Here is an 82,940-nt window from a genome sequence, read left to right as displayed (position 1 = left end):
CCCCCCCCGCCCCGGGCGGGCCCCCCCCCCCAACCCCCCCCGCCCCCCGGGCCCCCGGCGCCGCCCCGCCCCCGCGCCCGGGGCGGGCGGGGGCCCCAACCTCCTCCCGGGGGCCCGGGGAGGGTGGTTTTTAAACAATTGGGGCTTGCCTGCGGCAGCGCTTGTTTTGAACCACCTTAGGAACTGAAGGGATTTGAGGGGCACTGAAGGTGGGGGCAAAGCAGCGGTTTTTTTGGTACAAAGGGGAAAGGAGAGGGCATGGAGGGCACAAAGTGAGGCAAGAACAGGGCGCTACGCGCGTGGGCAGCTTCGGTGCTTTTTTTGAACCACCTAAGGCATCTAAGGGCATCTTAGGGTGGGTGAGTTCGAGGTGGGGGCTTTTTTCTTTTGTTGTTACACTTGAATACGGAAAGCGAATTGGAGGTGGACTTGGAAAAACTAGAGTATATAGAAATCTGAGCACATTTATATTTTCTTGCCACAAACGGGTCTATGATTGCCACTGAATTAATGCCCGTTGAAGAAGTTTCCATCTTGCAGACGAATCAAAAATGATGTTTGTATGAAAAGGAGCTTATTCACTAAACTTGGTAGCGTAGCCTTATTGGCCATTGTTGGGCTTCATGGTTTTGATGCTTTAGGTTTTTTAAATCTTCAGGCCGAGTTACTTGTATTGCTGAGAATAATTGGCACGGGCATTGTTGCAGGTTTTGCCTGGCAGCAGGGAAAACTCTCCGCCTGGATATTTGCGGCATTGTTTATCGGAGCTGAAGTGGGGATTGATGCGCCGGGTGTAGCGATCCATCTAGATATTTTTTCAAAAGCATTTATCCAGCTTATTAAGACAGTAGTAGCGCCTCTGCTATTTGGTACATTGGTGGTTGGCATTGCTGGCCATTCGAATTTCGGGCAAGTAGGAAGAATGGGGTTAAAGGCTTTGATTTATTTTGAAATAGCAACTACGATTGCATTGTTTATAGGGCTTGTGGCCATCAATATTAGTCAAGCGGGCAAGGGTATTCAAGCTCCAAAGAATAGTATAAGCAGCAAAATTGAGCTACCTGGTAGTGCATTTAGCGCTTCTGTAGACTCGAGCAAAGGAACTTACGTTTTGAATTACAAAGGCAAAGAGCTCAGTCCTGCGGCTCCAAAAATTCAGCAAGATTGGAAGAAATTGGTTCTTCATACCTTTCCTGAGAACATTTCTAAGATGGTTTACGAGGGGGCAATCCTTCAGGTGGTCGTTTTTAGTCTGCTTTTTGGGTTTGGCGTTGCCCAGTTGCCTGATCGCCACAAAAAAATCATGCTGGATTGGACAGAAGCCTTGACTGAGGTTATATTCCGTATCGTTGGATACATTATGTATCTGGCTCCATTCGCGGTGGGAGGGGCTATTGCATACACGATGGCGACGATGGGGGTAGGAGTAGTTGGAAATCTACTAAAATTATTGGGTACTCTTTATGGGGCATTGATTGCATTTGTGTTGCTTGTATTCGTACCTGTACTCATGATCTGTAGGGTTCCAATCAAGCGGTTTTTTCAGGCAGTATACGAACCTGCTATGCTAGCTTTTACCACAGCGAGCAGCGAAGCGGCGCTACCCAAAGCCATGACTGCTATGGAGCAACTAGGAGTACCTCAAAAGATTGTTTCGTTTGTCTTGCCCACTGGATACTCCTTCAACCTCGATGGTTCCACACTTTATTTGGCACTCGCCTCGGTCTTCTGTGCACAAGCAGCGGGGATTGAGCTCAGCTGGGGGACACAATTGGTGATCTGCCTTACTCTGATGCTTACGTCCAAGGGTGTTGCGGGGGTACCCAGGGCATCGCTGGTTATACTTGCAGCTACGGTGGAGCAATTCCAGATCCCAGAGTGGCCCATTGCCGTGATCTTAGGCATTGATGCGCTGATGGATATGGGAAGAACGGGCATCAATGTCATGGGAAATTGTGTGGCTAGTATAGTGGTGGCCAAACTCGAAGGAGAACTGAATACCTCAGCGTTGGAGAAACAAGCAATTAATTAACAAAAAGCATACTAAAGCATACCTTTTATGAGGTATATTTGATCATAAATAAAATGTATCTATATGAAGTTCCTCGTTTCTTTCCTTTGCCTGGGCTTATTTGTATTGGCCCAAGCTCAAGCACCTATTAAACTCAGCAACATTGTACGGATTAAAGACAAGATCCCTGAAGGCAATACAAATGCCATAGCAGTGGACCCCAGGATTGGGCTGGTCTATGTAGCAGGACAGGGGCATATTTCGATTCATGCTCAAAACGAAAGATTAGCCTTACTTCCGCACCAACTGATTACAGGTGAAAGGCAGAATGGGCCCAATGACAAAGTCGTAATCTGCCCCATTGGGAATACAATCTGGGTAGGTGACAAAACGGGCTTAGGTAGTTTTAAGCTCAGCGATTTGGGAGAAAAACCTTATAAACCTCATTTACAGAATACAAAGATTACCGGGATTGTACCCTGGAAAAAGGATACGGTGTTGGTCTTATCCCAAGACAAACTGATGCTGATACCAGGAAAAATTCAATTGTCTAAAAAATCGTATAAAGACCTGGTAAAAGTGGCAGGAAATATTTACGTCGCCAGTCATGATTCCATCTTTTACTGGGATGTAAAAGAGAAAAAATTCGCATTTGCTAAAAAGCGCCGTTACCCAAAATTGGTAAATATCTTTAATGCTGGAGAACAATTGGCCGTTGTAACTCAGGACTCCTTATTTTTACGAGAAAAAGGTAAAGAGATCCTTAAGCAGGCTTTGCCCACTAAACAAAAGATCAGCAGTGTAAAGACATTAGAAGCTGAGAAAGCGCTCTACATCGCTACTTTTGATGGACTGTTCAAGATTAACGAGGAAAAAAACCAGTACGATACAATAGACCTTAGAACCATTGATAACATCCCGCTCAAAATCATCCTTTCGTTGGAAATCAGCAACGATAACTTGCTGATCGGTACCCGGGCAGGGGGAGTTCACATTTATTCTCCACAACGATCAAAGACCTTTATTCCATTCCACTTGACCTATGAAGACGCTAAGGAACTTCATGATTACGCTATTCGCAGTTTTGCGCCAGATCCGCAAAACCATAACAGGTATTACTTTGGGAATGATCGGGGGCAAGTGTTTCGGGCGACATATGATGCTTCAGGCAAAATAATTGAGACTCCAAGACTGATTAACCTCGGCAAACCTTGGTTACAAATCCGCAGCATTTTTACTTACAATGACCAGGTCATTGTAGGCACAGGCACCGATACAGCGCGAGTATATTTTTACAACAATAAAGGTGTAGAAATTACTGGCCCGATGACTTTCCCTGAAGCGACAGTAATAAGCTCATTCTACGTGCTCCATGATTCCTTGTATATAGGCACAGATGCTGGTTTATTCAGGTTAGATCTGGCTCTTAAGCAAAAAGTAAAACCCAAAGATCCAATAGACCTCAGTGAGATCAAAAACATTACTGATACGGGTTGGTTGTGTAGTAAAGGAAAAATAGGTAAAATCACTAAGCAGGGTACAATAAAATGGTATCATTTCAAAGCAAAAGACCAAGATTTTCAAGAACTTGATGTGCTGCACCTAGCACCAATTGATCGAGATCATGTTTACCTTTTCAACCGAGAATTTTTGCAACGAGCAAGAATTGAAAACGATAGTATAGTTATTGAAAAAAAATACGATGAATCTAATGGTTTGGTTGGTTTTGACAATGCCAAAGCCAACATCATTTACGGGGGGTTTCTAGATAGAAATGGAAATCTTTGGATTTCATCCAATTATGGCCTGTATTGCAAAGTCAAAGGTCAGGATTATTTTGCCCGATTTACCCCTCCGATTCTAGGGCTTCCAGACAACGTGGACGCCAATACTGGATCTTTCTTAAAATTGAATGATAGTATGTTGCTATTTGGGTTTCGGCATGGAGGTGTAGTGGTAAACACAATAGAGTATGATGCTTTTCGCCCAATAAAAATGGTGCTATTGGAGAAGCAAGATGACAAGTTTATACGCATACTTGAGTCTGGAAGCAAGATCAAAAAGAATAATTTTAATGGAATTAGTAATGTTTTCCCTTTTAATCTAGATTTGATTTACGGAGGGGATCAACCTATTTTAATTGAAAATAAATCTGGAGGTAGTACTGTTGCCATTCAAGTTGGCCAGGCCAAATTAATAACGCCAAGGAATCCCTTATTTTCTAGTGATGAACTATATTTTTCACCACTGGCTTACCGTATGAAAAAAAAGGTATTAGTACAGTATGTTGGATGGGTATGGTTAGGAGCATTTTTTCTTCTAGTCATTGTAATTATTGTTGCTTTACTGTACCGGAAGAATAGACAAAAAAAAGCAGAAATTAAAAAAAAGGACATAGCGAGATTAGAATTAGAAGCAATCTCAACCTTAGCCAATAAGGCATTGGGTGAACATTTTCTTAGAAACAATCTCTCCGAGATCATCAAACAAGAAACGGTAAGTGAGGAAATCAGACGCCAGCCACTTTTGAGATCTATTCTTTCATCTATACCAGTAGAAGGAGTTGAACAAATCATCACCACAATTGAAACAGATATGAAAGATGGAGCAGGTAGAGCAAAATATGTGCCTGAGCACATCGAAAAAGCAGTTGAAGGTAGTTTACAAGATTTACCAAAGCAGAAACAACTGCTGTTAAACTATGCCAATTTCTTTAAGGGAATTTGGAAGGATAAAACGGAATCAGCTCAGATAAGAAGGGATATTGAAGGGTATTACAGTAAACTGGTTAAAACTGGTGTTGAACATAGCATTTTTGATGATGCTGAATTTATTAAAGGCTTGATCAAACTTTACCAACTTAATCCCAAATACGATTTGAAGGTAGAGTTGCCAGACCAGGCATATTCAAGCGGGTCAATCAAGATAGATGCCCAGCAGGAGGAGTTTAAAAAAGCCATGATTCCACGGATGCTGGTTCAGCCGCTGGTGGAAAATGCGCGCAAGTATGGCAAAAAGCCGTGTGAAATCGAAGTGGTATACAAACAGGAAGTCATAGCCGGAGAACAGTGGGCCAATATTTCCGTGACCAACAATGGAAGCTGGAGCGATACATCCCCGGATAAACAATTGCCCTCCGCTAGTACATCGACCCGGGAACGTTCCCTATCGATCATAGAGAAAGAACTTGAAAGGCGAGGTGGTTCACTGAGCCGGAAGGAAACAGGAAGTAATGTTTGTGTCGAAATTCGTATTCCTATCCATATTCAAAACCTTGAAGCATGAATATTTTTTATTTTTTCATCTTTGATGATAAACCTGAGACTGCAGAAGAGTTTGACTTTTTGATTACAGAGATTTACGGTAGAACGATTGAATTAAATGGTCGTATTTACCAAATCAGGGTAATTCAAGCACACACTTTTGAAGAGTGCAAAGCAGTGATGAGTAATCCTGAGTATCTTCAACAAGGCGGGATGATTCTGCTAGACCTGGCTTTTGACGACAATAACCCTCAAAACAAGGAGTCTTTCTCGTTGAGGATGATTCGCGAACTCAAAGTTGAGTTAAAGCGGGAAGTACTTCCGTATGGAATCGTGATGATGACCGCATTTGATCGGGAAGTTTATCGCATTATTCTGGAGGAAGATGATGCCATTCGGAATGAAAAACTAGGTCAGATTTATAAACGGACTGAAGATGGTGATACTGCTGAGAGCCAATTAAAGGAGAATGTCCGCCGATTTGAAGCGCAATATGTTGACACGGGGGGCGGTAAGTGGCAACGAAACTCGCCAGCACAAACGGCATGGCTTAGAAAATATGAATTGGAGATTCGAATCGGTATGTTTTCTGAGCAACGTAGTAATTACCTAAAACAATTGTTCGGGGTTCCTGAAATCATCAGGCCAGACAAAAACTACTGGATGCCCAATGAAATTTTTGCCATAGAGCGGGTTGCTGATGGCGATTCTTTTTACATTATCTACCCCTCGGCTCCTGGTTCGCTGCCTTTGTTAGCCAGACACATTAAAATAAAAGACCAAGACTTTGAGGAGGAAACATGGAAGTACTATAATCCTTCTACAGAAGACAAATTTACTGCTTTACAAGAGCATTTTAATCGAGAAGCGTTGCCATTTTTACGCATTCACGAGCATTTTATGATCAGCATGATCTACCTTGAAGAAATAGTCACAAAAGGGCAAAGGACTAATGTGCCAGTCCAGGTTTATGCAAACTTCCAATGGGCTTCAATGAAACCGAAAGAAATATACCCTAGTCGTGGAAGGTTCGCGCTATTACGGAGAGACGATCACCGCATGTATTTCCCCATCGGTGGGGGCTATGATCCTAAAAGGAATATTTTTACGTATAGGTGGCAGCAAGAGATTGCTGCAGAATGTGTAAAACAACATGAGGCCTGGTACCAACAGCTAAAGTGATCCCATAGAAATGTATGGGGTACCGATGGTGCTGAACGCCTAGATGGAAGCCATGACTTGACGTAAAGCAGGTATCAAGTCATGGCTACTTCAAATTAAGATTCCAACAATTTATCTAAAATCATCCGAATATACACCTCCTGCTGATCCTTCTGAAAAAACACATGCTGCTCATTAAAATCGCTCAACTCCAGGTATCCTTTCCACTTGATGTCGGCAAATTTCGTGACGGAAACCAGGAAGGAATGCAGGGATACACTACGATCGGCCAGCTTTGGCTCAATCTCTGCTTTTAGTTTTTCATGCAAGCGTACTTTCTCATGGTCCAGGCTGCCGATGTTGAAGAACCCTTTGGGGTCGATGAAACAGATGTGTTGCTGATCCCGGACAAAAAGCCAAAGGATAAAGTCGGGGCTAAACCCGCCGCTAGAGTCAAAAAACGTGACCCCGGATTTGCTTTTGTTGCGCAGCAAGTACAACTCTTTGTCGGCGAAATAAGCTGAATTGGCAGTATAAAAATGTTTCAGGTCATCGACAAAACGTTTCTCCCCTTCATTCAAAGCGACGGGTTGAATCTGGATGATGTCGCGGTAGGCTTTAGCGTCCAGGTAGAGTAGGGGCTGATAGAGGTGTTTTTCGAAGTATAGTGCTTCGAAGTTTGTGCCCAATTTGAAATGCTGGGCATAGCTCTTGTCCGTGAGCGCTTGCTGTAGTTTTTTGATGTTGGTGATTAAATCCAGCTGCTCGTGTTGCACCCTCAGCTCGTAGCTGTCGAAAAAATTATCGTGGTCTGGCTTAAGAGCCGCCGTTTCCATTTTGTCTTTCAAATAGTCGCTCCGTTCAAAGAGGTAAGACTTTTCGCAGTAGCCCTGAAGCAAGCGGATCGCGATCTCTTGCCAAACCGATACTTTTTTGAAGTCTCTCAGCTCCAGTTCGTCCTCTGAAATCAGCAGCCGGTACCAGGTGTCCATATTCCGTTTGCCCTGGTCTGCGGCCTCCTGCATTGCGGCCTCCAGGGCAGTTTTGGAAATTTTGAAGTTGTGCCAACCGCGTTCACTTTTGAATTGCTGAAGGTCCAACCAAATTTCATCCCAATCCAGAAAGGCCAAATGCTCTGCGCGGAGTACACGTGGAGTAGTATGATCAAGGTCAAAAGTTGGCTTTTTACGTTCGCCAATGCGCTCTACCCGAGGATACCAGTCGAGGGTAACTTTGTAGGGAAAATTTGGGCTGTTTGCTAAAGTGACGGTTTTTTCCTTTTTGAAATTTACCCCTTCACGCACTTTCAGGTATTTCAGCTGGCGTTCTCCACTCCAGTCGAAGGAAGGTAAAACGGGTAAACTGAAGGTTTCCCATTGCTCATTGCCGTCATTCAAGGGAACCCCTTCGTTTTCCAGGTATTCTTTGAATTGACGCATGTAATCCGCCTCAATCCCAAAAACATTGAGCGTTTCGAGCAGGTGGAGCTGTGGCACTCTTTTTAAGAGCTCCCGCGGCACTCCATCTTCTTTTTTCAAGGCAGTGCTGCGCTTCAAGGTCATTTGATAGCCCTTCAAACGCACCCCACGGCCAAACAACTGGATGATCTCGGAACCCTCGCTCCGGCCTATTTTCAAAAGCCCCATGGTAGAAACACGCCAGCTTGACCAGCCTTCACTAAATTTCTTAGAGCCGATCAGGACATTGACTTTTGAGGATTCGTTGTTGATTTTTTGGAACAAAGAGTCTCCAAATTCCCGTACACCCGTTTGTAAGCCGTTGGCTTCACAAAGTTTGAGCAACTCGGCATCATCCCCAACGTTGATGACGCCAAAGTAGTCGTTGCTGCCAATCCGGAGGCCAATTTCGCCGTCCTGACCTTTGAGGTTGTCCAGGATGAGGGTTGCCGAGGCCGGAGTGTGGAATACCCTCCGCAGCAAATCGTCAAAAAGCTTGGGGATATCCTCGTCCAGGCTTTTTAGAAATTGCAGCTTATTGTTCAGGATGGAAGCTCCGGCTTTGTCCACCAGGGCATCATTGCTATTCAGCACCCGTTGGATGAAAGCGGTGGTTTCACCCCGTTCGTTTTTTACAAATCGATTCAAAAACTGCAGGACATAAACGACATCTGATACTTTTTGCTTGTTTTCCGTACGTACCGCGTTGACCGTTCCGCCAACGAATACCGCCAGAGGGCGTTCAATGTTGAATACTCGCACATCTTTTTGGTAGTCTTCAAAGTAGCGGCACTGCTCATAAAACTGCAACATGCAGGCAGTGAGGTACAATTGGCGGTGTTCGTCCCGATCATCGTTCAAGTTGAGGATTTGATAGTCTTTGCCATAGCCATCCTCATAAAAATACTTGTAGCTGTAATCAAACAAGACGCTCTTTCCGTATTCGTTCAGCAGCCGTTTTTGCGCTTCGCCAGTTTGGGCATTTACCGCCTGGCCAAAGGTTGCTGAGTATTCAAATGAAAATCCATTCTGCGAAAGGGAACTGCGGTATTTGAGCCAGGTATCCCCACTGCTGCCACGGTGGCCCTCATCAACCAGTACCAGATTATTGCCCTCGAAAGCATCAATGGCAATGGTCTTCTCCCCTGACTTTTCACCCAATTTATGGATGTCGATGATTTCAATGAGTTTGAACCGAAACGCGTTGCTGGAAGTTGTTTTTGAAAACATTTCTGCGTCCATACCCGAGGCCCTGAACTCTGCCAAATGTTGGCGTGATAAGCCCTCGTTGGGGGTGAGCACAATGATTCGGTTGAGGTCTTTTTCCTTGCCGCTGAGTTTTAGGTAGTGCTGATATTGGAGGATGTTGACGTGCATGAGCAATGTCTTGCCAGAACCTGTGGCATTCCAGAAGGCCAGCTTGTTGAGGTCGTTCTTTTCTGCATCAAAACGAAAATCGTCCAGTTCGAAATCCGTTTTGGATGCTGCGCCTTTTTTGGTTTTGCGTTTGGTGTGGGCCACCAGCGCCGCTCCAAATAAGTCTGTTTCAAGCTGCTTGTCTTCGATGGCATCAAAAAACCTGGACTTACTGGCATTCAAGTCGGTCAAAAGGCCCGGTGCATCCCGGAAATACCGATCGAGGTAAATTTCGGTAAAGAGCAGCGACAAGTATTGAAAATACTTCCATTGGATGGGTTCGCTGCGCAGGGTGCTGATGGTTTGGGTATGGCGGTAGATGTTCTCATCGTAGGTGCGCAACTGGTCCACGGTAATTTGGTCACTGGCATACAAGCGACCTACTAACTGCTCGTAAATGAGTGAGCGATTTTGCCCGTTGTAGCCCTCCAGGCGGCTGTCTTTTAAATCACTAGCAAAAGCTTTGAAGTCTTTAACTTCGCCTCCAAAAAGAGACAGAATAAAGCGATGAAGCCAGAGTATGTCCTTTAGTTTTGCCATGGGTATCAGGGATTGGAACTGGGTGCGAGGTTTTCAAGGGTGGTGCAAAAGGCGTCAAAATGGGGGCAAGCAGCCCGGATATTGGATAGGCCTATTTCCTGGGCAATGATTATACCTTCTATTATTTTGTCATAGGCTGGAACGATGGCCAATATCCGTTTTGATGGTGCGGTATGGGGGCTATCATTGATGTGTTCGGGGGAGTCAAAAGCATCCCGGATTGTTTTGAATGTATCTGTTGAAATGGTATGGTTTAGAGATAACCATTCTTCCATTTTTTCAGGATCTGAAAAAAGTAAAGCTTCAAACTCGTGCAGTTGGACGTTGGGAATAAATTTCCGATTGTGCAAGTTGTCTGAGCCCAAAATGTCAGCTTTCACTTCGGCTTCGATGGTGTTAACCTTATTTTGTGCGTCCAGGTTTTGACTACTTGCGTATCCTGGGTATTTGCTGTTCATACCGTACAAATCAACCAAAGTAGTGACGTAAGCACCCTGGTCATTGTTGAGCCACTGGATGATTTGGTGCTTTAATCGCCCATAGGAAAATCCCCCATCCAGGCTTCGAGCCGTAAGGATGATTCCCTGATCAATAAAGTGAGGGTATAAAACCTTGTTGACAAATTGTTCTTCAGTAGGGCCTTCACAAAGGACATTGACTCGTATCATGGGCGACCTCCTATTACGTTTTTCTGCCACAGTTCACCCAGAGAATATTCTTCCAACCAGGAATGCAGACTTTCTTCGTTGACGCGCTGAAAAGTAGATGCCCCTTCCCGGTGCTCCACTACAATGATGTCTTCTGGAGCAAACTCTGAAACCAGATTGGGGGATTGGGTGGACACAATCAACTGAGTGGCGTGTGAAGCCTTTCTCAATAAGCCGGCCAGAATTTGAATGGCCATGGGGTGTAAGCCCAACTCTGGCTCATCCAATAAGATTAAATTGGGTAAATTGGGTTGGAGCAAAAGGGTAGCCAGACAGATGAAGCGCAAGGAACCATCTGACAAATCATCGGCATTAAAAACCTGATCAGAATGCTTGTCTGTCCATTCCAGCAGGATATTAAAGGGGCTGTTGTAGACCGGCTCCAACTTGAAGTCACGAAAAAAAGGAATGACCAGCTGAATCGTCTTGACAATGCGTTCGTAATGTTTGGGGTGCGTGTTTTGCATGTGCAGCAGGAATGCCGCTAAATTGGATGCGTCTTCTCGTAAATAAGCCACATCACCAAGTTTACCCATTTTTTTCACCCCAGCTGAATCGCTCGTGTCGTGAAAATGGTATACGCGCCATTCTTTAAGTGCTTTGTAAACATATTTGCCAACGCCATGAGATTTCTGCCGGCTATATGCTCCTAAATCAGATTCAGTTAGGGTATTGTTGATGTTCTCAGAGTAGCGTTTTGGAGGAATGGTATCAAAAACGCAGTACTCATAAGCAAATAACAAACGGTCACCCTGTCCTGGCACTAATTTGAGTTCATAATAGTTAGGAGCAATGTCTATATTGACGATTAATTCCTTCGTCACCTTTGAGCCATAGTACAGTATCTTTTCAGCTCCGCCTTTACGTGCCACAAAAAGCTGCATCCGTTCCTCAACCAATTCACGAATGAACTGGAATAGCCCAATGAAGTTGGATTTACCTGCACCATTGGCCCCGATCAGCACATTCAAATTGCGGATTTCAAGGTCTAGTTCCTGAATGGATTTAAACCCGTAAACCTGAATTCTATTTAAGCGATGTGTTTTTTCCATGTTGGTGTCAGCTTGGTATGAACGCTGGATGTAAGGCAAATTAACAGCTTTTTGGCATTTTTGATTCAAATTTATCCAGCATTCACAAATTCTTGTACCGTTCTGAGCGCATGTTAAATGCCTCGGTGCCGCCTTCCATGATTTCGCAGATGGCGCTTTTGATATCAGGTTCTTCAATACAACCCGTAGTGAGTGGTTTGATGTATTTGGACTCTGCATCCATCACAATGATGTGTTCACTGTCTCCATTGACAGGGATATTGGCATTGTGGGTGACTACGATGATTTGGCGGGTTTCTTTCGAAATCCTCAATTGGTCAACCACTAGGTCGTAAATCAGGCGGTTGTCCAGGTCATCTTCGGGTTGATCCAGCAAGAGCGGTTTTTTACCATGGGATAAAATCAGTGTAAGGATGGCTGCCGTTTTTTGGCCTGCCGAAGCGGCTGAAATGGGCTTCCAATATCCAGCCCCATTCTGATATTCGATGATAATCTCATCCTCTGGAAAAAGCAGATCAAATTCATCCAGGTTTTCACCGGAGAGTTCTCGAATTTTTTTGGAAAAACGTTTGTCCCAATCGCCTTTATTCCCACCATCAAGGATGTCGGCAATGTGTTTATTGAAGTCTTCGTTGTTTTTAACACCATCCCCTTCTGTCCAAAAATTCACCAGGTCATCAATTTCCGCCACATAGGCAGAGTCAGCACCTGAAATTCGCCGGACTTGTTTTTCAAGGTCATTAAAATCGCGGAATTTACCCACTTTAGCCCTTACGTTACGTCCACTTAAAAGACCCTTTAAAAAAGCGTCTCTGCGTGTTGTCAACTTTTGGCGCAGTCCTATATATTCACTTTTCAACCTGGTTTTTTCTACCAGTTCAAGCTCAATCTGTTTTTCTAATTCACGTAGGTCCTCTAGTTCTTTTTGTTTGTTTTTCAAGTCATCTAAAAATGTATCGATCTTGGAAACGTCCTCAAAACCGGCCTCGTGTAGTTTGTCTTTTCTCTCCTGGAATTCCTGTTTGACCTGAGCTTTTTCAACAGACCATGCGGAACGATCCACCTCATCATTGAATCTGGTGATTGCCTGCTGGTATTCATCCCTAAGGCTGGTTATCCTGGCTTTAAGCTCCGCTACACTTGAATTAAAAGTAGTAGTGAGCGGTTCAAAAACTCCTCGCCACCTTGAATCTTCGTTCATCAACAAGGCAAGAGAGGGCGCATTTAGATTGGTTAACAAATCATTGAAATACTGCTCACCTATATTCATCTGTTCAAGATACCGCACGATGGCAGTACTCTCTGCATCGAAATCCTGGATTTTTTGGATGTATTCTTCCAAATCGCTTTCCTTGTAGCGCTCAATCTTGATGATCAGCTCTGCAATGTTCGCTTCCAAAGGCCCTTTTCCTTTTATTTTATGTTCAAGCGCTCGGATCAGGCCGCATTTCTGTTTATATGCGTCTTTTTTTTCTAAGAGTTGCTGTTTAATGCTTTGCAATTGGTCATCTGAAACGTCAATCTTCTCTCGAAGGGTGCCAAGATTTGTGGCCAATTCATAGATCTGCTTTTGTGAAAAAATTTCAAAATCTAAAAGTGGTAAATAACTGTGATGGTCAGGAATAGGTTCAAAGTGGTCTTGAGCATTCAGGCGAGTAAGCTCGATAGTTGGCGCATTATTTATATGGGTGTATTTTAAACGATACGTTTCACCTTCTCGCTCCAGCTCCATTTCAAAAGAACAGGCATTTTGAAGTATTCCGTACTTTTTACGGGCATCGGGCACCCGAAAGAATCGTTTGAATTCTTCAAGGACTATTTCCAGGCTTTCTAATTCCCGTTCTTTTCCAAAAATTCCCCTTAAAACCTGGATTACGGTTGATTTACCACTTCCTCTACCTCCAATGATAGTCGTCATTTGAGGGCTAAATTGTACTTCAAGGGCTTCTTCAGGATTTGAAATTTGTGTATTGGCGATCCGCACGGAGTGAATCAACACCTCAGGACGATGGTAGGGTTTTTGTCCATTGGGGCACTCAAAATCATTGCGGATCCTGAACTTGTGCAGCAACAATGCCTGGCGCAATCCTTCCAGGCCAGGGTTCTGATCCATTTTGATCCAGCTGTAGCGGGTACCAATCCCCCAGATTCCGTGTTGAGAATCTTTTTCCTCGTGAGGATTGTCAGAAAAGGTCAAGATGGCCTTATTTTTTTCCTGGGATTGTAAAACCGCCTGCCGCCAGTTCTTCATCCGCTCTTCATTTACCTTCCACTTTTTCTCGGCTATTTGTTGTTCACCCAGCCTGTAGTAGCGGTTGAGGTGTTCAAGGTTGGTATTTTTGGCAGGGTTATAATCTTTGTCAGGTTTGGTCATTAGTTCATGGACCACCTGTACACCCAATAAATCTTTATTGTCGAGGAAAGCCAACCTTGGGGCATTGGCTATTTCAGAAATGCCATTGAACTCATCAATGTGCGCGGGGATGCAGATGGCTTTTTTATCCAGGGCAAGCTTAAAAATATCTTCAGCGCTTTTGGGGGAATGAGCGTCTTGCTCTCCAAACTTTGCTCGTTCAATTCCAGTCAACAAGATAAAATCCTCTATTTCGGTTGTACCCTTGTCGGTGTCGAATAAAATCAGCAAATGCACTTTTGCATCACTACAGGTCAGTTCTACTCCGGGGTAAACCACCAGCCCTTTTCCCTGGGCAGCTTCCTTGATTTTGTCGATCCAGGCCCCGGTGTTGTGGTCGGTAACAGCAACGCAGTTTAGCCCTTTGTCCAAGGCTGCTTGTACCCATTGCTCGGGGGTTACGGTCTGGTCTTTAAAACATTTGCTGGCAGGGGTATGCAAATGGAGGTCACATTTGTACCATTTAGTTCCTACTGTCATGGGATGATAATTTTCAGTTTTGGGTTAATCTGTAAACATTCGTCTTCTGAATTCTCCTTCAATCAACATTACCTTGGGGGCGTGGCTGGCATCGAGTACATTTTGCAGGGTGTGGTCCCCATTCACGTAAATTTTGTCGAACTCCCGGTCTCTGGGGCTAAACTTCTGCTTTTCGAAAAAGGCATTCAGGTCTTCCGCCGATTTCTCGGCACAGTTGCGCCATACGATGAGGATGCTGGCTTCGCGGCCGGTGGCATCTGGCAGCAGCTTGCCAATGACTACCCGGAAGCCATCGGCTTCGTAAGTGCTGTCTACCACCAAACCGAGCAGGTAGTTGAAGGTTTCTACGACGTCTACCACTACTTCCCGCTCCTCGTTTTGGCGCAGCAGGCGCAGGCGTTTGTCAAAGGGGTTGCTGAAGGCAGCGGTACCCGCGAGGGAGGCTTTGCTCTCGGCTGCAAAGAGGTATTGCAAGAGGTAAGTCTCCCGGAAATCGGGGGAGCGATCCAGCGCTAGTGTTTGAGCCGCGTTGCGCTCCATGCTGAGGTTGTTCAGGGTATCTTCGTAACTCTCCAGGCGGAGGTACTTCAGGCAGTGGCTAACGCCGGTATCGCGGCTTTGCGGACTGCCGTTTTTCCAGTCCTTACTGTATATTACTTTTTTGATGCGGGGTAGGAGTACGGTGTCGAAATATTCGCCTTGCTCTACAAGGATGTATTTGCGCTTGCCATTGTCCTCGCGATTGAGGTTGATAGTGGCGTGGCCCGTAGTGCCGGAGCCGGCGAAGTAGTCGAGAACGTTACCAGTAGATTCTGGAAATATCACCTTTATCGAGTCTTGGACTAAAAAGAGTGATTTCGGAAAACTGAAAGCACTTATACTACCAAAAATATTTTTCAATAAGTTAGTCCCATATTCTGTAGCTGAATACAACTTGTTATCCCACCAAGTTAAAGGTAAAATTCCCTCATTACGCATTCGCGCTTTGAAATAGACTCCCATTTTTCCAGTTTGGTCAAGTCTAGATTCAAAATCAATTAATTTTTTCTCAACTGATTCTTTTCCCCACTTCCAACGTTTTTCTTCACCTTTAGAATCAATAGGGAAAACAATTAGCTCTCCTTCCTTAGGTTTTTCTAATATTTCCCACTCACTATTTTTTTCAGACCAGCTTATTTTAGGAACACGGACAGAATTTCCGATGCAATAAAAAGGAAAAAACATCCGTGGCCTTGCATCACGATTTGCCTCAGTTCCGCCATGTTTTCTAAAGTTGACCCATTCAAAATATCCTTCCTCATCTTCTTCATCGTATCGTGCTAATTGATTTTCGTTCCTTTCTAACCTACCAACTATAGCACGATTTGACTTTGATACAAAAATACCGTAATCATGTGCAATTGAAAAACCTTTCTGAGTTGACCTTCCAGAGGGATTACTTCTAACTGGGACCACTCCCAATAAATTTTCGGAAGAAAAAATATCATCAATTAAGAACCTTAACCTGTTAAATTCAAAATCATCGATTGCAACGCACAAAGAAGCAGTGTCTTTCATCAGATGATAAGTTACATCCAATCGATTTTTCATTAAAGTAGCCCAAGAAGAATTTTTATACTCATTTTTATAGATAATTTCACTTGCTGCAGTATTATATGGAGGATCAATATATACTCCATCTACTCCATCTTTATACCTTTCCTGCAAAAAAGCCAGCGCCTGAAAATTATCACTATGGATCAGCAGCCCATCCGTCTGCTCATCGAGGTGCGGCAAACTGGCGATCAAGCGCAACTTAAAGTCAGCACTAAAATGGGCAGTATCGAGCACTAGCTGGAGATTCTCGCTCAAAAACTTTACCGACAGTGGCCGCGAAAAAGGAGTTTTTTGAAAGAAACCATCCGCCGCGTCGTGCCCAATCTGGTCGATTTTGAAGAGGGCCACCCACTCGTCAAGCTGGCGTTCGTTGGCGGCTATTTCGGGATAAAAGCTGGGGTCGATCCGATCCAGGGTGAGGCAATACTGGGTTTCGGTGACGAATTTCTTTTTGAGCCAAAGGCTGCGCTGGAAGTCTTCCAGGGAGGCCAGGAAAGTGATGATTTTGCGGGCAATCTTTTTCAGGGCCACAATTTTGGCGAATTGGCTGGCCATGTGTTCCCGGGCATCCACCTGGGTATCGATTTCATCGATGTCGAGCAGTTCGTTTTTGATGAAAAAATCGAGCTCGCGGTTCAAAAATCCACCCAGGTCTTTGTGGATGAAATAATCAAAAGAGTGCCGGGCCGTGTAGTGATTGAGGTGTTTTTCGAGCAGGGTTTTGTAGCTGCTTTTGCCCGGTAGCGGGGCCAGCGCTTCCACAAAGCTGCCCGGAATGAGGTTGATCAAGCGCTCGTGGGCTTCCTTGTTGAGGGCTTCCCGCTTCACCGACTTCTCTACCGGCAAATAGTTGAAGAAAATGCGCAGCGTGTTGCCTTCTACTTCCACGGGGTCTTCGTCCACGAGGCGAAAACGGCGCTCGGTATTACCGGTGCTTTTGTTGTTGAGTTGCTCAGTACTCGCTTCACGCAGGGTGAACTCTACTGCTTTGTCGCCAGTGAGGGTAAAGCGGTATTTTTTAAAGTATTCCGAAGACTTGATGTAGTATTGATCCGCGTTGGCCCAGTGCAACTTCACCTCCTCGCCCTCGTAAGGGATGGCGTATACGTCCTTTTTGTAGCGGCGCAAGGATACAAAATCGCCACCTTCGTAGTAGCGGCTGAAAAAATTGTAGAGCTGGGAGAAAACTTCGTTTTCCAGGGCTTCGGCTTCGCCCACTTGCGCCAATTCTGCACGCAGGTCTTTTACTTTTTGAGTGGATTCAGGGTCTACCCCGAGTTCTTGCGCCTGCTTGATGGCGGCATCCAGTTTGCGTTGAATGGCTTGCCGATCTACCTGCCCCGAAAGGTCTAACTCTGCGCGTACCTGGGTAAGCAGGTCTCGCTCGATGAATTGCTTGATTTCGTCCCGACGGAAGTTCATGATTCGGTAAATGCCAAAATCGAGGTCTTCCTGATCGAGCATGAAGAGTTCATGGAGTTTGCGCAGTAACTTATCGTAGTTTGGGTTCATTGGTAAATCAGTTTTTCGATCTCAGGGTTACAAAGGTACTATTGTCCTTTTTTCGGGATACTAATTTTTTGGATTTCAATTGCTGTACCATCAAAGTCAAATCTAAAAGTGTCAGTAGTATGCTCCAAATCCCTCACTTTCCCATAATGGAACTGGCGATGATGAGTAGCACAAACCGTCAGGATATTGGTAATACTCAATGTCCCTTTTTCCTGTCGTGCCATAGGAACAACGTGGTGAGCTTCGATGTAATATCCCCCTCCTTCCTTTTTAAAACCCTTGGCATCCTCTACCTCGAAGGCTTTACAAATTTGGCACGTGTAGTTGGTTAGTTTTTTGACTTTGGTAGCAATGCTTCCCCGCTCAATATAGCCGGAAACTCGAAGTTTTTTGTTGGGGGTTAAGTTTAGCATTTGCGCTTCCAATTTAGCAATGCCAGCCAGAGAATCCGCTTTTTCAAGAATCACGTCCTCCTCCTCATATTCTTCTTCCAAAGGGGTGACATTCAATTGCAATTTTTGCATCAACCTGATCAATCCCTGATGATTCGGATTCAACTTAAGCGCATAGCCCAAGAGGTTTTCTACATTGTCAGAATGTAGATAATTCCAGCCTTGCTGGCTTATTTGCTTACCCTCAGGTAAAAAGCCTTCTTTTTGTACAGATAAGTTGGTAATGGGTAAATAAGTATCTAGCAGTATGATGTCTTCTACTTTTGACCTAAAACTTCCGGAATGGTATTTCTTGTAATAGGGGTGGAGACTCGGATTTCGTTTAAACCAAAACTTTAACTGAGGGAAGCCATATATCCCTACTACGTAGCGGGTACCACCATTCGCGTGGTCAGTGCTGATTAGAAACAGTATTTGGATAGGAGCCAATGGAAGGCGGTTCTTTAAAATAGGAGAATAGCCGATGAACCAACCTTCTTTTTCTGCAGGAAGAATGTCTGTTGCAAAATTCAAACACTCGAAGGCTTCAGCATGGTCTTTGACATAGTCATATTTTGAATACGCCAGATCCTCTTCAGTTGGTTCCGCTTTCCAATGATTGCTATTCCAGGTAAGAGATGCCATTACACCAAATTTTTCCTGATACTTCATACCGAGATATTTTGAAGCTTCAAAGTCCACTGAATCAAAAACAAGGGTTTTGACTCGGTTCTGATCTGGCTTTGTGATTTCAGTTTTTCAATCATGGTATCCCGTTGCTTGTTGATTTCGTCTTCTACCTCAAAAATCTGGCGGCGGAGGTTGGTCTGGCGCTTGGAGGCCTCTTGCATGTCCTTTTGAATCTGCAAGGTTTCTTGCGGGGAAACCGATTTCTGTAGTGCCCGCTTCAGTTCCGTAATGCGTTTTTTGGTCTCTTTGATCTCAAATTCTGCGGCAAAAATCTTGTCTTCGGCCCATTGCTCAAGTTTTTGAGCTTCCTCGTTGAGCAATCTGGCGTTGCGTTCCATGCTCAGGCGCAGGGCTTCGCTGGTTTCCCTTTCAATCATTTGGCGCAAGGCAATGTGTACATCGGTACCTGGTAACCGATTGGATGCAGCCACGGTGCCGGGCAAGGAGAAAAATCGTTTGCATTGATTTTCGTCCAGCAGGGTACCATCGATCGTCATGCCCGAAAACAACAAATAATCCTCTGCTTCCAGCGATTCAATGCGGAGAAATTGGGCCTGGAGCCACCCTGAGGTATCGATCAAGGGGGTCAGCAGGGCGTGATTGCTGGATACGGTTGTGGCATCAAAATTTATGATGGCAAAGGGTACCTCGATTTGTTTGTAGTGATCGAAAAGGGCTTGCGCCAAAGGATGCCTGAAACGGTACAAATGGGCATCAGGCGGCAGTTGATCGGCGGGCAGATGATGCGGCAGAAAACAATATTTTCCCAAGGGCACGTTTCCGGCAAGCTCTACCGGAGGTTTTTCCCGCAGGGAGAAGGCATACTCTTCGCTAAAATCAGCATAGGGTGCCAGCGCAAAGGCATTGAATTTCCAGAACTTCTCCTCAAAATCCGAAAGGCGTTTCATGCTTTCGGTTTTGATTTTGCGCAAAACATCTTCATCAAAATTGGCCAGGAGTTGTTGATGGGTTTGTGCCAATTGTTCAGCGATGCTAGATTCCAATTCCGCCTGGAGCTGGTTGAAAGCGGCCTGGATTTCCGCTTCAGTAGAGCAACTCTGGTAAATCTGGACGATGCGCTTTTCAAAATCCACACCACTTTCAATGATCCCCAAGACATCGTCACTGGCTCCAAAAACGCCATTAAAAATCTTCAACTTTTCGTCCAGCAACTTATACACACGCACATCGGCGGCATTGCGTTCGTTGAGGAAGTTGATGACGACCACATTGAAACGCTGTCCGTAGCGGTGGCAGCGCCCAATGCGTTGCTCGATGCGCTGGGGGTTCCAGGGCAGATCGTAATTGACCACCATGGAGCAGAATTGCAGGTTGATGCCCTCGGCAGCGGCTTCGGTAGCAATCAGAATCTGGGCTTCTTCGCGGAAGTATTCCGTCAAAGCCGCGCGGATATCAGCGGAGCGGCTGCCCGTAATGAAATCACTGCCTTTGTGTTTTTCCAGCCAATGGTGGTAGATGCGGGTGGATTCCGAGTCGCTGTTGGACCCATTAAACAGGACAATTTTGCCTTGTAGACCACTCTGCTCCAGGATTTCTTTGATGTACAGCTGCGTTCTGGTACTTTCGGTGAAGATTACCGCTTTTTCGGCGGCGCCCAGCTCCCGCATTTTTTCAAAACCTTTGTTGAGGGCAATGACCAGGTTGTCCCCTTTGGAGTTGCGTTGGATGCTTTGGGCCAGTTCATAAAACCCTTTGATTTCTTCCAGCTCTAGGCGGATTTCTTCCAATTCAGGTTGGGTAAACACCCTTTCAGCCGTTTCTTCTTTCTCATCGGGATCATCGTCCCATTCATCCCTGGTGTCCTGAAAGGCTTCATAATCCAGTTCCCAGGTGTAGGCCCCCATTCCAGCTTCCAAGTCCCGGTGTTTCTCCAAAATGTCTTCCAGTTTTGTCGCAAGCCCTTTGAGGGTTTCAGCGATAGCAAAAGTAGAAGAGGCCAACAATTTGCGCAAAATCAAAGTCATCAGCGAGCGCTGGCTAGCGGGCAGTGCATAAAGCGTTGGTTTGCGCAGGTACTCCGATACCTTCATGTACAGCTCATGCTCGTCATCGGCGGACTCAAAACCATGCGTCATACAAATTCGGTCAGTATACCGCACGTATTCCCTTACCTGTGAGCGCAGGGTCCGTTTGCAGACGGGGGCAATGCGTTGTTTTAGCTCCACAAACTGAGCATCAGAAGTAATCCGGGTGAACTGTTGTTTAAAACTGCGCAAGTCCCCAAAAATGTAGTCATCAACCAGGCTGATCAAACCATACAGTTCCAGCAAACTATTTTGGAGGGGTGTTGCCGTGAGTAAAATTTTAGGTTTATTGATCAGAGCATCTTTAATCGCATTGCCAATTTTGTTGTCCTTGCGGTAAACGTTGCGCAAGCGGTGGGCTTCGTCAATGATAATCAGATCCCAGTCTACCCGACTAACCAGGCCAGCCTTTGAGCGGACAAACTGAAAAGAACAGATCAACACTTTGTCATTTTGCCTAAAAGGGTTGTCCATGCGGTGGGTAGCCTCGTCGAACGATTTTTTTTCCAGGATGAGGGAGGGAAGAAAAAACTTATCGGAGAGCTCCTGGCTCCATTGTTTGCGAAGGTTCGCGGGGGAAATGATCAAGATATTCCGTTTGCGTTCGGCCCAACGCTGGGAGATCACAATACCTGCTTCGATGGTTTTTCCCAAACCTACCTCATCGGCCAAAATAACACCCTGGGATAAAGGTGAACGCAGGGCAAATAAAGCAGCGTCGACCTGGTGAGGGTTTAAATCGACCTGTGCGTCGGAGAGGGAGGCAGTGATTTTATCCAAATTATCGGCATCGTCAAAACCTTCCGAGGTCACCTTGGAGGCAAAACGTTGGGTAAGCTCAAAAGCGAAATATTTAGCATGATAAGGTGTCCAGGCCATACAAACAAAACTATTTAATTTGGCGGATATTTATTTATGAAGAATCGTCAAATCGTTTCCAGCCCTAATATACATCATCTGAGTATCTTACTGTTCTTTGCCAATTCCAACCTTCTACCACGGTTCCAAGGAGGTCTGATTCAAGCTGATCTTCACCTGAATACCCCCATTTTTTGCCATCTGAAGCAAGGTGCCATTTGATTTGATGAAGTACCCGTTCAATGACTCCATCGTGTACCACCACAACTTTGTCTACTTTTAGCCTGCGCTTATTGTTTAAGGGCCAATACCCCCTTTGGCGACCATCTAATTCTTCCGGCTTGATCACTCCTCGAATTTTGAGAAAGAGGGTGTTGGTCATTGTTTTGGTCAGGTCTTCAAACTTCTTTCTTTTAGGCGCTTTCCATGCCTCCCAGGTCCCAGCTGCTTGAGCCGCGGCCATTTTATCCAGTAATTTTTGCTTGATCGCCTCTATTTTTTCTAAAATCACGTCTCCTTGAAGCGTATTGTCGGCGTCGATGGAGATTCGTTCAAAACTTGCCTTGATGTTGCCTTCAATATCGGCCTGTCTTTTTGCGTCTTTTTCAGCATTGTGGTGCCATTCATCAATCTCGATGGCAACCTTAATTTGAGGGTAATATAAGTCAATCAGGGCGTATTTTCCTTCCCCGTCGGTTCTTTTGACGAAATGCTGGGTTAAGGGTTGTAATTCTATCAATCTTGGGTCCTGGAAAAACGAGTTGATGATGAAATTCTCATGTTTTTTGTACAAGCTGCGGTGTAATTGGGCGATGTAATGATCGAATTTCCAATTGGGGATAACAGTGCTCATGGCTGGATCGGTTTTTGTTCACAGTTCTTTTACGGAAAAAAGGGGGAAAGGTTGCGTTTATGAGATTGTTTTCTCCCAGCATACCCCAGTATATAAGTTCAAACAGTAAGCTTTTTTACCTCTGAGCAGTATTCTTCAATGGTTTGAAGATGTCGCTTAACTAAATGGATGTCTTCAGCGTATTTTTTCAAATCTTCACTGAGTAATGTTAAAACTTCAATGATGTTTTGTAATATGAGCTCACCTCGTTGAAGGTCCAATTTTTGTTTATAGAATATAAGGGGTTCATTGTGTGCGGCTCGATTGCGAAAATGCCTAATGTTATTCAGAATCAGTGAAATTGTTTCTCTATTTTTTTCTTTTTTTTCAGCCAAGTTGTTGAAATTAAAAATTTCAATAACTTTTCCTTTGAAGATAGTCCCGTAAACATCAGGGTTGAATATTGCACACCAAAAAGCAAAAGTGAGTTTTGAAATGATGATGTTTTTGTCATTGATTTTTCGAGCAATTTTCTTTTCAAGATCAGGTCTTTTCTCTTTGTCAAGTTTGGACTCAATGATTTTATCCTGCTCTTCGTGTGACAGATGTTTGAAGTTTTTGTCTTGTTGCAACTCTTCTTTCAAAAGAATCTTTTCTTGATCCCTCACATCCTTTTTAATTGCTTTTTTAACCTTATTAATATCCGGAGTAAAGGGATCATAAATATAAGTTTCTGTTTCCTTTATATCTGCAAGAATTTTTAAAAACTGTTCGATCCAATCTCCTTTTCCTTGATCAGGGAAAATATTGTTCATTTGATGGCCAATTGCATTGCGGAGTGTCACCTCTAGCATTGACATCAATGGAAAAAATGCGCCCACTAAACGCAGGTTCAGCCTGTAAAGCTCTAACGCATCCTCAAGGTTGTTTTTTGTATACTCTAGGTAGCTGGCCAGTCTGGGATCAGACAGGTATTTTTTTACATCTTGGCTCATAGATTATCAGGCGTTGAAATTTTGTATCTTTGAATTGCGAACTATGGTTCCTCCTCTTACCGAAAGGTAATGAAACCATGTGAGAGAGTAATTTTTTAAGTCAATTTCTTCGGAAAAAGACTTGTGAAACTGGAGAGTCGTTTCTTTTGAGGCGGCTCTTCTTTTTACACCAAATAAATAGCTCAGCAAACCCCTATTTGCCTTTCATAATCCACGCATAAATTTACAATATGCTTGCAAAAGACGTAAATAAAGTCATAAAGGCGCTTAACGTATTGATTCATCGTGGTATCCAGGACTCAGTTACTTTAGTAGTCGACAAATGTACGCAATTAAATACCTCCCCAGAAGAGCCAGACTTCATTGCCAGCCTAGTTCTAAACTTTACTCCGAGGCTACTTCAAACTCTAAGAGACCTATTTCCAGACACAAAATTTTCCGTTACCGGAATTTTCTGTCATCAAAAGCCTATTGTCAACATTGACGAAAGTAAGAACCCTGAGCTGGGGGATTTACTTTTTGTGTACATTCATACTGATGCACGAGGCGTAATGCGGTATAATTCCTTGTTGTTTCAGGCGAAGAAATCAAGAAATGTCAATACACGCGTTTCAGCCTCAGATCAGCATCAATTGAAACTGTATGCGGAATGGCCGGAGTTTACCTACTTGCGAGCGGGCAGATTAAATGGCCAAAAAAGAAACGTTCTGCCTAAAACGATACACGACGGAGCTCAATACCTGCTCATTGATGACGACCCTGAAACTGGGCTTGCTGGCTATGAGGATACCTTTCCGATGGGCTGTGCTACTCCGGCAGAGCTATTGTGTTTGAATGCAGACCTGGCTACTGAACTGGTCGATTTCTTGAAATTTAAGGCTGGCCGAGCCTTTGAGGCTTTGCCCAATCAAACAGAGGACGATTGGACAAAAATGATTTGGGAGATGCTGGAAATTTTAAAAGACAAGGCTTCTCGTCGCAAGAATATAGGGATTTCAAATTTCCCCAGGATCACTACGCAAGAGGCGGATGGGTTGTGTTTTACAAAGTCTGATCGGAACCTGGCTTCCTTTTTTCAAGAATTGCAAAAGGACTTGTGGATTAATGGAGATGGTGGTAATCATGAGCGCTATTTTGAACGTGAAGAACAAAATGATGGGGCACCTTCTTTGATTTTAATTGAGAGTAATGAACGGAGGGAAGGGTAGGGGTATTCCGGCTAAAAATAGAAATTAGAATGGGCCAAAACCTTTCTCCCAAAGATTTTGACCCACTCTAAAAAATATCATACACAGCAAAGTGTATATAGCCGATTATTTTTCCTTGAAAATATCAACCAAGTCTCTGTTTTCTCGAACAAATTGCGAAGCACTGATCAATACTTTTTTCAGTGAACCTTCTTTACCGGGAAAACCATCATTTCCAGGTTGGCCTAAATCTCCTCCCCCTGCACTGCCTCTTGAGACTCTAATGACTGGGGATTTCACAATAACGGCCCCCTTACCACCAGATCCACCATCACCTCCGTCCCCAGCTAATCCGCCTAAGCCGCGTAAACCGGGTAGGGCAATAATGTTTTTTTGAAGGAACTCTTGCAGTTTTGCAATTTGAGCTTTAGTGGCTTTATCTATGTGCACCAGTCTCGCAATAATGTGGCCACCATTGCCACCGTTACCACCATTACCACCACTACCGCCAATACCGCCAGGGGTTCCTTTTTCCTTGTATTTCCCCTTTCCTCCATTACCACCTCTACCGCCTTTGCCACCTTCGCCACCATTACCACCATTTGAATAGATGGCAACAAATGCATTGGGATTAAGGTCATGTATATTGACTGTAATGTCCATGGCGTCTTCCCCATCTTGGCCATTACCGCCTTGTCCACCAGGCAATCCGGGAGAAGGATCACGATGTTCAGTTCGAGGAGGAAATACGTGAGCTTTCCAAGATTCATCACTTCCATTTGCTCCTTGTCCACCTTGCCCACCATGGTGCCCATCTTCTCCATTACCAATAATGCTCAAGATTCCATTCATCTGGGATCCATCTGTAACCAGCATTTCGAACATTTTTTGAGGGTTGTTGCGCTGGCTTCCCTTTTTGTACTCAATACGGGTACCATCTCCAGTAATGAGCTTTTTTGTAACCAATCGAGTGGTTCCAGTTAATAAAACAACAGAACCGGGGCCTAGAATTACTTGATCGTAGGAATAACTTCCAGGATTAATTTGTCGAACTTCTCCTGCTTGTAGAACTAAGTTACCCTGTGACCATAAATAAACACTAGACATAAAAAGAAATGTCCAACAAAAAAAACGCTTAATCATAATAAACTTAATTAGTGAATAAAGTCCAACTCTTTGAGATGGTTTTGGGAGAAAGTCCATTCAAATGTTGGATTGATGCAAAAAGTAGATTTTCTCTCATGTGTTTTATTTTCCGGCAAAAGTACTTTCACTCAACGCAATCTATTTGCGTTGAAAATCTTTAATTTAAAATAGTTAAAAATTTAGCTACTTCATTTTGTCTTACCTAAAAGCAATAAATCTGTTTATCCAAAAATGCCATAAATATTGGCAATATGCAGTGAGGTTTTCCATTGCCTTTCGTCCCAATTTTTCCACATTTTCTATCTTTAAATCAATTGATTACATGGCAAATTCTGGGTAACATGGCGTAGAGACGCACGGCCATGCGTCTCTACAATCCGGAATCACCTACCATTTTTGCGTCACCCGGTTTTGCCATGCGCTCAAATCAATTTTTGCTCTTCAAAAAAGCGAACCACTTTTATAGCGTATTCATTGCCTTTTTGGGCAGCCCGTTGGAACCAGAAGAAAGACTTTTTAATATCTCTTAATCCTTCCTCCTCATATAAAAGTTTGCCTAATGCTATTTGAGCATGCTCATTTTCTGCTTCTGCCGCGATAGTGTAATGCCGCTTGGCTTGTTGGGCATCAAGGCTAAGTCCCCCTACACCATTTTGAAAAAAGTAAGCAAGCATAAAATGCCCTTCACTCAGGCCCTTATTGGCAGCTTTCTCGTACCAAAGACGAGCTTTACCGAGGTTTTTAGTTACCCCTTTGCCCTCAAAGTACGCATGAGCAATGCGGGTAAATGCAGGAGCGTGGCCTAGATTGGCGGCAGTGAGATAGTATTCAAACGCCATTTGCGGATTAGGCTTTCCGTTGATGCCCTGATCATGGTACAGGTCTCCTACCAGCAAATTGGCGCTAGCAGATCTCTGCTTAGCTGCCGCAATAGCCAATTCGACCATTTTATCGCGGTACTTTTTTGCTTTAGCATGTCGATCCAACTTGGTGTAAAGCTCGTTAAGTTGGGCATAATTGACATAATTGTCTGGCTCCATCGCAGTGGCGGCCAGGTAATAGTTGATACATTCCTGATAGGTTTGTCTGCTCAACTCTGCCCATTCCTCCTGGTACCGATTTGCGAACTGAATCTTCGCATTGATCCCCATTGCTGAATAATAAAAGAGATTTTCCCGAATCTCGTTCAATCTATCTTTTTGGGTAAAATTATCGGTATCAAAATCATCCAAGGCATTTTTTAAGACTTTGCGGTATTTGGTGATTTTGCCAATTTGTTGCGACTGAATAGCCAAGTCTAATTTCAAGTTCAACAATTGAATTCTTTCCTCCTTACTGAGCAGCCAACTGGGTAGCCAACTCAGGTTGTTCAAAGCTACAGCATGTCCCTTGGCTAAATCACTCTCTGCATTCATATCGTTATAATCGTTGTGAAAAATTGGAATTTCCAGAGGCGCAAGGTACTCCTGAAACAATGGCTCGAAGCCAACAACGGCAATTTTATGGTCACTCAAATGCTTGAGCAAGGCGTAGGTTTCTGCAATTTTCCTGGCCTTTCTCAACTCCGGGAAATGCGCTTCATACCAACTGAATTGGCGCTCAAAATTGTGAATCGCAGCTACCATGTGTGGGTAAAAATCAGCTGGAGCATCCTGAGAAAAAACTTTCTGACCATTGATATCATAACTGAACGTTTGGTAATTGACGGTCATTCCAAGGTTAGAAGCTTTCAGGGTATTGTTGGAATGATCTACCACAAAAGCAACCTGGTTGAATTCCAAAAACAGTCGAGCCTCAATGCCCAGAAAGCTCCGGTTGGCCATTCGTTTTACTGCTTTCCAATTAGACCACCATTGCCGAATTTCTTTCAATTCAAGCAACATAGGGTTTTGATAACCAGGTGCTGTCAATTCAGGCGGTAAAGCATTGCCCCTTAGTGAATATCCATAGCAGACGGCACCAAGAGTTCGGTCCGCATCGGCGAGTGCAGCTGCCAGGGTTGAGTTTTGGGATACCCCAACGAATTCATCTTGTGACACCGCAGCCAACCGCTTATCTTTGCTCAGAAGGGTTAACCCAGCGAGATGAGCCAATTCATCCTCGGATAACCCTGAATCGTACTTGTATTGACCATTGAGCAGGAAGCAACCTGTTTCTGGAACATACTGCACGTACTGTACGGGTTGCCGCAATTTTGCAGTAGACTTGATCAAAATGCCGCCAGGAAATCTGCCGTAGGTTTTTTCGATTGCCCTGATGTGATCTTGGTTCTTGCTTGATTCAAGGCGGAAAACAGGTGGAATTTCTGACGCCGATGGTTTGTTCTGGAAGATTTGATAACTCCGTCTCAAGTGGTGGATATCTTCATTCGAGACGTAAAATTGGATTGCGCCTGTGGTTCCACCATTCGGTTTAAAGGAAAGTTTACCTGCTTTGTTGTACTGCCAGTCACCGTCAGCCACTTGGCCTACGAAAATAGTCGTTCCCTTGGGAATAACAATTCTTTCGTAGAATAATGCAGTATTCCCTGGGGGTAGTTTAAATTTCTCCCTCACCTGGGCAGCTGAGTAGATTCTGTTACTTGGGCTAAACCAATTGCCTAATGGTATCAACTCGCCATTTCTTCCGATGTCGGATGCTGTGTACCGCAACACCACTCTATCGTAAGGGAGAACCAATTTTTTGGTCTGTTGTTTGTAGAATGCGTCAAGGTGGTCTTTTGGTAAATTAGGCTGACCAAATGCCAAGGCAAAGCAATAGAAGCTTAGTGCACAGAGTACTAAAAGATGTTTTTTCATGTTGATCATTTGAAATAGTGGAGATTAAATTGGGCAAAGACTGACTAAATGCTTCGATTGTGTAGCTCGCGAATTCCGGTAATACCTTACTTCCTGATGAATCGGTAGACGTACTTCACATTATTCCTTTCAGTTTCAACCAACATGACTTTTTCAGTGCTGGATTTAATTGAAAACAATGCCAACGTAACTTCATTGAAGCAATTACTCTCTTCATACCCACAAGGCCTAGATTCATATTTATAAATTTTCAAGGTTAGTGTGGGAGCCTCCCACGGCCGTATAGATTCTGTTTTATCAAAAGCCACTAGTCCTTCTACACGGCGTGAAAGCAAGAAATTGTATTGGCTGCGTTCATTCTCTTCGTAAATTCCGGTAAATTCGTAACTACTTACTTCACCTGTCCTTGTGATCGTAGAGTCTAGCTCCAAAGACAACGAGGCTTGGATGTTCTTGGAGGCATTGATTCCGTTCACAGTGACCAGGTCGGAGGTCCATAGACCACTGTAAGGGTGGCCGAATGGCTTTTCCGGCTGCAGGCCCTCCTCTTTCTCGCAAGAGAAAATGAGTAAAGCACACAGCAAAGTGAACAATACTTGTTTCATGGGGCTGAGTTTGTAAAGGGCAATAGTCAGGCCCGCGACGATCTGTCGCAACGATTGAGTAAGCATGTTTGAATGAATTTGGTGCGTTAAATAATAATGATTCTTAAAATTACCCTATAAAAACGATACTATCTAGTGCAAAAGCCATTGTGGATGAATCGGGAGGTATTGTGGCGGAGTACTGTGTAGACAAGCCTTCAAGTCGGTTAATTACTGTGTAAGTGGAAGGATTTCCTTCCGATTTCCGTATTCATATAACTCAACCGCAGCATATTTGAATCCCTTTTTGCGAAGGCTTGAGGCCAAGGCGCGGGCTTCCTCTTGTGTCTTTATGCCGGTAATCAGCACCCGGTAAGCAGGTAGTTTTTTATCGGCGTACTCCACCGCTATTTTTCCATATTGATTCAGGGATTGAAATTTGGAAGTGAAGTCCTCTGGGCGTGAAAAAAAACTGATGTGCACAGCAAAATACCTTTTTGCTAGTGGAGGGGTAGAGGAATAAAAGGTGTATTGATCAAAGCTCACGTCACTCCTTTGTTGGTGAGGCAAGGAGAAAGGCAAGGTAGCTGGTTTTCGGGGTTCAGGTGTTGGCTGAACTGCCTTAGCAGAGCGATAAATGGGTCGAATGTACTGGCGGGCCTCGTTTATGTCGATAAGCCGTATTTCGGAAGAATTGGCAGCATAAGTAGTAGCACCGGATACAAGTGCAAAAAGAAAGTGATCAATCTCAGGATTGAAATCTTTGCGCCCAGGATAGAAGTACTTATTTAAGGCCTTCCTATAATGCTGGATTGCTGGATCAGCTAGCATTTCCTTAGAAAGTGACTGAGCTTTATCGCCCACCAATGTCGTTTCCAAAAAGAATAAGCTAGCAGAATCACCAGGTTCGAGTTTGAACCCTAAAAAGGCGTGGTTTTTGGTCAGAACCAGGGACGAGGGGATATCAACCGACTGGACGAGAGAGGCCAAGAAGGTGGTTCCATCGATGCAGTTTACCTGAGTTTGTGCCTTAGTATCTTCAAAAATCCGAATACGTTGACTAAAAACCTTTCCTCCGGCATGAGAGTTTTGTCCAGTATTTGTTTGGTTAGAATAGGTGTATTTCCGATGTCTCATCCAGCTCCATAACGAATACACCTCGGCCAATGCCACTTCGGGACCATGCTGCAGGCCAACGAATTTTTGCGATAAGTTCAGCGATTTTATCTCCTCACGGATAGCAGCTATTTCTGGGTGGCCCTCGTTGACAAACGCGGCACTGAGTATACTCAAATCAAACGTTTCACCCGAATCATCTATAAACTGCATTGGACAAGTATCTAAGCTATGGATATTGGCTGTCACCGTTTTTACTGATACTTTCCCGTTGATGCTAATGCGAAAGGTAAAATCGATGGGGGTAGCCATCATTAGTGCCCTTAGTTTTTCGTAGTTCCAACTCACTTTTGGGTAAATCTTAACCTCCTCCAGCTTCTCCTTGATTACTACCGAATGCTCAGCTCGATTTGTGTAAGCGGTGGGATCAATCACAACCGTGATATTTGTATTGGGTTTGGGCTTGCGTAAGATGATACCAAGAACTCCCAGAGGGTCCCCCTCATAGCCTGGTTCTGTGTTTTTTTGGTTCAACTCAAAGCTATTGGCAGCAGTACTTAATAACCAAGAGCCAAAAATTTGGCCGTGCCAATCGAGCAGTGGTTCCCATTGTGCTGCTGAACGCGGTTCAGCAGCAGCTGTGGATTCTTGTTTGGGACTCAGGACACCCGGGAACATGGTTAATTGTACAGACTCTTGTCCTGAGCTCCATTGAGCAATTAGGGCTAAGACGAGGATAAAAAACCAGCTTTTTTTCATGACCTATTAATTTTGAGTTAGATGGGTAATGTGTTTGTTTCTACTCAAAACTAATAAGCGGAAATTTGCCCTGGGAAGCAGTGGATGAAAAACGGGGACTTATGGATGGGATAGAATGATTTTGTTTTTATAAACATTCTTGAGGGATCTGGATGGGCTGTTGAACTGGAATAGGCTTGTTCATTTCAGTTCCTTTAAAGCCTGAATCTTCGCCGATAATTGGTAGTTTTTATTTTGGTTGTGGTCGGCTTTGAGTTGTCGGCGCAAGGCGATGAACTTGGTGGATTTGTACTGGAACGGTGATGGGTGCCTTTAGAAGGCAGCCACGTAGGGCTGCCACCATCGCCATTAAGTTAAGCATCAAGCAAGCTTTGTAAAAAACGGGGAAAAGAGGAACTTGTGAAAAATTCCGTTAATCATGCGTTCCCCCCTTCCCACTTATCTTAATGGCTTGAGACATTTTCCTAGCTATGCTAAAACGCAAAGCCAACACTATTTTGCCAGACCAGGAAAGGATTTCACCCGTACAAGAATTCTGCACCTGGATCGGGTGGTATGGCTGAGCATTAGCTTACTCAAAAGTACACTTTGTGTGGAACTTGACCAATTTTTTAGTTGGCTGGATTGCAAGGAAACTTCACCGACTAAAAGTGCTTTGGTGCAAGCGCGGCAAAAACTCTTGCCCAGGTTCTTTAAAGATATGTTCGAGTTGAGTGTGAGCCTTTTTTACCAATGCTTTAAGGTCAAGCGCTGGAAAGGGCTCCGTTTGTGGGCCAGTGATGGGACGGGTTTGCGCTTACCAGAACAAGAGTGCTTAGGCGTTGAATTTGGGAGGGCTTTTAATCAGCATGCTGCCGTAGTTTCCACTCGACTTTTGGCTTGTTATGATCTGCTCAATCAGCTCATTACGACGGTAACGTTTCATACCAATCAAGTTTCGGAAGTAGTGGTAGCCATGCGCTCCATTGCTCAACTTCCATCAGATGTGCTCATGGTCTATGATCGAGGTTTCGCCTCACACATTATCCCCTTTTTGCATACTCATTTTGGCTCTAAGTGCATCATTAGACTCCCTTTAGGCTTCAATGCTAGCACCAAGCGTTTTGTCAATTCTGGCCTTAGAGAGCAAATCATTACGGAGAAACTTACCAAAACGGCTCGCAAATCTTTGCAGGAATTAGGCTTGGAACATCTTGCACAAACCCACATTACTTATCGCCTGATTCGCGTCTTTTTGCCCGATGGACAAATCGAAGTGCTACTCACCACTCTACTCGATCAAAAGCGCTTCAAACAGGCTCATTTTGCTGAGCTTTATCGCAAAAGGTGGGGCATCGAATCTTGCTTCTTTGTCCTTAAGTCCTTTTTTCAACTCGCCAACTTCTCCGCTTATACCGTCAATAATTGTTGGCAGGACATTTATGCCCACTTCATTTTGTACAACATCCAATCTGCTTTATTTGCCTCTAAACAAACTAAGATCAAAACTATTAACCACAGACGATTGCACAACTACAAACCCAATCGCAATATCACCCTGGGGCTCCTTAAACGTTTTTTAGTCAAATTTACTCTCCGACCCTTTACTCAACTCAAGCACTGGCTCAAAGATTTTTATCGCCAAATGTTTCAATCCATGGAACCCGATCGCCCCCCCAAGCCCAAAGCCCGTGCCAAAAGGCGTAAAATCAGAACTGATCGCCATAGCTATGAAAAAAATTACCGCCCCGCTCTATAAAGGCTTTTTGCCTTGAATTATCAACTAAATCCGCAATTTAGCTTGTCGTACTCCTTTGTCTTAGTGAAAATCTAGGCTACAACCTTTTTTGGATCTTAGTATAGATAAAAAGCTACCGCCATCTTTTTTTTGTGAAAAAATTTACCCGATAGCTTTTTATCTTTACTTGAGCCCTATCACTCGCTTAACTTAATGGCGATGAGGCTGCGCCTACACTAAACCAGTTGTAGAACGAATAGCCACGGTACCCAGCAAAAATCTCAATGGCATTGGATTCGGTTAGGAACTTTTTGTAAGAAACAGATGTGGGATAACCCAAACGCAAACCAATTGCAGAATTGTAAGCTTGAGCATGAATCGCGTTACTGAACAAAACAGCACCCAAAAAGGCGAACAGGAAAAACAGTTTTTTCATTGTATAATAGTTTTAGGTTTAACAAGCGTAGTTGTTTGTGAAGGTTGATTTCCGGGCAACCGCAAGGTCAGACAAGGTAAACGGACAAAAAGTTGCGATCAATACAAGACAGGAGGACTTTTAATGCCGGAAAATTACTACTTTTTCTCATCAACATGCAAGCAATATCTGATGAAAAAAGCGTTATGGAGGATAAACTGGTTCTAAAATCAGACATATCTTTCCTAAAACTAATTTGGAAACGGAAAAAAAATTAATTTCACTTTCTGAATTGTTTAAAAGGGCCGCCATTAGGGTAGCCTCTAAAAAGGGCAGCCACAAAGGCAGCCCCGACTAGTGCCTAATTATGAAGCAACCCGTAATTTTTTTGGCTTTTGCCAATGACAAAGATGATCACCTGCCCCTCCTCGACGAGGAACGCAAGGTCATTAACGGGCATTTGCTTCCCCTTGCCAATCAACAGTACCTGCAATTGGTCATTGAGCCCAGCGCTACCACTGCCGACATCAGCCGCTTTGTAACCGACCTCAAAGACCGCATCAATATCTTCCACTACGGGGGGCACGCAGGAAGTAAAGAAATCCTTTTGCAGGATCAAACAGCCAATTCCGATGGAATTGCCCAGTTGTTGGCCTTGCAAAAAGAATTAAAGGTGGTTTTTCTCAATGGTTGTTCCACACGAGCTCAGGTAGGGCTTTTGCAGGAGCTGGGAATTCCAGCCATCATTGCCACCTCTATCCCCATTGCGGATCAAGCCGCCCGGACCTTTTCGGACGTATTTTACCGGGCATTGGCAGAAGACCATACCCTGGAAGAAGCTTATAAACTTGCGGCAGCCAATCATTTGATGACTACTGGTCAGGCGGCAGGCATCAATCGTGGTCTGCGGGTGCGCAAAGAAGAAACTGACCCACTTCCCTGGGGGCTCTACATCACCGAAGGTAGAGAAGCCGTGCTGAACTGGAAGATTCCCCGGCAAAGTGCAGGTTCTTTCATTGTGCGGGGTGCAGGATTGAAATACCAAAGTGGGGTGGTGATCAACCAAAAGCTGGTGATGGCCATTGCCAATGCCATTGCTCCTCATAGCCGCAGCATTCAGTTGATTTTGGACGAGGCCAAATCCAAAAATCGCGAGCCCAAAATGCGCGACTTGCGGGTTGCTGTAATCGACTCCTTCCCCACCCCAATTGGCATGCATTTGCGCAAGTTGTTGATTGTGGAGGAAATCGGCACGGATCGACTCCAAAAAATTGTCAACCTTTATCAGGTGTCGGCCCAGTTTTTGGCTTATGTTTTGCTGGCTCAGGTGTGGGACGAAAAGTTCAACAACCCTGATTATCCAATTCTGCCCATTACCCAATCGACGCTAAAAACGTTTTTGTCGCTACCTGCCGCAGATAGCCCAGCGTATAACTTTGTCAACCTCATTGAGGCCTTGGGGGACACGCTGGCGGAAAGCAAAACCCCCTTGTTTGTAGAGGAATTCAACACCTTGCGCAAACAGTATCAGGAGGAACCGGAGTTAAAAACCGCCGTGCTTTTCCTGGAAGAAATGAAGCGTGAACTCATGGGGGCCGTAGCCGCCGATGAGATTGAGAGTTTTTGTGTGCAGGGAGAAGACAAGCTCTGTGAAATTTTTAAACACATTGGTTTTGCCGCCAAATACACCCTGGCTACCATTAAAACGATTGAGCTGATCAAACCCCGGCATGAAACCCCACGGTTTCGGCACAACCTGGTCGTACTCAATCAACTGACTGCTGCTATTGGGGTACTGGACGATGTACTCGAAACCGCGGAATACACCGACAACAACTCGGTGATTTTAATGCGCGACGAAGAAACGGTTTCTCCTTCGTTGAATTTGTCTCCATTTATTTTGGACGAAAACGCCCTATCCGGCCAGCAAAACTCTAAATTGTTCTTTTTTACAAGCTATGAGAACAAACAAATCAACTTTACCCTGATCGATAATTTAAAAGACAGCCTCAACATTACCAGGGACAACTATCCCCTGGTGAGCGAGCTTTTTGATGGCTTCATCAATAAATTTAAGGTATGACCCGTACACCTTTCAAGTTTTTGGATGCTTACGGTAAAGCAGATACCGAAATCTTCTTCGGACGTGAAGAAGAGGTGGAATCGCTGTACCAAATGAGTTTCCAAACCAACTTAATGCTGGTGTACGGTGTATCGGGTACAGGTAAAACCAGTTTGGTACAATGCGGTCTGGCGGGAAAATTTGAATCCAGTGATTTGTTCGACATTACCATCCGCCGCAAAAACAACCTGAACGACTCTTTTGCTGAGGAGTTAAAAAAACACGACCTGGAAAAATCATTTGAGGATGGCTTTGCTCCCGATCAAATGATTCACTCCTTGTACCTCGACTATTTGCGGCCCATTTACCTGATTTTTGACCAATTCGAAGAACTGTTCATCCTCGGCTCCCCACAGGAAGAGGCCCTTTTTGTCAAAACCATCAAAAAACTCCTGGCCGCTGAACTTCCCTGCAAGATCATCATCGTCATCAGGGAGGAATACCTGGGGCATTTGTCGAGTTTTGAAAAAATAGTACCCCAAATTTTTGACAAACGCCTGCGGGTAGAACCCATGAGCCGGAACAATGCGCGCCGGGTAATCGTCAATACCTTACAAAATGACAAGATCCACGTAACCCTCAGCAATGAGCAGGTTGCCGATACCATCATCGACAAGGTCACCGAAGGAATGGGCCGGGTACAACTCACTTATTTACAAGTTTTTCTCGACAAGTTGTACCGGGTGGCAGCCTTACGGGGCGGTACCGAGATTATTTTTGACAATGAATTGGTCAACGATGTAGGCCGGATTGAAGATGTGCTGCGCGATTTTTTGGACGAGCAACTGGATGTCTTTGCTCAGGAGGTAGATACCAAAGAACTGGGACTCAAATGGCTAAAGCTATTCGTATCCGACAAAGGCACCAAAATTCCGATCAAACGACAGGATGTAGAACGCGCCATGCCTGAACTGGGCCGCATCAAACACTTCAACTACCTCCAGTTTTTTGTCAATCACCGCATTTTACGGCCCCTGGACAGTGACCAATACGAACTGATCCACGATAGCATCGCCTTAAAATTGTCCCAAACCAAAACGGCGGGTATCCCCATGCCCCTACAAGTACCCGCACAACAATTGCCAGCCAATCCATTCCTGAATTTTGCCCCCTATGGCCCTGAAATGGCCGAATTGTTTTTTGGGCGGGACAAGGAAATTCGGGAATTGTTTGATAAGGTCATCAACGATACTGCTGTGCGCTCTACGCTGGTTTTTGGCCCCATTGGAGTTGGAAAAACCTCCCTGTTGCGTGCAGGTTTAATCCCTAGGGTGCAGCAGTTGTTTCGTACTGCCTATCTCGCCCTGAGTCGGGAGATGTTTGATTCCACGCTCTTTTCTGAGCTTTTTCTAGGCCCACCTAACAAAAAAGAAGCCCCACGGCTTCTGGAATTGTTTTTTGGTGCGGACGCAGCAAGCATCAACACCGAAGAGCGCAAAATACTGGTGCTCGATCAGTTGGAAGAAGTATTCATCTGGGTGACGGAAACAGTCCAATTGGAGTTTTTTTACCGCCACCTCGCCTACCTGATCGATGGCACACAAAATTGTGACCTGGTTTTGGTGATTCGGGACGAATTTTTTGCCAATTTGCAAGACCTTGAATCTTTTATCCCAGGTATTCTTGAGGAACAAATGCGCGTTAAACCCTTGGATCGGTTTAGTGCCGCCGAGGTAATCCGCCGCAACTTGCATTTTGCCAAAATTGACCTGGACAATGAACAGGTAATGGACCGCCTCTTGCAAAACGTGACCGAAGGTGACGGCAAAATCAATTTGACTTTTTTACAATTGTACATGCATAAATTGCTGATAGCTTGAAAAAAATCACACTGGACAGCCTCGACCAAATCGGGACTGGCAACAACATTGTGGAAGACCTGCTCGACCAGCAAGTGCGCGAAATCGAATCCATCCTGGGCGAAAAATACCGGGGCATGGGCAATAAGGTTTTGTCCATGTTTGTACAAGGTGGGAATCGGGTCCAGCTCAGCCAAAGCACCATTGCCGAGGAATTGCACCATAAAAAAGCCCTCGGCCCAATGATGGTCCAGCGCATCCTGGAACAAATGCTCCAGGCCAACCTGCTGCACAAAACACCTGGTGGAAAATTCGAACTCAGCAACAACCTCCTGGCTCAACGCGCTTTTCAAAAAGTAGAAGCCGAAAATCGGGTGTTGCGCACCATGCGTTCCAATATTCGCGACCGCATGGCACGCAAGGAGTTGCTGGATGAGCATTATTTAAACTACATCACTTCTTCCCTGGATTTGTTGGATTTGACGCAAGAAGAGTATGGATTTGTAGATGAATCCCGGGATACCATTCAGCGAAAAAAAAGACGGCGTGGATTTTTGTTGACTTTGTTTGTTTCTGTGCTCTCTTTGATGGCCTTTTGGGCTACACTTCAAACTTGCGAAACCCAACGTTATGCTAAGGATTTGGAGAAAAGCAAAGATTTGATTGAATTGAAAAATGATAGTTTGAAGAAAGCAAATGACGAAGCTAATAGATACGCGGCAGATGTTGTAATTGAGCGCGAAGACGCGGTTAGAGAGGCAGCCAGAGCAGATTCTTTAGCAAAAGTTGCTACTGCAAATGCCGCCCGCGCCAATGCCGAAGCCGCCCGTGCCAACGAAAATGCCAAAAAAGCTGAAGCTGAAAGGAAACGAGCCGAGAGCGAAAAAAATAGTGCCATTAGCGCCAGTCAAGCAGCACTCAGAGCCGAAACCGCTGCCAAACGCTCCGCCGAACGCGCAGAAGAACTGCGCATAGAAGCCGAAAAAGCTGAAAAAAATGCCCAAGATGCCCGCCAACGGGCCATAGTTTTCAGCAATGCCGTAGTTGCGCTCAATGCTGCCCTGAAAAGTCAAGAGCTCGATGATCCCCGTTTGCAGGCGCTCGTCGCCCGGCAAGCCTACAATATCGTCAGTGAATCACCAGAACTGGGGCTCACCCGGCATCCCTACATTTACAATGCACTGTATTATGCAGTGAAAGATGTAGACAACAACCTTCGTTTTCGCAACAAAGCCCATCAAGGCTCGGTACGCGACATTGTTTTTCAGGATGATGGCAAACGTTTTTTTACTACAGGCAGCGATGGCCAGGTGGTACAATGGGACATCAATGAATGGAACGCCCTGGGCGTGCCCGCTCACCGGCAAACGCGCCTGCCTTTGGAAGGGGACGCAGTGCACAATTCACTGGCCTTGAGCCCCAGTGAAGATCGTTTGCTCGTAGGTGGTGAGCTAGGTTTTCTGCAAGTTTACAACCTGAAAAATAAAATGGTTAAACGTTTTGACTGGCCCAAAGGGAAAAGCACCGAAGAAATCTTTTCGGTAGGTTTTCTCAACAACAATGGGGCTTTGGTCGGAATTGGCCGCAGTCATTTTTATTACCTGAAGGATGAAAATACCGCCATTGCGGATGTTCCTAAAGCCAGTTCCCGAGCCAGTACTTTTTTAAACACCAATCAGGGGCTTATTGCACTTACAGTACAGGTGCTGTATGAAGAATTGACCAAATTCAACATTGAGGGTTTGATCAATGGGCGTTTGTACCGCCAGGAATTTGGCACCCGGCAAATCAATGCCCAAAGCAAATATGGCAACCTCACTTCTATTGCGGCGCAGCAAGCAGGGGGAGAAGGTTTGTTGGCCATGGGATTTCAGAATGGGCAAATTGTGCTAGGGAAAATGAACGTGAATACCTTGGCGATGCCGGAAGCGCTCGTCTCCTTATTCAAACAAAATCAATCCCCTATCGTCGACATCACCTTTAGCCCTAATGGGCGTTATCTGGCTACTGCCAGCCTGGACGGTCGGGTAACCATCTGGGATTTAAAAATTGCAGAAATAGATCCTACTTACCAACCCTTGCTGTTGGAAGATCACGAAGGTTGGGCTACTTCGGTTTGTTTTACCCCCGATGAACGGTTCCTTTTGGTGGGCACCAAAAACGGAGAAATTGCCTTCTGGAACCTCGAACCCCGCGTTTATGCCGAGCATTTGTGCAATCAATTGCGCATCAACTACCTCAGCCCACGGTACGATCAAATGGAAGACAAGGATTGGCGCCGCTTTTTTGGTACAGAAATTAAACAACAACGGGTATGTGGCGGAAATTAAACAATCTGCAAGTGGGGGCTTTTTGGCGCAAAGTGGTGCTTGGTTGTTGCTTTCTGCTGGTGCACTGTGGAGCCTTGGCGCAAGTTGACAGTTGCCAGGAACGCCTCATTCAAGCCAGCCAGTTGTACGAAAAGGGTAAACTCAGCCAGGTCATCCAAACCCTGGGTAACTGCCTCTACAACCACGATGAAAGCAGGGTAACCCGTCGCAATGCGCTCAATATGGCCGCGGAGTCCTTTATTTTTATGGACAGCCTACGCCTCTCCCAACACACCTTGCTGGAGCTTTTGCGTCTCGACCCTTTTTTTAAGGTCAACAAAGACATTCCCGAAATGCGTTATCTGCGGGAGCAAGTGGTCACCTATCCTTGTTTGGAAATATCCGGTTTTTTTGGCCCCAACTTACTCACTAGAGCTAATTTTCAAAGTGCAGAGGTTTATCCTGGTGGCACGCTGACCAGTCGTAAGTTTAGCCTGAAGGGAGTAGATGACGATTTTGATGTCAGTTGGGGCTTCAATGCAGGAATGGAACTTGGACTTGCCCTGAATCGACGCTCCAATTTTGACCTGCATTTTGGCCTCGATGTTTCTCATTATACCTTCCGCTATGTCCAGGAGATGGACAATGTGCCCAATTTTGACAAGGAACTCGATCTGGCCAGACTCTTCATTGCTGAAAAACATTTTTGGCTGCGGGCACCCCTGTTTTTGTCTTTCAATTTGGTGCCGCGTGAAAGCATTGTCGAACGACACCTGATCCCCTATCTAAAAATTGGGGCCAGTTACGATCACCTGCTCCGGCAAACCGCAAAACTGAGTTCACTCAAGTTGAGTTTTCCGCCAAATGACACTTCCACTGTTAACCCTGGCACGCGAATTGGGGATTATCGCCAGTCCAGCAATGTCTCTGTTCTGGTCGGGGCAGGCGTCAAATTACACCTCCATCGTTTTTTCTTGCTGCTGGATGCACAATATTCCCAAATGTTGCGAAATTTGCGCAGTACTACAGCCGAACGCCTCAGCATTGATGAGCATCGGTATGTAGACAATGATTTTACCCTCAGCAATTTTAACCTTCGTCTGGGCTTTGGTGTCTTTTTGTTCCGGGCCAAAGTCAAATAATCGCAAGACCACATTTTTTCTATCCTTTTATCCACTGCAAACGTTTGCGTGTTCCGGGAATGGGGTATGGCATGTCAATATTCAGGATTTTAGCCTTACCTTTCGGGCGTGTTATCGTTCACAAAATTGAAATTTTATGGTTGAGCATTTGAATGACGGCGGAGTCAAACTAAAGCGAATTTTTATTGAATCACGCTTGCCAGAAGAACTCGAACCCCTACAGGAAATGGCCAACAACCTCTGTTGGTGCTGGAGTAATGATGCTACCGAGCTGTTCAAACAAATCAGCCCGGAGCAATGGGAAGTTCTCAATTACAATCCGATCGCAATACTGGATCAACTCTCGATGGACAGAGCCCAGGAGTTGTTGAAAGATAAGGCTTTTATGAGCCTGATGGCCAAAGCCCACACTTCCTTCAAAAAGTACCTGGCGGAAGAGCCCAAAGCTGGATCGCCCAAGATCGCGTATTTCAGCATGGAGTTTGGTTTGCACATCTCGGCACGCCTTTATTCAGGTGGTTTGGGGGTCTTGGCAGGTGATTTTTTAAAAGAAGCCAGTGACGAAAACGTCAATATGGCGGGCGTTGGTTTGTTGTACCGCTACGGCTATTTTGAGCAAAGTATTTCGTTGTACGGCGATCAGGTCAACAACTACGCACCCCAGGAGTACACCAAAATGCCAATGCATCCGGTGCGGGACAAAAATGGGGAATGGCTGAAAATTGTTGTTGACTTGCCTGGCCGCCAGGTATTTGCTAAAGTATGGGAACTGCCCGTTGGCCGGATTCCACTGTATTTGTTGGACACAGACCTCAACGAAAACAACTGGGAAGACCGCAGCATTACCCACCACTTGTATGGCGGCGACAAAGAACATCGCCTTAAGCAGGAGATCCTGCTGGGAATCGGGGGAACCCGCGCGCTGGAAGCACTCGGTTTTGATGCGGACATTTACCACTGTAATGAAGGCCACGCTGCCTTTATGACTTTGGAGCGCACGCGGGGGCTGATTCGCAACCACCACCTCAGTTACCAACAGGCAACGGAAGTCGTTCGCTCCTCTTCTTTGTTTACCACTCACACCCCAGTTCCTGCCGGACACGACTATTTTACCGAAGACCTGTTGCGCAAGTACATGTCCGAGTATTGCCATCAATTGAGCTTGAACTGGCACGATTTTATGGCCCTGGGGCGCATCGACGCGCACAACAATGATGAACCTTTCTCCATGAGCCACCTGGCCATTCACCTGTGCCAGGAAGTAAACGGGGTAAGTGAATTGCATGGGCTGGTTTCGCAACAAATGTTCAAGCCCATGTTCCCTGGCTACAACCACCAGGAATTGCATGTAAGCTTTGTAACCAACGGGGTACATTATCCAACCTGGGTTGCCAATGAATGGCACAAATTGTATGTGGAATATTGCGGTGATAAATTCCTCAAGGATCAGTCCAATTTGAAGTTGTGGGAAGGAATTCAAAAAATTCCGGCAGCGCGGATCATGGAGATTCGCAAAAACCTAAAAACCCGCCTTTTGCATTATGTAAAAGACAAACTCAAATCCGAATTGACCCGCCGTGGGGAAAAGCCAGGTAGCATCTTTGAGGTGTTGAACAACATCCCTGAAAATGCACTGGTGATTGGTTTTGCCCGCCGTTTTGCTACCTACAAACGCGCCCATTTGTTGTTCCAAAACCTGGAGCGCCTGGCCCAAATGGTAGGAGACAAACAACGCCCGGTGATGTTCATTTTTGCGGGTAAGGCCCACCCTGCAGACCAGCCTGGCCAAAAATTGATCAAAGACATCGTCAACATTTCCAAACGCCCTGAATTTGCCGGAAAAATCCTCTTTCTGGAAGGGTACAATATGGAAATGGCGCGTTTGTTGGTTCAAGGTGTCGACATTTGGCTCAATACCCCAACGCGCCCATTGGAAGCCTCCGGTACCTCCGGGATGAAAGCGGCCATGAACGGGGTCATGAACTTCAGCGTCTTGGATGGCTGGTGGGCCGAAGGATACCGCGCCGATTCAGGCTGGGCACTGCCCCTGGAAAACACCTACGATGACCCCGTTTTGCAGGATGAACTGGATGCTGAAACCTTGTACAATACGTTTGAGGAAGACATCATCCCAACCTATTACAAGCAAAATGCGGATGGCATTTCTGAAGAATGGGTTCAATACATTCGCAACATCATTTCGAAGGTGGCACCACTGTTCACGATGAAGCGCATGATGGATGATTATTTTTCCCGTTTCTACAATAAGCTGAACAAGCGTGGTGGCCAATTCAAAAAAGACCAGTTCAAGGAGGCCAAAGTGATGGCAGACTGGAAAAAATTGGTATTACAACGCTGGGCGGGTATCCATTTGGTTGATCGCGATATTTTTGACACGGACAATTACTCTTTGACCCTCGGCGAAAGCTTCAACGTTGGGGTAAAGGTTTATTGCAACGGGGTCAAAGCGGAGAACCTGGGTGTAGAAATCCTATTCTTCAAGCGCAAGAGCGAAACCGAACTGGAACTACGCAGCACCTTCCCGCTGGAATTGACCGATGGCAAAGGCGACATTGCGACCTTCAGCTCTGAGATCAACCCACATATGTCGGGTGTATACGAATACGGTTTCCGCTTGTATCCAAAACACGAAAACCTGCCACACCGCCAGGATTTAGGTCTGATTAAATGGTTGTAAGTGCGCATGGCTTTAGCCGTGGAGGTGTGTATGTGTAGGCAACCCATGGCTTTAGCCGTGGGAGCCACAAGATAGGGTGTGGGTGTGAAAGTGTGAACGTGTGGGTGTGCGCCCGCAACCCATGGCTTTAGCCGTGGGAGCCACAAGATACAAACCAACCCACGAATTCATTCGTGTGGAATGAAGAAATGGCGAACGGAGTCCCCGTTCGCCATTTGCTTTTCATAATACGTTCGTCCATACAGGTTAAAATCACTAACTAGGGGTTTTCTTTTTTCGCGGGGACCTTCATCCCCGCGAACCAGGGGTAAAGTACGTCAACCGGAGTTGGGATAAATAGGTGTAATAGATGTATAGGTGTTAGGTGTTTTTTAAGGTCAAAAATTAACTGGTTTCCTGGGGTTGGCCCACGATTGCTCGTGGGCCGTCAAACGGGTTTTTAGGTGTTTTGATATGCGTTGTTTTGGGATCAACTGATAAAAAAAGCCTGGGGTGTAGTGATTATGAATTCCTCATAGTATGTTCGTGTACCTTGTTTTCTGATCACGATTCAAAGGTATTCCGAAAGCCCTGCCCAGGAAAACCACCAAGTGCCCTAAAATCGGAATTCTGGCGCATAAAACAGCGCCAATTTGATGTGCAAGTCGACAAAACAATCTTGAGTAAAAAATTCACAAATCGTTCATTTTAAATATCTTTCGACTTTATTTTTCTTGTATCTTTTATTTTTTCAGGTAAAAGCTTTAGTTTTTCGTTTCGAGTTTCAAAAGGAGAGAAAAAAATTTAAAAAAAATGATTTTCTCTCCAAAAAACGTCCACACAGGTTATGAAAGACGATTTGTTCAGCTTAATCCAGGCAATGTCGCCCGCGGAAAAGCGCTATTTTAAAGTCAATTCCAAAAAGCTCAGTGGAGAAAAAGTCCAGGCTGACTATGTAGACTTGTTCGAGTTGCTCAATAAAATGGAGGAACTGGACGAAGCCAAATTGCGAAAGGTATTTGACAAACGCCTGGCCGATACTTGTGCCTACCTGTATGAGGCAATCTTGCGCAGCATGCGCGCTTACCGCAGCAAGCGTTTTTTGTACAGCCAAATCAAGGACAAAATCATCGACGCTCGTTATTTGCTGGATGTAGGCCTGCCAGACCAAGCCGAATCTTGCCTGGACGAAGCCAGGCAGATGGCCGAAGATAGTTGTGACACACTCTCCCTGCTGGAAGTCAATCGGGAATACCGCAAATTGTTACGCCGTACCTTTACCCAGGACAAAGAATCGAACCTGCTCGGCCTTACTGAAGCCCAAGGCTTTTTAGAAGCACAGGTGCAGGAAGAAATTTGGGCACTAAGCAATAGCGACAAGGTTATAGTAGAAACCAATCGGGTCATGCGCAGTGAAAACCGCGCTGATATGGAGCGCCTGCGCAAGCAATTTGCCAGCTTGTTGGATGTCAACAGCACACCTCAAGCCATCCGGGCTCAATTGACCTATTTTCAAATTCGAGCCGTTTTGTTTTATTACCTGGGCGAAATCAGTCAGGCCTATGCAGAAGGAAAAAAGGGATTGGCACTTTGGAAAGCCTTTCCAGTACTGCAAGAGGAAGAACCTTTTTCCTACATCAATGATTTAGCCAATCACCTCACCTTAGCCATTCAGCAAAAGGACTACATTGAAGCTGCGGCCCTTCAACAACAACTGGAGCAATACAAGCCCCAATCGGTGCATGAGGAAGCCTGGTGGTTTCGCAAAAGTGTGGGCAATGACCTTTTGCTCCGCACCAACATGGGCAACATTGAAGGGCTGGAAAAAATGGAGGAAAAAATCCGGCTTGGTATTCAACGTTTTGACATCAATATCTCTGGCCAATTCCACTTCTACATCAACCTGGCCATCCTGCAATTCATTGCTGGCAACTACCAGAAATGCCTGGAATCCTGTGAATTGATCGTTCGCCAGTACCAAGTGAAAGACCGTCAGGACACCCGCGTAATTGCCGGGTTATTGCGGGTAATGGCTATGTATGAATTGCAACACGACGATTTTGAAAACGCCCTGCGTTCTAGTGACCGTTTGATGGAAAAAGAGGAAATCAGCTTTTTGGAGGATTTTGAACAAACCATCCTGGGTTATCTGCGCACCTTGAATCGAGCCCCGGATCGGGAAAAACGCCCCATTTGGCAAAAGATGGAACAGTATTTGGCGGACAGCAACAATAGTTTATTGGAAATCGCTACTCTGCTGAGGGGTTGGGTAGCACTGCATTTGACGGGGGAACCGATTGTAGCAAGGATGCAGCGGGAAGCGAAGGGGCATAAATGATTAGGTAAAAAATAAGCCTAACTCAAAACCTCCCTAATCCGCGCCACCCCATCCTCATATGAAGCTCCCACCGGAATTTCCACCCCGTTCACCCAGACCTGCTGTCGGGCAATTTTGCCTACGTGTTTTACGCCTACAATAAAAGAGCGGTGCACCCGCACAAAATCCTGCTCCGGCAAGGCTAGCAGCGCCTCCGGTACATTTTGCCTACACATCAACTTACGGTCCTTCAACACATAAGTCATGTAATTTCCTGCGGCTTCGATGTAGAGGATGTCCTTGAGGTAAACCTTTTCCTCTTCGTAACCAGTTTTGAGAAAAATGAAGTCTGGCGCTTCTTCCCCACGTACATTTTTCATTTCCAAAGCTTTGTTACAAGCCTTGGTGAAACGCGCCAAGGAAAAAGGTTTGAGCAAATAATCCACTGCGTCCAAATCAAAACCCTGTACTGCATACTCGCTATAAGCCGTAGTGAACACCACCAAGGGGCCATTTTTCAAGATTTGGGCAAATTCTATCCCGGAAATATCCGGCATTTTGATGTCCAAAAACAGCAGGTCAACCTTGTTTTGCTGTAGAAAGGGCAAGGCCTCAAAAGCATCAACAAAGCTGGCGCGCAGGTCCAAAAAGGGCACCTTGGCCGCGTGCATTTGTACAACCTCCAGGGCTTTGGGTTCGTCGTCGATGGCAATGGCACTTAACTTCATGGCAGCTACACAATGGTGAGGATTAAAGATACAAAATAATCATGCTCGGAAACCTGGATGCTGAATTCGTGTTTATCCGGGTACAAGAGGTCCAGGCGTTTGCGCACATTGTCCAGCCCAATACCGTGACTGTCTTTTTCGGGGTCCAGTTCACTTTTAGGGTGGTAACTGTTGTGGACTTTGAAAAAGATATGTTCGGGATCATGGGTTAGGGTGATGTAGATCCAGGAAGGGTTGCGGAAACTGATGCCATGTTTGAAAGCGTTTTCCACCAATGGATTGAGCAACATGGGGGCGATAAAAACCTCCCGATCGGGATTTTGTAAATTGATCTTGAGGTCAATCTGTTGGTTGTCGTCCAGGCGCAATTGTTGAATTTCGATCAGGTTGTGCAGGTATTCGATTTCCTTGGCCAGAGGGATGCGGTTTTGGTGGTTTTCCTGCAACATAAAGCGCATCATGTCGCCCAGTTTTTGAATGCCGTCCGCAGTTTTTTCACTGTTTTCCTTCATCGCAATGGCGTAGAGGGTATTGAGGGCGTTGAATAAAAAGTGAGGGTTGATTTGGGCGCGGAGGGCACCGAGTTCGGCAGAAGTTTGGGAAACTTCGGTGAGGAAGCTGCGCTTTTCAGCAATCAAAATAGACCGCAAATAAGCCGACCCGATGCCTAGCGTTAGTATGGCCACATAATTCAGCACCCATACTTCCGGGGAAGCATGTTGTATTTCAAACACCAAATAAATCAAAACAACCGCTGGTACGATGAGTAACTCAAAAAGGTTTCCCCTATTTTCAACTTCAAATCCCCTTTTAAGAATAGCAATACAGCGATAATACCAGTGCAAATGCAAAATCAGCCCGGGAATAATCCAGTACCAAATGAGTACCCATTCACCACAATAACGACAGTCTTCATGTCCATAAATCACATCTTTGGCAATTTTGACAATGTACCACAACACCGCTAAGATGAAAAAACCAAATAAAAACTCCGACAAGGCTTTTAATAAAACGCTTCGATTATTTCTCGCACTTTCACTTAAAAAAATATACGTCTCAATAAAAACTTCATAACCAATGATAATTAGAAGCAATTTCACACTATCACGCACCCCATTTAATGGTCCAAAATAAGCAAAAGCCCGCGGACCTTCCTGGTAGTCATCCCGATACAAATCGATATTGAGATAACCATAAGCAGTAGCAGCGGCCACTACCAGCAACAACCCAAAAAAGCTAGCCAAAGTAGCCCCAACTCCAAATCTTCGCCCAATGATAGCCGGAGTAACCCAGCGATGAAAAATCAAACTGGCCAAAATCCCGCCCAACCAAAAAAAGACCGTAGGCAATACATCATTTTTGATAAAGTCGTAATCTCCTCCAAAACAATCATAACATTGCCTTTGGGCTTCATCATAATCGACATAGCTACTGACCATCATCCCTGCTGCCAGAATAATGCTCAGTAAAAACCCGTACCCCCAATTGCGTATGGTCGCAGTCCCCATTTCTTTTTTTTGTAAAAATAGAGATTCAGCCCATTGCATCCGAGAAATGGGCTGAATCAAGCACTTTTTGGGATAAAATCACTTTGCAGTTTAAAAATCATAACAATCCATCCCGCGTCCACTTTTTTGTTTCCCGCCCTTCGCCTTATCTCCATTGAACCAGTTTTTCGGCCAGGGGCTGATTTTCAGCGCAGCATAAAACCCCGCTTCGGAGAGATTGCCCCGACTCATCCAGGGAATGAGGTTGTCCGTGCCAATGGTTAAAAAAGCCAGGCGAACTGCGGCGCCCAAGCGCAACCTTTGCCAGCGGTACAAACTGATTGGCAGATACGCCCCTACCCAATTGTTTTCCCAGCCGCTCACCACCGAGAGGGTGCTGGCTTTGTGCAATTGGTTGTCGCGAAAAGCCAAGGGTTGCTGATACACGGCAAAAAAGCGCAGCCCTTCCGATTTGTAAAAACCAGCCTGCAAAACCAGGTTCGTCGGCAATCCAACCATAAAGGAGGAATCAATCAAGGCTGCGTTTGGATCACCGCTGAGCAATCCACTCAATTGAGCAGCCTTGTTGGGCAAGTCGGCAGGGCCGGTCCAACTGGTATAAGGGTCCGTATCAAAAATGAGGGTAGTAGTGTTGCGAAACTGGTACAACTGGGCACTATTGCGAAAACGGATGCCCCCAAGGTCATTGAGTGCTATCCCAGCATTGCAGTTCCACCTTTCCCCCACGTATTCATACAGCAAACCCAAGTCCAGGCCCCAACCCGTACCTTGAATTTTGGCAGCATAGGGTGTATTCTCATTTACCCCCAGGTTGCTGTTGGTGAAGGCCAAGGTAGCTGCACCCGGGCTCACTTCAAAACTATCTGTACGGATTTGCTGGTAACTGAATTGCTCATTGTAGATGCTTAGTCCTTCGTAACCTTGCAGATACCGCAGGTTAAACCCCAGGACGAGTCGACGGTCATCCGCGGAACCAATGCTGTAATCGTAATGCAGCCCCCATTCGCGCCAGGCCATCCCATTGAGGTGAGAGGGCGTCATATTGACCTTGCCCCGATTGTTGATGTAGGTGTAATACCCCAGATCGGTGGGAAAAATGCTTTCCATTTCCATACGGCCCCGGGTGGTGAGCCCAATGCCATGCTGTCCCAGCCGAATCAAAAACGATGGCCCCAATACGTTTACCGTTACATCACCATAATAAGGGCCATTGCGGGTATAATAGTCCAAAACCAAGCTATTGGGTCCGGGAGTTCGATCAGCGGGAATATCCGGGCGGCTGTAAATGTTCTGGATGCTGCGGTATCGATTGAATTCACCAGCTTTGGAGTTTTCCAAAAAGGCGTAGTTGTTGCTCACGGAATTGACCGTTTCGACCAGATTCAAGTCCCATTTTTTGTGGTACAGGCCACCAAGTGCTGGATTGAGCAAAGTGCTGTTGATGCCACTGAATTGTTGCAGGCGCAAGCCAATGGCTTCCTGGCCCGAACTTGATATTGCTGCCAGGATACAGAGGGGCAACAGCAATATTTGCATGTTTTTCATGTGTATGATTCCTTTTGAGTTGAACGCTGAATGGGTTTTTTATCGTTTCAAAACCCGCATGAAGCCGTATAAAAGATGAAAATAATTAAACTTCACCAATACGAGATTTTTATTTTGATTCAATTAGTTCACTGAAACTTAAACCTCCGTTTACCTGATTTTCAAGAAATTTGCACCAAAATAAAATGTATGCGCAAATTGCTCCTCCTCGTTCTACTCGGCAACGTGTTTTCCACCTTTGCTCAAAAATCGTTCACCCTCCAGGTTCCTGGCAAAAATGAATATTGCCAGATTGATACCCTACGGGCCCAGGCCACACTTCCTTCGGGTCGCCGGGTCACGCCAGTGGGAGAAGTATTGCGCATTACCCACGATCCCTTTGGCATGGCGGTTTCGCCAAATGGCAAACAAGTACTGACTTTACACAGTGGAGTAATTACTTTGATCAACACCCAAAACCTCCATGATGCACTGCGAATTCCATCCTATGATCGGACCATAACCGGAGCGCTGGACGGGGGCTCTTTTCTTGGGGCAGTTTTTTCACACGATGGAAACCTGGCCTACCTCAGTGAAGGAGACAAAGGCAGAGTAGTTATTTTTGATGTGGTTCAGCGGAAAAAAATAGGTAGCATTGACCTGAATGGCAGCTTCAATGGCGTCCAATACGAAGATAGTTTCACCTCTGACCTAACCCTTCACCCCAAAAAACCTGAACTATTGGTCTTGGATCGGGGGAACTTCCGCCTGGTGCGCATCGACCTCAACACCAATAAGATTGTGGCATCTATCCCGGTGGGCCGTCAACCCTTTGGTTTGGCGCTCAGTCGGGACGGAGAAATGGCCTTGGTAGCCAACGTGGGGCTTTATGCTTATCCCGCTGTTCCAGGAGTCACCCCCAAAAACCGGGATACCATGATGCTGGATTTCCCACCATATGGTACTTACACCCTTGCTTCGGTAGTGGGCGACACCCTTGAGGATGGCCGTATCATTCCTGGATTGGGCAGCCCACTCGCTCCTGAAGCGATGAGTGTTTTTGCCATTGATCTGAATAGCAACCGCATCTCCAGCATTTTTAAGACAGGGCGTCAAATTGGTCATTTTCTGGAAGATGCTGAAGTGGTGGGTGGATCAAGCCCCAACTCGGTCGCCATGGGTAAAAATTTTGCCTATGTCAGCAATGCAACCAATGATCTGATCAGTGTGATTGATTTAAAATCCTTAAAAGTCCTGACTGAGTTCCCGATCAAAGTGGACAAAAAACTGGATCAATACCGCGGCCTAATGCCTTTTGGCTTGTGCGTAAACCAGGCCGAAACCCGCTTGTATGTGGCCTTATTGGGTTTCAACGCCATAGCAGTCATTGACCTCAAAAGCAAAAAGACCATTGGTTTGATTCCCAGTGGTTGGGGGCCGTCGCGGGTATTGTTGTCCCCTGATGAAAAAGACTTGTACATCACCTCGATTCGCGGCTTGGGAGCAGGCCAAAATGGGGGCAAAAACTTCATCAAACCTGCACGGGGTACCTACATCGGTGATATCCAGCAAGCAACTTTCCAGCACGTGGCCGTTCCTGATCCCGCTACCTTAAAAAAGTACACTGCCCAGGTTCAGGCGAATACGTACACCAAAGTTGCTATCCCAGTTGACAACAGTCCACTTCCTGCCACGCCTCAGGCTGGCCAAAGCCCGATCAAGCACATTGTGTACATCACCAAAGAAAACCGGACTTTTGATGAAATATTTGGCGCCTTTCCTGGTGCAAAGGGAGACCCAAGTTTGGTTAAATATGGCCTAAATGTTAGCGTTCGAACCCCAAAAGATACCATTCATGGGGCCAACATCATGCCGAACCACCATAAAATTGCCCGGCAGTGGGCCATGTCCGACAATTTTTACTGCGACTCCGACGCCTCCATCCACGGCCACCACTGGATGATGGGGGTAATTCCCAACGAGTGGGTAGAGGCCAATTCTAGTGCCGCAGGTACTCAAAAGATTTTTTCAAGCGCCCCAGGCCGCCGCTTTCCAAAGGCGACTGGTGCCATCGACCCCGAAGATTACAATGAAATTGGGGGGCTGTGGGAAGCGCTCGAACGCAACAAGGTGCCTTTTTTCAGTTTCGGCGAAGGCAATGAGTACGCCGCCGTTTGGGAAGAATGGGACCACCTTGCTTTTGGAGCAAAACAACCCATCATTTTCCCGCTTCAAAAGGCCGTATACGACAAAACTTCCCGCTTCTACGCTGGCTTTGATATGGACATTCCAGATCAGTTGCGGGTAGATCAATTCGAGCGGGAGTTTACCGACCGTTGGCTCCAAGGCAAAGAAACCATGCCTGGGTTGATTGCCCTACAGCTCCCCAATGATCACAGTGCCGGAGTAAGACCTGAGGCTGGATTCCCTTTTGACCATTCATATATGGCTGATAACGACTTGGCACTGGGCCGAATCCTGCAGTTTTTGTCCAAAACCCCGTATTGGAAAAACATGTTGGTCATCGTTACCGAGGATGACCCACAGGGTGGTGTCGATCACCTCGATGCCCACCGATCTGTTCTGATGATGGCAGGGCCTTACGTCAAGCGCAATTACCTTTCAAATACTCATGCCAACTTTGGTTCTATCCTCAAAACAATTTACAACATTTTGCAGGTGCCTTACGTGAATCAGTACGACGTGACCGCCAGCTTACTGCAGGATTTTTTCACTTCAGAGCCTGATTTCACCCCTTATGAATTGGAAGTGCCTGATCAGCGGGTGTTTGACACCAAAAAGGCGATGGAGGCTTACGAAAAGAATTATCAATGGTCAGAAAAAATCAAAACGCCAATGGATAACCCAAATGATCAGCGGAAACGGTTTTATAAGAATAAGGATTAAAAGAAAAACAGAAGCCCCTGCTCAGAATATTGAGCAGGGGCTTCTGTTTTGGAATGGGTTAAAATAAAATTGAATTTTATCCCTGTTCTTTTTCCAGGTAAATTTCTTCTTTAGGTATATCCAATGTTTTGACCTTTTGCTGCGGCGGATTTTTGATCTTCATCTTTTCCGCCAATTCCTGGGTGCTCACAAAGGAAGTGATCATTTGGGTCAACATGTCAGCAGCTGCGGTGGGCGCATTGGGCAACAAAATCAGGTTGCTATTGCTGTGTTGACCAATTTGCTGGAGGGTATCGTAATGCTGGGTAACCAGAATCAAGGCGGAAGCCTCTTGAGAATTGATGCCCACCTTGTTGAGCAAATCCACTGATTCCTCCAAACCCCGGGCAATCTCCCGGCGCTGATCGGCGATACCTTGACCTTGCAGACGTTTGGATTCAGCTTCTGCTTTGGCACGCGCTACAATGCGGATACGTTCAGATTCGGCTTCGTATTCTGCCGCCAGCTTTTGGCGTTCGGCAGCGTTGATGTGGTTCATGGCGTTTTTGACAGCTTGGTCAGGATCAATATCCGTTACCAGAGCCTTCACGATGCCATATCCGTAATCATTCATGGCTTCTTCCAATTCGCGGCGAATGGCGAGAGCTACATCGTCTTTACGTTCAAACACATCGTCCAGACGCATTTTGGGTACTTCCGCCCGAACGGTATCAAAAACATAGGCAGTGATTTGTTCGGTAGGGTTCTGAAGTTTGTAGAAAGCATCGTAGATACTGTCTTCCAGCACTTTGAATTGTACCGAAACCTTCAAGCGGACGAAAACGTTGTCTTTGGTCTTGGTCTCCACAACAACGTCCAGTTGCTGGATTTTCAAATTGATGCGGCCCGCGGTTTTGTCGAGGAAGGGAACTTTGAACTGCAGGCCCGCAGTCCGAACGCTGTGAAACTTGCCAAAACGTTCGATCATGTAAGCCGTTTGCTGTTTTACGGTAAAAATACCGGAGAAAAACAGGAACAAAGCGAAAAGGATTAAGGCATAAAAAAGGATACCCATATTGCTTCAGGTTTTTTGTTGGCATGAATTTATGAAAAAAATGTGGGATTAACATGGTTTAGGTTTTTTACTCAAACACTCGTCTACAAATATGCCGATTGTGACACTGATAGTCAATTATTATCGATGGGATTCAAGTTTTTCCTAATTTTCTTGGCTATTTTTTCGTCCGATCATCTTTGCCCGCTATCTTTATTGCCAAACATTAGCGCAAGAAAAGCATGAACAAACAAAACACAGAAGAACATCAATCCGCTCTGCGCAGCCAGGGCTGGTTTGGGAAAAAAGGAAAAGATGGATTCATCTACCGCGCCTGGATGAAAAACCAGGGCATTCCCGATCATGAATTTAAAGGTAAACCCGTCATTGGCATTTGTAATACCTGGTCGGAATTCACTCCTTGTAATGCGCATTTCCGCGAATTGGCCGAGTCGGTTAAACATGGCATTTATGAGGCGGGTGGTTTTCCTGTGGAATTCCCCGTAATGTCCCTCGGTGAAACCCTCATCAAACCCACCGCCATGTTGTATCGCAACCTGGCCAGTATGGACGTAGAGGAATCGATTCGGGCCAATCCGATGGATGCCGTAGTGCTGCTGTGTGGTTGCGATAAAACCACACCTTCGCTAGTGATGGGAGCCTGTAGCGTCAACATTCCAACCTTGGTGGTATCTGGTGGCCCTATGCTTACCGGAAAATACAAGGGCGGCGACATTGGCACCTCGGATGTTTGGCGCTTCAACGAAGCCTACAAAACGGGGCAAATGAGTGCGGAGGAATTCCGCGAAGCCGAAGCCTGCATGGGGCGTAGCCGTGGACACTGTGCCGTTATGGGCACTGCTTCTACCATGGCCTGTATGGTGGAAGCCCTTGGATTGTCCTTACCCGGCAACGCCGCTATTCCCGCTTCAGATTCCCGCCGTAAAGTATTGGCCCACTACTCCGGTATGCGCATTGTGGAAATGGTGAAGGAAAACCTGCGCCTTTCCGATATCCTCACCCGCGAAGCATTTGAAAATGCCATCAAGGTGAATGCCGCTATTGGGGGTTCTACCAACGCTGTGATCCACTTGCTGGCCATGGCCGGGCGGATTGGGGTTGACCTTACCCTGGATGATTTTGACGTCCATTCTCGTGGAGTTCCACTTTTGGCCAACCTGCAACCTTCTGGCCAATACTTCATGGAAGATTTCTATTACGCTGGTGGCTTGCCTGCCCTAATGCGGGAAATGGGAGACCTATTGCATCCGGCCATTACCGTAAATGGTCGCGCCATCACTGATAACGCCCGGGAATTTGACAACTACAACAAGGCTATAATTGGAGATCTGGAGGAACCCATCAACCCTCTTTCGGGGATAGTGGTCGTCAAAGGGAATTTGGCCGAAAATGGCGCCGTCATCAAAACCTCGGCTGCTACGCCCGAATTGCTCAAGCACCGGGGCCGGGCAGTGGTTTTTGAAAACATCGAAGACTACCACGCCCGCATCGATGATCCAGCGCTGGACATTGATGAAAGCTGCGTCATGGTGCTCAAATCCGTTGGCCCCAAAGGATATCCTGGGATGCCGGAGGTAGGCAACATGGCTTTACCGGTCAAATTATTGGAAAAAGGGGTAAAAGACATGGTGCGCATCTCCGATGGCCGGATGAGTGGAACTGGTTTTGGCACAGTAGTCCTACACGTTTCGCCTGAATCGGCCGCCGGAGGAAATCTGGCACTGGTACAAAATGGCGACTTCATTGAATTGGATGTTGAGGCTCGCCGCCTGCACCTGGAAGTGAGTGATGAAGAACTGGCCAAACGCCGAGCAGCCTGGAAATCACCGGATTTTGCTGCCCGTGGTTACGTGTATTTGTACCAGCAACACGTCACTCAATCTCACCTGGGAGCAGATCTGGATTTCCTCAAAGGTGGATCAGGCGATTCTGTGACGAGAGACTCGCATTAAACTTGAGGGTGTTTGATTATCAGGGAATTGAGAATATCCAATAATTTGGGCATAAGTTTTTTTGAGTGAAGAGTTAAGAATACATGACTTTAGAATTTAGAAGTGAAGGTGGAGTTTAAAAGTGGGCTACCGCAGCGACTCGGGTACAACCTTGGTCTAAGTCGCTGCGGTAGCTCATTTCTAAACTCAAAAATCATGTATTCTTAACTCTTCACTCAATTAAAACCAAGTCTTAATCTCTTCAACTCCTTGACCATCAATCTGCGGCTAAGCCATTAAAAAAAACCAATTATCTCCTGAAACCCTACCCATGCCATTCACAGGAAAAGTTGCTTTGGTTACTGGTGCCGGGCAAGGCATCGGCTACGAAATCTGCCGACAGTTGGCGCTGCGGGGAGCTGCCGTTTTGCTCAATGACCAGGACCCGGAACTGGCCGAATGCGCCGCTGAAGAAATCCGTTGGGAAGGAGGCAATTGTTTGGCTTGTGCCGGGGATGCGAGCCAGATACCCTTTATTGAAAGCATGGTGCAAACCTGCGTCAAAGAATTTGGCCGTCTGGACATCGCCGTTGCCAATGCGGGCATTACCCATTTCGGCGATTTTTGGACTTTCCAACCTTCCCAATTTGAAGAAGTGATGAACCTCAATATGCGGGGGACTTTCTTTCTGGCCCAAGTTGCCGCCAAACAAATGCGTACCCAAGGCGAAGGGGGAAGTTTGTTGCTGATGTCTTCTGTTGTCGGAGTTCAGGCACACAAAAACCTGGGCGCCTATGCCATGACCAAGGGAGGAATCCAGATTTTGGCCAAAAACCTGGTGGTGGAACTCTCCCCTTATGGCATCACCTGCAATGCCGTAGCGCCCGGGGCAACCGCTACCGAACGCACCTTAAACGATCCTGAATACGATCAGGTTTGGTCCAATATCACCCCCATGGGCAGGCCGGCCAGCCCCTTGGATATTGCGGAAGCGGCGCTGTTTTTGGTCTCGCCCCAGGCTCGGCACATTACCGGGCAAACCTTGGTAGTGGATGGGGGTTGGACAGCGGTGAGTGTGCAGCCGTAAGGTCTAGCTGAGGTGAATCTAAGGTTTCTATGGTTTCTTAGGTGGTAAAAAAACTGCTACGCAGGGTATTCTTTCACCACCTAAGAAACTTGAGGCACTCAAGGAATCACCTCAGGAGCCAAAACTCGGGCTGATGATCCTTTATTTATTCCACCAACACCTTCTTCACCCCTACCCCACTTTCCGTACGCAGTTCAAATAGGTATATTCCCGCAAGAACCTTATTTACCGCCACTTCAATCCTGTTCTCTCCAGACAAGACATCCACCTTTTTTTCCCACAACAAACGTCCTTGTACATCGCGAAGGCGAAGGGAACTAGCTCCTGCCTCTTCAGCCTCATACACCAAGGTAAATACGCCCTGATTGGGCTGCGGCACAATCTGCATCCGCGCTTCTAATCTTGGCGCATCATTCAGCCCTGTAGATGGACTACAGCCCGATCCAGCCCCAATGATCCGACTCAGCAGCGCGATATAAGCCCCCTGATAATAAATGGCGGGTTCACTGATTTCCCAGGAGTTTTCAGGCCAACTGAAGTTCCAGTCTTTGTAACTCTTTTGGGCTGGCTGGGATGCGGGCGGTGAGATGGTTTTCACTGAAAAATCCTTGTTTGGCCCTCCCGTCACATAACCCGGTGGCGGGCCTTTGGGCGAGGTCAGGGCATTGTCCCAATCCGATTTGTCCTTGTACCAATGATGATACAATTCATTCACACATTTTTCGCCCCCATACCCATACATGTTGCTGAGCATGACCATCGTTAGTGGGTTTACCCCGTGCAGCCAATGTAGGTACTGCTCGGCTACTTCCAAATAAAGAGCATGTTGGGGGGTATTGATGCCAAAATGGATAAAATCCAGGTTGAGCAGCCCGGAATTGGAGCGGATGTTGTTGCTACCCCAATGGTGCGCCCAATCCTCCATGTAGGCCCGGTAGAGATCAGTTTTGTTTTGGTAGTTGTTGATGGAAAAGGCGTAATTCATGCCGGCCTTCTGGCTGCGAATTTTGCTAACGGCGGCCAAACTGGCATTGGGCATTCCGGCGTATTTGAGCAAGGCAAAACAAACACCCATGTTGTAAGGGTGCCAGTAATTTTCGTTGACGGGGCGAATTTTGTCATAATGGGCATCGATCTGGGTTTTATAAGCCGCGTTACCCGTTGCTTCAAAGAGGTAAATGGCGGCAGCTACCGCGTTGCCCAATTGGCTGCCCGCATCCCGGTCGGCATCGCCGGAGGTGATGTTTTGGTCGTCGCAAGCGGTTTCAAAAGTACTCAGGTTTTGAGTGGTGGCCAGGGCTCTGGCCCAGGCTTTGACGGCGCGGTCGATCAGGTCCTGGCCATAAGCTTGCAGGGCGGGATCGGATAAGGACTTGTACACCTGTCCGGCGCAGGCAAAGATGGCCGCTCCGGTAATTGTGGCCGAGGTACATTCCCCCACCCAATAGCGTGGGCGGGTATCCAAACTGGGCAGTGCGGGCACTTCATTAAAATTGTCGACGCCCACCTTGATCATCAAACCATTGGTACCCGTGGCGTCTTGCATGCGTTTGAGCCAATCCAGTTCCCACTTGATTTCATCGAGCAGATCGGGGATGCCATTGCCCGACTCGGGAATGTTGTAATTGTCTTTAAATACAGTCGGATTGAGCCGATAGGCTTCCAACATGTTGAGCAGAGGATCAAAAGTAAAAGTCGTGTACTTGTTGGGGTCCCCTGCATCAAACCAGCCGCCACTCACATCGCGGGCAGTGGCGGGGTTGCTTTTGTCGTAGCGGCTGCGGGCGGCTTTGTCTTGATTGGGGCCGCCGTAACAGGCGCCGTCCACCCATTTGGCATCCACATAGGGTGTGTTTTTGGCGAAGTTGATTCTTTGGTAAAAAAACATCCGCACCGCCTGGCGCAGCACTTCATCATACACCTGGTCCCCGATTTCAAAACGAAAGGAACCGACCTGATTGGCCAAATCGTAGATGTAGTAACTGCCGGGAGTACTTACGGTGCTGAAGTCAAACCACCAACCCCGGTCGCCGGATTGGCCGTGGGTATTGCCGTTATTCCAGACCTGGAGTGTGCCAGTGAATACGGCCTGATCATTGTCCCAGCGGCGCACCTGGTATTGGTTGTTGCCCAGGCCGGGGGAGAACGTTTCACTGGCATTGAAACCCGCCTGGGGATCTGCAATGACGGCCATTTTTTTGGATTGGCAGAAGTAGCCGAATTGGTCCACTTTGATGAATTCGGTGGTTTTGACGGGACCTGCCCAAAGGGAAAGGCTAGCGAAAAAAACAATTAGAGACAGGAAGCTGCGCATGGATTTGGGTTGAATAAATGAGGTGTCAGGGTACCTAAAGGCTAGATACCTGGCACAAAAAAATTGCAGCTAGTGGATTGTACGAGGTGGCAAGATAAATGCTTTTGGGAAAAAATGCAGGATTAAGATGGCATTTTGGGAAAGTAATAACAAGCTTGGGGTGGAAGCCGCGGGGTAAATTTTAGCCACAAATTGCACAAATTTTCACAAATGGGCACACTCACTGCGTTCGTGTGACGAAGCCCACAAAAGGGCAAACCATAGCAACGAGTGGTAAGAAATAATAATGATAATTGCTCACACTCGATTTAATTCAGCCAAAGCGGCAGGATGGCAAAACGGATGCCACGGATGCCACGGATAAAAACGGATTTTTTTCCGCCACAGGCGGAAAAGGACGAGCCGAAGGTGAGTCAAAATCCGTTCTAATCCGTGGCATCCGTGGCATCCGTTTTGCCATTGCGTCGCTTTTAGCAAAGAGAGGCGAAGCCTCCCCAGCGCAAAGCGCATTAACGTCCTCGTGGTTAAATTAAAGCTGCAAAGCTACAAAAATGCTGGATATTACTTTTCACTGCTCATAACTAAAGTTTGTGCCTCAATTTGTGAAAATTTGTGCAATTTGTGGCAGCTAAAAATACAGCGTAGCTGGATTAAAAATTTGCCTAAATCCGCTCCATAGAATGAAAACACCAGCTCCATTTATAACAGAAATAAAACAGTTACTTGCCAATAGTAAGATCGAAGTGGCTTTGTCCAAACTCATCTCACAATTAAAAGGCAGTCCCAAACAGAATGAAGTTATTCAACAAAGCTCCCGTTTCAAGTCCATAAGCGAAGAAAATCGCTTGGGTATCATTAGTCATGAAGCATTTGTACTCATTCAAAACCAGGTTACAAATGGTTTATTAAAATTGTTGGATGAAATGGAATTGGGTTTTGAAGCGCCCACTGTACAGCCTCAACCCGAGCCCTTAGTTCCCCTCCACCCCGCCCCCACCTTCCCCAAACTGGACGTCAAAAAATTCCAATTCGAGCACGCCCTACGCGCCGCCCAGGTAAAAAACATGATCGCCCGCCTACCCGATTCCCTCCAGCTACTCGGCAAACCCGGCTGGGGCCGCCATCGTTTTATGGAAGACCTGGAAGCTTGTGGCATTCAGGATGAGGTACAGGTGGTACGGGTAAAACTCTCGGATTTCATCAAAAGTTACCCCGATTTTTTGGCGATAGTGGCCTCCAAAGCCAAAGTGCCTGCCCAGCCCGGCGAGGATTTGGTGGAAATCATCCGCAATAGTGCCCGCCTCCATCAAAAACCCGTACTCTTTGTGCTCGAAAACGTTGATGATATGTTTGCGGGCAAATCAGAAATGGATGCGGGTTTTAGCTACGACTTTTTTGTGAAGTTGAACACCTTGAAAAACGAGTCTTTTTCGGTGCTCTGGCTTTCGGTGTACGAAAGTGTTTCGCACCGGATGTTTGGCACCCAGTCTTCACCGCTGACGCTACCGGAGATTGAATTGAATCAGTTGACTTATGAGCAACTTGGGGCGGAGATTCGGCGGCGAGTACCGGAGCTAGGGGAAGAAACTTGTGTGTACTTGCAAGAACAATTGGAAACGGAACCGAATCATACGCATGCTTTGCTGGAGGCGCTGCTTACCGAGCTGGAAGCCAACCCTACTTCGGATAAAAAGGACATCAAACGATTATTGATTGAAAAACGGCAAAAATTGAATGGAAATGGGAGAAGATGAGGTACGGAAGCCGAGGAATGGGTGGGAGGTATTGTGGTGGTTGATGTTTGAGCCGATACTGCTAAAAGAGTACTCAGATACGATCAAAGGATGGAAAAATCGGCTTAGGGTAATATTGATGCCTTTGCTTGGCATTGCTATTTTGAGTAGCCTCATCTATGGGCTGTTGTTGCTGTCAATCTGTGGATTGGATTTGCCTCTCCATTTCCCGAATGCTTTTAAATCAACAATCAGTGAAACCTGGTCGATCGATTTTACAAAAAATTGGAGCCTTCTTTTTCAATTTAGTATTTGGGACTTTTCAAGAGGTTTGGTAATCGGTTTGGCAATCGGTTTGGCAGTAAGTTTGGCGTTAGATTTGATGTTAGGTTTGTTTTTTAGTTTGGCGTTCGGTTTGATGTTCGGTTTGGCGTTCGGTTTGGCGTTCAGTTTGGCAGGAGGTTTGGCGTTCGGTTTGGCAGGAGGTTTGGCAGGAGGTTTGGCGTGGAGTTGGACAGGAAGTTTGGTGAGAGGTGTGTCGGCAGGTTTGGTGGTAGGTTTGGAGTTAGGTTTAGTAGGAGTTTTGTCGTTCAATTTGGCGGTAGGGTTGGAGTTCGGTTTGTTGGTCGGTTTGGGATTTCTGCTGAGTTGGCCCTTTTTTTACTATAGAATTTACCTTTATCTGGTTTATTTACTCTTTGGTTTCCTCAAAAGTAGCTCATTACAATTCAACCCCTATCATTGGGATGGAGTAATTTTTTTTGCGTTGCCTAACATCCAGTTTTCTTTCCAAAAAGAAGCTTATGAAAGCCCCGAAGAAGCGCTCAATTTCAGCCAATTTTTATTCAAACAAAGGCCCTTACAAAAAAAACTGGCTTGGTTGATCCGTTTAGCCGCCATAGCAGGCCAATGGCGACAACAAAGAGGAGATTCTGATGCATTCAAAAGTTTTCCAATCCTGGATCGGGAGACCCTTTGGCATGAAGACAAATCTTGGTTTATCGACCTCAGTCGTCTCCTCATCCCCCTCCCCAGCACCGAGTGGCAGCCCCAAATCGAAACCACCCGCCTCGCTCTACTCGATGTAGAACAAGAAAGCAATATTCGCCGCAAGGTAGCCTATTTCAAAAACTACCGTACAGAACTCAATAAACTCTACGACTTTGCGCTCCAACAACCCCGTGTATGGGGTCAATACTTCGTTCAGGCACTTGAGCTCTGGCAAAAATCCGCCACCGAAAAACTCCGTGAACTAGAACTAGAAGCCGAAGCCGAAGAGCCCATCGCCCCCAACATCTACCGCGGCGGTGAAAAACTCAAACCCGAAGATGGCGAGCTTTTCCTGGGCCGCGAAGACCTACGCGATGCCTTTAAAAACCGGGTGCTCACCGCAGCCCAAATGCCTCTGTTTTTTATTCAGGGCCAGCGGCGGGTCGGCAAAAGTTCTTTGATTGCTTTTTTGCCGCGCATTTTGGATCGTAAGTTCCAGGTGGTGGCTTTTGATATGCAGGAGCATCCGGGTTTGCCGCTGCCGGAGCTGTTGCAAAAACTTTGGCAGCGCATCCATGAGAGCATGCTGCGCAAAGCCGCTCCGAGTCTGGAACTACCTGAAGCCTGGCTGGCCGCCTGGCAAGTTTTCCGCGACGCACTCGACGCCCTGGCCCAAGAACAAGAAACCCGCCTAGTCATCGCCATTGACGAATACGAAGTATTGCACCAAATTTTACAAACCCGGCCCGAAGAAGCCGCTCAACTGCTCGGTGCCATCCGCGCCTGGTCGCAAAGCCAGAACAAGGTCGTGCTATTGTTTGCCGGAGCCGACTTTCTCTCCGAACTGCGCAGCCCCAACTGGAGCGAGTACTTTGTACAAGCCGAGCGCCTGCTGGTGGATTACCTCAACCGCACGGATTCCTTCAAACTGATCAATCTGGTGGGTCTAAAATACCCGGAGGAATTGCTGGAAAAAATGTACCAGGAAACCCAGGGGCATCCCTGTTTGTTGCAAAAAATCTGCCGGGAAATCGTGACCATTGTCAACAAACAAGGGCGGGAAAGCCGGGCGGTTAGCGAAGCGGATTATCAGGCTGCGCTGAAACAAGCGCTGCTGATGCCCGATGATGGCGTGGTGAATTTGTTCTGGAATCAGTTTTGTGAAAACCGGGGTTTGAAACCTACCGTACGGCAAATCCTGAATGGCGAACAGCCGACGGATGAACGGGCTATTTTGGTGTTGGAAGATCACCAGTTTATTGTAGCGGAGGAAGGAAAATGGCGACTGCGGGTACCTTTGTTTGAGTTGTGGTTGAAGAGGTATCAGGTGACTTGAGGGTGCTTAGATTTTAGGTAAGTTGGTTATCAGGCAATTGATACAATGTACAATCATTATAGTAAAGGGGTCTTTTGAGTTCCGAGTACATGACTTAAGAGCTCACATTACGCAGTTTTTAACCGCAGAGTTTCTCAGAGTACACGCAGAGTTTCTCGGAGTTTATTTTAGTTTAAGGAGTTTGCCACCTGCGGTGGCGAGTGTTCGGGCACTTCTGAAATTTGATTTTTTCGTACTAGCTGCTATTCAATGCCGCCTCTGAGTAATCTTTGCCATCGCAGATGGCTTAACTTAAAAACTCTGAGAAACTCTGTGTGTACTCTGAGAAACTCTGCGGTTAAAAAAACTGAGGTTAAATCCAATCTAGCCTAACAAAATTTCCCCTCAAAACCGCACCACCACTCCCACCGAAGTCGTAAAATCCAACGACTGCAGCTCCAACCCCTGCACCGTATTCTGCGGTTTGGTCTGCCCGGTACGTGGGTCAGCTGGCACAAAGGAATAGATATACTGGCGGTACTTCACGTTTTGGTGGTTGAACAAATTAAAGAAGCTGAGATTGGTTTGCACATTGGTTTTGCCAATGTGGAAAGAATAGGTCGTAGCGAAGTCGACGCGATGGTAGTCGTCGAGGTAGGAAAGGCGACTTTCGGGGGTGATTTCTACCCGATCGGCCGGAGTGGTCCCACTCAATTTGGATAAGTCGGTGTACGGGCGGCCCGAAGCAAAAACATAAGCCAGCGAAAAATCAAATTTTTTCCAGTTGTATTGGTTGATCCATTTCAATTGATGGCGACGGTCGTTGGGGGAAGCAAACCACTGTCCGCGGGCGATATTGGGAAAACTTTGGCTGCTTTTGCTCAGCGTATAAGCGACCCAGGTATCGTAATGAGGGAAGGACTTTTTGAGCAGGAGGTCTAAACCTATGGTTTTTCCAGTGCCCTTAAAGGTGGTGAATTTGTATTCAAAAGAATCGGGCAAAGCCACCAAGGTACGGGCATGCTCCACCATATTATTGGTGTTTTTGACATAAAACTCCGCATCTAATTCAAAACTACCTTTCCGGAAATTGGCACCCAACATGGTGTTGTGCGCTGTAGTCACCGGAAAACGCGGGTCACCTTTGGCCAAAACCCAATAGGGATAAGAACGACCGTAAATATCCTCGTGGAAAAACTGGTACAAAAACTGCTGGTAAATACTCCAGGAGGCCTTTAAACGAAACTCGTCCGATACTTTTACAAACACCCCAAGCCGCGGCGAGAGGTAATTGCTCTCATTGTAGCGGGTGCCGCGCAGCCCAAAGCTGAAATTCAAGGTTGAATCCGCCAGATCTGCCTGGTATTCTCCATACAAAGACTGTTGTAGCCCTTGGTCATCCAAATCCAGCGAGGCCATTTTCCCATCCTTAAGATAAAGGGTAGACTTGTTGTCGATGCTTTCAAAACCAAACACCAGTTTTTGATTTGCCCGCAGCTGCCATTCATTTTTCCAGTTGATGTCCAGGCCACTGATGTGGTTGTCGTGGTTGTTGGTAAAAATAAAATTAGGCCGCAGCCGATTGCCAACTTGGAAGATCGATTTTTGGGAAAAATCCCGGCTGATGCCGTATTCTGAAAAGGCGACGTTTAGGTTGGAATTGAAGCGGGTACTCCACTTTTGATTCAGCTGCAAACCAAATCCTTGGTTGAACCAATCGGCTTCTTCATCATAAGATTCGTTCAGGATTTCTCTGCGGTTGTTGATGAGTTGAGTGCTGGTGCGGGTATAGGCATAAGCATATTTATCCGCTCCGCTGAAATAATTAAAATCAGCACTAAAGCGGGCCGAAGGGCGCCAGCTTGCCTTGAGGTTGGCATCAAAAAAACGCAATTCTGGCTTTTGGGAAACCACTTCCCTTACGGTTGCCAAACTAGACCTTACATCCAAGATACGGGTGTCTTTCACCTCAGAATTGAGCAAATTGAACAACTTGCTGTTGGCCAGATTCTGATTGGTGATCCGCCCCGCAGCCATTACCCGAAATTGTTTTCCCAGCGGTACATCCAGTAAGGCGCTACTGGTCATGAGATTGACATCGGCAATGGCTAGTGCTTTGGTGTCCCCCTGATTGCGTTGAGCCGAGCGGATGTCTACTACCGAAGAAGTACGGCCTCCGTATTCTGCGGGGAAGGCATTTTTGTACACCTTCACCTCGTCGACCATGTGCGGGTTAACGATGCTGAAAATGCCAAAATAATGGGTTACGTTGTACAAAGTGATGCCATCCAGGATGATCAGGTTTTCATCCCCACTGCCTCCACGGATGTTCAGGTCAGCCGAAAGGTCATCGTGGGCGCTTACCCCGGGTAGGTATTGCAGACTACGCATGACATCCGCGCCATTGACAAAGGCTGGCAAACGTTGCAATGCCGGGCCGTGCAAAACGGAAGCATCTTCCAGCAATTTATTGGATACTGCGGGCAGTCGGGCAGTCACGGTCATCCCCTGGAGTTGTTCTACCTTCGGGGTGAGCCTTATTTTGAGGTCGAGGGGTTCAGTTCCTGGCGTTATCCAGGTTTTTCGGGTCTGATAGCCCAGGTATTGCACGGCTACTTCAGTGGTAGCAGTTCCATCCTCTAGGTTAAGTTCAAAACGCCCATTTTCATCACTGATCACCCCATCGCCTTGACCACAAAGCACGTGGCCATATGCCAGGGGTTGCTGGGTCCAGGCATCGATCAGGGTGCCGTTTATTTTTCGGGGTATTTTAATTTTCACCTCACTCACACTGAGTTCGGAATCACTCAGGGCTTTGCGTACCAAAATTTGCCCAGTCCCGGTGATGTGGTATTCCAGCTCCAGTCCTGCCAACAATTGGTTTAAAGCGGTAGATAAATCTTTGGCATTGATCTTTTTAGAAACACGGATATTAGCTACCGTTAGGTTCTCGTAAGAGAATTTGAGCTGGTGTTTTTTGGCTAAAATATCAAATGCCTGTTCAAGTGGAGTATTCTGAAATTTTTCAACAAAGGCATAAGTCGACTGGCCCACCAAGGTGCAGGAGAAAAAGGAAAAGACAAGCCACACGACCAGCGTTTTGATGGGCATGGTTGTTTTTAGTTGAAAAGTTGTGCTTCGGCTACGCTCAGCAATCGCCGCTTCGGCACTTCGACTTCCCTCAGTGAACGAAGCGGCGGTTGCTGAGCGTAGCCGAAGCACAACTCATTTTACAATAATCAGGTTTCCACGTATGCTCGGTTCCAGTCTTAGTGGCCAACATACCGTGTGTAAAACAGAATCGAGGTTATTGCCCTCAAAATAAGTCGTCACTTTACGATTGGCGATCTCGCGTGAGGTTTGTACCCGCACCTCAAATTGCCGTTGAATTTCTTCGAATACTTCTTGCAGCGGAGCCTCGTTGAAATAAAATTTGCCTTCTCGCCAGGCTGCGGTAGCCTGAGTAGTCAGCGTATAAGGAGCTACCAAATCCCCGTTTTCGTTGGTTTGGGTGTTTAATCCCGGGGTTAAAATTTGCTCCCCTTTTGGATTGGACACCCGCACTTTACCCGTAACACAAGCTACCGCAAAAGAGTTGCCCCGTACCCGCACATTGAAGCTGGTACCCAGCACTTCTACAGACCCTTTTGCTGTATTGACTACAAAACGGCGGCCTTTGGTGACTTTAAAAAATGCTTCACCTTCCAGCTCAATTTTGCGCGCCAGGCCCCAGCGCAAGGGGTGATAACTCACCTTACTGGCTGCGTTGAGCACCACACTGGAGCCATCGGGCAATTGATGCGTTTTCTGTTCGGCAATGCCAGCGCTGATGCTGCGCGTAGGATTGTAAAAAAAGGCTACCAGCAACAGTGTCACACAGGCCGCAGCAGCATAACTGAGCCAACGGCGCATGGGCCGAATGTTGGCTCCGCCACGGATTGGTACAATGGGGGTATCTTCGGCAACTGTTGCTTTTTCGGCAGTAGCTGCATCAATGCGATTCCACAGGTTTTGCAATTGCACTGGGCTAGGTTCCTCCTCTTGTACGCGCAAGGCAGCAGCAAGCAGGCGACCCTCCGCTACCTCAGTGGCTTTTTCCGGGTGCTCTTGCAGCCAGTTTTGCCAAAAAATGGCAGCTTCTTCATCGCCGGCCCTGACCCAGCGGATGAAGGAAGGTTCCTGGGCAAAGTCCAGGGAAGTGTAAGAGGTAAAGATTTCTGATTTCACATATTCAGGGTTTGCGTTTTATCGATCGCAACGGCGCCATCCGGCGCTTCGGCTTCGCTCAGCGACCGGATGGTGCCGCTGCGATTGATAAAACATTATTTGAACAACTCATCTAAATAAGCACTTCTTGTCTGGTTCGTATAACTCATTTTGCAAAGACCGAGTCCACTCTGCATCATACTGACACAAGCGCCATCGGTACGGGCGTCATCTAGGTGGGCACGATTGAGCACACAATGTCCCAATTCGTGAAAAACCACCATTTCTCGTTGTAGGGCACTGGCCGAATTCCAAAAGCTTTGATCAACGACCACTCTTTTGGTGCCGTTGGAGATCGTTTGACATTTGGCTGCCACATTGGCTTCTTCCAGTTCCATAAAAATCCCACTATACTGGGTCATGTTCAGGCTTAGTCCTCGTGCTTGGGCTTCAGTAGCAAAATCATCAAAAAGGGGTTGTAGCGCAGAATCCACTATAAAAGTTTCATCTTTGGTACAAGAAAAAATTGCAGTCAATAACAATGACCATATGATGAGCTTGTGCATTGATTCTCCATTTTACTGGGATAAGCCAGCAATTTCATTTATGTACTCAGATCAAGCCAAAAAAATTACACAACCAGACAATAAAAATCACCAAAAGGATTTGCCGCAGCGATTCGAGGGCTCTATGCGACAAATTTCGGGCAGATTGATAGTTCAATTCCATGATCTCGCCAATCTGGTTGTAATCCATATCGGCAAAATATTTCAGGTACAACACTTCACGTTGGCGTTCGCTAAGGGCAGCCATGGCTGCTTTCAGTTTGGACTCGCGTTCAGCATCCATTTCATGTTGAATCAACAATTGATCGATCCCAAAATCAGCCTGAAAATGGCGCTCTTCGGGTTCTTCGGAGGCAATTTTTTTCACTTGCCGATCCAGGGTTTTGACAATTTTGCGGCGGAGGGAAACGAATAAGTACTTGCGAATAGAATCGGTGGCTGAAATCCGCTGACGAGCATCCCACAGTTCAATAAATAAATCCTGAATGCAGTCTTCGACCAACTGAGCATCCGGCATAAACTTGCGGCCATATTTAAACAGTACCGCAGCATGGTCGCGGTAAATGTGTTCCAAGGCCTGTTTATCACCATCTTTTAATGCTTGCCAACGCTCTAAATCCGACATCTAGAAAAAAATTGAACAGGACGAATCCTGGTGAAAATTGAAAAACAAACGCATTTAAAAATCTTAACTTTTGTTCAGCCCACAATTTTTCAAATTTTTTTTCAAAAAACTGAGTACAAGATAAAAAACCTCGGCTTACTAAGGTATTCTAAGCATTCTTAACCCAAAAATTTCAAAAACCATGTTAAAGTCCATTTTGAAAATCAGCACGGTGTTTGCCCTTTTAGCCGCCATGCTGTTCACTGCCTGCCAGAAAGATGACCTTGTTGTGAGTGAAGACAACTTCACCCTTGGTGATCCATTACTTGGTCAGGGCCCACGCGGTCCTCGTGACACCACCCGTTGTTGTTTTGAATTCGTGTTCCCCATTAGTGTGGAATTGCCCAATGGTGACACCCTGGAAATCAAGGGCGAACGCGAACACAAACACTTCATCGAGCGTTGGAAAAACGCAAGCGTAAATGGCCGTCCCAAAATCATTTTCCCAATTGATGTAACCCTTGCTGATGGTTCAAACACTACACTTAACAGCCCAGAAGAGCTGAAGAAACTGATTGAATCTTGTTTACCAGATCGTCCCAAACCGAGCGTTTGTTACAAAGTGATTTTCCCAGTGAAGGTAAAAATGCCCAATGGCAACATTGTAACCATTAACAATCCTGAGGAATTCGCAACCCTGTTGAAAAGATGGCGTGAAAACAACCCAGATCCAGACAAACATCCTGAAATCATCTTCCCTTATGAAATCGAAAAAGGAGATGGTACCAAGGTTACGTTGAATGGTGTGGAAGATTTGCGGAAAATTCTGGCGGAATGTAAGCCTGGCCCCGATCGCCCAGGTCCTGATCGTCCAGGCCCAGATCCTCGCCCATGTTTCCGCATCGTTTTCCCGGACACCATTCAGCATCCTGATGGTAGCACGGCAGTAGCAAAAGATGCCGAAGATTTTGCCAAACAAACACTGGCTTGGCGCAGGGCACACCCTGCAGCTAGTGGCGTAACGATTGTAAAAATTCCTTTTAGCATTGTTTATCGCGACAGTACCCAAGCAGTGATTGCAACGCCTGAAGACCTGCGTAAAGCCAATGCCAAATGTGGCATTGATCCCACTCCTTGCTTTGACGTTATTTTCCCGGCCAAAGTAAAACTGCCTAGTGGTGTGGTGGTAGAAATCCGCTCTGCTGACGCTTTCCGTGATTTGATCGAGCGTTGGGTGAAAAACAACCCATTGTCTACTGATCGTCCAGAATTTGTCTTCCCCTACCGGGTGAAAACCAAAAATGGCAGAACGGTAGTGCTGAAAGACAAGGAAGATTTGCGGAAGTTATTGGCCAATTGCAAATAAGGAATGCGAATAATGGTGAGGATCTACGTTTACTAAACTTTTGAAGTTTAGTAAACGTAATCACCCCAAAAACCAACTTAAAACAGGATCCCCAGTTTATCCAATTCGACACATATTGAGCTTGAATGTATATGGGCCGCCGAAGCAATTTCGGTGGCTCTTTTTATTTTAACCCATTTTTATTTACCTTTCCCACTACACAGAAGAATCATGCAGGCCGAATTTGAATACCTTCAACAACTCGCTCAACAATACCATCAATTCTCCGAAGATCCAGCGCAATTGTATGCACACCTGGGGCAGCTGGATCAGCTAGTAGTACAAAATTTACTCAAGAAATACCAGCAGCTGTCTTTCCAACCCATCCAGCTTTTGCGCATGGAATGCTTGCGACAACTGGCGGAACAGCAAAAAATTGATGCCGCGAAAGTTGAAGAAATCAAACAACGCATTCGGCAAAAAAACCGCAGCTACTTTGCACACCTGGACGCAGATACCCTGGACCAACTCGACGTTTATCCCTTGGGAAATCGCGATCCTTTTCAAGGTTACCAAAAGCCGTTCAGTATCTTTTTGCCCTTGCTTTTTGAAGGTGAGGTTCAAAAGAAAACCCGGGCCTTTCTTGAAAGAATTGGTGAACAGCTTATTGCTGATTTGCATTTAAAAAAGTACGCCGTTAAAATTGGTGATTTTCGCTCCAGTTCCCCATTTGGAAGTAGTACGGCTAGTGTGAGTATCCACCTGGATATCCCCCAAGGGCACCTAAAATCCAATCAGTTTTTGTTAAAAATCGGCCAGATCAGCACCGCGGGCAAAATGGCTCCTGCAAAACTGAGCCTGGATAAAATGGTAGAAAACCAGCTTTGGGTCGTGCAATCCTATGCCGAAATCAAGGCTACTTTTGAAAAAATAAAAACCGAAGTCCTTGAGTTAAATGATAAAATATTGAAGCTGGCGCTTGATCAACCAAAGGGTAAAAGCGCTGTAACTTATTCAAACCTTGAAGATTCTACCTCGGCGGTAGTGCGCGAGCCCGAAGAGCCCATTTTTGCCCCCCGCTATCGCTACGAGGACGACCCTGATCGCCCCTTTATCCCCACCGAGCAATTTGTGCGTCTGATGCATTTGTTGAAGCGCAAACGCAACGTCATTTTGCAAGGGCCACCGGGAGTGGGTAAAACCTTCTTGGCCACCAAACTGGCCTATGGATTGATGGGTTTTAAAAACAGTGCGCAAATTCAGCGGCTTCAATTTCACCAATCTTATAGCTACGAGGATTTTGTGCAAGGTTTGCGGCCTGCCCCAAACGGTGGCTTTGAATTGCGCAACGGGGTCTTTTACCAATTGTGTCAAGTGGCACATGAACATCCAGACAAAGCCTATTTTTTGATCATTGATGAAATCAATCGCGGCAACCTGAGTAAAATTTTGGGTGAGCTACTCCAGTTGATCGAAGCCGATAAACGCGCCGAAACCTACGCCGTACGCCTCACCTACAGCCAGGCCACCGATCCCGATTTTTTTGTACCCCCCAATTTGTACCTGATCGGCACCATGAACACCGCCGACCGTTCGCTGGCGATCATCGACTATGCATTGCGGCGGCGTTTTGCCTTCATCGATATCGAACCTTGTTATGATCAAAGTTTTGTAGATCATTTGCAAAAACAGGGGATTTCGGCAACGCTGGCCCAGTTTATTGCCCAACAAATCCCGCGACTAAACGAAGAAATTGCCCGTGACCCCAACCTTGGCAAGGATTTTCGCCTGGGGCACAGCTATTTTTGTACTTACAATCCGGCCCTGGATGAATGGCAGTGGTATCAGGATTTGTTGCGCTATGAGATTCGGCCCATGCTGGAGGAAATGTGGTTTGATCAACCGGAGCGGGTGGATAAAGTTTTCCAAAACCTGGAAATTGCCCGGCCATGATCCCCATTCAAAACTTGTATTATCTGCTCTGTTATGCCTGGAATACCCTGGATGAAGCCGAACGGGTCAATATCCAAATTGAGCAATTCAAAAACCTGCCCGATTTGTTTGCCAAGGTGTTGATCAATGGCCTGAGGGTATTGTTCAAGCGGGGGCTGGATCACGATTATCAAGAGCTCGAACAGGTGGTAGAGGGCATCAAAGGGAAACTAAACTTGAGCGCCACCCTAAAAACCCAACAACTCTGGCACCGGCGCAGCATTTGCGAATTTGATGAATACAGCGCCGATACCCCCGCCAATCAAATTCTGGCAGCGACGGTACAACATTTGTTACAAACGCCCTCAGTAGATAAAGGCCTCAAAGCCGAGTTGCAACAATTGCAGCGGATGTTTCCACCCTTGAAGCGCATCACCCTGACGCCTCGTGCTTTTCAACAGGTGCAGCTGCGACGCGATCAACGTTTGTACCATTTCCTGCTGCACATTTGCCGCATCGTGGCCGAAAATCTGCTGCCAACGGAAACGGTAGGCCAGTTCAAATTTGTCGATTTTCGTCGTGACGACCGCAAGATGAACCGGGTGTTTGAATCTTTCCTCTTTCGTTTTTACCAAAAAGAACAACAGGAATATTGGGTGCGACGCGAGCAAATTCGCTGGCAGTGGGAAGCCCCTCAGGATCCGCAACATTTGAATTACCTGCCCATTATGGAAACGGATGTCACGCTGGAAAGTGCAAATCGAAAAATCATCATCGACGCAAAATATTATCGGCAGCCGCTGGGTGGAAGCCGCTTTGAAGTGGACAAACTTTTTTCCAGCAACCTCTACCAATTGTACAGCTATTTGCTCAATCAGGAGCAACGCGACGAACGTTCGCGTGTGGCTACGGGAATGCTCATTTACCCACAAACGGATCAGCCAATCAGGCTTGACTACCGTTTTGGAGCCCACGATATTTTAATTCGCAGTGTGAATTTGAATGCGCACTGGAGGGAGATTCACGAGGAGTTGTGGGGGCTTATTTTTTGAACCACCTTAGAATCCTCAGACACTTAAGAAAACCTCAGGCTTATTCTTCTTGAGTCTGCCTCAGGTGCCTGAGGTTTCTAAGGTGGTTCAAAAAATCAAAGTTCCAATTCCAAATTCAACTTCGCCGACTGCAATTCCGCCAAGGCATGTTGATCACTGACAGCTTTGGCCACTGCGATGCCTTTTTCATAGGTCGAAACCGCTTCCAACAAGGCTTCCTGCCGCTCGTACAACTTGGCGAGGTGATAAAAAGCACCAACATATTGAGGGTCTTTCTCCAGCAATTGCTGGTAGTAGTGCAATGCCTCGGAGTCATCTTCCAGTCCTTCGTACTCTTTGGCCAACGCAAACAGTACAAAAGTATCTGCCGGATCGGACTCCTGCATTTCCAACAGTTGAAGTAAACGATTACTGGACATAAACACTGATTTGTTATTAGGGTGAACTTTTTGCCCCTTAAAAAAGTTACAAAAGAGAATTTAGCGAATTTTCGCTAAATTAGTTTCGGCTTTGCTATCGAAATCCATATCTTTGCCAAAGCTAAAATAAAACTTCATTTTTGCCAAAAATACGTATTCGATGAAAATACTGGTCTGCGTGAGCAAAACGCCCGACACCACCACCAAAATCGCTTTTAACGCCAGCAACACTGAGCTGGACAGCAATGGGGTACAGTACATCATGAACCCCTACGATGAGTGGTATGCCCTGGTACGTGCACTTGAACTGAAGGAAGCCCTGGGTGGAACCGTTACCCTGATCAACGTTGGCCCTGCCGACAATGACCAGGTCATCCGCAAGGGTTTGGCCATTGGTGCCGACGATGCCGTACGCATCGACATGAACCCACCCAGCGCCCTGAATGTAGCTTTCCAAATTGCGGAATATGCCCGTGCGGAAAATTACGACCTGATTCTGGTGGGCAAAGAAACCATCGATTACAATGGCTCCGAAATTGGTGCCATGATTGCGGAATACCTGGATTTGCCCTTCGTGTCTTACGCCAGCAAACTGGACACCAGCGATGGCAAAACGGCAACGATCCAGCGCGACATCGAAGGTGGAGTAGAAGAAGTAGAAGTGGACATTCCTTTTGTGCTGAGTGCTGCCAAAGGCCTGGCTGAACAGCGCATTCCCAACATGAAAGGCATCATGATGGCCAAATCCAAAGCCTTGAAAGTAGTGGCTTCCGCTGCTTTTGAAGACAAGGCGGTAACGGTCCAATACACCTTGCCACCAGCCAAGTCGGCAGTAAAAATGATTGCCCCCGAAAACATGGAAGAGTTGGTGAAACTCCTGCATGAGGAAGCGAAAGTTATTTAACTTAAAAATATAAAAAGATGGTTCTCGTATTTGCTGAAAGCCAAAAAGGAAATTTCAAAAAAGCCGCCTTCGAAGCGGTGACTTACGGATATAAAACGGCTCAGGTGCTCGGCACTGAATGTATAGCCTTGGCCCTGGGTACGGCCCACAATGCAGCTGATCTAGGTTTGTACGGTGCGAGCAAGGTATTGCACGTTGCTGATGCGGCGCTCGATCAATTTGACAGCCAGGTTTATGCCAAGGTTATCGCCGAGGCCAGCCAACAGGCAGGTGCTAAGGTGATCGTGTTGAGCCACTCCTCCACTGGGAAGTCGATCCATGGCCGTTTGGCCGCACGTCTGAGCGCAGGTTCGGTAGCCGGTGTCAATAGCGTGCCAACAACTGATGGTGGTTTCAAAGTGAAAAAAGGAGTATTCTCTGGCAAAGCCATTGCCGAGTACGAGATCAAATCGGAGGTGAAGGTCTTGTCGGTAATGGGTAACTCCCTGCAACCTGCTGTAGTAGGCAGTGCCGCCCCGGTTGAAGCCCTCGCGATTGCCGTACCTGCTAGCCGCGTAAAGGTAAAATCGGTCAGTCGCATCGAAGGCATTGTGCCACTGCCAGAAGCAGAACTGGTCGTATCCGCAGGTCGAGGTATGAAAGGCCCGGAAAACTGGGGCATCGTGGAAGACCTGGCCAATGTGCTGGGCGCTACCACCGCTTGCTCTCGCCCGGTTGCCGACGTACACTGGCGTCCTCACCACGAACACGTGGGCCAAACCGGAATCGCCATCCGCCCCAACCTCTACATCGCCATCGGCATTTCCGGTGCCATCCAGCACCTTGCCGGGGTCAACAACTCTAAAACCATCGTGGTCATCAACAAAGACCCCGAAGCTCCGTTCTTCAAGGCTGCTGACTACGGCGTGGTAGGCGACCTTTTTGAAGTGGTGCCCAAGTTGACGGAGGCGTTTAAGCAATTTAAAGCAGCGGAATGAGAGATGAAAGATGAGAGATGAAAGAGGCTACCGCAGCGTTTTTGACGATGACCTTGTCTAAATCTCTGCGGTAGCCTATTTCATCTTTCATCTCTCATCTTTCCTTCAAAACGCTCCACACCATCCTCGGCGACTTCCCACCCATCCTTACCATTTTCACCCACAACAGGGTCATGTGCTCCAGGTGCAGGGCCTGACTTAATGCACCCGTGTCGAGGGTTTCGAAACCCAAGTCAGTATTGAGCTGGGTGACTTGGGCTTTCGCGTCAGCATCATTTCCACAAATAAACATGGCGGTTTTTATAGCGTACTCGGGGAAACTGCTGTTCTCCAGGTTCTCGTAGCCATAGATCGTGTAGGCCTTGACCACATGGGCATCGGGTGCCAATTCCTGAACGACTTCCGCGCCTGAACGTTCACTCTTGAGGCCGTGGGAAACGCCAGGACCGACGGGGTTCGTGCAATCGATGAGCGTTTTTCCCTTGAACTGCAATCCACTCAGTAATTCCGAGACGGCCTTGAAGGGGGTAGCCACAAACACTACGTCGGCTGCATCGATGGCCACCTGCAGGGGCTGAACCGGCCAATGAGGGTTATGCGCCAGTGCCTCGCGGACGCTATCCGAGTTGCCGTCCGGATGGGCGATGATGATTTGGTGGCCGTGGTGTTGGAGTCGGTTGGCGAGGGCAAAACCTACATTGCCGATGCCGATGAATGCGAGGGTCATATGCTACGTCTTTTAGAAGCTGTTTGATTAAAATTCATGGCGCAAAAAGAGGCCAAGGTTGTCCGTATTGGTCCAGGTATTTCGGCCGTTTTGACTGAAGTCCGCCCCCAGGCCGTACTGCCAATCCTTTGCTTTTAGCCCAAGTCTAAACCGTTGAATCAGGCTAAATGTTTTGTTTTCCACCGCCGGAAAAGCATTGACCAATTCCAGCTGGGTATACAAATGTAAGCGTTCCGAAAGTGGCGGTGTATAGCGGGTCAGCACAAAAAAGTCAACATTCGGCTCCGTCTGTAACTCGGCTACCACCCAGCTGAAGAATGTAAAATCTTTGGCCAGTTTGGCGTACTGCAGGCCCGCTTTGGGATAAATCCCCCGATTGAGTAACTGCGCCACCACTACCGGAGCAAAGCCCTTCCAGTCCGGATGGTTGTAAGATAGGGCTTCGGTAAACCCAAACTGGGGCAAGTATGCGCTGGAAGTTTGGCGGTAATCGACGCTGGCGCGGTTGCGGTTGAAAAACAAAACCCGGGAGTTGTTGCCATCGTGCTTCTTGAGGTATTTAAAAAACATCAAGTCGAAGCTGGTCTTTTCATGCCCGAGTAAAATTTCCACCGGGATTTGGGCACTGGCATTGCTCCCGATCAGGAACAACACCAATGCCAAACTTAAAGATTTCAGGTATTTCATCTTAATTGATGCTGGTGAGAATGCCCAAAAATTCGCCCGGATTGACCACAAAAGGCAAGTGGGAAGTGGCCATGGTGAAGGTCTTTTTGATGCTTCCATTGGCCTTCACCATTTGTTGTTGCAGTTCGTAGCCCACGGCGGCGTCCTTGCTGGTGTGGATGTAATATTTGGGCACCGCGCCAAAGTTTTTGGCCGTCAAAACAACCTTTTCACCCAGTGGTTTGGCAGGTTCCGCTTTGTGGTATTTGACCAGTGCTTCTTTCATAAAATCGGGACAATCGGCGCATACAGCAGGGGCAATCAGGTCTTTTTTGATGCTCGCCGCTGAATAATTTGCGTTGAATTCCAGCGCGCCTCCTACTTTGCTTTCTGAATCCTTTTTGGACAAAGTCAACAAATCTTCACCATTGCGGGGCAGGTATGCGCTGACGTAGATGATCTTGTCAATTTTAGCGGTCAAATTTTCAGCAACCTGCGAAGCCACTATCCCCGCCATGCTATGGGCCACCAAAATCACTTTACCCGTTTGGGCATTGATGGCGTTGCTGACGGTTTTGACGTAAGCAGCCAGGGAAACCTGGTTGGCAGGAGTCAGGTCAATGCCGTGTGCAGGCAAATTGACTACCACCACATTGGCGCGTTTGGCCAGGTCATTGCGGACAAAACCCCAGGCGCTTTCATCGGCCCAGGCCCCATGAACCAGAACATAGGTGGGATAGCGTTTTTTGTCTTCCTCCAGGGCTTTGAGCACCAGTTTGGCCGCAGCCTCGCCACTATTTTGTTGCTGGCCGGTGATCAGGTTGCCGTCTTTAACTGCATAGGCGGAAAAGGGTGCCCCACACTCGTACTTGCTGTTGGGCATTTTGCGCGCCAGGTCTTCGATGCGGAAGGGCTGGATTTGTTGGCCTACGTAGTTGTCGGCGTATTGTTCTTCGCTGGAGGCAAAACCCGTCCACCGTTTGCCTTCCACCAGGTACTTGCCATTGGGCAATTTGGCTTTGATTAAAATACAGGTGCCGTGGCAAATGGCCGCCGTGGGTTTGCCAGTTTGGTAAAAATTGACAAAAAACTGGTGCAGCTCGGTGTTTTCGTAAAAAGTATACATCGGCCCCTGCCCACCACATACAAAGATGGCTTTGTAATCTTGTGGATTGACCGTAGACAATTTGAGGGTGTTTTTGGTCAAAGCCATTTTAGCGGGGTCTTTTTTAAAACCCAGTGAAACGTAATCAAAGGCTGCGTATTGGCTGGGGTCTTCGGGATCGCTGAATCCGTCAAATTTGATTTCGCCACCTTCCGGGGAGGCAATATCAACGCTGTATCCGGCTTCGCTAAATACCCAGTACGGGTGCGCCAACTCGGCGTACCACACGCCGATGGGCCAGCCAGTTTGTTTGCTCACCGAGGGGTTGGAGGCAATCATCAACACTTTGCCATTGTTTCCGGCATTGTGTTGGGCAAAGCTTGGAATCAGGAATAGTGAGGCAAAAACAACAAGGATGATCTTTTTCATTGATTCGGAATTTGTCTAGTGGGTTAAAAAGTCTCCACAAAATTCCAGCTTATACCTACCTTTGTAAAGTGTTTAACCCAAAAGTGCGATACACACTTTTTGGTAAGTATGGACGAATCGAAGGGCGATAAAAAATAAGTGCTTATTTTTGCCCCAATACCAATCCTTTCAGCATGCCAGATTTTATTTACAAAGGAAAAGTGTATTATAATCCGGTACAATTGGTGATGGAGCAACTGGGTGGGGTGTGGAAAATGCCCATCCTCTGGCGCCTACAATTCAATACCTTGCGCTACAGTGAACTGCGCCGCGACATTCCCCATATTTCGGATAAAATGTTGACCTCTCAATTGCGGGAGTTGGAGGAAGATGGCTACATCGACCGGAAGGTGTACGCGGTGGTGCCTCCAAAAACGGAATATAGTTTGACGGAAAAAGGCAAAGGGAGTATTGAGCTGATTACACGGATCAGGGAGTATGGGCTGGGGTTGATGAAGGAGGCGGAGGGGTAATTATTAGATTCGATTCTGATTATCAAACCCATTCAAATCTATTCTACTTTAATTAGCCGAACCGAGCATTTAAGATTACTTTCCGCATCAGAGATAAAAGGCCAAATTTGATCCTTCTTTTCTGATTTTGGACCATAAAAATGCTTTTGGAAAATTTGGACACTACCATCTGCTTCCACTACCTCTGTAGCAGGTTTCACCCAGTATGCATTTTCCTCGCCCACCTGACCAAGCTGTCCTTCTGAATACACGCCAGGGAATGAGGTGATGTTCAAGCCTGCTTTGACTTCTTTTCCTACCCTCACCAAGCCATGTTCTTCCACCAGGCCAGAACCAAAGTGGCGTTCCAGTTTGCGCCAATCTTTCCAGGTCGGCAAGCGCCAGCCAGTTAGCTGTTCGTCCAGTTGTTTGGCTTCTTTCCAGGAATAAAGTACCTGTTGGCAGGTGCTATCCAGGCATTTGCTGCCAGGGATAGGGACGTGTACATCTTCGGCAGTCCAGGTGACACCGTCGATGGTGATGGTGAGGAATTCGGGGTCGGGAATAAGGGGCTTTTTTTGTGTTGGATTGGCATAAAAGAACAGGATGATAGGAAAAAGGATGGAGGAGATCATATGGTGGAGTTTAATTTTTGCTATTCACTTTTCACTATTCACCCTGCCTTCTGAATCTGCTTTAACCATTTCCTACGACCTTCCACCTGGTAAGTCACCTTCACTTGGTTGTCAATGTATTTCAACACCATATCGTTGGCTTCCTGTGGCACCTGGATTTTCACCCGGCCATCGGCAGCATCTACGCCGATGCGGTGTTTGGTGGAGTCGACCATGCCCAAAATCCCTTCTACCACGCGCAAGATGCCTTTTTCAACTTTGGCAGTTCCAGTGGATTTGTGGTGCTTTTTGTTGATTTCTTTGAACAAGGCGCGCAATTCTGCGGCAATTTCTTCCGAAGGATTCCCACTTAGGGCATGGCTCAACCACTTTTCGGCTTCGCGCAACTGGCCGCATTCCTTAGCCAGAACGGCGGCACTTTTGAGGATGATGGAGCGGGTGGGTTCTGCGTCCAACAATTCCAGATACCCCTGAGCAACCTCTTTTTCCAGTTGGTAAGCTTTTTGGTACAAGTCTAAAGAACGATCAAACTGTCCTTTCTCCTTGGCCATCCAAGCTTCCTGGGCCAGGAGGTTGGCCTGACGGTGGGTGCTGCGCAATTGACGTGCTGTTTGTGTCATTTTTTTACGTAGGAAGCTTTTGGTGTTCCAAACTCGGTTACACAAATATACGCAGGCAAACCGGAATTATCCGATCGCTTGGTCTGTTGTTTTTTGATCGCCACTCTTTTTTCTACGGTATTGGTTTTGCTCTCCTTGCGAATACCCGACACTTCCAAACGCGCCAGGTAAAAATTGTATTCGTCCTCTTCATCACAGAGGTAGAAATCAAAACCATTATTGCCCATGGTTGGTTCCACTGCACTACAATTTTTTACTAAAATGGTACTGAGCAAGACCGCGATGCACATGGTGCCGTAATCGGTGGTACGGCTGGGTTCTTGGTACGATTTGCGGATATTTTCTGAAATTTCCAAAGTCCAATGGAGCTGGATATTGTTTTTATCCCCACGTTCGTTGATGGTGACGGGTAGGACTGTGCCGGATAGATGGTTTTGGTCATCCATACATACAGCGGCGGCTTCGAGCATGGCGGTGGCGTAGCCGGGGGCGAGGGCGTTGAGGGTGGTGATTTGGTCTAAATCCAGTTCTTTATTCACGAGCTAATAATTATTGCTCAAGTTATTTCCAAATAAATCGAAAAGCAAAAAAACAAAATGCCCAGCAAAGTTCCCCTTGCCAGGCATTTTAAAAGTGTCGCTTACATGATGGAAAACAAAAAAGAAAAAATGAAAAGGACTAGTACGTCACAATAACGCTAGTCAACATTATCGTCTAAAAAAGCATTGCGTTCGGAGATGTCGAGTTCTTCATCGTCGCTGATGGTCCAGCGGGAGAAGGCCTGTTCGTTGGCAGCGGGTACGTCGTCGAGGTGGATGCCGCGGCGCAGATAGGCAGGTTCACCTTCCATGTTGTTGACCATCTGTGGATTGTTCAACTTCTGTGGATTGATCTCACTGCGCAAACGCTCCTTGCGGCGCTGTTCCATTTCCTGGCGGCGGCGGCGTTCCTCTTCCATCCGGTCATGGTCCTCTTTTACAAAAGGCTCATCGTACCCATGTTTGTTGCTGCGCTGGTATTTTTCGATGGTGGAGCGGATGTTGTCGAACTCCACGGTATTTTGACCCTTGCGGGTATCTGGCTCAGATTCAGTGATTTCCTTCAAACCATAACGAACTGTGCCCAAGTCTTTTTTTTGGCGCACATCGTCATCGTCCAAAGATACCTTGATCTTTTGGTCACCTTTGGCTGGCATTGCTTCATCCACCGAAGGTGCGTTGAAGCCAGTAGCGATGATGGTCACGCTGAGTTTGTCGCCCAGGCGCTCATCGAAGCAGTTACCCCAGATTAGGTCAGTGCCATAACCCGCTTCCTCTTGTACGAATTCGGTGATCTCAAAGATTTCGTCCATGGTCACTTCCTTGCGGCCTGAGGTGATGTTCAGCAGGATGTGGCGAGCGCCCCGGATGTCGTTTTCTTCCAGCAATGGAGAGTGCAGTGCCTCATCCACGGCCCGACGGGCACGGTCGTCACCTTCCGCGCTGGCGGTGCCCATGATGGCCATACCAGAGTTGGACATTACGGTGCGAACGTCTTCGAAGTCCACGTTGACATAACCAGGAACCGTGATGATTTCGGCGATCCCTTTGGCGGCAGTAGTCAGGATGTTGTCCGCTTTGGCGAATGCATCCGAAACCGACAAGTTGCCATAAATCTGCCGCAGTTTATCGTTGGAAATGATGATGATCGTATCCACGTTTTTGCGCAGCTCCGACAGTCCTTCCACGCCCTGCATCACCCGGCGGCGACCTTCAAAATTGAAGGGCAAAGTCACGATACCTACCGTGAGGATACCCATTTCGCGGGCCGTTTTGGCAATGATTGGAGCAGCACCGGTACCGGTTCCACCACCCATACCAGCGGTTACGAACAACATTTTGCAGTCGTCACCCAGGTATTTGCGCACCTCATCGATGGAGCTTTCACAAGCTTCCTTACCCCGGGAAGGGTGTGATCCTGCGCCCAAACCTTCGGTACCCAAGGGAATCTGAATCGGAACGGGACTGGCTTCCATAGCCTGCACATCGGTATTGCAGATGGCAAAATCTACACCAACGATACCTTGCTTAAACATGTGTGTGACGGCATTGCTACCGCCTCCACCGACGCCCAACACCTTGATGATGGAGCCTTTATTTTTTGGCATATCGAAAAGCATACCTTGCATATTTTTCGAGCTTTTTAAGATTATGCTCTTGGGTTTATAAATCCGCGTCCGGTTCAGCTTCGAACCATTCCTTGGTTTTTTTGAATAAGCTATCGATCCAACGTCCTCCGGGTGCTGTTCGGGATTCTTCTTCTTCCTCAACACTGGCCACTTTAGGCGTGCTCAGGTTTTCCTTAGGCGTTTCTACTGCCGCGACTGGCGTCTCGGTAGCAGGTTCATTGAAGCGACCTTTTTCCCGGTCTTCAATGCCCTTCATCAACAAACCGATCGCCGTAGCGTAAATCGGGCTGCTCAACTGCTCAGTGTAGCCATGAGCCAGTGGCTCGATGGGTAAGCCGATCCGGGTTGGCAAACCGGTATGGTATTCGGAGAGTTTTTCGATGTGGCTGAGCAATGCGCCACCGCCCGTCAGGACGATCCCGGCAATGAGTTTGCGCTCATAGCCAGAACGGCGGATTTCCCATACCACATAATCGAGGATTTCTTCCACCCGCGCCTGGATGATCCGGGCCAGGTTTTTCTCCGAAATCTCTTTATGGTCACGACCACGCACCCCGGGAATGGTAATGATGCGGTTGTCGTATACTTCGTCGGCAAGGGCTGAACCAAACTTTACTTTCAGTTTTTCAGCCTGTTGAGGCATCACCGTGCAGCCTTCCTTGATGTCTTTGGTGATCACGTTACCACCAAATGGAATCACTGCCGTGTGGCGAATGATGCCGTCCTGGAAGATGGTGATGTCGGTGGTTCCGCCACCGATATCCACCAGGGCTACGCCTGCTTCACGTTCCTCTTCGTTGAGCACGGACATGGCTGAAGCGATGGGCTCCAGGGTCATGTTGGCAACCCGCAAACCGGATTTTTCCACGCAACGATAGAGGTTGTTAGAGGCAGCGATTTGGCCGGTGATGATGTGGAAATTGGCTTCCAAACGAACGCCCGACATCCCGATCGGATCGAGGATGCCCTGCTCGTTGTCTACCGCGTATTCCTGTGGAATGACGTGGATGATTTTGTCTCCGGGAGGCAACACCAGTTTGAACATGTCTCCGATCAGTCGATCGATGTCCTCCTGGCTGATTTCCACAATATTGTTGTCGCGCATGAGGATACCCCGGTGTTGCAAGCTCTTGATGTGCTGGCCGGCAATACCTACGTGAACCCAATCGAAATTGGCGTTCACGCCTCTACGTGCGGCGATGACTGCTTCAGAAATAGCATTAACGGTTTTTTCGATATTGGAGACCACTCCGCGCAGTACGCCTTCAGAGTTGACTTTACCAACACCCAAAATTTCTAGTTTTCCATGCTGATTCTTACGTCCCGCGATGGCACATACTTTGGTCGTGCCGATGTCTACGGCTACCACCACGTCTGATTTGCGAGCATTTGTTTCCATCATGAATGTTCAATTTGGCCTTTTCACCAAAATGGGAATGTAGGCGGTTAGTTCGGAG

General features: G+C 46.6%; 54 protein-coding genes. 22 read left to right on the top strand and 32 right to left on the bottom strand.

Going from position 1 to position 82,940, the window contains the following annotated elements; all coding sequences use genetic code 11:
• Window positions 1-562 precede the first annotated feature (562 nt).
• From SFV55_RS01515 to SFV55_RS01505, 3 genes are all read left to right on the top strand, one after another.
• Entirely contained in the window at window positions 563-2,032 is a 1,470-nt protein-coding gene (locus SFV55_RS01515) for a dicarboxylate/amino acid:cation symporter (RefSeq protein ID WP_320027680.1), read from the top strand.
• Between the two features lie 63 nt (window positions 2,033-2,095).
• Window positions 2,096-5,296: a hypothetical protein gene (locus tag SFV55_RS01510; protein ID WP_320027679.1), complete on the top strand. Its 3,201-nt coding sequence runs from the start codon at window positions 2,096-2,098 to the stop codon at window positions 5,294-5,296.
• A complete protein-coding gene (locus SFV55_RS01505; protein ID WP_320027678.1) occupies window positions 5,293-6,456 on the top strand; it encodes a hypothetical protein in 1,164 nt (387 codons plus the stop codon). Before SFV55_RS01510 ends, SFV55_RS01505 begins: the two co-directional genes overlap by 4 nt.
• A gap of 95 nt (window positions 6,457-6,551) precedes the next feature.
• Here SFV55_RS01505 and SFV55_RS01500 read toward each other — a convergent pair whose 3' ends face one another.
• The 9 genes from SFV55_RS01500 to SFV55_RS01460 form a co-directional block, all read right to left on the bottom strand.
• On the bottom strand, window positions 6,552-9,848 hold the full coding sequence (locus tag SFV55_RS01500; protein WP_320027677.1) for a DEAD/DEAH box helicase family protein: 3,297 nt from the start codon (window positions 9,846-9,848) through the stop codon (window positions 6,552-6,554).
• Window positions 9,849-9,853: 5 nt separating this feature from the next.
• On the bottom strand, window positions 9,854-10,516 hold the full coding sequence (locus SFV55_RS01495) for a DUF4276 family protein (protein WP_320027676.1): 663 nt from the start codon (window positions 10,514-10,516) through the stop codon (window positions 9,854-9,856).
• Window positions 10,513-11,607, bottom strand: a complete 1,095-nt coding sequence (locus SFV55_RS01490; RefSeq protein ID WP_320027675.1) for an AAA family ATPase — start codon at window positions 11,605-11,607, stop codon at window positions 10,513-10,515. The genes SFV55_RS01495 and SFV55_RS01490 overlap by 4 nt, the downstream gene beginning before the upstream one ends.
• Before the next feature lie 82 nt (window positions 11,608-11,689).
• The gene (locus SFV55_RS01485; RefSeq protein WP_320027674.1) at window positions 11,690-14,500 is read right to left on the bottom strand and encodes a TrlF family AAA-like ATPase; all 2,811 of its coding nucleotides are present in this window, start codon (window positions 14,498-14,500) and stop codon (window positions 11,690-11,692) included.
• A 24-nt stretch (window positions 14,501-14,524) separates the two neighbouring features.
• Window positions 14,525-17,608 (bottom strand): site-specific DNA-methyltransferase, encoded by a 3,084-nt coding sequence (locus SFV55_RS01480; RefSeq protein ID WP_320027673.1) that lies wholly within the window; start codon window positions 17,606-17,608, stop codon window positions 14,525-14,527.
• A 38-nt stretch (window positions 17,609-17,646) separates the two neighbouring features.
• A complete protein-coding gene (locus SFV55_RS01475) occupies window positions 17,647-18,711 on the bottom strand; it encodes an HNH endonuclease signature motif containing protein (protein WP_320027672.1) in 1,065 nt (354 codons plus the stop codon).
• The gene (locus SFV55_RS01470; protein WP_320027671.1) at window positions 18,708-21,653 is read right to left on the bottom strand and encodes an SNF2-related protein; all 2,946 of its coding nucleotides are present in this window, start codon (window positions 21,651-21,653) and stop codon (window positions 18,708-18,710) included. Before SFV55_RS01470 ends, SFV55_RS01475 begins: the two co-directional genes overlap by 4 nt.
• 64 nt (window positions 21,654-21,717) lie before the next feature.
• Window positions 21,718-22,485: an AbaSI family restriction endonuclease gene (locus SFV55_RS01465; protein ID WP_320027670.1), complete on the bottom strand. Its 768-nt coding sequence runs from the start codon at window positions 22,483-22,485 to the stop codon at window positions 21,718-21,720.
• A 98-nt stretch (window positions 22,486-22,583) separates the two neighbouring features.
• Window positions 22,584-23,459 (bottom strand): Abi family protein, encoded by an 876-nt coding sequence (locus SFV55_RS01460; RefSeq protein WP_320027669.1) that lies wholly within the window; start codon window positions 23,457-23,459, stop codon window positions 22,584-22,586.
• A gap of 230 nt (window positions 23,460-23,689) precedes the next feature.
• Here SFV55_RS01460 and SFV55_RS01455 point away from each other — a divergent pair, with 230 nt between their 5' ends.
• A complete protein-coding gene (locus SFV55_RS01455; RefSeq protein ID WP_320027668.1) occupies window positions 23,690-24,667 on the top strand; it encodes a hypothetical protein in 978 nt (325 codons plus the stop codon).
• 105 nt (window positions 24,668-24,772) lie between these two features.
• On the opposite strand, the gene SFV55_RS01450 is transcribed toward SFV55_RS01455, so the two are convergent.
• The 4 genes from SFV55_RS01450 to SFV55_RS01435 all read right to left on the bottom strand — a co-directional run bounded on the left by SFV55_RS01450 (window position 24,773) and on the right by SFV55_RS01435 (window position 31,049).
• Window positions 24,773-25,849 carry a hypothetical protein gene (locus SFV55_RS01450; RefSeq protein WP_320027667.1) on the bottom strand — a complete coding sequence of 359 codons (1,077 nt, stop codon included), beginning with the start codon at window positions 25,847-25,849 and terminating at the stop codon, window positions 24,773-24,775.
• Window positions 25,850-26,214: 365 nt separating this feature from the next.
• Complete coding sequence (locus tag SFV55_RS01445; protein WP_320027666.1) at window positions 26,215-28,590, bottom strand: tetratricopeptide repeat protein; 2,376 nt, start codon at window positions 28,588-28,590, stop codon at window positions 26,215-26,217.
• An 86-nt stretch (window positions 28,591-28,676) separates the two neighbouring features.
• Complete coding sequence (locus tag SFV55_RS01440; RefSeq protein WP_320027665.1) at window positions 28,677-29,195, bottom strand: hypothetical protein; 519 nt, start codon at window positions 29,193-29,195, stop codon at window positions 28,677-28,679.
• Between the two features lie 210 nt (window positions 29,196-29,405).
• Window positions 29,406-31,049, bottom strand: coding sequence for an SPOR domain-containing protein (locus SFV55_RS01435; protein ID WP_320027664.1), 1,644 nt, complete (start codon window positions 31,047-31,049; stop codon window positions 29,406-29,408).
• Between the two features lie 418 nt (window positions 31,050-31,467).
• Between SFV55_RS01435 and SFV55_RS01430 the strand changes: the two genes are divergently transcribed.
• Entirely contained in the window at window positions 31,468-32,787 is a 1,320-nt protein-coding gene (locus SFV55_RS01430) for an IS4 family transposase (RefSeq protein WP_320027663.1), read from the top strand.
• A 184-nt stretch (window positions 32,788-32,971) separates the two neighbouring features.
• On the opposite strand, the gene SFV55_RS01425 is transcribed toward SFV55_RS01430, so the two are convergent.
• A complete protein-coding gene (locus SFV55_RS01425; protein ID WP_320027662.1) occupies window positions 32,972-33,202 on the bottom strand; it encodes a hypothetical protein in 231 nt (76 codons plus the stop codon).
• Between the two features lie 346 nt (window positions 33,203-33,548).
• On the opposite strand from SFV55_RS01425, the gene SFV55_RS01420 reads away from it, so the two are divergent.
• The 6 genes from SFV55_RS01420 (at window position 33,549) to SFV55_RS01395 (ending at window position 45,568) form a co-directional block, all read left to right on the top strand.
• Window positions 33,549-35,264: a CHAT domain-containing protein gene (locus SFV55_RS01420; protein ID WP_320027661.1), complete on the top strand. Its 1,716-nt coding sequence runs from the start codon at window positions 33,549-33,551 to the stop codon at window positions 35,262-35,264.
• A complete protein-coding gene (locus SFV55_RS01415) occupies window positions 35,261-37,123 on the top strand; it encodes an ATP-binding protein (RefSeq protein ID WP_320027660.1) in 1,863 nt (620 codons plus the stop codon). Before SFV55_RS01420 ends, SFV55_RS01415 begins: the two co-directional genes overlap by 4 nt.
• Window positions 37,120-39,432 carry a hypothetical protein gene (locus SFV55_RS01410; protein ID WP_320027659.1) on the top strand — a complete coding sequence of 771 codons (2,313 nt, stop codon included), beginning with the start codon at window positions 37,120-37,122 and terminating at the stop codon, window positions 39,430-39,432. The genes SFV55_RS01415 and SFV55_RS01410 overlap by 4 nt, the downstream gene beginning before the upstream one ends.
• A complete protein-coding gene (locus SFV55_RS01405; protein ID WP_320027658.1) occupies window positions 39,417-40,553 on the top strand; it encodes a hypothetical protein in 1,137 nt (378 codons plus the stop codon). The genes SFV55_RS01410 and SFV55_RS01405 overlap by 16 nt, the downstream gene beginning before the upstream one ends.
• Before the next feature lie 136 nt (window positions 40,554-40,689).
• The gene (glgP, locus tag SFV55_RS01400; RefSeq protein ID WP_320027657.1) at window positions 40,690-43,251 is read left to right on the top strand and encodes an alpha-glucan family phosphorylase; all 2,562 of its coding nucleotides are present in this window, start codon (window positions 40,690-40,692) and stop codon (window positions 43,249-43,251) included.
• An 826-nt stretch (window positions 43,252-44,077) separates the two neighbouring features.
• A complete protein-coding gene (locus tag SFV55_RS01395) occupies window positions 44,078-45,568 on the top strand; it encodes a hypothetical protein (RefSeq protein ID WP_320027656.1) in 1,491 nt (496 codons plus the stop codon).
• Window positions 45,569-45,585: 17 nt separating this feature from the next.
• Here the strand turns inward: SFV55_RS01395 and SFV55_RS01390 are convergent, their stop codons facing one another.
• The 3 genes from SFV55_RS01390 to SFV55_RS01380 all read right to left on the bottom strand — a co-directional run bounded on the left by SFV55_RS01390 (window position 45,586) and on the right by SFV55_RS01380 (window position 49,319).
• The gene (locus SFV55_RS01390) at window positions 45,586-46,275 is read right to left on the bottom strand and encodes a LytTR family DNA-binding domain-containing protein (protein WP_320027655.1); all 690 of its coding nucleotides are present in this window, start codon (window positions 46,273-46,275) and stop codon (window positions 45,586-45,588) included.
• A gap of 5 nt (window positions 46,276-46,280) precedes the next feature.
• On the bottom strand, window positions 46,281-47,783 hold the full coding sequence (locus tag SFV55_RS01385) for a sensor histidine kinase (RefSeq protein ID WP_320027654.1): 1,503 nt from the start codon (window positions 47,781-47,783) through the stop codon (window positions 46,281-46,283).
• 90 nt (window positions 47,784-47,873) lie between these two features.
• Window positions 47,874-49,319, bottom strand: coding sequence for a DUF5723 family protein (locus SFV55_RS01380; RefSeq protein WP_320027653.1), 1,446 nt, complete (start codon window positions 49,317-49,319; stop codon window positions 47,874-47,876).
• A 198-nt stretch (window positions 49,320-49,517) separates the two neighbouring features.
• On the opposite strand from SFV55_RS01380, the gene SFV55_RS01375 reads away from it, so the two are divergent.
• Window positions 49,518-52,214, top strand: a complete 2,697-nt coding sequence (locus SFV55_RS01375; RefSeq protein ID WP_320027652.1) for a hypothetical protein — start codon at window positions 49,518-49,520, stop codon at window positions 52,212-52,214.
• Window positions 52,215-52,290: 76 nt separating this feature from the next.
• On the opposite strand, the gene SFV55_RS01370 is transcribed toward SFV55_RS01375, so the two are convergent.
• Entirely contained in the window at window positions 52,291-53,268 is a 978-nt protein-coding gene (locus SFV55_RS01370; RefSeq protein ID WP_320027651.1) for an SPFH domain-containing protein, read from the bottom strand.
• Window positions 53,269-53,489: 221 nt separating this feature from the next.
• Between SFV55_RS01370 and SFV55_RS01365 the strand changes: the two genes are divergently transcribed.
• Together SFV55_RS01365 and SFV55_RS01360 are read left to right on the top strand one after the other, a co-directional pair.
• Window positions 53,490-55,220 (top strand): IlvD/Edd family dehydratase, encoded by a 1,731-nt coding sequence (locus SFV55_RS01365; RefSeq protein WP_320027650.1) that lies wholly within the window; start codon window positions 53,490-53,492, stop codon window positions 55,218-55,220.
• A gap of 310 nt (window positions 55,221-55,530) precedes the next feature.
• A complete protein-coding gene (locus SFV55_RS01360) occupies window positions 55,531-56,286 on the top strand; it encodes an SDR family NAD(P)-dependent oxidoreductase (RefSeq protein ID WP_320027649.1) in 756 nt (251 codons plus the stop codon).
• Between the two features lie 145 nt (window positions 56,287-56,431).
• Here the strand turns inward: SFV55_RS01360 and SFV55_RS01355 are convergent, their stop codons facing one another.
• On the bottom strand, window positions 56,432-58,600 hold the full coding sequence (locus SFV55_RS01355; protein WP_320027648.1) for a glycoside hydrolase family 9 protein: 2,169 nt from the start codon (window positions 58,598-58,600) through the stop codon (window positions 56,432-56,434).
• A gap of 680 nt (window positions 58,601-59,280) precedes the next feature.
• Between SFV55_RS01355 and SFV55_RS01350 the strand changes: the two genes are divergently transcribed.
• Together SFV55_RS01350 and SFV55_RS01345 are read left to right on the top strand one after the other, a co-directional pair.
• Complete coding sequence (locus SFV55_RS01350) at window positions 59,281-60,354, top strand: hypothetical protein (protein WP_320027647.1); 1,074 nt, start codon at window positions 59,281-59,283, stop codon at window positions 60,352-60,354.
• Window positions 60,335-62,659: an ATP-binding protein gene (locus tag SFV55_RS01345; protein ID WP_320027646.1), complete on the top strand. Its 2,325-nt coding sequence runs from the start codon at window positions 60,335-60,337 to the stop codon at window positions 62,657-62,659. The genes SFV55_RS01350 and SFV55_RS01345 overlap by 20 nt, the downstream gene beginning before the upstream one ends.
• 384 nt (window positions 62,660-63,043) lie before the next feature.
• Here SFV55_RS01345 and SFV55_RS01340 read toward each other — a convergent pair whose 3' ends face one another.
• From SFV55_RS01340 to SFV55_RS01325, 4 genes are all read right to left on the bottom strand, one after another.
• Complete coding sequence (locus tag SFV55_RS01340; protein WP_320027645.1) at window positions 63,044-65,749, bottom strand: TonB-dependent receptor; 2,706 nt, start codon at window positions 65,747-65,749, stop codon at window positions 63,044-63,046.
• Window positions 65,750-65,863: 114 nt separating this feature from the next.
• Window positions 65,864-66,865: a FecR domain-containing protein gene (locus SFV55_RS01335; RefSeq protein WP_320027644.1), complete on the bottom strand. Its 1,002-nt coding sequence runs from the start codon at window positions 66,863-66,865 to the stop codon at window positions 65,864-65,866.
• Between the two features lie 95 nt (window positions 66,866-66,960).
• Window positions 66,961-67,410, bottom strand: a complete 450-nt coding sequence (locus SFV55_RS01330) for a hypothetical protein (protein ID WP_320027643.1) — start codon at window positions 67,408-67,410, stop codon at window positions 66,961-66,963.
• A gap of 46 nt (window positions 67,411-67,456) precedes the next feature.
• Window positions 67,457-68,035, bottom strand: coding sequence for a sigma-70 family RNA polymerase sigma factor (locus SFV55_RS01325; protein WP_320027642.1), 579 nt, complete (start codon window positions 68,033-68,035; stop codon window positions 67,457-67,459).
• A 181-nt stretch (window positions 68,036-68,216) separates the two neighbouring features.
• Here SFV55_RS01325 and SFV55_RS01320 point away from each other — a divergent pair, with 181 nt between their 5' ends.
• From SFV55_RS01320 to mcrC, 3 genes are all read left to right on the top strand, one after another.
• On the top strand, window positions 68,217-69,380 hold the full coding sequence (locus SFV55_RS01320; protein WP_320027641.1) for a hypothetical protein: 1,164 nt from the start codon (window positions 68,217-68,219) through the stop codon (window positions 69,378-69,380).
• 210 nt (window positions 69,381-69,590) lie between these two features.
• Window positions 69,591-71,312 carry an AAA family ATPase gene (locus tag SFV55_RS01315; RefSeq protein WP_320027640.1) on the top strand — a complete coding sequence of 574 codons (1,722 nt, stop codon included), beginning with the start codon at window positions 69,591-69,593 and terminating at the stop codon, window positions 71,310-71,312.
• The gene (mcrC, locus tag SFV55_RS01310) at window positions 71,309-72,343 is read left to right on the top strand and encodes a 5-methylcytosine-specific restriction endonuclease system specificity protein McrC (RefSeq protein WP_320027639.1); all 1,035 of its coding nucleotides are present in this window, start codon (window positions 71,309-71,311) and stop codon (window positions 72,341-72,343) included. The genes SFV55_RS01315 and mcrC overlap by 4 nt, the downstream gene beginning before the upstream one ends.
• A gap of 95 nt (window positions 72,344-72,438) precedes the next feature.
• Here mcrC and SFV55_RS01305 read toward each other — a convergent pair whose 3' ends face one another.
• Complete coding sequence (locus SFV55_RS01305) at window positions 72,439-72,762, bottom strand: tetratricopeptide repeat protein (RefSeq protein ID WP_320027638.1); 324 nt, start codon at window positions 72,760-72,762, stop codon at window positions 72,439-72,441.
• A 160-nt stretch (window positions 72,763-72,922) separates the two neighbouring features.
• Here SFV55_RS01305 and SFV55_RS01300 point away from each other — a divergent pair, with 160 nt between their 5' ends.
• Together SFV55_RS01300 and SFV55_RS01295 are read left to right on the top strand one after the other, a co-directional pair.
• Window positions 72,923-73,666 carry an electron transfer flavoprotein subunit beta/FixA family protein gene (locus tag SFV55_RS01300; protein WP_320027637.1) on the top strand — a complete coding sequence of 248 codons (744 nt, stop codon included), beginning with the start codon at window positions 72,923-72,925 and terminating at the stop codon, window positions 73,664-73,666.
• 17 nt (window positions 73,667-73,683) lie between these two features.
• Entirely contained in the window at window positions 73,684-74,643 is a 960-nt protein-coding gene (locus tag SFV55_RS01295) for an electron transfer flavoprotein subunit alpha/FixB family protein (protein ID WP_320027636.1), read from the top strand.
• Window positions 74,644-74,737: 94 nt separating this feature from the next.
• Here the strand turns inward: SFV55_RS01295 and SFV55_RS01290 are convergent, their stop codons facing one another.
• Genes SFV55_RS01290 through SFV55_RS01280 form a run of 3 tightly spaced genes read right to left on the bottom strand, consistent with a single transcriptional unit; the run spans window position 74,738 to window position 77,570 of the window.
• A complete protein-coding gene (locus SFV55_RS01290) occupies window positions 74,738-75,370 on the bottom strand; it encodes an NADPH-dependent F420 reductase (protein ID WP_320027635.1) in 633 nt (210 codons plus the stop codon).
• A 27-nt stretch (window positions 75,371-75,397) separates the two neighbouring features.
• Window positions 75,398-76,057, bottom strand: a complete 660-nt coding sequence (locus SFV55_RS01285; RefSeq protein ID WP_320027634.1) for a hypothetical protein — start codon at window positions 76,055-76,057, stop codon at window positions 75,398-75,400.
• A 1-nt stretch (window position 76,058) separates the two neighbouring features.
• Entirely contained in the window at window positions 76,059-77,570 is a 1,512-nt protein-coding gene (locus SFV55_RS01280; RefSeq protein WP_320027633.1) for an alpha/beta fold hydrolase, read from the bottom strand.
• Between the two features lie 173 nt (window positions 77,571-77,743).
• Here SFV55_RS01280 and SFV55_RS01275 point away from each other — a divergent pair, with 173 nt between their 5' ends.
• Window positions 77,744-78,082 (top strand): helix-turn-helix domain-containing protein, encoded by a 339-nt coding sequence (locus SFV55_RS01275; RefSeq protein ID WP_320027632.1) that lies wholly within the window; start codon window positions 77,744-77,746, stop codon window positions 78,080-78,082.
• 38 nt (window positions 78,083-78,120) lie between these two features.
• On the opposite strand, the gene SFV55_RS01270 is transcribed toward SFV55_RS01275, so the two are convergent.
• The 5 genes from SFV55_RS01270 to ftsA form a co-directional block, all read right to left on the bottom strand.
• On the bottom strand, window positions 78,121-78,696 hold the full coding sequence (locus SFV55_RS01270) for a hypothetical protein (protein ID WP_320027631.1): 576 nt from the start codon (window positions 78,694-78,696) through the stop codon (window positions 78,121-78,123).
• A gap of 38 nt (window positions 78,697-78,734) precedes the next feature.
• On the bottom strand, window positions 78,735-79,316 hold the full coding sequence (locus SFV55_RS01265; protein ID WP_320027630.1) for a hypothetical protein: 582 nt from the start codon (window positions 79,314-79,316) through the stop codon (window positions 78,735-78,737).
• The gene (locus SFV55_RS01260; RefSeq protein WP_320027629.1) at window positions 79,313-79,855 is read right to left on the bottom strand and encodes a hypothetical protein; all 543 of its coding nucleotides are present in this window, start codon (window positions 79,853-79,855) and stop codon (window positions 79,313-79,315) included. The genes SFV55_RS01265 and SFV55_RS01260 overlap by 4 nt, the downstream gene beginning before the upstream one ends.
• Window positions 79,856-80,013: 158 nt before the next feature.
• Window positions 80,014-81,474: a cell division protein FtsZ gene (gene ftsZ / locus SFV55_RS01255; RefSeq protein ID WP_320027628.1), complete on the bottom strand. Its 1,461-nt coding sequence runs from the start codon at window positions 81,472-81,474 to the stop codon at window positions 80,014-80,016.
• Window positions 81,475-81,517: 43 nt separating this feature from the next.
• Window positions 81,518-82,885 carry a cell division protein FtsA gene (gene ftsA / locus SFV55_RS01250; protein ID WP_320027627.1) on the bottom strand — a complete coding sequence of 456 codons (1,368 nt, stop codon included), beginning with the start codon at window positions 82,883-82,885 and terminating at the stop codon, window positions 81,518-81,520.
• Window positions 82,886-82,940: the final 55 nt, after the last annotated feature.

It is taken from the genome of Haliscomenobacter sp. (assembly GCF_033763495.1).
GTDB lineage: Bacteria > Bacteroidota > Bacteroidia > Chitinophagales > Saprospiraceae > Haliscomenobacter.
This window is presented reverse-complemented; position numbering and strand designations above follow the sequence as displayed.

Bases quoted from the DNA above. Each gene is read 5' to 3' on its own strand.
- SFV55_RS01515 (WP_320027680.1), top strand. From the start codon at position 563: ATGAAAAGGAGCTTATTCACTAAACTTGGTAGCGTAGCCTTATTGGCC.
- SFV55_RS01510 (WP_320027679.1), top strand. From the start codon at position 2,096: ATGAAGTTCCTCGTTTCTTTCCTTTGCCTGGGCTTATTTGTATTGGCC.
- SFV55_RS01505 (WP_320027678.1), top strand. From the start codon at position 5,293: ATGAATATTTTTTATTTTTTCATCTTTGATGATAAACCTGAGACTGCA.
- SFV55_RS01500 (WP_320027677.1), bottom strand. From the start codon at position 9,848: ATGGCAAAACTAAAGGACATACTCTGGCTTCATCGCTTTATTCTGTCT.
- SFV55_RS01495 (WP_320027676.1), bottom strand. From the start codon at position 10,516: ATGATACGAGTCAATGTCCTTTGTGAAGGCCCTACTGAAGAACAATTT.
- SFV55_RS01490 (WP_320027675.1), bottom strand. From the start codon at position 11,607: ATGGAAAAAACACATCGCTTAAATAGAATTCAGGTTTACGGGTTTAAA.
- SFV55_RS01485 (WP_320027674.1), bottom strand. From the start codon at position 14,500: ATGACAGTAGGAACTAAATGGTACAAATGTGACCTCCATTTGCATACC.
- SFV55_RS01480 (WP_320027673.1), bottom strand. From the start codon at position 17,608: ATGAACCCAAACTACGATAAGTTACTGCGCAAACTCCATGAACTCTTC.
- SFV55_RS01475 (WP_320027672.1), bottom strand. From the start codon at position 18,711: ATGAAGTATCAGGAAAAATTTGGTGTAATGGCATCTCTTACCTGGAAT.
- SFV55_RS01470 (WP_320027671.1), bottom strand. From the start codon at position 21,653: ATGGCCTGGACACCTTATCATGCTAAATATTTCGCTTTTGAGCTTACC.
- SFV55_RS01465 (WP_320027670.1), bottom strand. From the start codon at position 22,485: ATGAGCACTGTTATCCCCAATTGGAAATTCGATCATTACATCGCCCAA.
- SFV55_RS01460 (WP_320027669.1), bottom strand. From the start codon at position 23,459: ATGAGCCAAGATGTAAAAAAATACCTGTCTGATCCCAGACTGGCCAGC.
- SFV55_RS01455 (WP_320027668.1), top strand. From the start codon at position 23,690: ATGCTTGCAAAAGACGTAAATAAAGTCATAAAGGCGCTTAACGTATTG.
- SFV55_RS01450 (WP_320027667.1), bottom strand. From the start codon at position 25,849: ATGGACTTTCTCCCAAAACCATCTCAAAGAGTTGGACTTTATTCACTA.
- SFV55_RS01445 (WP_320027666.1), bottom strand. From the start codon at position 28,590: ATGAAAAAACATCTTTTAGTACTCTGTGCACTAAGCTTCTATTGCTTT.
- SFV55_RS01440 (WP_320027665.1), bottom strand. From the start codon at position 29,195: ATGAAACAAGTATTGTTCACTTTGCTGTGTGCTTTACTCATTTTCTCT.
- SFV55_RS01435 (WP_320027664.1), bottom strand. From the start codon at position 31,049: ATGAAAAAAAGCTGGTTTTTTATCCTCGTCTTAGCCCTAATTGCTCAA.
- SFV55_RS01430 (WP_320027663.1), top strand. From the start codon at position 31,468: ATGCGTTCCCCCCTTCCCACTTATCTTAATGGCTTGAGACATTTTCCT.
- SFV55_RS01425 (WP_320027662.1), bottom strand. From the start codon at position 33,202: ATGAAAAAACTGTTTTTCCTGTTCGCCTTTTTGGGTGCTGTTTTGTTC.
- SFV55_RS01420 (WP_320027661.1), top strand. From the start codon at position 33,549: ATGAAGCAACCCGTAATTTTTTTGGCTTTTGCCAATGACAAAGATGAT.
- SFV55_RS01415 (WP_320027660.1), top strand. From the start codon at position 35,261: ATGACCCGTACACCTTTCAAGTTTTTGGATGCTTACGGTAAAGCAGAT.
- SFV55_RS01405 (WP_320027658.1), top strand. From the start codon at position 39,417: ATGTGGCGGAAATTAAACAATCTGCAAGTGGGGGCTTTTTGGCGCAAA.
- glgP (WP_320027657.1), top strand. From the start codon at position 40,690: ATGGTTGAGCATTTGAATGACGGCGGAGTCAAACTAAAGCGAATTTTT.
- SFV55_RS01395 (WP_320027656.1), top strand. From the start codon at position 44,078: ATGAAAGACGATTTGTTCAGCTTAATCCAGGCAATGTCGCCCGCGGAA.
- SFV55_RS01390 (WP_320027655.1), bottom strand. From the start codon at position 46,275: ATGAAGTTAAGTGCCATTGCCATCGACGACGAACCCAAAGCCCTGGAG.
- SFV55_RS01385 (WP_320027654.1), bottom strand. From the start codon at position 47,783: ATGGGGACTGCGACCATACGCAATTGGGGGTACGGGTTTTTACTGAGC.
- SFV55_RS01380 (WP_320027653.1), bottom strand. From the start codon at position 49,319: ATGCAAATATTGCTGTTGCCCCTCTGTATCCTGGCAGCAATATCAAGT.
- SFV55_RS01375 (WP_320027652.1), top strand. From the start codon at position 49,518: ATGCGCAAATTGCTCCTCCTCGTTCTACTCGGCAACGTGTTTTCCACC.
- SFV55_RS01370 (WP_320027651.1), bottom strand. From the start codon at position 53,268: ATGGGTATCCTTTTTTATGCCTTAATCCTTTTCGCTTTGTTCCTGTTT.
- SFV55_RS01365 (WP_320027650.1), top strand. From the start codon at position 53,490: ATGAACAAACAAAACACAGAAGAACATCAATCCGCTCTGCGCAGCCAG.
- SFV55_RS01360 (WP_320027649.1), top strand. From the start codon at position 55,531: ATGCCATTCACAGGAAAAGTTGCTTTGGTTACTGGTGCCGGGCAAGGC.
- SFV55_RS01355 (WP_320027648.1), bottom strand. From the start codon at position 58,600: ATGCGCAGCTTCCTGTCTCTAATTGTTTTTTTCGCTAGCCTTTCCCTT.
- SFV55_RS01350 (WP_320027647.1), top strand. From the start codon at position 59,281: ATGAAAACACCAGCTCCATTTATAACAGAAATAAAACAGTTACTTGCC.
- SFV55_RS01345 (WP_320027646.1), top strand. From the start codon at position 60,335: ATGGAAATGGGAGAAGATGAGGTACGGAAGCCGAGGAATGGGTGGGAG.
- SFV55_RS01340 (WP_320027645.1), bottom strand. From the start codon at position 65,749: ATGCCCATCAAAACGCTGGTCGTGTGGCTTGTCTTTTCCTTTTTCTCC.
- SFV55_RS01330 (WP_320027643.1), bottom strand. From the start codon at position 67,410: ATGCACAAGCTCATCATATGGTCATTGTTATTGACTGCAATTTTTTCT.
- SFV55_RS01325 (WP_320027642.1), bottom strand. From the start codon at position 68,035: ATGTCGGATTTAGAGCGTTGGCAAGCATTAAAAGATGGTGATAAACAG.
- SFV55_RS01320 (WP_320027641.1), top strand. From the start codon at position 68,217: ATGTTAAAGTCCATTTTGAAAATCAGCACGGTGTTTGCCCTTTTAGCC.
- SFV55_RS01315 (WP_320027640.1), top strand. From the start codon at position 69,591: ATGCAGGCCGAATTTGAATACCTTCAACAACTCGCTCAACAATACCAT.
- mcrC (WP_320027639.1), top strand. From the start codon at position 71,309: ATGATCCCCATTCAAAACTTGTATTATCTGCTCTGTTATGCCTGGAAT.
- SFV55_RS01305 (WP_320027638.1), bottom strand. From the start codon at position 72,762: ATGTCCAGTAATCGTTTACTTCAACTGTTGGAAATGCAGGAGTCCGAT.
- SFV55_RS01300 (WP_320027637.1), top strand. From the start codon at position 72,923: ATGAAAATACTGGTCTGCGTGAGCAAAACGCCCGACACCACCACCAAA.
- SFV55_RS01295 (WP_320027636.1), top strand. From the start codon at position 73,684: ATGGTTCTCGTATTTGCTGAAAGCCAAAAAGGAAATTTCAAAAAAGCC.
- SFV55_RS01290 (WP_320027635.1), bottom strand. From the start codon at position 75,370: ATGACCCTCGCATTCATCGGCATCGGCAATGTAGGTTTTGCCCTCGCC.
- SFV55_RS01285 (WP_320027634.1), bottom strand. From the start codon at position 76,057: ATGAAATACCTGAAATCTTTAAGTTTGGCATTGGTGTTGTTCCTGATC.
- SFV55_RS01280 (WP_320027633.1), bottom strand. From the start codon at position 77,570: ATGAAAAAGATCATCCTTGTTGTTTTTGCCTCACTATTCCTGATTCCA.
- SFV55_RS01275 (WP_320027632.1), top strand. From the start codon at position 77,744: ATGCCAGATTTTATTTACAAAGGAAAAGTGTATTATAATCCGGTACAA.
- SFV55_RS01270 (WP_320027631.1), bottom strand. From the start codon at position 78,696: ATGATCTCCTCCATCCTTTTTCCTATCATCCTGTTCTTTTATGCCAAT.
- SFV55_RS01265 (WP_320027630.1), bottom strand. From the start codon at position 79,316: ATGACACAAACAGCACGTCAATTGCGCAGCACCCACCGTCAGGCCAAC.
- ftsZ (WP_320027628.1), bottom strand. From the start codon at position 81,474: ATGCTTTTCGATATGCCAAAAAATAAAGGCTCCATCATCAAGGTGTTG.
- ftsA (WP_320027627.1), bottom strand. From the start codon at position 82,885: ATGATGGAAACAAATGCTCGCAAATCAGACGTGGTGGTAGCCGTAGAC.